Here is an 86,551-nt window from a genome sequence, read left to right as displayed (position 1 = left end):
CGACCGCCTGGTGATCAACGCGCAGAACTGCGTGCACTGCAAGACCTGCGACATCAAGGACCCGACGCAGAACATCGTGTGGGTCACGCCGGAAGGCGGCGGCGGGCCGAATTACCCGAACATGTAACGCAACGCATCCCCGCGCCTGCGGGCGCGAACGAACCGGAGTGAGACGATGAGCAATGCAGCGAAAGAAGTCGTGGTGGTGAGCGGTGTTCGTACCGCGATCGGTGATTTCGGCGGCAGCCTGAAGGATTTCTCGCCGACCGACCTCGGTGCGAAGGTGGTCGCCGAAGTGCTGTCGCGGGCGAACGTGCCGGGCGACGCAGTCGGGCATGTCGTGTTCGGCCACGTCGTGAACACCGAGCCGAAGGACATGTATCTCGCGCGCGTCGCGGCGATCAATGGCGGCGTGGCGCAGCACACGCCCGCGCTGACCGTGAACCGCCTGTGCGGTTCGGGCCTGCAGGCGATCGTATCGGCCGCGCAGACGATCATGCTCGGCGACGCCGACATCGCGATCGGCGGCGGCTCGGAAAGCATGAGCCGCGCCCCGTACACCGTGCCGGCCGCGCGCTTCGGCCAGCGCATGGGTGACGGCAAGCTCGTCGACATGATGCTCGGCGCATTGCACGACCCGTTCCAGACGATCCACATGGGCGTGACGGCGGAGAACGTCGCGGCGAAGTACGGCATCTCGCGCGACGCGCAGGATGCGCTGGCGCTCGAATCGCATCGTCGCGCGGCGCGCGCGATCGCGGAAGGGCGCTTCAAGGATCAGATCCTGCCGATCTCGATCCGCACGAAGAAGGGTGAAGTTGCGTTCGACACCGACGAGCACGTGCGCCTCGAAGCCAGCGCGGATGATTTCACGAAGCTGAAGCCGGTGTTCCAGAAGGAGAACGGCACCGTGACGGCCGGCAATGCGTCGGGCATCAACGACGCGGCTGCCGCCGTGCTGATGATGAGCGCGGACGCCGCGCGCGCACAGGGCGTGAAGCCGCTCGCCCGCCTCGTCGCGTATGCGCACGCGGGTGTCGATCCGGCGTACATGGGCATCGGCCCGGTGCCGGCCACGCAGAAGGCGCTCGAACGCGCGGGCCTGAAGATCGGCGATCTCGACGTGATCGAGGCGAACGAGGCGTTCGCGGCCCAGGCATGCGCGGTCACGCAGGAGCTCGGCCTCGATCCGGCGAAGGTCAACCCGAACGGCTCGGGCATCTCGCTCGGTCACCCGATCGGTGCGACCGGCGCGCTGATCACGGTCAAGGCGCTGTATGAACTGAAGCGCATCGGCGGGCGTTACGCGCTCGTGACGATGTGTATCGGCGGCGGCCAGGGGATTGCTGCGATCTTCGAGAACATCTGATAATCGAACGCTCAGCACCCGAACACACAGGAAATTTCATGGCCATCGAAACTGTCGGCGTCGTGGGCGCCGGAACCATGGGCAACGGCATTGCGCAGACCGCCGCCGTTGCGGGTCTCAACGTCGTGATGATCGACGTCAGCGACGCGGCGCTCGAGAAGGGCGTCGCGACGCTGAAGGGCAGCCTCGAGCGGCTCGTGTCGAAGGATAAGCTCGACGCCGCCACGCGCGATGCGGCGCTGGCGCGCATCACGACGTCGACCGACTACGCGAAGCTCGCATCGGCCGATATCGTGATCGAAGCCGCGACCGAGAACGTCGAGCTGAAGGGCCGCATCCTGAAGCAGATCGAGTCCGTCGCGCGGCCCGAAGCGATCATCGCGACCAACACGTCGTCGATCTCGATCACCGCGCTCGCGGCGCCGCTCGCCGATCCGGCGCGCTTCGTCGGCATGCACTTCTTCAACCCGGTGCCGCTGATGCCGCTCGTCGAAATCATCCGCGGGCTGCAGACGAGCGACGCGACCGCGTCGGCGGTGCGCGAGCTGACCGAGCGTTTCGACAAGTCGCCGATCGGCGTGCGCAATTCGCCGGGCTTCGTCGTGAACCGGATTCTCGTGCCGATGATCAACGAGGCGTTCTTCGTGCTGGCGGAAGGCATCGCGTCGGCCGAGGAGATCGACGCGGGGATGAAGCTCGGCGCGAACCACCCGATCGGGCCGCTCGCGCTGGCCGACCTCGTCGGCCTCGACGTGTGCCTCGCGGTGATGGACGTGTTCGTGAAGGACTTCGGCGATCCGAAGTATCGTGCGTGCCCGCTGTTGCGCGAGATGGTGACGGCCGGCAGGCTCGGGCGGAAGACGGGGCGTGGGGTGTACGACTACAGCAAGTAAGCAGAAGGCTGGAAAGTCTTGAACGCGGATGGAGAGTCGTGCCGGATGATGTCGTTCATCCGGTGCGGTTCGCCATCCGCGTTTTTCATTTAGGGAAGCGGCGCGCCGAATCCTGTCCGTCGGTTGAATCATTTCGGAAATCGAGTTTAATCGTTAAATAATTAAGCCAATTAACGAGGATATCTTTCATATCGATTAAATTGACGTTTCAACATGTAATGTTATATCTTGGTTGCCCAAAAACAACCAAGAGAAAATAAAGTGGCAATAAACGAGGGGTTTCAAAAAAAATGCCGCTGGTCGGCCATCGTCGCGTGGTCGGTATTCGCCGGAATGGCCGGCACTGCGTCGGCCAATACCGAGCCTGCGCAGCAGACGCAACCCAGGCAGGCGCGCATGCCTCGCGTGCCGCAGAATCTGCCGGTGTCGCCCGAGCAGGCGCAGTACAACCTGCCGCTCAGCGAGCAGGATCGTGCGGCGCTGACGAGGCCTTCGCCGCTCAAGCAGCCGGCCACGCGCAGCAAGCGCAGCACGTCGGGCGCTGATTGCCGCGACATGTCGGTGATGACCCAGTATCGCGGCACGGCACTCGCCGATTACATCGCGAATCTTCCCGATTACGAATGCCACTACGGCTTGTTTTCGGTCGATAAAGCGCAGGCCACACGGATCTTCAATGCCGAAAACGTGCACGCTGTCGCGAGTCGTTTCGTGCAGGAAATTCATCAATACGATGCGAGCAATTTGATCCTGGTCAATTTGCTGATTTATCTGCGTGCTGCTTATTACCAATATGATGTATCGGGCATGGCGAACCCGATTCCGAATCTCGCGGTGTCGCTGCGCCCGTATATCAAGCAAAGCCTGGAGGGTGATGCGCTCTATCGCGACAATTCGCGTGCGCCGAGCACCGCGAACGAACTGATGAAGCTCATCACGAACATGCGGGACGAAGCGTACTACCTGCCGACGCTGAAGAACCGGATCGCATCCTACACCGTGAGCGCGGCGAATCCGCAGGCGGCCGCGCCGCTGCTGCAGCGCAGTGCGGCGGGCGGCTTCACCGGCTTGCTCACGGTGTTCTTCTACGCGCACCAGCGCAGCGGCGCGCAGCCGATGCTCGACAGCGATGCGACGCTCCCGGAGACGCTCAACCGCTTCGTCACCGCGAACCGCGCGAGCCTGTCGAACACGAGCGCCGCCTATCAGCTGGCCGACGCGGCGCGCGAAACGTTTCGCTTCCTCCGCTATCCGACGCAGAAGCCGCGCGTGAAGAAAATGATCCAGGACATGCTCGCGTCGACGAGCATGACGGGCGCGGACAGCGATCTCTGGCTCGCGGCGGCGGAAGCGGTCGACTACGGCGATCCGGGCAACTGCGCGGACTACGGTACCTGCGACTACAAGAAGCGGCTGACCGATGCGGTGCTCGCGAATCGCTACACATGCAATGCGGGCGTGCGCATTCTCGCGCAGGACATGACGATGTCGCAGCTGCAGTCGGTCTGCACGGCGGTCGCGAGGCAGGACGACTACTTCCACCGGATGATGAAGACCGGGCGCAAGGCGGTCGCAGGCGATCGCAACGACACGATCGAACTCGTCATTTTCGATGACTACGCGAACTATCGAAAATACGCGTCGGTGATCTACGGCATCAGCACCGACAACGGCGGCATGTATCTCGAGGGCGATCCGTCCGCGCCGGGCAATCAGGCGCGCTTCATCGCGCACGAGGCATCATGGCTGCGGCCCGAGTTCAAGGTGTGGAACCTCGAGCACGAGTTCACGCACTATCTCGACGGCCGATACGACATGGCGGGCGACTTCTCGGCGAGCACCGCGAAGCCGACCGTGTGGTGGATCGAAGGCGTCGCCGAGTATCTGTCGAGAAAGAACGACAACCAGGAGTCGATCGACGCGGTGCGCACGGGCGCGTACCGGTTCTCGGACGTGCTCGGCACGCGTTACGCGTCGAGCGACTACGTCACGCGCGCGTACCGGTGGGGCTACATGGCGACGCGCTTCATGTTCGAGCGCCATCGCGCGGACGTCGACACCATCGTGTCCCGCTTCCGGGTGGGCGATTACGACGGGTACGCAAACTATATCGCGTACATCGGCAATCGCTATGACACCGAGTTTGCCGACTGGGCGCGCAGCGCGACGACGGCAGGCGAGCCGCCGGCGCCGGCGAAGCGCTGACCGGCACCGGCCGGCGCCGCGTGATCGGACGCCGGCCACCGTGGCGCCCGACGCACCCGAGAGGGAGCAGCGAGCAGGAAGCGGCCCTCGAACGGAAATTCGAGGGCCGCGGCGCGCCGACCTGACGTGCCGCCACCGCGCTAGCGATTCGTGCCGGTATCGGCAACATAGTTTGCGATACTGAAGAAACGGTAATCGTCAAGCAGATCCGGCCCCGGGAACCCCTCCGGATGAATCCGCCCGTGAATCGGGCTGTTGGGGCGCAAGCCGGCCAGGGTCAACGCAAGCGTGAATTCGTTGAACGGCGCCATGAATTGACGCGACACGAAATGCATGCCCCAGTTGAACACCGACGGAAGCTGCTCGGTGCGCAACCACGTGTCCGGCCCGCCCGGTGCACGCGCGCAAAGATTCTCCGCCCACGGGCTATGCCCTTCCACGATGAGAAAGCCATGCTTTGCGTGGGGCTTCCAGCGGGTCAGGAAATCGATGAGATCCGCCGCCGCCACGTAACCGGGAACGAGGCCTTCCGCGTCGCTATATGCCACCTTGAACGCCCGCTTGATCGGGTCGAGCGCGATCGGCAGCTCGGCCTGATCCGATACCGTCAGGACGCCCGCATAGTGCTGATCGACAACCGCGCGCAGGCGTGTGCGGTCGACGGTGCGCAGATGGTGCTCGAGGATCGCATCGGCTGCGTCCTTGCGACGAATGCTCAACCGGCGGTTGTGGACCAGGAACATGAAGGTATGCAACAAGTCGCTCAGTCGCGCCGGGCGCACGTTGCCGTCCGGCTGCCTGACGGTCAGGCCGCTTTCGGCCACGGCTTCGTCGTAGCGGTCGGGCCGGGAAATGTCGGCGGCGATCACGCGGACCTGCACGCCGGGGACGTCCCTCAGCGCAGACAGCGTGGCGGCCGCGCGGCCGCGCGCGGATTCGTTGTAGTCCGCACCGATCACGAGCAGCGGATAATCCGCGAGGTGCCGGCCGCGCTGCGTCGACGTGATCACGTATTCCGCCAGGCGCTTCAGCGCGCTGCCGTCGCCGCAGCCCATGTCGGCAATGCCGGCCGGCTGGCGGTCCAGCGGCGTCTCGTCGAACAACGCACGCAGGATTTTCGTCGTGATTTCCTGCGACGCCGGCCCGGACCCGGCGCCGCTCGACGCATACACGTTCATCACGCGATCGATGTGGCCGTCGCTATCGATATCGAGCGGATCGGGGTTGCCGAACAGGAGCTCGTCGAGCAACGCATACGAACGCAGATAGGACGCGGGCAACCCCGCGTAAGGGGCGGCGATCGGACGATGAATCCGGCCCGACTCGGTGAGGCGTACCTTTTCCCGATCGATTTCCGCCATGCCGAACTTGCACATCAGCGACCACGCCGCGTGCAGCACGACAGGATCGGCCTGTGTCCAGGCGCCGACCGCGACCCCGTCGGGCTGACCGTCGAGCTTGCCGAGGATGCCGGGCGCCGATTGCGAGTACTGGCCATCCGGCTGCCGGTCGAACACCGGCATGTCGAGCGCGACCCAGGTCGGGCCGAGCAACAGGCCGTCCATCGCCGTGCGCAACTGTCCATTCACCTGGCGCTCCAGATCGGTGGCCGGGAGCGGAAGCTCCGGCCAACCCGCTATGCAGATCCGCGCGAGCTGGGCATACAGCACGCTGTCGTCAGCCGCCATGCGCGTTCGGTGACACAGGGCGTGCAGATGCTGGAGCACCGACGTGGCATTCGCCAGTTGCTCGAACAGCGGGCGGGTGCGCTCGACGCACGCGACGACATATTCGCCGGCCGGGGTGAGCGCATATTCGGCGTCTTCGTCGCCGCGATCGAGGGTCAGCCAGCCGGCCAGGCTCAACAGGTTGAGGGCGCCCCACAGGATCCCCAGGTTACGGGTCGGGTCGGGCTGGCGGGACGTGGCGAACGCGCGCATCGAGCGGGGCGCTCCGGCCCGCAGGCCGCGGAACGCGCCGGCAAACACGAGGCGCGCCAGCGTCGGCACCAGCACGATGCCGTTCGCCCAGTTGCAACTGCGCGTGTAGGCCATCACGCGCTGGGCGTCGTGCCGGCCGATGCGCAGCGTGGCCGCGTGCGTGTGTTGCTCGAGTTTGACCGGCAGCTCCAGGTCGAGCACCTCGACGCCGATCGGGGTGCCTGCCGACAGGCCGAGCAACGTGCGTGTTTCGTCGGGATAGGCGTCGAGATAGTGTTCGAGCTGCCGGGCCAGTGCGGCGGTGGAATCGCCAAGGTTGAATCGGGCGTGCATGGTGGACGGTCTCACAGGGTCGAAGGTTGAGCTGCAATGGGTGACGATGCATCCGGCTCGGCGTGCGCCGCGGCAACCGCCGGTGCGGCGCCGTGAGTCCGCGGCGCGAGGTGGGCGGCCAGCGCGCGAATGGACGGGTAGTCCCAGACCGCGGACGGATCGACGGTCACGCTGAACGTCTCGCTGAGTACGATCGTCATTTCGACGGCGAGGATCGAGTCGAAGCCGATTTCGGCGAACGTCGACTCGCGCGTCAATCGAAGCTTGCGGTGCTTGAGGCGCTCGCCCAGCCACGCGATGAGCCATTGTTCGACGGCATGAAGCTGCTGACGCTCGAGCAGGCTCGCCGGTTCGTTCACGGTCGGGGTTGCGGCCGAACCGGCGTCGTCGGCGGGCGCGTCGGGCGCGCCGGCATTGGCGTCCAGCAACGGGTCGACGAGTTGGCTGGCGCCCGGGATCGTTTGCTCGATCGAGCCGATCTCGAACCCGGTGCGCGCGGCCCAGTCGTTCAGTTCCGCTGTCGTGGGCAACGCGGATCGCAGGCCGACCTGCCGTTGCGCCGCCTCGATCGCGAGTTCGTACTGGCGCTGCGCCCAGCGCAGCGTGCCGTCGTCGATCCGCTGCTGCGCAGCCGCGCGTTCGATCACGGCCAGCAGCAATCCCCATTGCGCGATCGTGCCGAGCCAGTAATTGACCCAGACGGCGGCATGCGCGGCGCCGTCGAGTTTCGGCGCATTGGCGAGCCCGTCCTGCGCCAGCCGTGCGCCCAGCTCGCGCAGTTCCCTGGCCAGCGCACCGGCGCTCAGCGCACCCTCCAGATAGCGCGGCAAATCGTCGCCGCCGTTGAGCAGGCGGCTGCCCAGGTGAACCAGCAGCGTTTCGGTCGGCCCCTCGAAGATGCGGGTCAGGCGCGCGTCCCGGAAAATCTGCGGCGCGAGGTTGCTTTCGATATACCCCCGGCCACCCAGGAACTGCATCATCTCGTCCGCGGATTGCGACAGCAGCTCGGAGCCGAGCGTCTTCGCGATCAGGAGGCAGTCTTCAGGCAGCGCGACGCCGAGGTCCAGTTCGGTCGCCAGGTGCTCGACCAGCGCGTTGAGCCCGTCGATGCGATCCCGCAGCTCGCCCAGGCGCAGGCGGCTCAGCGGGTTGTCCAGCAGCAGGCCGGTGCCGATCTGGCGCCGCGCGCCGTAGCGATGCATCAGCTGCGCACAGCGCTTCATTCCGCCCACGCAGACGGAGGCGATGCCGAGGCGCGCAATGTTCATCGCATGCTGAGCGACGGCCATCCCTTGCCCGACGTCGCCGAGCCGGCATGCGTCGCTGATTCGTGCCTGATCCAGATGGAGCGAATTCTGGATCATGCCGCGCACACCCATCGTCAGTTCCTCGGCGCCGATCCGCACGCCCGGCGTGCCGGGGCGCACCGCCAGGCCGACCATGCCCGCACCGTCGGCCTGCTTCGCGAACACGTTGATGATCCCCGCCCATGCGGATGAGCCGCTCCAGCGCTTGTTTCCCGTGACCACCCAGTCGCCGGAATCGAGGCGCTGTGCGCGGGAGGCAATCGCACGCACATGCGAGCCCGCGGCCGGCTCCGTGATCGCGAACGCGGCCAGCATCCGTCCGCTCGCGAGGCTCGGCAGCAATGCGTCGCGCAATGGCGGCTGCGCATGCCGCATGATCGGCAGGATCCCGAGCGTGTTGTTCAGGGCAACGAAGAAAGCCAGGGTCGAATCGATCGCCGCCAACTGCGCCAGCACGCGGGACATGTCGCGCTGGCCGAGGCCGAGGCCGCCATGCGAGCGGTCGATCGGCATGCCGAGCAGGCCCCGATTCCCGAAATCGAGCACGACGTGCGGCGGAATGGTGCGACGCTCGTCGATGGTTCGCGAATCGATCCGCGTGCGGGCGTAGTGCCTGAGCCAGTCGTTCAGTTCGTCGACGGTGGCGCTGTCGACGCGCCGGTGATCGTTGGCTGCCGGCTGGTCGGCCACGGCTGCCGGATGCGCGGGCTGTCGGCGATCGGGCGCGGGTGTCGGTGCGCCGCCCTCGACGTCCCACTGCGCGAGGATCGTCAGCGCGCCGTCGTGCAGTTGCGTGCGGCAGGTGCTGCGGCGTACCTTGCCGCTCGACGTTTTCGGCACGCTGCCGGGCGACACCAGCATGATCGCGCTCGGGCCGATGTCGAGGCGGTTCCAGACGGCCTGGCGAATCGCGTCGATGAAGCTGTCGAGATTGCCCTTGCGCTGCGTGCGCTCGACTTCCGCGACGATGATCAGGCGCTCCGTGTCGACCTGGTCGTCCATGAAGGCCGCGCAACCGTTCGGTACGAGTTCCGGCACACCGACGATCAGCGCGTACTCGATGTCTTCCGAGTAGTAGTTGCGGCCGGCGAGGATCACCATGTCCTTGAGCCGGCCGGTGACATAAAGCTCGTCGTCCAGAATGAAGCCGAGATCGCCGGTGCGCATGAACACCTGATCACGATGGCCCGCCAGACTGTGCCGGAAGGTCGAATGCGTCTGTTCGTCCAGACGCCAGTAGCCGGCGGCGACGCTCGGGCCGGCCACGCAGATTTCGCCGATGGTCCGATCGGCGCAACGCTCGTTCGTCTCCAGGTTGCGCACGATCACGTGCTGTTCGCCGTCCGTGCGGCCCACGCTGACCAGGACCCGTTCGCCCGGACGATCCAGCGGCTGCTGCGACACGCCCAGGCATTCGCCGCGCAGCACCACGGATTGTTGCTGGAGGGCGGCCTGGTCGACGCATAGCGTCCGGATCGGATGCCGCTGCGTGCGACCGGCGACGTACAGCGTGCCCTCCGCCAGCCCGTAGCACGGCAGAAAGCCGTCGGCGGCGAAACCCGCGGCGGCGAAGCGCTGCGCGAAATCGGTCAGGGTGCTGGCGCGCACCGATTCGGCGCCGTTGTAGGCGACCCGCAGGCACGACAGGTCGAGCGTCGCCAGCTGCTCGTCGGAGATCCGCCGGCAGCACATCCGGTAGGCGAAATCCGGTGCGCCGGTCAGATCCGCCCGGTACTGGCTGATCGCACGCAACCACAGGTACGGATGCTGGATGAAGCGTTCCGGGGCCATCAGCACGCTCCGGAAGCCGCCGTAGAGCGACGTCAGGATCACGCTGATCAGGCCCATGTCGTGGTAGGGCGGCAGCCAGCTGACGATCGTGCTCTGCTCGTCATAGGCGAGCCATTCGCGCATCAGCCCCAGGTTGTGCATCAGGTTGCCGTGCGACACCATCACGCCCTTGGGGCTGCCGGTGGTCCCCGACGTGTATTGCAGAAAGGCGATCTGGGAGGGCTGCACGCTGGCGGGCGAATGCACGGGATCCAGCACCTGCGCGCCCCCGACGTCGAGCAGCGTGCTGCCGGATGCGTCGGTATCGGCGAGCCAGGTCGCGCAGCGCGCATGGTCCTCGGCCGAACACAGAATCGTGTTCGCGCCCGCGTTCTCGACGATGCCGGCGATCCGCACCATATGCTGCCGGTTGCGCGGCGGGTAGGCGGGAACGGCGATGGCGCCCGCATACAGGCACCCCATGAAGGCGCTGACGTAGTCGAGCCCCGGCCGGCACAGCAGCAGGACCCGGTCGCCGATGTCGATCGCGTTCTGCCGCAGCAGCGCGGCGACCCGGCGAGCGCGTGCGTCGAGTTCCGCGAAGGTCATCGATTCGGGCTGTTCCTGTTCGGGCGGGCCGCTCAGGAACACGTAGGCGGTCTTGTCGCCGAGTGCGGCGGCCCGGTTCTGAAGCAGTTCGCTAAGCGTGGTCGGCAAAATCGCAGTGGTCATGTTGTCGTCGGAAGAGGAATGAAAACAGCGAGCAGCGGCCCGGCGCCGGGGCGGCGCCCACGCGTGGCTGCGGCGGGAATCCGAAGGCGGCTATTCGGCGCGATGGAACAGGTCGATCATGTGCATCATGCTTTTGAGATGCAGGAAATGCGGCACCACCCGTTCGCTCCTTGCCGCATAACGTGCCGTCCAGTGATGGGCCAGCTCGTGCGTGGCGGCGGCGTTGCCGCGCACCGCCCGCGCGTCGGCCTCGCGCGCATCGAGGCATGCGCGGGCGTGCCGGACGGCCGAGCGGGCGAACTCGCCGGCGAGGATGCCGTGGTGTCCCAAGGCGAGCCGCGGCGGCTGCAGTTGCTCGATGACGTGCAGCGAGTGCCGATAGGCGAACAGGTCCTGAAAGACCAGCGGCAGCCAATGGGTGGCGCCGTGAAACTCGCCGAGCGCATCCGACACGAAACCGATGTCCAGCTGGGGGCAGTAGTAGCCGAACTGGCAACGGCTGTGGCCCGGCAGCGCGATCGTGCGAATCTGCATCCCGGCGCCGATGTCGAGCTGAGTGCCCGGATTGACCGGGTAGAACGGCAGGTCGGACAACTCGGTGAATTCCGCGTCGACGGCGGGCTGCCACGACCGCGACGCGTGCGTGTCGAGCTGACGAATGGTTCGGCAGGCCGACGGGCTCTGGAACGCATCGAACGCGTCGGGAGAACCGGATACATGAAGCCACGGCATGCGCGACTTGAGCGTCATCAGCAGGCTGCAATGGTCATAGTGCGAGTGGGTGATCAGCCAGTAGCGCAAATGCCGGATGCCGCCGAAGTCCCGCAGCAGATCGTGAAGCTGCTGCCACACGAGCTCCGTCATGCCGCTCAGGCCGCCCTCGATCAGCGTCGCGGCCTCGTCGTTGACGATCACGTACAGCGGCACGTCGGCCGTGCCGGCGAGAGCCAGCCGCGGCTCGATCCATCCCGTGGAAGCGTTCAGCATGTCGTTCAGCTCCGATAGAGCGCGCAGGCCCACGTCGCGCCCGCACCGTAGGTCACGAGGAGGTTGAGCTGCCCGGCCGGCATGCGGCCTTGCTCGCGCGCGAGGGCGAGCGCGACCGGAAACGCCGCACTGGCCATGTTGCCCAGCTGATCGACGGAAATCATGCACCGCTCGCGGGGCAACCCGAGTTGCTGGATGACCGCGTCGAGGATGCGCAGGTTCGGCTGGTGCGGTACGACCAGGCCGATATCCGACAGCGCCAGCCGGTGCTTGTCGAGCATCTGCCGGCACGCGTCGACGATGCGCCGCGTGGCATCTTCGAACATCGGCCCGCCTTTCATCCGGAAATGGTGCCGGCCGGCCGCGATGTCGTCTTCGTCGATGAAGCGCGGGCGTCGCGCGCCGGGCGCTTCGGTGCTGAGCAGGTCGAACCGGGTGCCGTCGGCGCCGAGCGTCAGGTCGATCAGCCCGTGCGCCGGGTGGTCCGTCGCTTGCAGCAGCAGCGCGGCGGCGCCGTCGCTCAGCAGGATCGACAGGTTGCGGCCCGCATTGCTGGTGTCGATTCGCCGCGACAGGGCCTCGGCGCAGATCAGCAGCACGTTGCGGTACAGGCCGCTCGCGAGGAAATGGCGCGCGATCTCGATCCCGTAGAGCCCGCCGCTGCATTGCGCGCGGATATCGAAGCACGGAATCTCCCGCAAGCCGAGCCGGGGCTGGATGTAGCACGCCTGCGACGGATCGTGATGATCCGGCGACAGCGTATTGACGATCAGCAGGTCGACGTCGTGCGGCGCGACGCCGGCGTCGGCCATCGCCCGCTCCGCGGCCGGGCAGGCGAGATCCGCCAGATCCTGATCGGGCGCGAGATAGCGTCGCGCCACGACGCCGGTGCGTTCGCGAATGAACGCGTCGCTGGTGTCGATCATGCCGGCGACTTCGTCGTTGCCGACGATCCGGTCTGGCAGCGCGTGGCCCATTCCGGCGATGACGAGTCGGGCGCTCATGCCTGCACCTCCTGTTCCGTCACGGCGGCGACGGCGTCGCCCGCATCGGTAACGACGGTTTCGCCCCAGCGCCACAATTGCGCGCCGAAGCCCCAGCCTGCGCCGGCGCCGGCAATCACGACCAACGATCCCGGCCGGATCACGCCTTCGCGGATCGACTCGTACAGCGCAAACGGCACGGCGGCCGACACGAGGCACGCACAGTCGGCCACGCGAATCACGTATTGGTCGGGCTTGAGCCCGAGCCGCTGTGCCCATGCGCGCACGAGCAGCGCCGACGGCTGATGGAACACCATCGCGTCGACATCGGCGACGCGGGTTCCGCTCCGCTGCAACAGCTGCTCGACGATATCGGGAATGGCCACGGGCATGAAGCGGGCGATCGCTTCCTGCGCTTCGGGCTTGAGCGTGAAATACACGCCGAACGGGTTGTCGGCGTCGGTTGCGGCGTCGTCGTCCGTCGCGGCGTGCGCGTGACGCCACTGCATCGTCACGAGGTCGTAGTGCGTGGCATCGCTGCGATACGCGGCATCCAGCCAGTCGGCGCCGTCGGGATCGGCTGGCTCGGCGACGAGCACGGCCGCGGCCGCGCCGTCGCCGAAGTTCGTCGACGATTTGCTGGTGTAGTCGACCACCGCCGACATGCGCTCCGACGAGCACACCAGCGCACGCTTCACCCGTCCCTGCTTGATGAGGTTGGCGGCGATCTGCAGTTGCAGCACGAAGCTCGCGCATTCCATCTCGACATCGGCGTCGAGCGCGCGCGTGGCGCCGAGCCGGTCGCGCAGCGTGCGTGCCAGGCGCGGCGCGAAACGGCGCCGGCCGTCGGCGAGCGAAACGAACGGCGACGTCATGTTGAACAGCACCAGATCGAGGTCGGCGGCCTCCACGCCGGCACGGGCGAGCGCGTCGCGGGCCGTGCGTTCGGCCAGCGCAAGCTCGGATTCGCCGGCGGCGGGATCGATCATGTAGCGCGATTCGATGCCCCAGAATTGCCACCATTCCGACGGAATGGGCTCGACGCCCGCGAAGACGGGATCGTCGTTGGGTACCTGGCGTGCCGGCAGGCGGCAGGCGAGACTTGCGATTCGGACGTTGTGCACTATCAGACCTCCATCGTGCTGCAGGCAATGCGCGGCCTGAACGGATCCAGCGTCATGGCGACCACCGAACGTTCGTCGTCACGCAACGACATCGAATGGGCGACGCGGGACGAGAGCCACGCCGGCAACTGGAACGGGTTCGGGATGTCCGTCGAACCGGCGACGACATCGACGTGGAAATCGCGGCCCACGCCGATGGCGATCGATGGCCATCCGCTCAACCACGATTCGCAGAACAGCGGAGCGGCGCGCCGGTCGCCGCGGCGCTGCATCGCGTCGACCATCGTGCGTACCGCGGTGGCCGCATGGGCCGGCTCAGCGTCGAACCGACCGGTTGCGGGATTGAACCGGCTCTCGAAGCGGGCCAGTGACAGGACGCCGTTCACGCGTCGCGGGGGAAGGGCGTCGAGCGTCGCGAACGGGGGCGCGTCGAGATCCGCGTAGCGGCACGCGTGGTCGCGCTCCTGGCCGTCAGGCGTCAGGACGATCGCGCCCGCGCCGTCGGCGAAGCCGCTCGTGGCCGCCTGTTCGACGTCTGCAAGTGCCTCCGCGCGAACGACGAGCGCGCGCCGGTAGCCGAGCTGCTTGCAATGGCTTTGCGCGAGATCGAGTGCGAGCGTCCAGTCCGCGTCGAGCAGATCGAACACGGCCGCATGCCGCGCACGCAGGTCGCGCTGCACCGGGTGCGCGAGCCGCGGCCCGGCGATCGTTGGCGTGTCTGCCATCCTGCTGGGCGAAATCGACAGGCTGACGATCAGATCCAGTTCCGACGGCAGGCAACGTGCTTGCCGCAGCGCCTGCCTGGCGGCGTTGATCGCGTAATCGTTGGCACAGGATTGCGCGGTGGTCGCGGGGTCCGGAATGGCCACCGCGGCTCCGAGAATTTTCATAGGGCGTGCTCGTTCTGGACGGTTTGATTCAGGGGATGCGTCGCGCCATGACCGGCCTGCCGGAGCACGGCGCGGCGCAATTTGCCCGATTCGTTACGCGGCAGGCCGCCGGCGTGATAGGTCATCCGATGCGGGCATTTGTACGGTGCAATCACGCTCTTGACGTGCTGCTGCAGTTGCGTCGTCAACGCCTCCGAGCCGTCGACGCCCGGCCGCAGCACCACATGCGCGCAGATGAGCGTGCCGCCCCGTTCGTCGATCTGTCCGACGACGGCGCACTCGGCGATAGCGGGATGGCGCAGCAGCGCCTGCTCCACTTCGCCTGGGGACACCGTGTAACCGGAGCTGATGATCATGTCGTCGGCGCGCGCCTGATAGAACAGATAGCCATCCTCATCGAGGTACGCGCTGTCGCCCGTCAGGTTCCAGCCGTGCTTGACGTAGTCGCGTTGCCGCGCGTCATTCAGGTAGCGGCACCCGGTCGGCCCCTGTACGGCCAGATAACCGATTTCGTAGGGCGGCAGGCGTTGGCCGTGCTCGTCCACGACGGCGAGGCGGTAACCGGGCACCGCCTTGCCGATCGCGCCGTCCTTCGCGCCGGTGTCGGCCGTGGACGCGAAGATATGCAGCATCTCGGTCGCCCCGATTCCGTCGATCAGGTGCAGGCCGGTGCGCTCCTGCCATGCGTCGCGCGTCCACGACGGGAGTGCTTCACCCGCCGACACGCATTTGCGCAGGGACGACGCATCGTGCCCGTCGAGATGGTCGAGCATGGCCCGATAGGCCGCCGGCGCCGTAAACAGGATGCTGACCCGATGGCGGCCGACGGCGGCCAGCAGCCGTTCCGGGTTCGCTTTCTGCAACAGCACGACGCTCGCGCCGACACTGATCGGAAACAGCAGCAGCGCGCCGAGGCCGAACGTAAACGCGAGCGGCGGCGACCCGCAGAAGACGTCATCGGCCGTAGGCTTGAGCACGTGCTGCGGAAAGCAGTGGCAGGCCGCCATCACGTCGCGATGAAAATGGACCGTGGCCTTCGGTTCCCCGGTCGTCCCCGACGTGAATGCGATGAGACAAGGATCGTCCGCGCGCGTATCGGCGGCCGCGAATGCCGCCGAATACCCGTCGAGCCAGCGCGCATGCGGATGCATGTCGTCCGTCTCGTAGCGCCGAACGTCGCCGCGCCACTGCATGCGTGCCATCGCCGCGTCGAGCTCGGCCGAGAGCCCGGCTTCGCAGATGACATGCGTGACCCGCGCTCGCCCGATGATGGGCGCCAGTTCTCCCGCGCGCAGCTTCGGCATCGTCGCGACGGCCACGCCGCCGGCCTTGACCACGCCGAACCACGCGGCGGCCAGCATCGGGTGGTTGGCGCCATGCAACAGCACGCGATTGCCGGCCACCAGGCCCGCATCGCGGACCAGCATGTTCGCGATCCGGTTACCGGCATCGCGCAAATCGCGATACGACCACGTGATGCCCGACTCTGTCCTGATCGCAACGCGATCGCCCCAGCCGCGTTCCTCGACTGCGGTATCCAGCAGCGCGGCGGCGCAATTGAGAAACGGCGGGAACTGGAGCCCCGGCAAGTCAAAGACGAACGTCGGCCAATCTTCGGCAGGGGGCAGGTTCGCGCGGCAAAAGTCGTCCATCGTCAGCGCTCGCAAGAGTGTGAGTGTGAGTGTGAAGTCCGCGATCGTGGTGCGGCGCGGGCAGGGCCCAGGGATCGGGCCCTGCCCGCGCAACCTGAATCGCGATGACAAAGAGACGTGGTCGGAGCGACGGGCACGGGTCGCCGGCCGATGCACGGAGAGCCCGGTCAATCACATGATGGCTTGCCGGCCTTTATGGATTTATTCCATCTCATTGGATTCAAGGAAATGATCAATAATCGATCGATTTAATTCAAATTGCTTGGGTTTTTGAATTGGGCGATCGACTTGGTGGGTTTGAAAACGTGCCGTAAGCTTAGCGGAAGAAAAATCGGAAAGTAAATGGTCAAATGGGTTGGTGATCTGAATTATTTGTTGAAATCGATTCCATTGATCGTCGATATTTCATTGAATTATCGATTTCGGTTAATCATCGTGCGCTTTGTTGACTGCGGTGGCGTTTGGTCGCCGGGGCGCTGAATAAAGCCCCGGGACGTTCACCAAGGCGAAACACGCATCGCGTCACGAAATGGATTGCCCGCACGAGCGGTGAAAGACCCGTGCTCTCGGGAGCAGCGGGGTATCGAGTCGATCAGGATGGAAAATCAGGGATTCAGGCGTCGGGGGCTCGGATTGTGCCTTGATGGATTTTTTGTAATTGTATTAATGAATATTTAATTCAAAGTGATGAATCGGAATGTCTCGACTCGAGGAGTCGAGCACATCCTAGCCCTCAAGTATCGATAAATCTTGCGGCAATGTCCGCTTGAACATCGCGAGAATCACGCGCGCCGCCTTCGGCGGCAGCGTGATCGCATGGCGCACGGCCGCAGCGATCTGGATCATCATCAGCTCGGCGAATGCGCTCCGTTGCGCATGCGGCGTATCGGGCGCCACTTCGCCCAGCGCATCCGCGAACAACCCCGCCAGAAATTCTCCGTCGGCCCGGTCGAGCGCCTGCAGCGCGCGGTCGGCCTGCGTGGCCTGCCAGATGTCGCGCATCAGCGGCTCGTCGACGAACATCCGGTAGTAGCTGTCCGTGATGCGGCCGAGCGTGGCGTGCAGGTCGTCGAGCGTCTTCATCTTCGCCAGGTCGCGCCGCACGCAGTCGTGGCCGGCCTCGTTGTAGCGCTCCGCAAGCGTGCCGATCACGGCCGCCTTGTCCGGAAAGTACTGGTACAGCGAGCCGAACGAGATGCCCGTGCGTTCGACGATGTCGCTCATCCGGAACGCATCGCAGCCTTTCTCGATCATCACCTCCGACGCGCACGCGAGGATGCGCTCGAACCGCTCGCGGCTGCGCTGCTGCGTCGGCACCAGCCGCGCGCGCGCCGGCGCGTCCGCGGTGTCCGCTGCCGCTTCTGCGGGCTCGCCATTCCGCCCCGATTTTTGTCGGCCCATGCCGCCTCCAGAAAAACTTGACGTTGCTAATGCGAGAGTCTATCGTGTTTTTCAAATACGAGAAATTCTCGTATTTTAGTCAAAAGGAGACAGTCATGTCGGCACTTCCCATCCTCGTCGTCGGCGGTTCGGGCAAGACGGGCGCCCGCGTCGATGCCCGGCTGCGTGCGCGCGGCATCGCGACCCGGCCCGTGTCGCGCACGTCGGCCGTCCGCTTCGACTGGGCGGCGCCCGAGACATGGCCCGCTGCGCTTGAGGGCGTATCAGCGGCCTACGTGACCTTCCAGCCCGACCTGGCCGTCGAAGGCGCGGTGGACGCGATCGCCGCATTCGCGCGGCTTGCGCGGAAAAGCGGCGTCGAGCGCGTGGTGTTGCTGTCCGGGCGCGGCGAGCCCCGCGCGCAGGCCGCCGAGGCTGCGCTGCAGGCGTCGGGCGTGGATTGGGGCGTGGTGCGCGCGAGCTGGTTCAACCAGAACTTCTCCGAGGGCTACCTGATCGACGGCGTGCTGGCCGGTGAAGTCGCGCTGCCGGCCGGCGCGGTGCGCGAGCCGTTCGTCGATGCGGACGACATCGCGGACGTCGCCGTGGCCGCGCTCACCGATGCGCGCTTCGCGAACCGCGTGATCGAGGTCACGGGGCCGCGCGCGCTGACGTTCGCCGAAGCGGTCGGCGAAATCGCACGGGCCGCTGGCCGGCCGGTCGTCTATCGCGAGATTCCGGCCGATGCGTTCGTCGCCGGATTGCGCGAGGTCGGCGTGCCGGAGCCGGTCGTCGCGCTGCTCGACGATCTGTTCAGCGTGGTGCTCGACGGGCGCAACAGCGCGGTGACGCACGGTATCGAAACGACGCTCGGGCGGCCGGCGCGCGATTTCGCCGACTATGCGCGCGCGACGGCCGCCACCGGCGTGTGGAGCGCACGATCATGATCGCGTTCGTGACCGCCGCATTGCTGTGGGGCTCGGCCATCGGCTGCGGGCTGATGGCCGGCGTGTATTTCGCGTTCTCGACGTTCGTGATGACGTCGCTCGGACGGATCGCGCCGCAGGCCGGCGTGGCCGCGATGAACGCGATCAATGTCGACATCGTGCGTTCGCCGTTCATGCCGCTGTTTCTCGTCACGACGCTGATGGCGCTTGCACTGGTCGTACTCGCGCTGTTCGATCGCGAGCAACCGGGCGCGATGGTGGCGGTCGCGGGCGGCGTGCTGTACGTGTTCGGCATGTTCGCGGTGACGATGGCCGTCAACGTGCCGCTCAACGATGCGCTCGCCGCGGCCGATCCGTCGACCGCGCAGGGCGCGGCGCTGTGGACGCGCTACGTGCACGACTGGACGAAGTGGAATCACGTGCGCACGGTGGCGTCCGCAGCCGCGTGCGTGTTTTTCATCGCGGGGATTGCGGCGCGGTAGAAGGGGGCGAGAGACGCTCTACGCATAAAACGCCGACGGTGACACGCCGAAATGCCGCTTGAACATCGCGGAGAACGCGCTCTGGCTGCTGTAGCCGTGATCCATCGCGACGGTCAGCACCTTCTCGCCGTGCGCGAGGCGCTTGAGCGCGAGCAGCAGCCGCGCCTGTTCGCGCCAGCGGCGGAAGCTGAGCCCGGTCTCGCGCCGGAACGCGCGATGGAGCGTGCGGACCGACAGGCCGAGCAGGTCGGCCCATTCGGCGATCGTGCGCAGGTCGTCGGGCGCCGCGACGAGCGCGTCGCAGATCGTGCGCAGGCGCGTGTCGTGCGGCCACGGCAGGTACAGCGGCAACAGCGGCGCCACCGTCACTTCGGCGAGCAGCAGGTGCATCAGGTGATCGTGGCGCGAGCCAGGCGCATAGTCGAGCGGCACGTCCACTGCGGCGAGGATCAGCTCGCGCAGCAGCGGATGCACTTCCACGACGCAGCTCCGCACGGGCAGGTGCTCGACCGCGCCCGGCTCGACGAACACGGTGCGCATCTGCACGTCGCCGCTCATCTGCACCGTGTGGTCGAGACCGGCTTCGAGCCACACGCCGCGCGTCGGCGGCACGACCCACGATGCGCCTTCGGACTGCACGTGCATCACGCCCTCGATCGCATAGAGCAGTTGCGCGCGGCGATGCCGGTGCGGCGCGATCGACGTGCCGTGCGCGTACGTGGCCGCCATTGCCGAGACGGGCATCGGCGTCGATTCGAAGCGCAGGTGGGCACCGGGCGGGGTGGACTCGAGTGTCCGATTGGCGACAAGTCGTGACATTTTGGCGAGAGACAGGCGGTTGGGCGGGCGGGCACGATGGCGTTCCGATCCACGCCAGACCCCTGTCAGGATATTAATCCGTCAAATGCGATGAACAAGCCCCCTTTCCTGTTTCCTTTCTGCGCGATCGCGCTGTGGGCCGGCAACGTGGTCGTGTCGAAGCTGTCGGCATCGACGATCGACCCGTCGGCGATCACCTTCTACCGGCTGCTGCTCGCCGTTGCGCTGATGAGCGTGTTCACGCTGCGCCCCGCGTGGCGCAATCGCGCGACGCTCGCCGCGCATCTCCCGAAGCTCGCGGTGCTCGGTTTTCTCGCGATGGCGCTGTTCCAGAGCCTGTCCTACGAGGCCGCGAAGACGACCAGTGCGACCAACATGGCGATCATCACGGCGCTCGTGCCGCTGATGACGATGGCGCTCAGCTCGCTGCTGCTCGGCGATCCGCCCAGCGTAGGCATGATCGGCGGCGGGGTGCTGTCGCTCGCGGGCGTCGTCTACCTGATCGCCGACGGACATCCGACGACGATCGCCGAGCGCGGCGTGCACACGGGCGACCTGCTGATGCTGGCCGCGTCGGCCGCCTATGCGCTGTACGGCGTGCTGCTCAAGCGCTGGCGCATCGGTGCGCTGCCGGCGTGGCAGTCGACCTACGTGCAGGCGCTCGCCGCGCTCGTCTTCATGGTGCCGATGCTGCTGCGCTTGCCCGCGCAGGCGGCGTGGCCCACGCGTGCGAGCGTGCCGCTGATCCTGTATGCCGGCGTGCTGGCGTCGGTCGTGCTGCCGTATCTGTGGATGCAAGGCGTGCGGCTGCTCGGCCCGAGCCGCTGCGCGATGTTCATGAACCTGCTGCCGGTGATGACGGCCGGGGGCGCGATCGTGCTGCTTGGTGAATCGCTGCGGCTGTATCACCTGATCGGCGGCGGCGTGGCGCTCGCCGGCGTGGCGATCGCGCAGCGGTTTCCGTTCCAGGCGAGCGCATCGCAAGGGGTGCGGCAATGAGCGGCGATCGCGATTTGCAGAACCTGATGGGCGCGCTGCCGGACGTGCGTGCCTCCGTGGAGGGGCCGGCGCTCGTGCATCAGCTCGAACGGATTGCCACTGCGCTCGAAGCGCTGGCAGGCACCGGCCAGCCGGCACCCGTCGATTTCGACGCCGCCGTTGCATTCCGCTGGCGCGGCTTCGACGGCGGGTCGCGAGCGGCGCCGCTCGAACCGGTCGCGGCGCCCGCGCTCATCGCGTTCGATGCGCTGCGCAACGTCGAGCGGCAGGTGGCGATCGTCGAACGCAACACGCGGCAGTTCGTGCGCGGCTTCGCGGCGAATCATGTGCTGTTGACCGGCGCGCGCGGCACCGGCAAGTCGTCGATCGTGAAGGCGTGCCTGCATGCGTTTGCACCGTATGGGCTGCGGCTGATCGAGGTCGGCAAGGAACGGTTGAGCGATCTACGCGATCGTCGAGCTGGTGCGTGCGCGGCCCGAACGTTACATCGTGTTCTGCGACGACCTGTCGTTCGAGGCGGGCGAGACCGGTTACAAGGAACTGAAGACGGTGCTCGACGGCTCGGTCGCGAGCGACCTGTCGAACGTGCTCGTGTACGCGACGTCGAATCGCCGCCACCTGATGCCCGAGCAGGCGAGCGACAACGCGAACGTATCGCGCGCGGAGAACGGCGAGCTGCATCCGGGTGACGCGGTGGAGGAGAAGATTTCGTTGTCCGAGCGCTTCGGGATCCGGGTGACGTTCTACGGGTTCACGCAGGACGCGTATCTGGCTGTGGTCGAAAGCCGGCTTGGCGAGGCCGGGTTCGATGCGGAGCGGATTCGCGCGGCGCGCGAACCGGCGCTGCAGTGGGCGCTGGAACGCGGTGCGCGGTCGGGGCGGATTGCCGTGCAGTTCGTGCGGGATTATGCGGGGCGGCTGGCGGAAGAAAGTGACGCGGATGAGAGCGCACGCGCGTTGCGAGCAAGCTGAGTGGGGCGTTACAACACCCGCTCCGACAACACCCGGAACGCGACATCCGGCACGACGAAGCACATCGGCTCGCCGGTCGCGCCGATGCGCGCGAGGAACTCGCCGCCGCCAACGGGTTCGACCGGTTTCAGCGGCCGGACGGCGTCGATATCGATCGGCAGGTCGATCGACGCATGCGCGAGGCGGTCGCAGTCGGCGACATGCGCGACGGCCGCGTGCTGCAGCGACAGGTAGGCGACGGCGTCGCGCCAGCTTTCGAAGAATGGCGCGAACGCCGCAGGCAGCGTGTCGTCGTCCGACATGGCCGCCGAGCAATGAAAATCGGGCGCGCTCCCGTTACCGCCCGACAGCCGCGTTCGATACCGTCCATCCTGCACTGTGTGCGTGAAGCGCTCGGCGAGATGCGACGGTAGCGCATCGCTGAAGAGCCGGCTGCCGAGCGCATAGAGCGGATGGTCGAACACGTTCTTGACGAACAGCACCGTGCGATCGGCCGGTACGCCACCCGGCAGCGCATCGACATAAAGCCGCCAGTTGCTCTGCAGCGGCGACGGGAACACGCGGCGCAGCGGGCCAGCGATGCGCGGGCCGAAATGGCGGTGCGCATAGGTGAGGATCGTGAACGGCGTGCGGCCGTCGCGGCTCGCGAGCGTGACGCCACGCGGCACCAGATGCGCGACGGCGGCGACATCGACGAGCCACGTGCAGTACACACGTTCTCGACCTCACTCGCGAGCTGCAGAAACGGCAGGCGCGACAGCAGCGCGCGGCGTGAGCGCAGCAGCGGGCGGCTCGCGACGAGCCGGTTGGCGAGGCGGCCGACGGGGCCGGCGGATGGGGAAACGAAGGCGTTGTCGTGGAGCATGAGCGGCATTGTGCCGGGGGAGCGGGGCGGGAGGAAGAGGCGATGCAGTGCCCCTGTCGAAACTGTCAGTGCATGTCGGTCGCGCGCAGACGGAGAGCGTTCTCATCGGACGGACGCAGGCGCCGCGCGCGCACCGGCGCATCGGCGCGCCAAACATACCACCGTGCCCGCGTCCCCCAATCCATCGGCAGCCCGCGGCACCCGTCAATACCCCGACCCACTCCCCCCCTGATCCGTCACGATCGCCACCCCCGAGCTCGTGCCGAGCCGCGTCGCGCCGGCCTCGATCATCGCCAGCGCGGCCGCGCGGTCGCGCACGCCGCCCGACGCCTTCACGCCGAGCGCGGGGCCGACCGTGCGGCGCATCAGCGCGACATCCGCGAGCGTCGCGCCGCCGTGGCCGAACCCGGTCGACGTCTTCACGAACGCGACGCCGAGATCGCGGCACATCTCGCACACGCGCACCTTCTCGTCGTCGGTCAGCAGCCCCGTTTCGAGGATCACCTTGAGCGGCACCGCGCCGCATGCGCGGTGCACGGCGTCGATGTCGGCCTTCACGTCGTCAGCGCGGCCGCTCTTCAGCGCGCCGATGTTGATCACCATGTCGATCTCGCCGGCGCCAGCCGCGATCGCGGCGGTGGCTTCAAATGCCTTGGCGGCCGACAGCCCGGCACCGAGCGGAAAACCGACCACCGCGCACACGAGCACGCCGGTATCGGCCAGCTCGCGCGCGGCGAGCGGCACGTTCGCCGAATTCACGCAGACCGAGTAAAAGCGATGCTCGGCCGCCTGGCGGCAGAGTTCGCGGATCTGCGCGTCGCTCGCGTCGGGCGCGAGCAGCGTGTGATCGATGGTTTGAGCGAGTTGGGCGTTGGAAAGCGGCATGTTTCAGGACTCCACGGAGCGTGTGCCGGAAGGGCACACGTAAAGTTGATGTTTTCACATCGGTTTGTTACAAATACGACATTCCGGCCGGGCCTGCGCGCCCGGCACGACGAGCGACGGATGCGACGGGCACGCAGGATACTGGCATGGAAACGAAGAAAGGCGAACGGATCAAGACACTGATGAACGTGCTGCAAGGGCAGAACGCGATTCATCTGAAGGAAGTGGCCGAGCTGTTCGGTGTATCCGAAATGACGATCCGCCGCGATCTCGCGGACAATCCGCACGGCCTCAGCCTGATCGGCGGCTACGTGACGCGTCACTTCGCCGCGCAGCGCAGCGACATCGGCGAGTACGTGGTCAGCACCGAGAACGACCGGCAGACCGAGGAGAAGCGCCGCATCGGCAAGCTGGCCGCGCAGTTCGTGACGACCGGCGACACGATCTTCGTCGACTGCGGCTCGACCACGCCGTTCGTCGTCGACTTCATTCCGGACGACCTCGAATTCACCGCCGTCTGCAATTCGCTGAACGTGTTCGCGAAGCTGCAGCAGAAGCCGCATTGCAGCGTGATCCTGTGCGGCGGCGCGTACCACCGCAAGAACATGGTGTTCGAATCGGTGGCCGAGACGGGCATCCTCGACACGGTGCGCGTGTCGAAGGCGTTCATCTCCGCCGCCGGCGTGAGCGACCGCTGCGGCGTGACCTGCTTCAACTTCCATGAAGTCGACGCGAAGAAGAAGGTGATGGCGCGTGCGCAGAACCGCTTCCTGCTCGTCGACCACACGAAGTTCGACGAAGTGCGCGCGGCCTATTTCGCCGAGCTGACCGACTTCAACTACGTGATCTCGGACGGACAACTGAGCCGCCGCTACGAAACGGCGATTCGCGAGCACGGGATCGCGCTCGTGACCTGACGCCGCGCGGCCGCACACCGCTTCACGCATGGCGGGCTTCCGCCGCGCTCAGGTAGCCGGTGACGACTTCGAAGCGGCGCGTCGCACCGGGCGCGAGCGCCGCCACATGGCCCTTGCGGCGTTCGGCTTCATACCCCTCCGGTTCGCAGGTCGACGGCAGCGCGAATGCGGCGACCTGCTGGTCCGCGTTGTGCAGGATCCAGCGCGTCGCATGCGGAAATTGCTCGGGACGGTACGCGGTGTGGAATGCGCCGCCATCCGGATGTTCGAGCAGGAAATGCGCGACGCCGTCCGCATCCGTTTCCGCGCCGTTCATGAAGAACACGATCTCCGGGTCGTACAGCGCAGGCGCATCGAGCGTGTGAAGCCGTTCCGGTGCGTGCGCGAGCGTTGCCGTGTAGTCGCGCCATGCGGCGGTCGGCCTGACGTGCGCGGGCACGCTGTCGCGCAACCGTAACCCGCCTCGAGGCAACGCTTGCACGAAACGGCCGCCCGGCACGTACGCGTAGTTCAGGTGCGCCATGTACATCAGATCCATCGACGTGCCGCCGAGATTCGTCACGTCCATCGCGATCGTCATCTGCGCGTCGTGCTCGGCGAGCCGTACCGACGGGCGCGCCACATAATGGCTGCCGAAACCCAGCACGTATTCGTATTCGCCGGTCACTTCGACGAACGCGCCGCGCGCATCCGCGCCGACGACGACGCTCGCGCGATCCATCGGCGCGCACGGCATCTCGCCGTGCAGCGCGTGCGTGTCGTCCGGTCCCGGGCAGCCGTTGCGCAGCAGCCCGCTGTGGAACATGAAGCAGCCGTACGTATCGATGATCGACGCCGCACGCTTCGGCTGCCGGAACATGTGCTTCATCGTCAGGTCGCGGCCGTCGAACGCGGCGGCCCAGATCATCTGGCCGAGATACGGCAGCACGACGAGGTGGCCACGACGGTTCTCGAGCTTCAGCGCCTCGACGCCGGACGGATACGCGAACGCGGTGACGGTGAGGCCGTCGGTGCGGTACAGCGTGCGCGGCGTGTCGCGGAAGTCGTCGCGCCGCAGTTCGATTTCGCCTCGCATGCTCAAGCCCCCGACGTGTTGCGCGTGGCGGCGTAGCGCGCGGGCGCGTCGCCGTCGGCGGCTGCGTCGGGCGTCGCGGCAGGCAGGTGGCGCAGGCAGTAGAAGCCGTAGTAGACGATCACGACGAAGCACGCGAGCGGCACGACGAACGCGAGCTGCATGTTGCCGCCCGTGTGATCGGAGATCAGCCCCTGGATCAGCGGCACGACCGCGCCGCCGACGATGCTCATCACGAGGATCGAGCCGCCGTATTCGGTGTCCTTGCCGAGCCCGTCGATGGTGAGGCCGTAGATCGTCGGCCAGCACGGGCCGAGGAATACGCTCACGCCCACGGCCGCGTAGACGGCGGTGATGTCGTGCACGCTGATCGTGTACGCGAGCAGCGCGATGCACAGGATGCCGTAGACGATCAGCACCTTGGCCGGGCCGACGCGCTTCATCACGAGCGTGGCGATCAGCTTGCCGACGAAGAAGGCGAAGAACGTGGCAAGCAGGTAGCGGGACGCGCCGCGCTCGGTGAGGCCGCCGATCTGCATCGCGAGCCGGATCGTGAAGCTCCACACGCCGACCTGAGCGCCGACATACAGGAACTGCGCGACGACGCCCGCGACGAAGCGCCGGTTGCCGAACAGGCGCGCGAGCGTGCCGCGCGCGTCGATCCGGTGCGTGGCCACGCTCGGGCCGTTGCCCTTGCAGGCCGGGTAGGGCGTGAGCGCGAACACGATGAACACGGCGACGAGCACGACGATCAGCCACTTGTACGGCTCGAGCGTGGCCTGGATCATCGCGAGCTGGTGCACGTGCGCGTCGGCCGCGGACATCGCGGCGAGCTGCGCATGCGATGCATCGCCCTCCTTGAAGATCAGGAAGCTGCCCATGTACACGCCGGCCATCGCGCCGAACGGATAGAACGTCTGCGAGATGTTCAGCCGCCGCGTGCTGGTGTCGCGCGGGCCCATCAGCGTCGAATACGAATTCGATGCGGTTTCGAGAAACGACAGGCCGGCCGCGATCACGAACAGCGCGACGAGGAACATCCCGTACTTCGCCATCGATGCGGCCGGGAAGAACAGCAGGCAGCCGGTCGTGTAGAGCAGCAGGCCGACCAGGATCGTCGTCTTGTAGCTGAACTTCTTCACGACGGTCGCGGCCGGAATCGCGAGGAAGAAGTAGCCGAGATAGAACGCGGACTGCACGAATGCCGATTCGAAATCGGACAGGAAGAACGACTTCTTGAATTGCGCGATCAGCACGTCGTTCAGGTTCGCGGCGGTGCCCCACAGCGCGAACAGGCAGCACAGCAGCGTGAACGCGAAGAGTGGGGTGCGATTCAGGTAATAGCCGTCGGGGGTGTGTTCGATTCTGGCTCGGCCCATGGGGTGTCTCCTTCCCAATTGTCTCGTCGATGAAGGCGCCGTTTACATGCCGGCGTCGCGGAGGAAGCGTTCGAACGTCGCGGCGTCGGCGTACGACTTCTGCGTGCCGAGGCCCGTGACCGAATGCGCGGCATACGCGGACGCGTAACGCATCGCGTCGAGTGCGTCGCAGGACGCGGCATAACAGCGCGCGAAGCAGCCGATGTACGCGTCGCCAGCGCCCGTCGTGTCGCGCGCGTCGACCGGTACGCCCGGCACGTGCTGCACGCCGTCGCGCGATACCAGCAGCGAACCGTTGCTGCCGAGCGTGACGAGCACGTGCTTGAGCCCGCGCGCGACCAGCGCTTCGGCGGCGCGCGCCGCGGTGTCGCGCGAATCGACCGGCATGCCCGACACGATCGCGAGCTCGGTTTCATTCGGCACGAAGAATTCGACGGTGCGGATCCGCTCGAAGTCGAGATCGGCCACCGCGGGCGCGGGGTTCAGCAGCACGGGAATGCCATGCCGCGCACCGAATGCGATCGCGTGATAGACGGTGTCGAGCTCGATCTCGAGCTGCAGCACGATCAGCGCGCATTCGGCGAGCTGCGGCGCGGCCGCGTCGATGTCGGCCGGCGTCAGGTGGCGGTTCGCGCCCTTGACGATCAGGATGCTGTTGCTCGAATCGGGTTCGACGAAGATCGGCGCGACGCCGCTCGGCACGCCGGCGACCTTGCGCACGTGCGTGGTGTCGATGCCTTCGCGCTCGAAGTTGCGGATCGTGTTGTCGGCGAAGACGTCGTCGCCGACCTTCGTGACCATCACGACGCGCGCGCCGAGGCGGGCGGCCGCGACGGCCTGGTTCGCCCCCTTGCCGCCGCAGCCGAGCTCGAAGTTCGGCGCTTCGAGCGTTTCGCCCCGGGCGGGCATGCGTGCGACATAGGTCACGAGGTCGACCATGTTGCTGCCGATGACGGCGATTGTCTCCATCTGCGTCTCTTCCTTGGTATGGGGTGCGCCGCTCGGGTGGACGGCGGCGGCGTGCGACCGGTGGTAATAAAATCACATAAAATGTGAAAATGCAATCGTATGATGTTATTGGGGTCACTTTCCGTCAGGGGCGTGGCCGTGTCGGCATGTGGTTGGGTGCCACCGGATGCCACCCGAGTCCGGCCTATCCTCGCGTTCGGCGCAGTTGCAATGCGCTCGTCCGGGGCCGTGACGGAACCGTTTGGCGAGGCGTCGACATTGCTCGATCGGTGCAGCGTGCGACGCCAAGCTGCCGAATCCGTCGAACGTCGCGTTCATCAACTCGATGGCAGTGGAAACGGCGCGGATCGCTCCGCATTCGCAGGCCCATCGGTCTTTCTAACTGACCGTATTCGACGACACGGCGACCGCGGTTTTCTTCGATGACCTCGTGACGTTCGTCGCGGACCGGATTCTCATGGAATACGATGGAATCCAAACGGAAGCGGAAGGGCGTCTCTGACGCGCGGGTTCGCGCAGACTGGTTCCAAACAACGGCAGCAGCGGCTCGGAAGACGCCTTCACCTTCGTTTGCGCACTCGTTCGCGACGCGTGCGATGTGCGGACATCGTCGTCCGGGTCGTCCTCCGTTCCCGGCCTCCGCACCGCATCCGCGTGCGCCGGGCTGCCCGCGTCAGGAATGCCGACCGGCGCCGCCAAGGGGGCAACCGCACGCCACGCTGACGGCCCGATTACCGTTTTGTAATCCACCGCGTTCCCGCTTGCGCCGTGCAGTTCGCCGTCGCCGTTTCCCGGTAACATCGCCGCATGTCACCACGACCGCGACGGAACCGCCATGCGCATCCTGATAGTTGAAGACGAGCCGAAGACGGGCGCGTACCTGAAGAAGGGCCTCGAAGAATCGGGGTTCAGCGTCGATCTCGCGAAGGACGGTGGCGAAGGGCTGACGCTCGCGCAAGAAGAGCGCTACGACGTGATCGTGCTCGACGTGATGCTGCCGGTGCTCGACGGCTGGGGCGTGCTGAAGCGGCTGCGCGACACGCATACGACGCCGGTGCTGTTCCTGACCGCGCGCGACGACGTGCAGGACCGCGTGCACGGCCTCGAGCTCGGCGCCGACGATTACCTGGTGAAGCCGTTCGCGTTCGTCGAGCTGCTCGCCCGCATCCGTACGCTCGCGCGGCGCGGGCCGCCGCGCGAAACCGAGCATCTCGCGGTGGGCGACCTCGAAATCGATGTCGTGCGCCGCCGCGTGAAGCGCGGCGCCACGCGGATCGACCTGACGCCGCGCGAATTCTCGCTGCTGCAGCTGCTTGCACGCCGGCAGGGCGAGGTGCTGAGCCGCACGCAGATCGCGTCCTACGTGTGGGACATGAATTTCGACAGCGATACCAACGTCGTCGAAGTCGCGATCCGGCGCCTGCGCGCGAAGATCGACGACGCGTTCCCGGTGAAGCTGATCCACACGGTGCGCGGCGTCGGCTACGTGCTCGAACCGAAGGACGACGCATGACGCGGCCGCGTTCGCTTGCCGCGACGCTCGCACTCGCCATCGCAGCGACCACGCTGGCCGCGTTCGCGCTCGTCGGCGTGTACGTGTACGCGAGCCTCGAGCGACAGGTCAATACGCAGGACGACCTCGACATCGTGCTCGCCGCGCGCCATACGCGCCGGCTCGCGGGCGAGCTCGAATCACTCGACGCGGTGCGCGCGCATACGGAGCGGCTCACGAGCCAGGTGCTCGGCAACGAGGCGCTGTCGATGGTCGTCACCGACGGGCAGGGCGACATGCTGGTGCGCCACAACGTCACGCTCGCCGCGCTCGACGACGCGCGGTCGGCTGCGTCGGCGCCGCTGGCCGACGCGCAGCTGTTTGCGCCGAATGCGACGCCGATACCCGCGAACGACCGGATCACGGCCGATCAACTCGTCACATGGATCGCTGCGGGCGGCACGCCGATGCGCGGCGTCGTGATCGAGGCCCTGCTCGGCGACCGCACGCCGATTCACATCGCGATCGCGCGCAACATGCGCGACCGGGCCGCGCTGCTCGACGGTTACCGCGACCGGCTCAAGCTTGCCGGCGGCCTCGGCGCGCTGTTCGCGCTGCTGCTCGGCTACGGGCTGATCCGCACGGCACTCGAGCCGCTGCGCAAGATCGTCGACGACACCGGCCGGATCACGGTCGACAAGCTCGACACGCGCCTCGACGCGTCGCGCGCGCCGCGCGAGCTGCGGGCGCTCGTCGACGCGCAGAATGCGATGCTCGGCCGCCTGCAGCGGGCGTTCTCGCATCTGTCGCAATTCAGCGCCGATCTCGCGCACGACCTGCGTACGCCGCTGAACAACATGCGCGGCGCGACCGAAGTCGCGCTCGCCCGGCCGCGGCCGGCCGATGAATACCAGGCGCTGCTCGAATCGAATCTCGAGGAATACGACCGGCTCGCGCGGATGATCGACAACGTGCTGTTCCTCGCGCGCGCCGAGCATCCGAGCTTCGTCACGCGGCAGCGGGCGTTCGACGTGCGCGACGAACTCGAACGCATCGCCGAGTATTTCGAGGGACTCGCCGACGAAGCGGGCTCGACGCTGCGCGTCGACGGGCAAGGGCGGCTAACCGCCGACGTCGAGCTGTTTCGCCGCGCGATCGGCAACCTGCTCGCGAACGCGCTGCGGTATACGCCGGCCGGCGGTGTCATCACGCTCGCCGTCGACGAAACGCCGGATGCGGTGCGCGTCGTCGTCGCGAATCCCGGCGAGCCGATCGATCCCGCGCTGCTGCCGCGGATCTTCGACCGGTTCGTGCGCGGCGACCCGGCGCGCAGCGGCGGTGCGCCGGGCGGCACGGCCGGGCTCGGCCTCGCGATCGTGCGATCGGTGATGGAGCTGCACGGCGGCACCGCGCAGGTCGAAAGCGACGCGCGCGGCACGCGCTTCGTGCTCACGTTCAACCGGCCGCCGGCAGCGTGACGGCGGGTTCGGGCCGCGCGGCCACCGCGTGTGCCTGCGTGCCGGTGTCCGATTCCGCACCAGCGCTCGCGCCCGCGCTTGCCTGCCAGCCGCCGCCGAGCGCCTTCAGCAACCCGACCAGGCTGGGATGGCGGGCGCGTAGAACGCCACTTCGAAGCCTACCGGTTCGCGAGCGCTGGTCAGGTTCGATACAAAGATCGAGATGCTCGTTCTCGGGCACCACGCAAAACAAGGCTCGCCTCATGGCATGCTCACGCCGTGAACCCGCGACCAGTGCGCCAACGAGCACGCCCGAAACATGACGGCGCGCTCTTGCTCATTCAGCGGGGATGGATCGGCGCAGCGGCGCTGCAGCCGGGGTACGTCGAGCAAGCCGGCGATGCGGTCTGCGTCCGTGGACAGTATTTCGCGGGTGTGCTGGCGCAATGCCTCGCCGTTGCCTTGATCCTTGGGTAAGGCCGACTTCCTGCGCAGGCGGACGGCTTCCGGCAACGCACCGCGCGCCGCTTCACGCAACATGGCTTTTTCTACGCCATCACGTAGCGCCAGCTCGGCCGGAATGGTGGCAGCCAGGTCCAGAACTTCGGTATCGCTGAAGGGGACGCGCGCTTCCAGTCCATGTGCCATGCCATGGATATCGCCGTTATGCAGCAGCCGCTGCAACCAACGATGGCGCACCAGCCATTGCGTGGCGCGCAAACGTGAGGTGGGCGTATGCCAATCGTGTCCGGCTGCGATCGCGAGTTGGCGATAGACCTCGCCGTAGTGTTGCAACGGCTGCTCCAGCAAGCCGGGCCGCAGATAGGGATCGGCGGTCAAGCGTTGCAGGATATGGGTCGGATCGCGGGTGGCGTGCGGGTCGAGCAGAAAGTGATAACCGTAGTGCGTTTCATCGGCGGCATCGCCCACCAATACCGCCTTGAGACGCGTGCTGGCGGCTCGCGCCAAGTAATGTTGCGCCAGCTCCTGTTCCCACGCGGGCAGTGCATCGTTTTGCGTGGCCAATTGCAGCAGATCCTGGGCCAGTGCGGAGCGCGTCGGTGCGACGTCTTCGCGTGGCAGGCCCAATTCATTTGCGGCCTGTTCGGCGAAAGGTTGATCATCGGAAGCCACGATCAGCGAACGCGTGTAGTCGTAGCGATGGTGATCTTCAAAGCGAATGGTGAAGCAGGGCGGTGTCGCACCTGCCGCTCGCGCCAGGCCGCCTATCAGCGTGGAGTCGAGTCCACCGCTGAAAAACAGGCCGACCGGCGTATCGGCGATCAAGCTACGCTGGACAGCTGCGGACAGCCGCTCGCGCAGCGCGTGGGCGAGATCGTCCGCCCTGGTAGCTGGGTTTTCGGCGATCTCCGGCGCCCAGTGCGATAGCTGCAAGCCATCGCGATCCACGCGTAGCAGATGCCCGGGCGGCAGGTAGGCCATGCCGTCGAACATCGGTTGCGCCACGCCGCTGAAGAACGGCGCCACCAGGTATTCAAGCACGGCGTCGATGTTCGCACGCGGCGCCTGCATCGCAGGCAGCAGTCCTTTGGCCTCCGAGGCAAACAGGAATTCCGCCCCCTGTTGCAGGTAAACGAACGGCTTGACGCCCAGCCGGTCGCGCGCGGCAAAGGCTCGTTGACGATGGGTGTCCCACACCAGGAACGCGAACATGCCGTTGAAGCGTCGAAGACACGCTTCGCCCCATACCGCATACGCGGCGAGCACCACCTCGGTATCGGTGTTCGTGCGGAACGACCAGCGCGCGCTCAGTTCGTGGCGAAGCTCAGCGTAGTTGTAGATCTCGCCGTTGTAGACCAGCACGTAACGATGGTCGGCACTGCACATCGGCTGCGCGCCATGCTCGGCGTCGAGTAAAGCCAAACGGTCGTGAGCCAGCACGGCGTGTTGGTCATGCCACAAGCCGCGGCCATCTGGTCCACGATGCCGTTGTCGCTCGCGCATGGCGAGCACCCGCTCGACCTGTGCGGGCGCTTGGCCGTCATGGCGAATCAGCCCAGCCAAGCTGCACATCAGACGGTCACGCCCAGTTGAACGGGAGCGAGCAACAGCGTGGTCCATCGCTGTTGCCGTTCGAAGTTTCTGCTAACGGTCACCACAGATACTGCGAATGGGAACACTCGTGGTAGTGCCGTCAGCAAAGGCTGAGAGCGATGTTCTTTTTGTGTCTGCACGCGTTGCGCTCATGCAAAAAATGGGGGATGTATGCGCGAAGATTATGCTGATGCGCGTTCAAGCGCTTGCAATGTCAGATTGGGTTCATGTGCGGCGTAACGGGGAAAGCTGATCGTGACAAGAGCATAGCGCCAACGGCCTGCCGTTGCTCAGTGGACTTGCCCTGTATCTCCGGACACGCGCTGGAACGAACTCATCAATGTTGCGAATCGGGTGTTCGACAGATGTTCGTAATGACGCCATCCGCGAAGACCTCGCCCTCCCACATCTGGATTCTTTGTCCCGACTGCCAGAAGCGGGGCAACCAGGGCGAAGGACAGAAACGTTACGGGTACATCGTGTTTCACGAGGCTCTCGACCGTACCGTTACTTTGCGGGCTGCACACAGGCGTGGTCAATGGCTTCAGACCGATATCCACGGCAAACCTGCGCGTTTCGTCGGCCGTGTAGCCGGAACCGTTGTCGCTCAACCACTCGATTTCAACTGGCAACGGCAGAGACGGCCGACATCGAGGCGGAGTGGCCGCATCGTAAGTGCAGCGAGAAAAGATTTTGCGGGCGTAGCGCGCGGCACGCGTTCCTTGCAGGTTCAACCGGCCGCCGGCTGAGTGACGCTGGGTTCAGGCCGGACGGCCACCGCGTGTTCCTTCGCGCCGGTGTCTGAATCCGCGTCCGCGCCTGCGCTCGCCTGCCAGCCGCCGCCCAACGCCTTCAGCAACCCGACTTCGGCCTCGATCCGGCGCGCGTCGATCTGATCGGCCGTGCGCCGGTTCGTCAACGCGATCGTCTGCGCGGTCACCACGTCCAGATAGCTGACGGCGCCCGCGTTGAAGCGATTCGTCGTCAGCCGCAGCGACAGGTCGGCCGCGTCGGTCGCGCGCTGCTGGCTGCTGGCTTCGGACGCGAGCGCATCGATCGCGGACAATTGATCCTCGACCTGCTGGAACGCGACGAGCACGGTTTGCCGGTAATCGGCGACCGCGCCGTCGTATTGCGCATGCGCGCCGCGCAACGACGCGCTGCGGCGGCCGCCGTCGAACAGCGTGCCGGCGAGCTGCGGGCCGAGCGACCAGAACAGGCTCGGCGCGGTGAGCCACGGCGCGAAGAACGAACTCTCGAGCCCTGCGCTCGCCGACAGCACCAGATCCGGAAAGAACGCGGCGCGCGCCTCGCCGATCTGCGCGTTCGCGGCCGCGACGCGGCGCTCGGCCGCCGCGATGTCGGGCCGCCGCTCCAGCAGTTGCGACGGCACGCCGGCTGGAATGGCCGGCACGTGGAACGCCTGCGCGCGCGGCGGCAGCGCGAACGTCGACGCGCTTTCGCCGACGAGCGTCGCGATCGCGTGCTGCAACTGCGCACGCGACGCGTCGATGTCGGTGTCCTGCGTGCGGGTCGATTCGAGTTGCGTCTCAGCCTGTGCAACCGCCGACGCGTCGATCGCACCGGCCGCGAGTTGCTGCTTGAGCAGCGTCAGTGCGTCCGCGTACGCGTGCACGGTGTCGTCGAGCAGTTGCTTTTGCGTGTCGAGCGAGCGCAGCGCGAAATAATCGGTCGCGAGCTCGGCCGTGACCGACAGCTTCACGGCCCGCAGGTCGGCCGCGCTCGCGGCGGCATTCGCCTGCGCGCCCGCCACCGCGTCGCGCACGCGGCCGAACACGTCGGGCTCCCAGCTCGCGGCCACGCCGGCCTGGTAGTCGGGCGTCGTCTTGCCGGCGAGCGACGAACCGAGCCGGTTTTGCGACACGCGCGCGCGGCTTTGCGCGACGCCTGCCGTGATCGTCGGCAGGAACCCGGCGTGCTGATAGTCGACCATCGCGCGCGCCTGCTGCAGATCGGCAACGGCCTTTTTCACCGTCTGGTTCGATACGTCGACGCGTGCTTCGAGCGCGTTCAGGTCGACGTCGCCGAACACGGCCCACCACGCGCCGCGCGCGGCGGCGTCGGCCGGCATCGCGACGTGCCAGCCGGCTTGCGCAGCCGGCGCGGCCGGCGCGCCGGCGTAGTGCGCCGGGACGGCGACCGCGGGCGGTGAATACGGTGGCAGCGTCGTGCAGGCGGTCAACGCGGCCAGTGCCGCGGCAGCGCCGAGCGCGACGGCGCGGCGGGCGAACGGGAGCGGATGAGCGAGGCGCATGGCAGATATCTCGTCAGGGGTTTTCGATAGGTCAGCCGCGTGCGGGCGCCGAGACCGGTGTCGATGCGGCCTGCGCGGCCGGTGCTGCGCCGCTCGTGCGCATCGGCGGCACGCCGCCCGCACCGCTCACGGGCGCGGGTTGCGCGCTTTGCACCGGCGAAGCCGCGACCGGTGCCGCGGCGTGCGCCATCGACACGATCTTCACGACTTCGCCAGCCGTGATCGCATCGCCCGGGTTGTCGATCACGCGATCGCCTGCCGCGAGCCCCGAGACGATCTCGACGCGTGTGCCGAAATCGCGCCCGATCTGCACGCGCTTGAGCGCCGTGCGCCCGTTCGCGGCGACGGTCGCCACCGTCACGCCGTCCGGCCGGAACAGCAGCGCGCTGACCGGCAGCTCGAGCGCTGGCGCGGCGCTCGCGACGACGAGGTGCGCCTGCGCATACGCGCCGGGCAGCAGCGCGCCGTCGGCGTTGTCCACGTCGATTTCGACGCGCAGCGTGCGCGTGACCGGATCGATCGCGCCGGCCGTGCGAGCGACGCGCGCGGCAAAGCGCCGCCCCGGATACTGCTGCGTGGTCAGGTAGACCGGCGTGCCGGTCGATACGTCGGCCGCGCTGTCCTGCGGCACGTCGACGAACACGCGCAGCGTGCCCGTCTGCTCCAGATGGAACAGTTCGCCGGACAAGCCCGGACTGCCCGGCGTGCCGCCCGCGGTGACGAGCGTGCCGACATCGACGTTGCGCGCGGTGATCACACCGTCGAACGGCGCGCTGACCGCTTCGTACGACACCAGTTCGTTCAGGTGCGCGACGTTCGCCTGCGCGGATGCGAGCATCGCACGCTTCGCGTTCATGTCGGCCACCTTCGTGTCGGTGTCCTGCTGCGACACCGACTGCGTTTTCAGCATGTCCTGCCAGCGCTGCGCGGTCGATTTCGCATAGTCGTAGTTCGCCTGCGCGGTTGCCGCGTCGGCGTGCGCCTGGCGCAACTGCGCATCGAGATCGGGCGCGGCGATCTGCGCGAGCGGCTGGCCGGCCTTCACGTGCGCGCCGAGATCCGCGCTCCAGTGCGCGATGTAGCCGCTGGTGCGCGCATAGATCGACGCTTCCGCGAACGGCATCACCGAGCCGGGCAGCGTCAGCGTCTGGTCGGCGGGCGCCGTGCCGGGCGCGATCACCGATACCGGCAGCGCTTGCTGCGCGGCCACCTGCGCGCGCTGCGCGGCGCGCGCATCGATGCGCGGCACGATACCGATCGCGAGCAGCGCGGCGGCGAGCGCGACGGCGGCAAGCGACACGGTCAGTCGGCGGGTGCCCCGGCGGTGCGGTGCGTCGGGCGCCGCATCGCGGGAGCCGGGCGGTACGGCCGCGCGTTCGATCGCGCTTCCGGCAGGGTGAGCCGCGTCGGCGGCCGGCGGGGCGAGGGGTTCGATCGAGTCGTTCATGATGTGGGCTCGAGGTTGGACGAATCGGATGGAAGGGCGGCGGCGCGATCAGCCCAGCGCCGGCGTATCGGAGGCGGGCTGCGCGCGCCGTGCGGCTGCGGCCTCGCGACGCCGGTCGAGCCACGCATGGACGAAGCCGAACACGACGGGCACGAACAGCAGCGTCGACACCGTGCCGAACGCGAGCCCGCCGATCACCGCGCGGCCGAGCGGCGCGTTCTGCTCGCCGCCGTCGCCGAGGCCGAGCGCCATCGGCAGCATCCCGATCAGCATCGCGAGCGCGGTCATCAGCACCGGGCGGAAGCGGCTGAACCCGGCGTCCAGCGCGGCCTGCCACGGCGGCGCGCCGCCGGCGAGCAGTTCGCGCGCCGTGTTCACGACGAGGATGCTGTTCGCGGTCGCGATGCCGATGCACAGGATCGTGCCCGTCAGCGCAGGCACGGACAGCGTCGTGCGCGTGACGAACAGCATCCACGCGATGCCGGCGAGCGACGCGGGCAGGCCGCCGACGATCACGAGCGGGTCGAGCCACGACTGGAAGTTCACGACCATCAGCAGGTAGACGAGCGCGATCGCGAGCACGAGGCCGCCGAGCAGGCCCGCGAACGACTCGTGCATCGCCTGCACCTGGCCGCGCAGCACGATCGACGAGCCGGGCGGCAGCTGCGCGCGGGCGTCGTCGACGAGTTTCGTCACGTCGGCGGTGACGCCGCCGAGGTCGCGCCCCTGCACCGAAGCGAAGAGGTCGAGCACCGGCTGCACGTTGTAGTGCGACACCACGGCCTGCTGCGTCGTGCGCGAGAAGCTGCCGAGCGTGCCGAGCAGGTTCTGCGCGGGTGCGCCGGCCGCCGGGCCGCCGGCCGGTGTCTGCGGCGCGCGGGCGGTGCCGGCGGGCAGCGGCACGTTCGCGAGCGCCTGCAGCGAATTCACCGTGTATTGCGGCGTCTGCACGAGCACCGGGTAGCTGACACCGTTGCGCGGATCGAGCCAGAAGTTCGGCGTGGTCTGCGAGCTGCCGGACAGCGCGATCAACAGGTTCTGCGCGACGTCGCGCTGCTGTAGCCCGGCCAGGATCGCCTTCGTGCGGTCGACGTTCACGTCGATCGCCGGTTCGTCGCCGGGTTGCTGGATGCGCGCGTCGACGAGGCCGCGCACGCCGCGCAGCTTCGCGAGCAGCGCGTTCGCGACCGCGCGGTTCTGGTCGAGCTTGTTGCCGACGATCTGGATGTCGATCGGCGCCGGCAGCCCGAAATTGAGGATCTGGCTGACGATGTCGGCCGGCAGGAACGCGAACGACACGCCGGGGAACGACTGCGCGAGCACGTTGCGCAGCTTCGCGACGTACGCGGCCGTGGAGGCATGGTTCGGCTTCAGCGTGATCAGCACGTCGGCGTCTCCGGTGCCGATCGGGTCGGACGAGTCGTACGTGAGGTTGATCCCGCTCACCGGCACGCCGATGTTGTCGAGCACGCCGGCCAGTTCGTTGGCCGGAATCAGGCCGCGGATCTTCGCTTCGACTTCGTCGGTGAGCCGCGCGGTTTCCTCGATCCGCGTGCCGGTCGGCGCGCGCAGGTGCAGGCGGATCTCGCCGGTATCGACCGACGGAAAGAAGTCCTGGCCGGCGAACGCGAACAGGCCGGTCGATGCGACGCAGGCGAGCAGGAACGCGGCCGCGAAGCGGCGGCGCCGGGCGATCGCCGCGGCGAGCAGCGCGCGATAGCGCAGCCGGACGGCTTCGAAGCGATGTTCGAACGCGGCCTGGAAACGCGCGAGGCGGGCGAACACGCCGCGCGGCGGCCGGCCTTGCCCCTTCGCTCGCATCAGCGCCATCGCGAGCGTCGGCACCAGCGTGCGCGAGAAGAAGTACGACGCGATCATCGCGAAGATCACCGCTTCGGCCAGCGGCACGAACAGGTAGCGTGCGACGCCGGTGAGCAGGAACATCGGCACGAACACGATGCAGATCGACAGCGTCGACACGAAGGTCGGTACCGCGATTTCGCCCGCGCCGGTCAGGATCGCGTCCTCGAGCGGCGCGCCGAGTTCGAGATGATGCGTGATGTTCTCGATCGCGACGGTTGCGTCGTCCACCAGGATCCCGACCGCGAGCGCGAGTCCGCCGAGCGTCATGATGTTGATGGTCTGGCCGAGCGCGGCGAGCGCGAGCAGCGACGTGAGCACCGCGAGCGGGATCGATACCGCGATGATCAGCGTCGCGCGCCAGCTGCCGAGGAACAGCAGGATCATCAGCGCGGTCAGGCATGCGGCGATCAGCGCCTCGCGCACGACACCCTGGACCGCCGCCTTCACGAACACCGACTGATCGTCGAGCGGCGAAATGTGCAGCGCCTTCGGCAGCCCGGCCGCGATCTTCGGCAGCATCGCCTTCACCTGGTCGATGATCGTCAGCGTCGACGCACTGCCCGTCTTCTCGACGGTCAGCAGCGCCGCGCGTTTGCCGTCCACGCGCACGATGTTGGTCTGCGGCGCGTAGCCGTCGCGCACGTGGGCGACGTCGCGCACATAGACGACATTGCCGCCGATCGTCTTCACCGGCAGGTCGTTCAGCGCGGCCACCGTCTGCGTGCTGCCGTTCATCTGCACGTCGTACTCGTGCGTGCCGATCTTCGCGGTGCCGCCGGGCAGGATCAGGTTCTGCGCGTTGATCGCGTTCACCACGTCGATCGGCGCGAGCCCCTTCGCCTGCAGCGCACGCGTGTCGAGATCGACGACGATCTGGCGGATCTTGCCGCCGAACGGCAGCGGCACGGCCGCGCCCTGGACGGTCGCGAGCTGCGTGCGGATGAAGCTGTTGCCGAGGTCGTACAGCTGCTGCTCGGCGAGCGTGTTGCTCGACAGCCCGAGTTGCAGGATCGGCACGGTCGATGCGTTGTACGTGATGATGTTCGGCGGCAGCGTGCCGGGCGGCAGGATGCGCAGGATCGACGCGGCGTTGCTCGCGGCTTCCGCGATCGCGCGATTGATGTCGGCGCCGGGGTGGAAGAAGATCTTCACGACCGACACGCCGTTCAGCGATTGCGATTCGATGTGCTCGATGTCGTCGACGTCCGACGTGAGTGCGCGTTCGTAGTTCGACGTGATGCGCTTGGCCATGTCTTCGGCGGAGAAGCCGTTGTATGACCAGACGATGCTGACGACCGGAATGTCGATGTTCGGGAAAATGTCGGTGGGGGTGCGCAGCAGCGCGAGCGGCCCCGCGATGAAGATCAGCAGCGCGAGTACGACGAACGTGTAGGGCCTGCGTAACGCCAGCCGGACGATCCACATGATGGTGCTCCTCGAAGCGGGGAATGGACGCGCATTCGATGCGATGAGCACGCAGTCTGCCGGCGCGGCGTTGACCCGACCCTGACTCGAAGATTACGAAACCGTTATCTGCGCCGGCGCGGCGGCATCGGCCGTGCGGCGGGCCGCGCGGCGCGATGCGGGCGGGCCGAACCGTCGCCGCCGACGGCGGTGCGCCGCTTCGTCCATATAATGTCCGGCGGCAAACCTTCGCTCATTCGCGTATCTCGCCGATTTCAGGAGCCAGACCGATGTCGTTGCGCACCGATGCAAACTTCTTCCACCTTCTTGCCGACTCGTATCGCCGGCTCGTGAACCGGCCGCTCGTGCCCGACGGCATGAGCGCATCCGACGGCGCCGCGTGGCTGTACGATGCGGCGCCGTTCGGCATCCTCGCGCACGACACGTCGGCCGATCCGGTGTTCGTGTACGGCAACAGGCGCGCGCAGGCGATTTTCGAATACGACTGGGATGAACTGACGGCGTTGCCGTCCCGTCTGTCGGCGGAGCCGATGGAGCGACACGAGCGCCAGGTGTTTCTCGACAAGGTGATGCGCGATGGCTTCGTGTCCGAATACCGCGGCGTGCGGGTGACGAAGTCCGGCAAGCGGTTCTGGATCGAACGCGCGACCGTGTGGCAGCTCATGGACGCAGACGGAATCGTGCACGGCCAGGCCGCGATGATTCCGGAAGTACGGCCGCTCGACGCGCCCGCATGAACGCGGCGATCGACCGGCATGCGCGTCGCGTCGCGGGCCCGCGCTATGTCCGGCGAACCGGGGCGGCCCGCCCACGACGCGCGCCGGCGCTCAGATGACAAAACCGTAATCGAAGCCTCACCTTCAGGAAAGCGCGCGAATCGCAGAATGAATCCAACTCTTCATCACATCGATGGGGAGCGGATGTCCGGCCTGATCTGCGGACGCGAACACGCCATCTTTGAGAGGTGAACATCATGAACAACCTGATTCGTGCAGTCCTGCTTTCCTGCGCACTGAGCGCACCGATCGTCGCATTTGCGCAAACCACCGACCATGCGCTCACACGGGCCGACGTGCGCGCCGATCTCGTCCGCGTCGAAAAGGCCGGTTATCGGCCGATCAGTAACGATCCGAACTATCCCGAAGACATCCAGGCCGCCGAGGCGAAGGTCGCCGTGCAGCAAGCGCAATCGGCCGCCGCACGGCCGAGCGTTGCCGCCAAGACCGCTGCGCCGTCGTTCGCATCGCTCGCGTCGCTCGACACGCAGGCTTTGTACGAGCATCACTGAACGCGGCTGTCGACCGCCGTCCGCAGCCCGGCGGCGGTTCCTTCAACGGACGGCACGCATGCCGCAGCGAGTCAGTTGTCGCCCTTCTCGAGCACGTTCTGCGTGAGCGCGATCGACGGAATCGTCGGCTTCAGCAACGCGCGGCGCGCGCGACGGCTCAGCCACTTCCAGCCGGCCACGAGCAGCAGCGCGACCAGCGGGATCGATGCGATCGTCCACGTCCCGTTCGGGTAGTCGAATGCCATCAACACCAGCACGCCGAGCAGGAACAGCAGCGTGAGCCACGACGTCACGGGCGCGCCGGGCATCCTGAACGATACGTCTTCCACGTCGCCGCGCCTGACCGCGGCGCGGAACTTCATCTGGCACACGACGATGAAGCCCCAGGTGCTGATGATGCCGAGCGACGCGATGTTCAGCACGATCTCGAACACGCTCGACGGCACGAGATAGTTGAGCAGCACGCCGACCACATAGATCGCGACCGTCACCAGAATGCCCGCGTACGGGACGGATTGCCCGCTCATCCGCGCGAGGAACGCGGGGGCCGAGCCGCCCATCGACAGCGAACGCAGAACCCGCCCCGTCGAATACAGGCCGGAATTGAGGCTCGACAGCGCGGCCGTCAGCACCACCAGGTTCATCACCGAGCCGATGCCCGGCACGCCGAGCGCGCCGAAGAACGTGACGAACGGGCTCTGGCCCGCCTTGTACGCACTCCACGGCAGCAGGCAGACCAGCAGAACGACCGATGCGACGTAGAAAATCGCGATGCGCCAGATCACGTTGTTGATCGCGCGCGGCAGCACCTTGCGCGCATCCTTGCATTCGCCGGCGGCCGTGCCGACCAGTTCGACGCCCGCGAACGCGAACACCACGCCCTGCACCAGCACCAGCGCCGGCATCAGTCCGTGCGGAAAGAACCCGCCGTTGTCGGTGATCAGATGCAGGCCGGTGCCATGGCCGGCCACCGGCATGCCCGTGCCGAGGATCGCCGCGCCGATCACGAGAAACAGCACGATCGCGGCGACCTTGATCAGCGCGAACCAGAACTCCATTTCCGCGAACCATTTCACGCCGATCAGGTTCATCGTCGCGACGATGCACAGCGCGACGAGCGCGAAGATCCACTGCGGCACGGCCGCGAACGGCGCCCAGTAATGCATGTAGAGCGCGACGGCGGTGATGTCGACGATGCCGGTCATCGCCCAGTTCAGGAAGTACATCCAGCCTGCGACGAACGACGCCTTTTCGCCGAGGAATTCGCGTGCGTACGACACGAAGCTGCCGCTGCTGGGGCGATGCATCACGAGCTCGCCGAGCGCGCGCAGGATCAGGAACGAAAACGCGCCGCAGACCAGATAGACGATCGCGAGCGCCGGGCCGGCGGCCTGCAGCCGGGCGCCGGCGCCGAGAAACAGCCCGGTGCCGATGGCCCCGCCGATCGCGATCATCTGCACCTGTCGATTGCCGAGGGTCTTGTGATAGCCGGCTTCGTGCGATTCGAGCCAGCTGCGTTTGTCGGTTTCGCCGGTTGTCGACGGGTCGGGAATCGATGCCATGACGGTATCCTCGCGCACGGATGGGATTGGATTCATCCCGATCGCGGACGATCGGGACCACCGGTACCGGGACCGGCGCGCGCAATCGGGCGCGCCCGTCCTGATGGCGATTCGTCGGACGTGACGAAAGGCACGGTACGTCGCGAACGTATTCAGCCGTAATTCCGGTCACAAACGGAATGCAAATTTGGACTGGGCCTGTTCGAATCCATGCATAGGGTTTCGGCGCCGGGTGAACCGGTTAGGTAATTTGGTGCGCCGGCGCGCGCTGCGGGGGCAATCGTTACCGACGGCGCCGGCTCATGCACCGAAATGAGGAATCCGGCTTGCCGAAAGGTCGCCGAAATTGCCGTCTCGCGCCGGTTCGGCAAGCGTTTCACGGCGATGGCCCGGTTTTTGCTGGTGTGGTGTCGGCCGCGCAACGGTTGCGCGCTGCCCGACGACATACCAGACAAGGAAGATTCACCGTGAGCCCGACGACCCGACCGTTCCCCCGACGCACCTGGCTGGCTGCGCTGCTTGCCGCCCCCGTGATCGCGCTGTTCGCCGCCGCGCCGGCCCACGCCGATGCGCTCGACACCATCGCGAAAAACGGCACGCTGCGCGTCGCGGTGCCCGAGGACTATCCGCCGTTCGGTTCGGTCGGCACGGACATGCAGCCGCAGGGCTACGACATCGACATGGCAGGACTCCTTGCCAAGGCGCTCGGCGTCAAGCTGAAGCTGGTGCCGGTGAACAGTGCGAACCGGATTCCGTACCTGACGACCAACAAGGTCGACATGGTGATCTCGTCGCTCGGCAAGACGCCGGAGCGCGAGAAGGTCATCGATTTCTCGAGCGCGTACGCGCCGTATTTCCAGGGCGTGTTCGGGCCGTCCGACGTGAAGGTGAGCACGCCCGCCGACCTCACCGGCAAGACGGTCGGCGCGACGCGCGGCGCGCTCGAGGAGATCGCGCTGTCGCAGCTCGCGCCGAACGCGACGATCAAGCGCTTCGAGGACAACAACGCGACGATCCAGGCGTTCCTGTCGGGGCAGGTCCAACTGATCGCGGCCGGCAACATCGTCGCGGCCGCGATTCTCGCGAAGAATCCGCCGCGCCGCCCCGAGGTCAAGTTCGTGATCAAGAATTCGCCGTGCTTCGTCGGCGTGAACAAGAACGAACCGCGCCTGCTCGCGAAGATCGACGATGCGATCGCGCATGCGAAGCAGGATGGCTCGCTCGGCGAGCTGTCGCGCAAGTGGCTCGGCCAGCCGCTGCCGGCCGGGCTGTGATGTATCGCAGTGCAGCCTGACACGTCGCCGCGGCCGGGATGCCCGGCGCGGCGCGTGTCGTTGTCCGAACCCGAATTTATCCGCTTCCCATGAGCTACCAGCTTCAATTCGGCGAACTCGCCGATTACGCCGGCGTGTTCGCGAGCGGCGCGGCGATCACGCTCGCGCTGACGGCGGTCGCGACCGTGCTCGGCGTGGCCGTCGGCGTGCTCGGCGCGGCCGCGTACAGTGCCGACGCGCGCGCGGCCGTGCGGTTGCGCCCGCTGATCGGCGCGTACGTCGAGGCGATTCGCAATACGCCGTTCGTCGTCCAGCTGTTCTTCATCTTCTTCGGCTTGCCGGCGCTCGGCGTGCACATCGACGAATACACGGCCGCGATCCTCGCGATGACGCTCAACCTCGGCGCGTACTCGGTCGAGATCGTGCGCGCGGGCGTGGCCGCCGTGCCGAAAGGGCATCTCGAGGCGGCGTCCGCGCTGGCGATGTCGCGCGCGCAGATGCTGCGCCACGTCGTGCTGCCGCAGGCGCTCGCCAAGGTGTTTCCCGCGCTGTCGAGCCAGATCGTGATCACGATGCTCGGTTCGGCGGTCGTGTCGCAGATCTCGGTGGCCGATCTGACCTATGCGGCCAGCTACATCCAGTCGCGCAACTTCCGCGCATTCGAGACGTACTTCGTGATCACGCTCGCGTATCTGGCGATGGCGCTGCTGATGCGCGCCACGCTCGGCGCGATGGGCCGCCGCCTGTTCTCCCGCCGCGTGCGAGGTGCGCGATGACCGATTTCACGTTCGGGCAGATTCTCGCGAACCTGCTGCTGGCCGCGCGCTGGACGATCGTGCTGTCGCTCGTGTCGTTCGTGACGGGCGGCCTCGTCGGCCTCGGGCTGCTCGTGATGCGCGTGTCGAATTCGACGGCGCTGCGCGGCGTCGCCAAGCTCTATATCGAAGTGTTCCAGGGCACGCCGTTGCTGATGCAGCTGTTCATCGTGTTCTTCGGGCTGCCGCTCGTCGGGCTCGACGTTTCGCCGTGGGTCGCGGCCACGGCCGGGCTCACGTTCTTCACCAGCGCCTATCTGGCGGAGATCTGGCGCGGCTGTGTCGAGGCGGTGCCGAAAGGGCAGTGGGAGGCGTCGGCCAGCCTGGCGATGAGTTATGTCGAGCAGTTGCGTCACGTGATCCTGCCGCAGGCCGCGCGCATCGCGATCGCGCCGACGGTCGGCTTCGGCGTGCAGGCGGTGAAGGATACGGCGCTCGTGTCGATCATCGGCTTCACCGAGCTGACGAAGGCCGGTATCGCGATCTCGAACGCGACGTTCCGGCCGTTCGTCGTGTACGGCCTCGTCGCGCTGATCTATTTCGCGCTCTGCTATCCGCTTACCCGTTATGCGCGCACGTTGCAAAGGAGATGGCATGCCGCTCGTTGAAACCCGGGGTCTCGAAAAGAACTTCGGCACCCATCATGTGCTCAAGGGCATCGATCTGTCCGTCGAGCGCGGGCAGGTCGTGTCGATCATCGGCCGCAGCGGCTCGGGCAAGAGCACGCTGCTGCGCACGCTCAACGGGCTCGAGAGCATCGATGCGGGCACGATCTCGGTCGACGGCGAACGCGTCGACGCCCGGCATGCGGACTTGCGTGCGCTGCGGCTGAAGGTCGGCATGGTGTTCCAGCAATACAACCTGTTTCCGCACCTGAGCGCCGGACAGAACGTGATGCTCGCGCAGTCGGTGGTGAAGAAGTCGCACCGCCAGCAGGCGCGCGCGATCGCGGAGCTGATGCTCGAGCGCGTCGGCCTCGGCGACAAGTTCGACGCGTTTCCGGAACACCTGTCGGGCGGCCAGCAGCAGCGCGTCGCGATCGCGCGTGCGCTCGCGATGAAGCCGAGCGTGCTGCTGTGCGACGAAATCACGTCGGCGCTCGATCCCGAGCTCGTCGGCGAGGTGCTGGGCGTGATCGAGCAGCTCGCGCGCGAGGACATGACGCTGATCATGGTCACGCACGAGATGAACTTCGCGCGTGCGGTGAGCGACAGGATCGTGTTCATGCACCAGGGGCGCGTGTGGGAGACCGGGACGGCCGACGAGATCTTCGAGCGTCCGCAGACGGTGGAATTGACGCGGTTCCTGGGCAGCGTGCGGAACCCGGAAACGGCTACGCGCTGACTGACACGGCCGTGCGGCCGGGCCGCGACCAGATGACAGGACCGTAATCGAAGCCTCACCTTCCGGAAAGCGCGCGAATCGCAGAATGGACACCACTCCTCATCGCATCGATGCGGAGCGGATGTCCGGCCTGATCTGCGGACGCGAACACGCCATCTCGAGAGGTGAACGTCATGAACAACCTGATTCGTGCAGTCCTGCTTTCCTGCGCACTGAGCGCACCCATCGCCGCATTTGCGCAAACCGCCGACCATGCGCTCACTCGGGCCGACGTGGTCGCCGGCCTGATTCAGGCGGAGCGCGACGGCACGCTGCCGACGTCGAACTGGGACTATCCGCCGAGCACGCAGACGGTCGCGCGCAATCGCGAGCTGTATGCGATCGCGCACGGCGAGCCGCGCACCGCGACGGCGAGCGTGGGAACGCCGGCGGCGGCGCCCGTCTCGACGGCGAGCGCGCAATGAAGGGGGCCACCGTATCGGCACGTGCGGCGGGCCTGGCGCTCGCCGCGTTGCTCGCGGCCCATGGCGCGCCGGCCGCCGCGCGCGGCCAGCCGCAACTGCCCGACGACGATGGCGGGCGTGCCAGCGTGCTGCGCGCGCTCGACCCGTCGAGCGAAACGCTGCGCCGGCCCGCCGACGCGCGGCCGGCCCACGTTCAGGCCGCGCCCATCAAGCGGGCGCCCAGCGCGATGCCGCGCGCGGCGATCACCGCGCTCGCGGCGCGCTGACGCGCGTCCCAACCCGCCAGCGCGGCGTCGAACCCGCGGTCGTGGCCGACTTCGCGCAGCGCTTGCGCGAGGCCGACCGCGTCGTCCGCCGCTTTCGCGACACCGGCCGCCGTGTGCGGGCGAACGAGGCACGCGGCGTCGCCCAGCAGCACCGCACGCCCCACCGCCATCCGGTCGACCGCGAGATCCTGGATCGCCTGCGCGAACGGCGCGGGTGTCGCGTCGACGAGCGCGGCGAGCGTCGGTGCGAGCATCCGGCCAGCGGCGTCGACGAGTTCCGCGCGGTTGTCGTCGCGCATCGCGCCGGGCGGCAGCGACCCGTCGCGCTGCGTGCCGTCGCGCGCAACGAACAGCGACCGCAGCCGGTCGGACGCGAGACGCCGGTACCAGACCCAGTTCACGCGCCGCTTGCCTGCTTCGGTCGCGCCGTCCGCACCGGGCACCAGATAGGTGAGGAACAGGTGCGCGTCGCCTTGCTGAAACGTGAAGCGCTCGCGCAGCAGATACAGCACCTGTTCGGGCAGCACCCGCTCGTCGACGAGCCCGCGCCAGGCGACATAGCCCGCATACGTCGGCCGCACGTCCGGCATCAACTGTGCACGCACCGCCGAGCGGCCGCCGTCCGCACCGATCAGCAGGTCGGCCGTCTCGGCGTGGCCGCTCGCGAAATGCGCGACGATGCGCTCGCCGTCCTGCTCGAATCGCTCGAACGCGTCGCCCGCACGGACGACGCCGGCCGGCAGCGCGCGCTTCAACGCCGTGTAGATCACGTTCCACGCGGTCTGCGTTTGCGGCATCGCGAAGCGTTGCACGATGCGGTCGTGCGCATCGACGTAGATCCGGTCGATCGAATCGACGGCGGCCTCGCGCGGCAGCGGTACGTTGCCGAATGCGAACGCCCGCTCGATCGGCGGCTGCAGCACGATGCCGCCGCCGCGGCTGTCCAGGTCGTGCGGTGATTGCTCGAATACGCCGACGTCCCAGCCGGCTGCGCGCAGTGCGGTCGCGGCGAACAGCCCGCCGACCGACCCGCCGACGATGACGGCCTTGCGGCCCGATCCGTGTTCCATCCGATGTCTCCCGATGATGGTCGAGCATAGGGCAAGCACCGGACGCAGCGGTTGAATCGTTCTGAAGCGGCCTGGGTGACAGCGTGACGCGTGCGCCGCCGCTCGTCCTCGGCGGCGTTTGGCGGGGGTGGCGGATGAGCCGGATGCCACGTGTTGCGGTGCGGCCGGCGTGCCGTTCAGGAATGCGTTGACCCGCCGTTCGATTTCGGCGTCGAGATCGTCGGGCACCGGCAATCCGCATACCCACTTGCGCGTGCCGAGACGGAAGAGGCTCGCGTGCAGGCTCCAGACCCGTTCGATTGCCGCGTTGCGCCGAGCTTCCGACACTGGCGTTGCTTCAGAAGAATTCAGTTTGCCGCCATGACTTTCAGGTGCGCGTCCCCTAGTCTTGCTACCGAACCGCCGCATGGGCCGGGCGCCGTCCGTCCAGGCATCGTGCCCGGCGAGCACGCGATCCCGTTCGTGCCGGCGCAAGTGCGACCGCCGGCCGCACAGGTCCAGGACGCGGGCTGCGCCGGCAAAACCACGGAAACCACGACATGCAACCTGGACAAGTAACGGCCGCCGGTGCGGCCGCGCCCGATCGCCTGCCCGGCGAGGACGTCTTTCTCGCGTCGATCGCAGGCTATGTCGACACGCTCGGCTTCGTCGCGCTGTTCGGCCTCTTCACCGCCCATGTGACCGGCAACTTCATCCTGATCGGCTCGGGCCTGGCCGGGGTCGGGCAGGGGCTGCTGATCAAGTGGCTCGCGTTTCCGGCGTTCATCGTCGGGATCGTGGCCGCGCGCCTGCTCGACCACCGGATGCGCGTGCGCGGTCACGGCGCGCGTGCCTGTTCGCTGTATGCATTGCAGGCGATCCTGCTCGCCGGCTTCATGTTCGCGGGGATCGCGGCGTCGCCGATCGGCAGCGCCGACGCGCCCGCGACGATCGTCTGCGGGCTGCTCGGCGCGGCGGCGATGGGCGTGCAGAACGCGCATGGCCGGCTGACCGCGCGCTCGGTGGTCGCCAACACGGTGATGACCGGCAACGTCACGCAGGCCGTCATCGATGCATTCGACTGGCTCGTGCCGATCGCCGCGCCGGCCGAACGGGACGCCGCCCGCGCGCGGCTGCAGCGCACGCTGCCGCCGGTGGCCGGTTTCGCGCTCGGCGCGGGCGCCGGCGCGACTGCGTACCTGTATGCCGCGTTCTGGGCGCTCGCGCTGCCGCTCGCGGTGCTGGGCTTTCTCACGTATCGATCCGCGCGCGCGGCCGAGCTGCAGGCCTCGCGCTGAACCCGTTTTCGCGCGCAGCGTGCCGCCGCGCGCCACCTTCAAGGAGAACCCGATGATTTCACTGAACCTGCGCCACGTGCTGCGCATGACGACCGCGTCGACGGCAATGCTCGCCGCGTTGCTGGCGGCCGCCCCGTCGCATGCCGACGAAACGCATCTGGACGACACGGCGCGCCAGCCGGCCGCCGCGCGCTTCCCGGCGGTGGCGGTCGGCCCGCAGTACGACACGACGCACGTGTGCGTGGCGCCGGAAGACTTCGACCGCTTCACCGACAGCTTCGTCGCGACGTTCGGCGGCAAGAAGTCGAAGCAGGGCGTGTTCCAGGTCACGCCGACGCCGAGCCAGACGATGTCGCAACTGGTGCTCACGCCGGTCGGCACGATCTCGGTGTTCGGCTTCAAGACGCCGATCCCGTATCCGTTCTGCGAGGAGCGCACCGGCTATCTGGTGACCGACATGGACATGGCCGTGAAGTCGGCGCGTGCGCATGGCGCGGACGTGGTCGTCGCGACGTTCCCCGATCCGATCGGGCGCGACGCGATCATCAGCTGGCCGGGCGGCGTGAACATGCAGCTGTACTGGCACACGCAGGCGCCGAATTACGACCCGCTGCAGACGGTGCCGGAAAACCGCGTGTACGTGTCGCCGGAACGCGCGAGCAAGCTCGCGCACGACTTCGCCGCGTTCTCGCACGGCAAGATCGTATCGGACGTGCGCAAGGCGCCGGGCATCGAGATCGGCCGGCCGAACGACACGTACCGCCGCATTCGTATCGAATCGGGCTTCGGCAAGATGACGGTGCTCGCGACGGACGGCCATCTGCCTTACCCGTTCGGGCGCGAGATGACCGGCTATGAAGTCGCCGACCTGGCCGCGACGCTGGAGAAGGCGAAGGCAGCCGGCGTGACCGTGCTCGTGCCGCCGTTCACGTCGGACGGCCGTGACGCGGCGCTCGTGCAGTTCCCGGGCGGCTACGTCGCCGAGATCCACGCACGGTCGAAATAACGGTGCGCCGGCCGATCAAACCATCGTGGCGCGGCACGCTGCCGGGTGTCGTGCTGGCCGGCGGCGTCGCGCTGCATGCCGGGACGGCGGCCGGTGCCGATGCGCCGGCAGCCGCAGCCGCAGCCGCAGCCGCTCAGCCGCAGGCGCCGGCGGCCGCGAGCACCGCCGTGTCGTGCACCGCGAAGCGTCCGACCGTGCTGTTCAACCGCTGGCAGGAGGACTGGTCGGTGCTCGCGAACCCGTGCGTGCCGCGCAAGCCGTTCGACGCACTGAAATACGTGCCGCTCGGCGACGACCCGTCGACCTACCTGTCGCTCGGCGTGAACCTGCGCGAGCGTTTCGAGCTGAACAACGCGCCGCTGTTCGGCCTCGGCTCCGCGCACGACGACAACTACGTGATCCAGCGCACGAACGTGCATGCGGACCTGCGCTATCGCGGCTTTCTGCAGGCGTTCGTGCAGTTCGTCGATGCGCGGCCGTTCGGGAAGAATACGGTCGGCCCGGTCGACAAGGACCAGCTCGACATCGAGCAGGCGTTCGTCGCGTATGTGGACCAGATCGGCCCCGGCACGTTGAAGACGCGGGTCGGCCGGCAGGAGATGGCGTTCGACTTGCAACGCTTCGTGTCGGTGCGCGACGGCCCGAACGTGCGGCAGGCGTTCGACGCGTTGTGGGCCGATTACGAAATCGGCAAGTGGCGGCTGATCGGCTACGTGACGCGCCCGGTGCAGTATCGCGACGCGGCCGCGTTCGACGACGTGTCGAACCGGCACCTGCGATTCGACGGCGTGCGCGTCGAGCGCAACGGCACGGGGCCCGGCGACCTGTCCGCGTACTGGTCGCGCTACACGCGCGACAACGCGCGCTTTCCGGATGCGTCGGGCACCGAGCGGCGCGACGTGTTCGACATGCGTTACGCGGGCAAGGCCGACGGGCTCGACTGGGACGTCGAGGCGATGCTGCAGACGGGCCACGTCGGGCAGGACACGGTGGGCGCGTGGGCGTTCGGCGCGCTGGGCGGCTATACGTTCGCGAAGACGGCCGGCACGCCGCGCATCGGCATCCAGATCGACGGCGCGTCGGGCGATGCTCACCCGGGCGATCGGCGCGTCGGCACGTTCAACCCGATGTTTCCGAACGGCTATTACTTCACGCTCGCCGGTTACACCGGATACAGCAACCTGATCCACGTGAAGCCTTCGCTGACCTTCAAGCCCGCCAGCTCGGTCACGGTGCTCACCGCCGTCGGCTTCCAGTGGCGGCAGACGACGGCCGATGCGATCTACGGGCAGGGCATGTCGGCCGTGCCGGGCACGGCGGGCAAGGGCGGCTCGTGGACGGGGATGTACGCGCAGGCTCGCGTGGACTGGCTCGTCAATGCGAACACGGCCCTGGCCGTCGAGGCGGTGCACTTCCAGCTTGCCGATTCGATTCGCGCGCTGGGCGCGCGCAATGCCGACTATGTCGGCGTGGAAGCGAAGTTCGGTTGGTAACGCGGCGCGCGCCGCCGCTTCTGTCAGGGCGGCGCGCGCGTGACCGAACGACGCCAGGTACGGGGCAGGTAGCCCCACGACCTGCGCCAATGCGTCGTTCAGACGCTATTGATCGGAACAGGAAAAGTCGCAAATGGCCCCGATCTCGGCGAATGTCGGGGCGGCGTGCCGATCGGATGCGGAGCATGCGTCATACGTCGCCCGAGACATCGTCCGGGCAGCCAATGGCGCTGCCGTCGGGCGATCGCAGAAAACGCGGCGTCACGCCGGCGCGGTGAGCCGGTCGACGAGGTCCCGGCGATCAAGTTGCTCGACCCACCAATGTAGCGCCCGGCCAGCCTCGTCGGCACGCCACGCGATATAGCAATGGGTCGTGTCGCGCATGCCTGTGACCTCACGTGCGACGAGCCTGCCTTGCGCGATCGCGGGCGTTGCAATGCAGTCCGGCAGCGTGCCCACCGCGAGTCCTTCGCATTGCGCGGCCAGTTTCGCGGCGAGCGTCGGCACGGCAAGATACGCTTGCCCGGCATCGACGGCGACCGAGCGCGGTTGCAGTTCGCGGGACGTGTCGGAGATCACCGCGGCGCGATACGCGACGACGGACGACATCGACAGCGGTTCGGGCAGGGCGGCGAGCGGATGGGATGGGGCGACCGCGAATACGTGCCTGAGCGTGCCGATCGGATGGGCCACGATGTCCGGCAGCTCCGGGGGCTCACCCGCTGCGCCGACGACCAGATCGGCGCGCCGCGAAACGAGCGCATCCCAGGTGCCGCCGAGCACTTCGGTGGACAGTCGCAGCCGCGTGTCCATTTCAAGGTCGTAGAACGCGTGCACGTATGGCCACATCGTGTCCAAAGGCAGGATCTCCGCGATGCAGATGCGGACCTCTGTTTCCCAACCTTGCTGCGCGCGTTGCGCTTTGCGTTCCAGCTGTTCGGCGGCGCGCAGCAGCCGACGGCCTTCTTCGACGACCACGCGGCCCGCGTGCGTGAGCCTGGCGCGACGCCCGCTGCGATCGAACAACGCGACGCCGAGGTCACTCTCGAGCTTCTGGACGAGGTACGTCAGTGCGGACGGCACGCGGTGCATCAACTCCGCGGCGTCGGCGAACGTACCGGTGCGGTCGATCGCGTCCAGTGCCTCGAGTGCTTCGAAGGACAGCTTCATGTCGAATCTCACTGCGAAAGAGACATCGGGCGGCCAACTTCAGGCTGACTGCGGTGTATCCGATCCCGTTTGGATGCGGTTCATCGACGAACGTCTTGACGCACTCGCAAGCGCCCCGGCCGTCCCGGTCGCATTCGCTGGAGCCTTCGGATCACGTCGGCGTCGATTCGCGGCGCTTCGCGGCAGCGTCAGGCGCATGGGCGCCCGGCAGCGCACCGAACATGTGCTGGCTGCACTTCGCTTCGCGCCATGCGGTTCCCAGCCGGATTCCGCCGAACATCCGTCGCGCGAGCGGAAGGATCTGTTCGCCGGCCAGGATGCCGAGCAGGCCCGCCAGCGCGACGGCGGGCGGCGCCGGCGATTGCACGCCGATCAGCGCGTAAACGATGCCGGCGAGGATGCCGGCGAACAGCGAAGCAGAGTACGGTTTCATAGGTTTGAAATGGCGAGACGACAGTAAAAAATATGGATAACTACCGATCTGGCGTCGATCCGAATTTCCTGGGTCAGCCTATCAGTTCTGCATGTTCGTTGTGGGTCCATTCAATGAAATTCAGATCTTTTCAGCCTGGATTCATGAAGGTCGCGAGAATCAGAACAATTAATTGGTGTGGTCGCTCATTAGCCTGTTGAATGATGGTGGCCGGCTGTCGAGCCTTCCGACCAGCGCGTTCGACGCGTCGCGGATTCGTCGGCCCGGCGAGCCTCATTTCTCCCTGCGTCAAAGGACATCACCGCCATGAGCAACCCGAAGCTTGAAGTACTTACCCCGCACAACAGCCAGCTGATCTTCATCGATCAGCAGCCGCAGATGGCGTTCGGCGTGCAGTCGATCGATCGCCAGACGTTGAAGAACAACGTCGTCGGGCTCGCGAAGGCCGCGAAGGTCTTCAACATCCCGACCACGATCACGACGGTCGAAAGCGACAGCTTCTCCGGTCACACGTATCCGGAGCTGCTCGACGTGTTCCCGAACCAGAAGACGCTCGAACGCACGTCGATGAATTCGTGGGACGACCAGAAGGTGCGCGACGCGCTGGCCGCTAACGGCCGCAAGAAGGTGATCGTGTCCGGCCTGTGGACCGAAGTCTGCAACACGACGTTCGCGCTGTGCGCGATGCTCGAAGGCGACTACGAAATCTACATGGTCGCCGACGCGTCGGGCGGCACCACGCAGGCTGCGCACGACTTCGCGATGCAGCGCATGGTGCAGGCGGGCGTCGTGCCCGTCACGTGGCAGCAGGTGCTGCTCGAATGGCAGCGCGACTGGGCGCACCGCGAGACGTACGACGCCGTGATGGCGATCGCGAAGGAGCATTCGGGCGCGTACGGGATGGGCGTCGACTACGCGTACACGATGGTCCACAAGGCCGCGCCGCGCACCGCGACGCCGCACGAGTCGATCGCGCCCGTTCCGGCGAAGTAAGCGCAGAGGGCCAGCGATCGCTAAAGCCGGTGCGGCGGGTTCGATTCGAACGCGCCGCATTGGCTTCATTGCGCGGGTGGCGGACGTGATCGAAACACGCATGCCGCCCGCAGCAGGCTGATTGGAAGACGGCCCTTGCATTCGAATTTTCCGGGAGATTCATCGCATGGAACCTTATCTGGTTTCCCTTGGTGCGGGCCTGCTGATCGGTGTGATTTACAGCGCCATCAAGGTTCGCTCTCCCGCACCGCCGCTGATTGCGCTGGTCGGGTTGCTCGGCATGCTGATCGGCGTGCAAGCCTTGCCCACCGTGAAACAGCTGCTTGGCTTCTGATCAATTAGAGGTGATGCATATGACCGCAACCGTGACCCAGCCGGATCTGATCCTGCACAACGGCAGATTCACGACGCTCGACCGCGCGAACCCCGTCGCGACGGCTGTCGCGATTGCCGCCGGCCGCTTCGTCGCCGTCGGCAGCGACGCGGACGTGATGCCGCTCGCGGGCCGCGCGACGAAGGTGGTCGATCTCGGCGGCCGTGGCGTACTGCCGGGCCTGATCGACAACCACTGCCACGTGATTCGCGGCGGCCTGAACTACAACATGGAGCTGCGTTGGGACGGCGTGCCCTCGCTCGCGGTCGCGATGGAAATGCTCAAGCGCCAGGTGGCCGTGACGCCCGCACCGCAGTGGGTCCGCGTGGTCGGCGGCTTCACCGAGCATCAATTCGTGGAGAAACGTCTCCCGACGATCGACGAACTCAATGCCGCCGCGCCGGACACCCCGGTTTTCATCCTGCACCTGTACGATCGCGCGCTGCTGAACGCGGCCGCGCTGCGTGTCGTCGGCTACACGAAGGACACGCCGGAGCCGCCGGGTGGCACCATCGTCCGCGATGCCACCGGCAACCCGACCGGCCTGCTGCTTGCGAACCCGAACGCGACGATCCTCTACGCGACGCTCGCGAGGGGCCCGAAGCTGCCGTTCGAGTATCAATACAATTCGACGCGCCATTTCATGCGCGAGCTGAACCGGCTCGGCGTGACGGGCGTGATCGACGCGGGCGGCGGCTCGCAGAATTACCCCGACGATTACGAGGTGATCCGCAAGTTGCACGACACGGGTGAGATGACGATCCGGATCGCCTACAACTTGTTCACGCAGAAGCCGAACGCGGAGAAGGAAGACTTCGTGAACTGGACGAAGAGCGTCAAGTACCACGACGGCACCGACTACTTCCGCAATAACGGCGCGGGCGAGATGCTGGCGTTTTCCGCGGCCGACTTCGAAGACTTCCGGGTGGCACGCCCGGACCTGCCCGACCAGATGGAGGATGATCTCGAGGGCGTCGTGCGCGTGCTCGCGGAAAACCGTTGGCCGTGGCGCATGCACGCGACCTACGACGAGACCATCAGCCGCGCGCTCGACGTGTTCGAAAAGGTGAACGAGGACATCCCGCTCGACGGGCTGAACTGGTTCTTCGATCATGCGGAAACCATCACCGAGAAATCGATGGACCGGATCGCCGCGCTCGGCGGCGGCATCGCGGTGCAGCACCGGATGGCGTACCAGGGCGAATACTTCGTCGAGCGCTACGGCGCGCAGGCAGCCGAAGCGACGCCGCCGGTCGCGAAGATGCTGTCGAAAGGCCTCAAGGTCTCGGCCGGCACCGACGCGACGCGCGTCGCGTCGTACAACCCGTGGGTGTCGCTTGCATGGCTCGTCAGCGGCAAGACGGTCGGCGGCCTGCGGATGTACCCGCAGCGCAACCTGCTCGATCGGGAGACGGCACTGCGCATGTGGACCGAGTACGTGACGTGGTTCTCGAACGAAGAGGGCAAGAAAGGGCGCATCGCGGTGGGGCAGCTTGCCGACCTGGTGGTCCCGGATCGCGATTTCTTCGCGTGTGCCGAGGACGACATCGCCGGCACGACTGCTCTGCTGACGGTCGTGGACGGAAAGATCGTGTGGGGCGCGGGGCCGTTCCAGTCGTACGATGCTCCGATCCCGCCGGCGATGCCCGACTGGTCGCCCGTGCGCGAGTTCGGCGGCTATGGCGGCTGGGGCGCGACGCAGCGCGCCGGCGCGCCGCTGCAACGGGCGGCCGCCGCTGCGATGTGCGGTTGCGCGAACGCGTGCAACGTTCACCAGCACGCGCACGCGAGCGCATGGGCAAGTGCGCTGCCGACGTCGGACGCAAAGGGCTTCTGGGGCGCGTTCGGCTGCTCGTGCTGGGCGGTCTGATACGGCGACGCTGACCGATGCGGCTTAGGCGGGACCCGGCTGGCAGTCGTCCCGCAATTCGGTGACGATACGACGGCCGGGATAAAGCGATGAGCCCGCTCCATCTACGAAGAAGGTGGATGGAGCGGGCTGCTGCCTTCGCAATATGTCGGATCAGGCAAATGGCGGCATGCGCCGCCAGGGCGACACGTCGCGCCGGGATGCCGAGGCGTCCGGCGCACGGCGTCTGTCGAGATTCACTTGACTTGGTTTCGACCTGCTGGCCGTACACTGCCTACCGGCAAACCCGCTCATTCAATGTTGAATTCGCGGTTCACTCAACGTTGGACTATCTGCTTTGCCGTTCATTCAGCCTTGAACTTTCAAGGGCAGCTTGGCCTGTTCGCTCACGGCCGACCGGCTCTCATCGAACCACAACCGCCACTCACCAATGTCATAAGACACCGGGGGCAGATTTTCTGCCGGGGACGGCGTGCCGAGTGACTACTTCGGATTGACGGCTGCGTATTGGTCCAATGGAGACCATTCCGCGGCTCCGGGCCATCCGGGGATGGAAATCAAGATCCAAGGGGCGCTGACGCGCTGAACCTGCCATGGAACGTTTTGGAAAATGTTCACGCAGAGATGCTGCGCGACCAGCTGCTTGAGTTTCGAATCATCGCCTTTGCTCAATGAAACACTTATAGACGTGGCATCTTCGAGTTGTGCGCATGCGAAAGTGGTCGACGTCGCTTGAACGATTGAGCCAATTTCCTGCGCCTTCGTAGATGAACTAACAAGCAGGAGCAGACAACATCCCAATAAGCTTGACTTCATCCATATCCCCCAAGACAACTTGTCCGCGTGTGTCGATTATCAATGATCTGACCCACAATGCCGAACGGCCGCTTGTGGCCGGGTGCCGACGTCTGCGAGCAGTGGCTTGCGACGGCAGCCGCCGGTCGTGATCTCCAGCAACTGGCCGAACGGCGAACTTCGAGCGATCCCGTGCGGGCCGCTGGTAAACTCAGGCAGCCAAAGCAACTTTTCCCGGTCACATGAGCATGCAACCCACCGCAGCACCTGCACCCGTCACTCCAATGATGCAGCAATACCTGCGCCTTATGTGACAAGGCATAGACCAAAAAGCTACGCTACACGTTACGCCGACTCAAGTTGCAATTGGCTGCTCGCTGCGCACTGCACGCCTCAACACCAAAACCAGTACCATCGATAGACTCATACAGGGCCGGCTGTTTGCGCGCTATCACCAGTAGATCACGGAGCAAAACAGGACGAAGATACGAAATCGCCTTCGTGGGGATCGCCAGGGATATCTTATGAATAATAGTTATCGGGCTTCCCGTGGCTCACGGATCTGCCTGCTCGTACTCACAACCCCTGGCATTGCATTATTCCTTTTTGCGGGCTTTGGAATCATCAAACGAGAAAACCTTCTCGTTGCGCTGGTATTTTTCTTGATGGCAGCTCTGCTAGCGGCATGGCTGACATTCATGCTGACCATGCGCGTTGATCTAACTGAGCAGACTATTGTTCGGTCTTGGTTGCTTGGCTACAAGGCCGTGCCGATATCACAAATTACTAGCCTCCGCTGGAGCGGAGCGCGTGGACAAACCATATTGAGCGTAGCATACGGCAAACCAAGGCGGTTTATTTTGCTCTCTAGCATCATCGTCCCAACGGCAAAGTTGCTCGAAATTCAAAACGACATCCTCGCCTTGCGCGGCCTCGCAGGTGAGACGTTGTGGCCGCCGATGTCAACGGACGTCGACATCGATAAAATGTTAGAGCGAAAACGAGAATGATATTAACTCCACGAAATATGCTCGATACTGCCCGATTTTTCTTCGTCGCGATTGTTTTCTTTGGTTCTTGGCTTGAGGCTATGCGATGGCTGTCCGGTTGGAAGAGTCTTGAGCCGTACGAGACGAGCCGAGATGCCACGAACGAAAGGCAATTCTCCAATGGCTCCTATCGCTGGGTTTCGTGTCGAGCAAAATGGACAAGGTTTACCGTGGCCGTTGAACTCTATCCTCAACACTTATGGCTACGACCCAGCTTTCCCTTGAACTTGCGACTTCCCGCGATCTGCGTACCTTGGGATGCCATAAACGCGTCACAAAGAGAGATGTCCTCTTCATGCACGGTCACATTACGTATTCACGGTTGCTCTACAGGTCTGCGCTTTTTCGGCGCGGTAGGCCAGCGAATTCTGGCGGAAGTTGAAAATAGCAACAAGCGTACGCACACGAGCTAGGACTAGCCTCTGATCGCTGCCGATTCCCAACACCTGCAACTAGCTAAACAGCGAACTTCGCTCAGACGGGTCCGGGCCACTGGTAAACTCAGGCTCCAGTTGGCACAAGAAGGAATTGGCCGCGCATCAGAAAAGGCAGACTGAATGACCGTTCACATTTGAAAACGCAGCCGAACGTCCACGCAAGACACTAAACTTCGATACACCGGCTGAACGATTCCATCAAGCTGTTGCATCGATCGGTTGAATCTGCAACCCGAAGCGGTCTTTCGGCCGCGGAGGCAGGTTCCAAGGTATACGGTCTATCGTTACGTGTGGCAGGAGGAATTTAATAAGAAAACGATGAACTATAGTCGCGCCACATACGGGAACAAGAATGAGGGGCTTAGTTAATGGTCCTCGGCTGCCCATCAGGACCGAGGTTTCTTTCCCACTTTTCCGCCAGCAAGTGCCTTGTCAATCCGCTTACGGATCCGCTCTGCAGTGGCGAGAGTCAAATCGCGACGGTACAACCGGAAATATTGTTCGGCTTGATCATTCGCATCTTGATCTCGACCAAGTTTGACAAGGCAGAGCGTGAGTCGATCAAGTGCCTCTATTTCTCCAGCCGAACCCCGCTCGGCGTTGTCCTCGTCCAATAGTTGCCCAACTAGGCCGCCTTCATAGCGAATAGATGCGTAGGTGGCGATCGCTTCGATTGCACGTATGTAAATCGCAACAGCCCGCTCGCAGTCGAGCTTCTCGATGCTTTTTCCTTGCGCAATCAGTGCCCGATTGGCGTTACGTAGTTTATGAAAACGATTCAACGCTTCGAAATCCGTTTTCCGACCCATGTTGATCCAGTTGACCAGCCGATCGCCACATTGGCTTATCCACGCTGACTCCAACTCCTCTGCATCGGCGAGGAGCAAATTATCGCGTAGGATCCGGACGGTGTATTTTCCACCCAGATGTTTCTCGACATATCGCGTCCACAGCGGGTGCCTGTCATCGGACCACGCCCTGCGCTCTGTTCCTTTTCCAATATAAAAAATATTCCCCGTCTCGTCCTGATGAGCGTACACGTAATACTTCCGCGGATGCGCCTGATCTGCGTCGTCAGCAGGTCGTAATTCGAGAGCCTCTTCGTCACCAAGCGAGATCTGGATTCCCTCGTTGGTCATCCTGAAAGACAAACCCATGTCTCCTCCATACTCAGTCTTGTTCGCGTCGTTTGGCTGGGTATCACTAGCTCACGCGCGAACCGGATTTTGATTTTGATCAACCACGGCATCGTATTTTCCCTGAGCGGTGGCGATCTGGCCAGCCGCCTTCACAAGCGTATATAGTGGGTCTAAGGAATTCAATCAACAATTTTTGCGATGCCACTATCGCAAGTCATGCGCGACGGTGCGCGGTGCGGACGCGTCCACCCGCGCGGCCGGCGTCGGACAAACTGGTTTCGTCGCATAGTGATGAGAGCGTGGATGGCGACGCTGCTGGCGTTGTCAACGATTCTAACGTTGACATCAAGTGGCCATTCCTGGCCGAATTGAGTCCGGCTGTGTCGGCACTGTCCAACCCGGAACTACCGTTCGAGCTCCCCGCCCGTAACGATAGCTTCCAAGATGCAACCGCCACTCGTTCGCTCGAGTTTGCCGACGAATCATTGGCTCTTGTTGCCTCCAGAAGGTACGCGCCAGGTGGCTACCGACGGCCGAGCAGATGTAAAGCGTCATTCGCCGGGCTGGGAGGGCAATGCTGGTAATTGCGAGTTTCGCTAACGTGGGCGCATCCGCTAAAGTTTTGACTTGTCGAGGCACATCAATATGGTGCTGCATGTATTCGGGGACACAAGAACATGGCAACCAGACTATCACGCTCTCGCGAGCTTGCCGCCAAGGTAATTTTTGCAGCATTTCAAATATTACAAGAGCGTGGTGGCGAATTGCCCGGTCGCGATGTTATCGCCGAAATTCAGAAGCGAGTCGTGCTTGACGAGTGGGCTACGGAAACTTACGAAAAGACTGGCTACGTCCGTTGGCAGTCAATCTTGCACTTCTTCAGCATCGACTGTATCAAGGCGGGTTATCTTCTCAAGAAGAAAGGCGTTTGGTACCTGACCGCAGAAGGATCACAAGCAATCAAGCTTGGTGATGCTGGTCTTTTGAACGCCGCAGTGGACGCGTATCGCGCATGGCGAGATAAAAATCAACCCAATGCCGAACCGAAAAACGAATCTGACATAGTCGATGGCGGCGAACAGGCGCAGGAGGCGGCTATCCACGAAATGGAACAGCTGGCTGCTGAGGGGCTAAAAAAGCAAATATTCCTGAAGAACCCCTACGAGTTTCAAGATCTTGTCGCGGCTCTGCTGCGCGGCATGGGGTACTACACACCATTTGTCGCGCCTGCAGGAAAGGACGGTGGCATAGACATTATTGCTTACAGAGACCCACTCGGTACTGTTTCCCCGCGTATTAACGTACAAGTTAAGCATCGGAACGACACGCCCGCGAAGGTCCAGGAAATTCGGGAGCTTATGGGTCTGCTTCAGAAGGATGGCGATGTCGGCATTTTTGTGTCGTCCGGTGGATTCACGTCGGATGCAAAATCCACGGCTCGCAGCTCACACGCCCACGTTGAGCTGATTGACTTGGACAGATTCATCGCTTTGTGGCAACAGTTCTACGTTAAGCTGACAGACGATGACAAAGCAATCCTGCCACTTACCGCAATCTACTTCTATGCCCCCTCGTTTTAGAAGATTTGTAAGCGGTGAGCAACCGCGCATGTGACTTTCAGGGTTCAATGCTGTCGATATGACCGCCGCATATTGATGCAGCAGATTACCTGAACGTCAGCTAAGGCCGAGCAAGCGACGATCGGCGTCTGTCTCGGATGACCGCTTTTGGCCGAACCGAGCCACACAGCAACCCTAAAGCTGGCGCACCGGCTTCGACCACAACCTTGAAGTAACTTCACAGGTCAACGTTGAGCGAGGGAAATTCCAAGTAGAGTGAATCTCGACACCGTCGCTTCTGTCAGGGCTCCGAGCGCGCGAGCGATTCGACGAAATCGATGAACGCGGTCACGCGTTTCGAGCCGCGCTGGTTCGGCAGGTACAGGGCGGTGATCACCGAGCGCGCCGAGCCGGGCGTCACGTCGTACCGTTCGAACAACCGTCGCAGGCGGCCAGCTTCGATGTCCGGGCCCACCATCCAGTCAGGGAGCAGTGCGATGCCGGCGCCGTCGAGCGCGGCTTCGCGCAGCACCTCGCTGTGATTCGATTTCAGCCGGCCGGCGACGATCACGGGCGTCGTGCCCCGCGCATCGGCGAACGTCCACGCCTGCTGGTCGGCGCCGAAGTGAAAGCGCAGGCACGCGTGATCGACCAGTTCCCCCGGCGTCGCGGGTGTGCCGTGCGCGTTGAGGTAAGCGGGGCTCGCGACCACGTAGCGGCGGAACGTGCCGAGCGGTCGCGCGACGACGTCCGCGCTCGGCGCGGCGTCGCCGAGCCGGATCGCGACGTCGATCCGCGCGCTCACCAGATCGACACGTTCGTCGGTCAACTGCAGGTCGACGTCGAGCTTCGGATGGCGCGCGACGAACGCGGCGACGTGCGGAGCGATCCGGCGCAGCCCATAGGCGACCGGCACCGACACGCGTAGCGGGCCGGACGGCTCGTCGCCGCGATCGGCGACGAGCGCGTCGGCATCCGCGAGTTCCTCCAGCACGCGTTTCGCCCGCGCATAGTAGACGGCGCCCGCATCGGACAGCGTGACCTGCCGCGTCGTGCGGTTCAGCAGCACGGTGCCGAGCGATGCCTCGAGCGCGTCCACCGCGCGCACGACCGACGAAGCGGCGAGGTCGAGACGCCGGCCGGCGCTCGAGAAGCCGCCGGCTTCCGCGACTTCCACGAACGCGCGCAGCGCGGAGAATTTATCCATCGGAATGCCCTTGTGCGTGTTGCAACGTCGCGTTGCATGCGGTTCGCATTCTAGCGCCGGGCGGCGCGGCCGCACGGGCTGTACGTCGCCGCTTCAGGACGATTCAGGGTAGGGCGGGCATCATCGGCGGCACCGGGGCGCGGCCGGCCGCGCGGCATCTCGTGCTGTCGTGCGTAGGATCCTGCTCGAAGTCAGGCGAAGTCAGGCGCGTGCACCGCGTGTCACGCGGAAGACATGAACGTCCATTGAGCGATCGGCCGGACGATCGGTGCGTACGACCGCGTCCACGCAAATGCTTCAGCGCGAGCGTGCGCGCCGCCACGCGCCGGGCGGATGGCCGACGATCCGCGCGAAGACGCGGTTCAGGTGGCTCTGGTCCGCAAAGCCGCACGCGATCGCGATGTCGGCGAGCGTCATGTCGGATGTCTCGATCAGTTCGCGGGCACGCGTCACGCGCTGTTCGAGCAGCCACTGGTGCGGCGTGCGGCCGGTGGTGCGCGAGAACGCGCGGATGAAGTAGCCGCGCGACAGGTCGCATTCGGCCGCCACTTCCTCGATCGATACGCCCAGATCCGCCTTTTCCAGCAACAGCTCCTGCGCGAGCGCCAGTTTCGCCGGCGACAGGCTGCCCTTGTGGTCGAGTTCGGGCGTGCGCGCGTTGCCGTAACGGCGCACGAGGTGCGTGCCGATCGCGAGCCCCACCTGCTCGATGAACAGCGCGTTCAGCGGGCCGGGCGCGTCGAGGCTGCCGGCCACCGCGTGCGCGAGGTGGCCGAGCACCGGATCGCGCACGTCGGGGCGGCACGTGAGGCCGCCGATTGCCTGCCCGCCGTGCTCCGGGCCGACGCGCTCGAGATACGCATGCGGCAGCTCGACCAGCACGAAGTCGAAGTTGCCGTACAGGTCCGCATGGAAGTGGCGCGAGAAATCGCGAATGTAGATCGAGTGATGCTGGAACCGGCGCTCGCTCGCGCCGGCGCGCCCGTAGAGCGTGCGACGATGGCCGGCGGCCAGCGACACGCCGACCAGGAAGCCGCGGTCGCACGCGGGCATGTCGATGCGCTCCACGTGCGCTTCGCGCATGCATTTGCGGTGAAGCCGCAGGCCGCCGGTGGCGGTCTCGACGTCCTTCGCCAGCAAGCTGGCCACGCAACCGAGCGTATCCTTCGGCGGTGGTGGCGGGGATACCGCCGGCGCTGCGGTAACGGAGTCTGACATGGAATTCCCGGGCAAGTGACTCGGCGCGCGAAATGGCGAGTCCAGTTTAGCGACGCATGTGAACATTCAAAATGAATTTGCACAAACGTCCGCTCGCGAATCTGACGAAATGCTTTCAATGACGGTGCACGGCCGCCGCATCGCCCGCCACGACAGGCGTGCGCGCGGCCCGGAAGAGTATAGCGACCTACTTTTACATGCAAGCGAATGCGCCGATCGCGTGATCCGGTCGCCGCCCCACAGCGCATTTTCCTTCAAGATTTTCGTCGCGCCCCCGTCTACACTCAGCCCGTCATTCAACATTGTCCGGCCGGCGCCACGGTGCGCCGGGGCCGGACATCCTGCCGGGTGGACTGCCGCGTTCACCGGGCGGTCATCCTGAGGGACCCGGAGGCGGCCATGATCCAGATCGGAACGTTGTCGGTGGATTTCGAGCAGCGCGACATTCGCCGTCAGGGCGCGTCGCTGCGCATCGGTGCACGCGCGCTCGACATTCTCGAAGTGCTGCACCGCGCGAGCGGGTCGGTCGTGTCGAAAGACGACATCATGGACGCGGTCTGGCCGGGGCTGATCGTCGAGGAAAACCGCCTTCAGGTGCACGTGGCGACGCTGCGCAAGGCGCTCGGCACGAGCCGCGATCTGATCAAGACGGTGCCCGGGCGCGGCTACCTGCTGGTCGCGTGCGCGTCGCCCGGCCCGGAACGCCCGCCCGCGGCCGACGCGCCGGCCGCGGTGCCGGCCGATGCCCACGCGTCGTCGCCGCCCGCGCCGCTCGTCGGACGCGACGCCGAAATCGCGCAGATCGTCGAGATGCTCGAACGCACGCCGGTCGTCACGCTCGTCGGCGCGGGCGGGATCGGCAAGACGAGCCTCGCCGTACGCGTGGCCCATGCGGTGCGTAGCCGCTCGCGCGAGCGCGTGCTGTTCGTGGAGCTGGCGCGCGCGGGGACGCGCGCCGACATGCTGATCGCCCTCGCGGCCGCGCTCGGCCTGGACACGCAGCGCGTGCCCGCCATCGAGGACATCGGCGCCGTATTCGCGGCGTCGCGCTACCTGCTCGTGTTCGACAATGCCGAGCACATCGTCGATCTCGTCGCGAACCTCGTCGAAACGCTGACGTCGTGCGCCGGCTCGCTGCGCGTACTCGTGACGAGCCGCGAGCCGCTGCATATCTCCGCCGAAGCGGTGCTGCGCATGAGCCCGCTCGCGGTGCCCGGCGACGACGCGCGCACCGACGAGATCGTTCGTTGTTCCGCCGTCGAGCTGTTCCTGGAACGGGTTCGCACGGCCGCGCCGGATTGTCCGGTCGACGAAGCCGGCGTGCGGCTGATCGCCGATATCTGCCGGCGGCTCGACGGGCTGCCGCTCGCGATCGAACTGGCCGCGGCGCGGGTCGCGACGCTCGGGCTTGCGGTCGTCGCGTCGCGGCTGGACGACCGGCTGAACCTGTTGACCGGCGGGCTGCGCTCGGCGCTGCCGCGTCATCAGACGCTGCGAGCGACGTTCGACTGGAGCTACGTGCTGCTCGACTCGGCCGCGCGTGCGCTGTTCCGCCGGATGGGATGCTTCATCGGGCCGTTTACGTTCGATGCTGCGCACGCGGTCGCCACCGAGCCCGGCACATCGGCCGCGGACATGATCGCGGTGCTCGGCGAACTGGTCGCGAAGTCGCTGGTGACCGTCGAGTTCCACGGCGCCTATGCGCGATACCGGCTGACCGAATCGACGCGCGCGTACGCGCTGGAAAAACTGCACAACGAGGGCGAGTTCGAGCGCATCGCCGCGCGTCACGCACGATACGAGCGCGAGCAGGGGCACGAACGCGAGCACGCGGCGGCGAACGTGGACGCCTCGCACCGCGACGACGTGGTCGCCGAAGCACCGAACGACGCGTCAGCGGAGGCGGTCACCGGAGCACGGAACGACGTAACAGCCGATGCGGTCACGGAAGCGCCGAACGACGCACCAGCCGATGCATCAACCGGCGCACTCGCGCTGGCCGCCGACGAAATGCCCGTGCCCGAAGCGGACCTTCTGGCGCGTGCGCTGCTCGAGCCGGCAAGGATGCACGAATGCGCGGCGCGGGCGCGCCAGGTGCTCGACGCATTCGACTCGGCGGCGGCCGACCCGGTCGATGCCGGGTGCGAGATGCGGTTGCGCGCGGCCTGCGCGTCGGCGCTGCTGCATACGGACGGCGATGCCGTGGCCGCGGCCGCGATGTGGGACCGCACGCTCGGTCTTGCCGCCCATGTCGGTGACGATACGTTCGATGCGCGCGCGCTGGTCGGGCTGTGGCATACGAAGCTGACGCTGTCGGACATTCACGAATCGCTGCGCTACGCGACACGCTTCGAGCGCGCGGCCGAGCGGCGCGGCGACCGCTCGCAGCGGCTCCTGGCCAACGCGATGGTCGCCACGTCGCTGCACTATTTCGGCGAGCACGCGCAGGCGCGCGAGCGGCTCGAAGCGGCGACGGCCGAACTCGGCGAGGTGGGCGAACCGCCGTGCGCGCAGGCAGCGCTCGGCGTCGACATGACGACGCTCGCGCGCACGATGCTCACGCGGCTCGTGTGGATGCAGGGCGACCCCGACCATGCGATGCGCATCGCCGCGCAAGCGGTCGAGTGCGCGCGCCGCGGCCCGTCCGCGCTCGCGCTGTGCGTGGTGCTGGGCGCGGCCGCCGTGCCGATCGCACTGCGCTACGGCGACCACGACATCACGTCCGACTATCTAGCGACGCTGCGCGCGACCGCGAGCGCGCACGGCTTCGACATCTGGCGCAATCACGCGGAATGCCTGACCGGCCAGTTCGACATCCAGGCCGGTCATCCCGGCGCGGGCCTCGCGCGGCTCGAACCCGCGCTGCGGCGTGTCGAGGCGAGCGGGTTCCGGCGGCTGCTCGCCCCGTTGAACGTCGCGTACGCGGAGGGTCTCGTGCGCGTCGGCCGCGCAGGCGAGGCGCGTACGCGGCTCGATGCGACGCTCGCGCGCTGCCGCGCGCACGGCGAGCATCTGTTCGTGCCGGAACTGCTGCGCGTGACGGGCGTCGCGATGCTCGAACAGGCACGGATCGCGGCCCCCGATGCCGCGCTCGCGTACGAAGCCGATGGCCATCGTCATCTGCAGATGGCGATCCAGACCGCGAACGGGCAGGGCGCGTCGATGTGGGCGCTGCGCGGCGCGCTGGATCTCGCCGATCACCTGATCGAGCGAGGGCGCACCGCGCACGCGTCGACGCTGGTCGCCGGCGTCGCGCGGCACTTCGATCCGCATTCGCGCGCACATGATGTGCGACGCTTGCTGCGCGTGCAGAATTTCGTCCGCCAGGACATGCCGCCGCCGTCCCGCACGCCTGCGCGCCACGACGCCGCCGACGCAGCGCAGCAGGCCGCATAGCGATGCGCGAGTTCCAGGCAACCGCGCGACTGCGCGATCGCGGCATGCGTGCCGATGCGGGCGACGCAGCGGGTTTCCGTCGTTCGACGATGCGACGCACGCGCGGCGCGGCGCGGCGTGCGCGTGCGCACGGGAGGCCCGACGGTGCTTAGAGCGACGGAACCCGCCCGCGCGGCGGACCTCGTCGTCTTCAACGGCAAGATTGCGACCCAGGACGAGCAGCGCTCGTTCGTCAGCGCACTTGCGGTGAAGGACGGGCGCATCGTCGCGACCGGCGACGATCGCGACGTGCTGCGTCATGCGCTCGGCGACACGACCTGCATCGACCTGAACGGCCGCACGGTGATCCCCGGGCTCGTCGACGCGCACCTGCAGGCCATCCGCGGCGGCACGAACTTCAACCTTGAGCTGCGCTGGGACGGCGTGCCGTCGCTCGCCGCCGCGCTCGACCTGCTGCATCGGCAGGCCTTGCGCACGCCCGCACCGCACTGGGTGCGCGTGGGCGGCGGCTGGACCGCGCTGCAGTTCGCGGAGAAGCGCGGCCCGACGGTGGCCGAGCTCAATGCGATCGCACCCGATACGCCGGTGTTCGTCCAGCATCTCGGCGACAGCGCGTGGCTGAATGCGGCCGCGCTGCGCGCGATCGGCTACGGGCGCGACACGCCCGATCCGCCGGGCGGCGAATTGCGGCGCGACCGTCATGGGCGGCCGACCGGGCTGCTGCTCGCGCGCCCGGATCCGGCCGTGCTGGCCGCGGCGCTCGCGCGCGCGCCGGTGCTCGGCGCGGCCGACCGGGTCAACTCGACGCGGCAGTTCATGCGCGCGCTGAACCGCGTGGGCGTGACGAGCGCGATCGACGCCGGCGGCGACGGCCTGACGTATCCGGACGATTACGCGGCGGTCATCGCGCTTGCACGCCGCGGCGAACTGACGACGCGCATCGCTTACGCACTGGGCGCACGGCACGCCGGCCGGGAAATCGACGACTTCGCGCAGTGGATCGCGCTGACCTCGCCCGGCGACGGCGATGCGTTCCTGCGCGCGAACGGCGCGGGCGCGCGGCTGCTGTTTTCGGCGGTCGATCTCGGGAATTTTCTCGACCCGCGCACCGAACTGCCCGCGTCGGTCGACGCGGAGCTGACCGCCGTCGTCCGGCTGCTGGTCCGCCACCGCTGGCCGTTCCGGCTGCATGCGACCTACGACGAAACGATCGGCCGCTTCCTCGACGTGTTCGAGGCGGTGAACCGCGATACGCCGTTCGCCGGGCTGCGCTGGTGTTTCGACCGGTGCGAGACGATGTCGGATGCGAACATCGCGCGCGTGGCGGCGCTGGGCGGCGGCGTGACCGTGCAGCCGCGCATGGCGTTCCAGGGCGAGGCGTTCATCGCGCGCGACGGTGCGACCGCGGCGACGCGCGCGCCGCCGATCCGCGCGATGCTCGCGGCCGGGCTGCCGGTCGGGGCAGGCTCCGGCGCGCTCGATGCGGCGAGCTACAACCCGTTCGTCGCGCTGCACTGGATGGTGTCGGGGCGCAGCGTCGGCGGCACCGTGCTGTATCCGGCGCGCAACCGGCTCGGCCGGATGGAGGCGCTGCGCTGTTATACGGTCGGCAGCGCGTGGTTCTCAGCCGACGAGCATCGCAAGGGGGCGCTGGTGCCCGGCCATTACGCGGATTTCGCGGTGCTCAGCGACGACTATTTCACGATCGACACGCCGCGCATCCCGCAGCTGTCGTCGGTGCTGACGATCGTCGACGGCAAGGTCGTGCATGCGGAGCGGGAATACGCGTCGCTCGCGCCGCCGCCGCCGCCCGTCAGCCCCGGATGGTCGCCGGTCGCCGATGGCGGCGGCACGCCTGAAACAGGCGCGAACGGGCATGGCAGCCCGCGCGCATCGGCGGCGGGCGACGCATGCATGAACCCCGGCACCGATGCGTGCCGGGCACGCGGCCCCGGGCGCCGCTTTGCGCGGCCGCGCCATCCGACGGCCTGCGCGGCCGGCGACCGCTGCGACGCGTGCGGCCGCCGCTGCGTCGCGTGCTAGCCGGCACGCACAATATCGCGCGGCATGGCCTTGAACGATTTTTCGTCCCGTGCGCGGGACAGGAAGGAGACACGATGAACGTTGCGCACACACGCGCACCGTCGACCGGCGACGAAGTGGCCGGCGTCAGCATTCCACGCACGACGCTTGCGGTCGAGGCGGCCGACGCGGCGCGTGCATCGTTGCCTGCCGCGCTCGCCGATCATGCCGCGCGCGTGTTCGTGTTCGCGTCGCTCGCCGCGCGGCGTGCAGGCGAAGGGTGCGATGCCGATGCGCTGTACGTCGCCGCGATGTACGCGAACATGGGGCTGAGCCCCGCTTACTGCCGCTCGCCCGAACGTTACGAGCTCGACGGCGCCGATGCCGCGCGCGCGCTGCTGGTGCGGCATCGGCGCGCGCGCAGCATGCGCGACGACGTCTGGCACGCGATCGCGCTGCATACGACGCCCGGTGTGGCAGAGCGTGCGTCGCCGCTCGCCCGCGCGCTGGCACGCGCCGTGTCGACGGATTTGATGGCAACGGATTTCGACAGCTACACCGCCGACGAGCGCACCGCGCTGCTCGCGGCTTACCCGCGCGGCAGCGGATTTCGCGAAACCTTCCTTGCCGCGGTCGCGCGCGGCGTCGAGCATCGGCCGCAGTCGACTTTCGGCACGTGGAGCGCCGACGTGCTCGAACGCGCGGATCCGGATTTCCAGCGGCCGAATTTCTGCGGGCGCGTGCTGGGGGCGCGGTGGAGCGACGCGTGACGGCGCCGTTGCATCGAGCGGGAATCGGCCGCGCAGGCCGCGGTATCGCGACGGGGTGCGCGACGCCCCGTGCCGTGCGCGGCGCATCCGCCGGCTACGCGAGCGATCCGGCCGCGTCGTGCCGCGCATAGTCGACGTATCCCGCGCGGTCGCCGCCGTACCAGCCGACGGTTTTCGGTTCCGCGAGCGGGACGCGTGCCGCGAGGCGTTCGACGAGATCGGGGTTCGCGATATAGGCGCGTGCGAACGCGACGAGATCGGCGTCGCCCGCGTCGATCAACGCATTCGCCGCGTCCGGTGAAATGCCGCCGTTGACGATCAGCGTGCCGCCGAACGACCGGCGCGCGTGCTCGACGATGCGCGGCAGATCGGGCTCGCCGCTCCAGCCGTTGGTGTCGGCCGCGTGCAGATAGGCGACACCCGCGTCGTCGAGCATCCGGCCGACGTACGCGAGCGTCGCATCCGGATCGGCATCGCGCACGTTGTTGTACTTCGCGTACGGCGAGATCCGCACGCCGACGCGGCCGAGCGGCATCACGCCGCCGACCGCGTCGATGATTTCCGCGAGAAAGCGCGCGCGGTTCGCGAGCGAGCCGCCGTAGCGATCGTCGCGGCAGTTCAGCGTCGACGACAGGAACTGGTGCGGCAGGTAGCCGTTGGCCGCATGGATCTCGACGCCGTCGAAGCCGGCGGCTATCGCGCGCGTCGCCGCTTGCCGAAATTCATCGACGGCCGCGACGACTTCGTCGGTCGTCATCGCGCGCGACGGCGTCGCGTGAATCTTCGTGTAATAGCCGTTCTGCAACTGTGCCCATACCTGCAGCTGTTCGAGGTCGTCGTTCACGCCGGACGGCGACAGCGGCGCGGCGCCGCCGAGCAGCGTCAGCGAGCTGACCCGGCCGCCATGCCACAGCTGCGCGAAAATGCGGCCGCCGTTCGCGTGGACCGCGTCGGTGACGATCTTCCAGCCGCCGGCTTGCGCATCGTCGACGAGCCCCGGTGTCAGCTCGAACGCGGCGGACGCGCGGCTGACGTTGGTCGCCTCGGTCACGATCAGGCCGGCCGACGCGCGCTGCGCGTAGTACTCGGCCATCAGTTCGGTGGGCAGCCCGCGCGACGGCGCGCGCGAGCGCGTCATCGGTCCCATCACGACGCGGTTCGGCAGCGCGAGGCCGCGCAGATCATAGGCACTGAGCAGGGAAGACATGGTGGACTCCTTTTCTTCGACTTGGAGCGGGGCGGCGACGCGCCCCGCAAACGAATCGGTTTGAAGTTTGAAGTTTGAAGTGGGCGGCGGCGGGTTCAGCCGAGCGCGTGACGTTGCGCGTGCGGCCGCCCGACGAGCAGGTAGTGCACGAGCGCGACGATCGGGAACGCACCGGCCACCGCCGCGACGAGCGTCCAGCCGCCGTGCTCGTACAGCGGGCTTGCGAGCGCGGAGCCCACGGCGCCGCCGACGAAGATGCTCGTCATGTACAGCGCGTTCAGCCGGTTGCGGCTTGCCGCGTGCAGCGCGTAGATCTCGCGCTGGCCGAGCACCATGTTCATCTGCACCGCGAAGTCGAGCACGATGCCGGTCACGACGAGCCCGTACAGGCCGGTGCCGTGCACGAATCCGATCGCGTACGACAGTGTGCCGGCGACCAGCGCGATCAGCGTCGCGCGCACCGTATGGCCGGCATCCGCGAGGCGCCCGGCCACCGGCGCCGACGTCGCGCCGATCGCCCCGACCAGCGCGAACAGGCCGATGGCCGACTGCGACAGTCCGTAGTGACGCGTCAGCTCGACCGGCACGGCGGTCCAGAACAGGCTGAACGACGCGAACATCAGGCCCTGGTAGAACGCGCGATGGCGCAGGACGGGCATCGTGCGAACCAGCTGCAGCAGCGAGCCGATCAGCTCGAAATAGGTCGCGCGATGGTCGGGTTGGCGCTGCGGAATCGTCAGCGCGAGCACGGCCGTGACGAGCGTCATCAGCACGGCAGCCGCCGCGAACACGAAACGCCAGCCGAACGCGTCGGCCACGACGCTCGACAGCGGGCGGGCCAGCAGGATGCCGAGCAGCAGCCCGCTCATGATCGTGCCGACCACGCGGCCGCGCGAATGATCCGGCGCGAGATGCGCGGCGAGCGGCACGAGGATCTGCACGGCCACCGAGCTGAAGCCGATCAGCAGCGAAATCGCGAGAAAGAGCCCGGGGGTGCGCACGAGCGCCGCCGCGGCGAGGCTTGCAATCGACACGACGGCCGTCACGATCATCAGCTTGCGGTTCTCGAGCAGGTCGCCGAGCGGCACGATGAAGAACAGGCCGAGTGCATAGCCGATCTGCGTCAACGACACGATCAGGCTCGCCGTGCCGCCGGACATGTGCAGGCCCGGCGCGATGAGTTCCGTGATCGGCTGCGCGTAGTACAGGTTCGCGACGATCGCGCCGCAGCTGAATGCGAACAGCAGGATCAACCCCTGCGTGAGTTGGGTGCCGTGCGCAGGCTGCGCGTGCGGCGTTGAATCTGCTGACATGGTGGGCTCCTTGGGAAGAGAGAGGTGGGTCACCGTGTCGCCGCGCCTGCATGGCGTTCGCCGGGCGCGCGATACGGTGCACCGCGTTGCCGCCCATACTATTGACCGATCGATAAAACCGGAACCGGGCCGCCGCGCAATCGAGCGTTGCGCGGCACGCAAAGGTGCCGCGTCCGGTCAGCCGCGCTTGCCCTGCAGCGTCGGAATCTGCTCGAACAGGCCCGCGAGCCAGTCGACGAACACCTTGAGCTTGACGGGCACGTGGCGATTGGGCGGATACAGCACCGAGATCGGCCGGGCCGGCGCGTTGAAATCGGTCAGCACCTCGCGCAGCCGGCCCGATTTCAGATAGGGCTCGACGAGGTACAGCGACGTCTTGATCAGGCCGATGCCCGCGACGCCGCACTCGATGTAGTTGTCCGCATCGTTGACGGCGACCGTGCCGCACATCTGCACGACCCGCGGCTCGCCGTCGACGACGTAGTCCCACACGCGGGGGCGCCCGGTATCGGCCGAGATGTGGCTGACCGCCACGTGCTGCGCGAGGTCGTCGACCGTCTCCGGCTCGCCGAACCGTGCCAGGTACGCGGGCGACGCGCACGTGCAGGTGGTCAGGCTGCCGATGCGCCGCGCGATCATCCCCGAGTCGTCGAGCGCGCCGATGCGCACCACGCAGTCGACGCCTTCGCCGACGAGATCGATCTGCCGGTCGGTCACGCCGAGCTCGATCATGATGCCGGGATGGGCGTCGAGGAACGCGGGCAGCGCGGGCACCACGACCTGCTTGGCCATCGCCGGCGGCAGGTTCACCTTCAGCCGGCCGCGCGGCACGTTGCGCGCCTGCGAGACCGACGCTTCCATGTCGTCGATTTCGCGCAGCACCGCGACGGAACGTTCGTAGTACGCCTGGCCGTCCTCGGTCAGCGAGATGCGGCGCGTCGTGCGGTTCAGCAGCCGGCAGCCGAGGTGTTGTTCGAGCGCGCTGAGCAGCGCGGACACGCGCGGCGTCGTGAGGCCGGTCGTGTCGGATGCGCGCGTGAAGCTGCCGGTTTCGACGATGCGCGTGAACACGCGCATCGAAAGCAAGGTATCCATCGTCGGGAAGGCTCCAGTCCTGTCGGGTCGCGGCGCCGGTGCATGCCGGCGCCGTCCGTCTTGTCGGGTGTGTCGGTCGCGCGTATCGGGCGCGACCGAATGGCTATGCGTCGATGCGTTGTCTCAGCGCGTCGCCGGCGAACGGCATTTCGCGCATGCGCTGGCCGGTCGCGTCGAAGATCGCGTTGGCCAGCGCACCGGCGGTCGGCCCCATCGACGCCTCGGCCGCGCCGAGGAACGGCGCGCCCGGGCGATTGACCAGATGGACCTTCACGCTCTGCGGTGCAGCCGAGAAGCGCAGGATCGGGTAGCTGCTCCAGTCGAAGCTGCGAATCCGTTCGGTGTCGTACTTCAGCGCCTCGTAGAGCGTCCAGCTCGCGGCCTGCAGGATGCCGCCCTCGATCTGGTTGCGGATCCCGTCCGGCGACACGACCTGCCCCGCGTCGACGGCGGCTTCCGCGTGCTCGAGCGTCACCTGGCCGGTTTCCGGCACGACCGACACCTCGACCGCGATCGCGACGTACGCCATCAGGTTCTTGTACTTGCCGAACGCGAAGCCGACGCCGCGGTTGCGCGCGCGCGGCGGCCGCGGCCAGCCGAAGTGCGTCGCGGCGAGCTTGATCACCTGGCGTGCGCGATGGTCCTCCATGTGACGTAGCCGGAATTCGACCGGATCGACGCCGGCCGCGTGCGCGAGCTCGTCCATGAAGCTTTCGATCGCCCACACGTTGGTGTGTGCGCCGAGCGAGCGCATCGCGGACGTCTGCAGCGGCATCGTCGGCGAGAAGTTGTTCACGATGTGCTGGTTCGGCAGCGCATACAGCGGAATCGCGTTGCGATCGGCGCCGCCCTCCGGTTGCAGCATCGGCGTCGACGGCGCGGGCACGAACGGCGGCTGCAGCATCCGCGCCGGCAGCAGCCGGCCGGCGTTGACGATCCGCTCGTTGTGCGAACTGCTCCACAACGCGTACTGCCAGTCGACGATGCGGCCGTTCGCGTCGAGCGATGCGCTGACCTCGGTCACCATCGCCGGCGTGAAGTGATCCCACGTGTGTTCCTGCTCGCGCATCCACTGCACGCGAATCGGCTTGCCGGGCATCGCGGCGGCGATCAGCGCCGCGTGCGCGGCTGCGTCGTCGGCCCCGTTGTGTCCGTAGCAGCCGGACCCTTCGGTATGAATGCAGCGCACGCTCGCCTTCGGCATCGACAGCATCTCGGCCAGCGCGTCGCGCAGCGGGTAGACGCCTTGCGAATGGGTCCACACCGTCATCGCCCCGTTCTCGAGGTGCGCTACCGCACACGACGGCCCGATCGAGCCGTGCAGCAGGTAGTTCTTCAGGAACGTCGCATTGAGCGTCTTCGCGGCCGGCGCGGTGGCCGTGTGCGTGTTCGCGATCTCGATGCGCTGCGTCGAGATCCGCTTCAGGTCGGCATGCACGGTGGCGCGATCGGGCAGCGTGCGCCCGGGCGACCACCGGCACGCGGCGGCAAGCGCGCGCTGGGCGACCACCGCCTGCCATTCGCCCTGCGCGACCACCGCGAGCATGCTGCCGTTGCGCACGATCCGCACGACGCCCGGCAGCTTCAGGATCGCCGCTTCGTCGAACGACAGCAGCTTCGCTTCGTACACCGGCGGCATCACGACGCGTGCGTGCAGCATGCCGGGCAACTGCATGTCCTGCACGTAGCTGACGCCGCCCGTTACCTTGTTCGGGATGTCGACGCGCGGCAGCGACGTGCCGATCACCGTGAACGTCGCCGGGCTCTTCAGCGGCGACGTGGGCGCGGCGTTGCGATGCAGGTCGACGGTGCGGATCGCGTCGCCGTAGGTCATCGTGCGGCCGTCGGGCGCCTTGATGACTGCGTCGGCGGTCGTCAGCGTGCGCGCGTCGACGCCGAAGCGCTTCGCCGCACCTTCCACCAGCAGCGCACGCACTTGCGCGGCCGCGTTCAGCAGCGCGGAGCCGCTGTCGGCCATCGTGTGGCTGCCGGCGGTCAGCCCCTCGTCGGGCGATGCGCCGGTGTCGGCCGTCAGGAACGTGATCAGCGACGGCTTCATGTCGAGCTCCTCGGCAGCCACTTGCAGCAGCGCGGTGCGCACGCCGGTGCCGAGCTCGACCTTGCCGGTAAATACGGTGACCTTGCCGTCCGGCGCGATCTTGATCCACGCGTCGAGCAGCGGATTGGTCTTCAGGCTGCCGGCGAGCGCCTGCGTGGCTTTCGCGACATGCACGGCGGCCCCTTCGTCCGCGATCACGAGCTGTGCGGCCGCGCGCGCGGCCGGCGCGAGCGTGAACGCGACGAACAGCGCGCCGGAGACGATGAAGTGCCGGCGGCCTTCGTCGATATCGTCGTGGGAATTCATTACAGCCCCTTGCTGATCGTGACGGGAGCGGAAGCCGGTTCGGGGGGCGGCAGCCCGGCGACCGAGCGCACCGCCGCGAGAATCCGCATGTGCGTGCCGCAGCGGCACAGGTTCGGCTCCATGTGCGTACGCAGTTCCTGCTCGGTCGGCTTCGGGTTGCGCTCGAGCAGTGCCTGCGCGCGCATGATCATCCCCGCGATGCAGTAGCCGCACTGCGCGGCCTGATGCTCGACGAACGCGCGCTGCAGCGGGCCCGGATGCTCGGCGGTGCCGAGGCTCTCGATGGTGCGCACGCTGCGCGCGCCGACCGCGGCCACGGGCATCAGGCACGAGAACGTCGGCTTGCCGTCGACGATCACCGTGCAGGCGCCGCATTGGCCTAGGCCGCAGCCGAACTTCGCGCCGTGCAGGTGCAGGTCGTTGCGCAGCGCGTACAGCAGCGGCGTGGACGGATCGATGTCCAGCGTGTGCCGCACGCCGTTGACGGTGAGGGTAATCATCGGGCGGTGTCCTCTTTTCTGAGCTTCGCGGCCATCGCGTCGACGCCGGACCAGGCGGGGCGATCGGTGTAGGTCGCGCGCACGTACGCGGCGAGATCGGCGATCTGCGCGTCGTCGTACTGGTCGATGAACGACGGCATGTAGTTCAATGTGTCCTCGCCGTGCCAGCCGATGCCGTTGAACATCATCTGGATCGCATTGCGCGGCGTATCGGCGTTGACGGCCGTGCTGAACGAAAGCGTCGGCCGCTCGCCGATCGACTGCATCGGCGCGGCCGGCCCGTGGCACTGCGCGCACGATGCCTGGAACAGCACCGCGCCGCGCTGTGTGGCCGGCGTTGTCGCGGCACGTTCGGCCGGGGCGGCGGCCGTGGCCGCATGCCCGTTCGCCGGCTTCTGGATCGACAGGATGTAAGCGGCGATTGCTTCGACGTCTTCCGCCGGCACCGTCGCGAGATCGCGCGTGACCGGCAGCATTGGCCCGGCCGCCGCGCCGTGCTCGCTCGCACGGCCGGTGCGCAGGTACGTGACGAGCTGCGCCTGCGTCCACGGCCGTGCGGCATGGCCGAGTGCATTGAGCGGCGGCGCTTCCCAGCCGTCGACGATGCCGCCGTCGAATGCGCGGCCGCGCTCTTCGCCGCCGATCGCGTTCAGCGGCGAATGACACGATGCGCAATGACCGAGCCCGTCGACGAGCATCCGGCCGCGGTTCCATTGCGCGGACTGCGCGGGGTCCGGTTGATACGCGCCTTCGTGCAGGAACAGCACGTTCCAGAACGCGACCAGCGGCCGGAAGTTCAGCGGAAACACCAGGTCGTTGGCCGGCGTCGTCGCGCGAACCGGCGTGCGTGTCATCAGGTACGCATACGCGGCGGCGATGTCGTCGTCCGACATCTTCGTGAAATGAATGTACGGAAACGCCGGGTACAGCGGCTGGCCGTTACGCCCGATGCCGGTGCGCAGCGCACGGGCGAACGCGTCGCGCGACCAGCGGCCGATGCCGGTTTCCGGATCCGGCGTGATGTTGGTCGCATAGATCGTGCCGAACGGCGTCGCGAGCGGCAGGCCGCCGGCGAACGGCTTGCCATCCTTCGCGGTATGGCACACGATGCAGTCGCCGAGTGCGACGACGCGCGCGCCGGCGCGCACCAGCTGCGGGTCGAACGAAGCAGCGGCGGGCGGATCGATCGGCGCGATCGACGGCCGCACCATGATGCCGATCGCGACCGCGACGCCCGCAATCGCGATGCCGGCCGCGCCGATCCAGAGTCGTTTGTGCTTCATGCGCGCTCCAGGCGAAGCGGTGCGGCGCACGTGATGCGATGCGCGGTAACACCGGACGATGCGTATCGGCCGTGCGTGGCCGTCCGGTGCGGCCGCGACCGTCTTGCGGCGCGGCGGTGATTGGCGACGGGGATCATTTTTGTCACTCCAGCAGTCGATAACGAGCGCAAGCGCCGTCCTGCGCGGCAGCTCATGAACGCCAGTCTACGCAGAGGCCGCGATCATGGCCTGAAGCGGCGCTGAAACGTTCTGAACGGTGTCCGGCCCCGGATCGGCCGGGGATGCGGCGCGCGGCGCGGATGACGGGCGCGCGGTGTCGCGGTGGCCCCGCGCGTCGCGTCAAGACGGAATCTCGCCGGCGACGACTTCGTCCGCGTAGCACCAGATCCAGCGCTCGCCGGGCTCGATCGAGCGGACGAGCCGATGGCCGGTTTCACGGAAATGCCGGCTCGCGTGGCGATTCGGCGACGAGTCGCAGCAACCGACGTGCCCGCAGATCAGGCACATCCGCAAATGCACCCAGCCGCTGCCCGATCTGATGCATTCCTCACAGTAGTCCTTGTCGGTGTCGAATACGCGTGCTTCGTCGAGATGCGTACAGGCGTTGGCCATCTTGCGCTCCGATGCCGGCGCGGGAGCGACGCTCGCGGCACGGCCGGCACGCGGCCGCAAGCGGGAGGGATACGCGGCATTGTGCAGTGTCGCGTCGCGGCCGGACCTTAATTGTCATGAAGCGGCCCGCGCGGCGCGCGGCGGCGGCGTACAGTCGCGAATGCGTTCGGCCACGCCGCGGCACCGGCCGAACCGCATCCGACATCGACATCATCGGGAGGCGCTCATGGATCAACCGCAACACGTGCGGATCGTCGGTCTGCCGCGCAGCAGGGACGCGTACGCGATCCGCGATTTCCTGCAGCGGCGCATGATTGCGTACGACTGGTGCGAGCTGACCTCCGACGCCGACTGCGCGCAGGTGCTCGGCATCGCGCCGCTGCGCGACATCCGGCTGCCGGTCGTGATCTTTCCGGACGGCTCGCGCCTGTACCAGCCGACCCTGGCCGAGATCGCCGCGCGGCTCGGCTGGGTCGCGCGCCCGCGCTTCGTCGAATACGACGTGTCGATCTACGGCGCGGGGCCGGCCGGGCTGTCGGCGGCGGTCTACGCGGCGTCCGAAGGGCTGCGCGCGGTCGTGATCGAGCGCGGCGCGATAGGCGGGCAGGCCGGGACGAGTTCGCTGATCGAGAACTACATGGGCTTCCCCGACGGCATTCCGGGCGCGGAACTCGCGGAACGCGCACGCGAGCAGGCGGTGAAGTTCGGCGTCGAGCTGCTGACGATGCGCGAGGGCGTGCATGCGACGTTCGTCGACGGCAAGATCCGCGTCGAGCTCGCCGACGGGTCGATCCTGGTCGCGCGCGCGAACATCTGCGCGACCGGCATCGAATATCGCAGCCTCGGGCTGCCGGAGGAGCCGGCGTTTCTAAATGCGGGGCTGTTTTACGGCGCGGGGTCGAGCGAAGCGCCGATGTGCGCGGGCGAGCAGGTGTTCATCGTCGGCGGCGGCAATTCGGCCGGCCAGGCCGCGATGAATTTCTCGCGGCATGCGCGCCAGGTGACGATGCTCGTGCGCGGTGCGTCGCTCGCGGACACGCTGTCGCGCTACCTGATCGACCGGATCGAGCGCACGCCGAACATCGAGGTCCGCTACCGGTCGAGCGTCGCCGCGCTGCACGGCGACGGCTGGCTCGACGCGATCGAGCTTCGCTCGGCGGACGGCACGCGCGAACGGCTGCCGGCCACGCGCCTGTTCGTGTGCATCGGCGGCGCGCCGAATACCGACTGGGCGAAGGACACCGACATCATCCGCAATCCGAACGGTTATCTCGTGACCGGCGGTGACCTGTACGACTGTCCGTCGTTCGAGCGCCTGTGGCCGCTCGAGCGACGGCCGTACCACCTGGAAACAAGCGTGCCGGGATCGTTCGCGGCCGGCGACGTGCGATCGGGATCGGTCAAGCGCGTCGCGTCGGCGGTCGGCGAAGGCGCAATGGCGGTGACCTTCGTGCACCGGTTTCTCGGCGAGGATGCGCATCGGCTCGCGGGCGCGTGACGCGCTCGCGGGCCGTTGATCCATTCATCGCGCGTCGGCTTGCGTAGTGTCGCGCAATCCGTCCCGGGCGGCGCGCGCCGGCGGCGTCCACCCGCCGCCCAATGCGCGCACGAGGCTCACCGTCGCGACGGCCAGCGCCTGCCGGCTGTGAATCAGCTGGCGCCGCGCATTCAGCGCATCGCGATCGGCGTCGATGACTTCCAGATAGCTGACGTACCCATGCGCGTAACGGCTCAACGACAGCCGGGCCGCCGCATCCGTCGCGCGCGCCGCGTCGTCGTAGCGCGCGATCCGCTCCTTTTGCGCGGCGATGTCGTTGAGCGCGTCCTGCACGTCGCGCAACGCACCGATCGCGGTCGCGCGATAGTTGGCGTCGGTTGCGTCCATGCCGGCACGCGCGGCCGCTACCGCCGCATCGCGCTTGCCGCCATCGAACAGCGTCAGCGCGACGTTCGCGCCGAGACTCCACAGCGAGCTGTTGCGGTCGAGAAACGACCGCAGGTCGCGGGTGGCGAAACCGCCATCGGCGGTCAGTGTCAGCGTCGGCAGCCATGCGGTGCGCGCGATGCCCAGTTCGAGCGACGCCGCATCGGCGCGCCGCGCCGCCGCGAATACGTCCGGGCGTTGGGCGAGCAGCGCGGACGGCAGCCCGGCCGGCACATCCGGCACCTGCACGGGCACGGCGCCCGTGTCGACGTCGAATGCGGTCGGCGACACGCCGGTCAGCACCGCGATGGCGTCGACGAGGTTCTCGCGCAGCCGGCGGCTCTCCGCGAGATCGGCATGCGCGGTATCGAGATCGGCCGACGCGCGCAGCCCGTCGAGATCGCTCGCCGCGCCGGCCCGCACGCGAGCGGCGATCACGTCGAGCGCGGTGCGCCGCAGCCCGATCGCGCGCGTGAGCGTCACGAGATCATCGTCGACGTAGCGCAGCGTCAGATAGTCGACGGCCACTTCGGTCGCCACCCGCAGACGCACCGCATCGCGGTCGGCCGCCGCCTGCAGCACGTTCTGTTCGCCGATGTCGGCATCGCCGCGCAAGCGCCCCCATAGATCGACTTCGTAGCTCGCGGAGACGGGCACCGACCAGTTGTGCATCGTGCGCTTCGGCAGCGCGTTGTCGACCGTGCCGGAGACGCGCGTGCGGCTGAACGACGGATCGACGCGCACGGTCGGCGCCAGCGCGGCATCGCGCACGCCGAGCAGCGCCTGCGCCTGGTCGACGCGTGCGGCTGCCGTGCGGATATCGAGGTTGTGCGCGAGCGCGGCGTCGACGAGGCGGCCGAGTTGCGGGTCGCCGAACCAGGCCGGCCACGCAGCGAGCGATGGCGTGCGCGTAGCGGTTGACGGATCGGTCAACGGATCGGCATGGCGGAACCCGTCGCGTCCGACCGGGACGGGCGCGAGCGGCTGCGGCGCGATCGAGCACGCGGCCAGCAGGCTCGCGGCGAGCAGGACGAATGCGCGCGTCATCGCGATTCGCTGCCGCCCTGCAGCGTGACGACGACCGACAGCCCGGGCCGGATGCGCGGCTCCGTCGCGGCCGGGCCGTCGAGCAGGATCTTCACGGGCACGCGCTGCGTGACCTTCGTGAAATTGCCGGTCGCGTTGTCGGGCGGCAGCAGCGCGAACTGCGCGCCCGTCGCGGGCGACAGGCTGTCGATGCGGCCGGTGAACGTACGCTCCGGCAGCGCATCGAAGCGCAGTTGCACGGCGTCGCCGGCGCGCACGTGCCGCAGCTGCGTCTCGCGGAAATTGGCGACGATCCACGGATGCGGCTCGACCAGCGTGAGCAGCGCCTGGCCGGGCGCGACATGTTCGCCGGTCTCGACGGTCTTCTTGCCGACGTAGCCGTCCGACGGCGCGACGACCGCCGTGTAGCCGAGCTGCAACAGCGCGTCGCGCAACTCGGCGTCGTTCTGGCTCGCCGCGGCGTCGGCGGCCTCGGCGGCGGCGATGGCGCTGCGCCGTTGCGCATCGGCCGCCACGACGCGCGCACGGGCCGACTTGCGGGCGGCATCGGCCGCATCGAACTCCTGCTTCGACAAGCCGCGCGGTGTCTCGCGGGTCAGTTCGCGTGCGCGGGCGTAGTCGAGTTCGGCCTTGTCGGCATCGGCGTGCGCCGACACGAGCGCCGCGTCCGCCTGCTCGATCAGCGCGTGTGCGCGGCTCGCATCGGCATGCGCCTGGGCGACGCGCGCGCGCTGCGCCGCGACGCGCACGTCGAAGTCGCGCCGGTCGATCTGCACGAGCGCGTCGCCGGCATGCACGAACTGGTTGTCGTCGACGAGCACACGCTCGACCGTGCCGGCCACGCGCGGCGAGATCACGTGCAGGTGGCCGGTCACGTACGCGTCGTCGGTGCCGCGATCACGCGCGTCGAACTCGTACACGAGCAATGCGACGAGCAACAGCGCGATCGCGGCGATCGCGACGATGGCGGGCCGGCGCGAGCGAGCGGGCGTGGCCGGCGGCGGCGCCGAAGCGGCCGGCGTATCGGCGGAAGGTGAGGTCATGGTCGGCAAACTCCATCGTACGGGCACGGTTCGACGCATCGCGTTATGCTTGCGCCAGCTTGACAGCGAGGAGCCGCTTGACGATGAACACCACGTTTGCGACCGGTCGTGCCGCGCCTGCGGCGGCCTCCGACATCCCGACGTTCCGGTCGATCGCCGCGATCGCGGCCGTGCTGCTCGGCGCGATCATCGCGACGCTGACCTCGCGCATCACGTCGCTCGGGCTCGCCGACGTGCGCGGCGCGCTCGGCGTCGGCTTCGACGAAGGCGCATGGATCAACACCGCGTTTACCGCGTCGCAGATGTTCGTCGGGCCGCTGGCGATCGCCGCGGCGTTCATGTTCGGCACGCGCCGCGTGCTGGTCGCGGGCGCCGTCGTATTTCTCGGCGCCGAAACCGCGCTGCCGCTCTGCACGCAGTTCGGCGCGTTCGTCGTGTTGCAGGCGATCGCGGGGCTCGCGTCCGGCGTGTTCGTCCCGCTGACGGTCGGCTTCGTCGTCCGTACGCTGCCGCCGCGACTCATTGCGTTCGGCATCGCCGCGTATGCAATGAATCTCGAGATGTCGCTGAACCTGTCGGCCACGCTCGAGGGCTGGTACAGCGAACACCTGAGCTGGCGCTGGCTGTTCTGGCAGAACGCGGTGCTGACGGTGCCGTTCATCGCGTGCCTGCTGCTGTCGCTGGCGGACGAGCCGGTCAAGCGCTTCGCGTCCGGCCTCGATGCGCGCGGGATGCTGCTCGGCGCCGGCGGCTTCGCGTGCCTGTGCGTCGCGCTCGACCAGGGCGAACGGCTGTTCTGGCTGCAATCGCCGCTGATCGTCGCGCTGCTCGCGCTCGGCATCCTGATGGTCGCCGCGTTCCTGATCCATGAGCTCGCGTCGCCGCGCGCGGGCCTCGACCTCGGCTATCTCGCACGGCCGAACATCGCGCTGCTGATCGTGCTCGTCGGCCTCGTGCGCTTCACCGTGCTCAATACGAGCTTCATCCCGTCGCTGTTCCTCGCCAGCACGTACGGGCTGCGGCCGTTGCAGATCGGCGACACGCTGCGCTGGATCGCGATCCCGCAGCTGTTGTTCGCGCCCTGCGTCGCGCTGCTGCTGCAGCGCGTCGATCCGCGCCGGCTGATCGTCGCCGGCTTCGTGACGGTGGCGATCGCGTTCGCGCTCGGCGCGCGCCTCACGTCCACGTGGGCCGAACCCGACTTCATTCCGTCGCAACTGCTGCAGGCGCTCGGGCAGACGATGGCGCTCACATCGGTGATCTTCTTCTTCGGCAAGCACGTGACGGCCGAACACGCGTTGACGTTCGGCGCGGTCGTGCAGACGACGCGCCTGCTGAGCGGGCAGCTCGGCACGACGTCGATCGCGGTGATTCAGCGGATCAGGGAGGGTACCCATTCGAATCTCGTCGGTCTGCATGTGTCGCTGTCGGATCCCGAGACGCTCGAGCGGCTGCGCGCCGGCGCGACATCGCTGGTGACGCACGGCGCCACGGTCGCGACCGGCAACCAGGCTGCCTACGCGCTCGTCGATCGGGCGGTGCGGGTGCAGGCGACCACACTCGCGCTGGCCGACAATTTCCGCGTGGCGATGGCGTTCGCGCTCGCCGGTGCGCTGATCGGCATCCTGCTGAGGCCGGTGCGGGCGCAGTGAGCGCGGCGCGGCTGAATTTTCCTGAAAAATCCTGAACGGCACGTCTGCCGAAGCGGCATGCGCGCCGCGACGGCAGACGGCGCGCTTATGCCTGCAGGAACGCGAGCAGCTCGGCGTTGATGCGATCGGCGTTCACGACGCACATGCCGTGCGAGCCGCCTTCGATCACCTTCAACTGCGCATGCTTGACGATCTTCGACGACAGCCGGGCCGAATCGTCGATCGGCACGATCTGGTCGTCATCGCCGTGCAGCACGAGCGTCGGCACGTCGATCTTCTTGAGATCGTCCGTGTAGTCGACTTCGGAGAACTCCTTCACGCACAGATACTGGCCGTGAATGCCGCCCATCATGCCTTGCGACCAGAACGCGTCGATCGTGCCCTGCGACGGCTTGGCGTTCGGGCGGTTGAACCCGAAGAACGGCACCGCGAGATCCTTGTAGAACTGCGAACGGTTCTCGGCGACGTTCTTGCGGATGCCGTCGAACACGTCCATCGGCAGGCCGCCGGGATTGGTCGGCGACTTCACCATCTGCGGCGGCACCGCGCCGATCAGCACGGCCTTCGACACGCGCTTCGTACCGTGGCGGCCGATGTAGCGCGCCACTTCGCCGCCGCCCGTCGAGTGGCCGACGAGCGTCGCTTCGCGCACGTCCAGTGCGTCGAGCAGGGCGGCCAGATCGTCCGCATACGTGTTCATGTCGTTGCCGCGCGACGGCTGGCTCGAACGGCCGTGGCCACGGCGGTCGTGCGCGATCACGCGATAGCCGTGCTGCACGAGGAACAGCATCTGCGCGTCCCACGCGTCCGCACACAGCGGCCAGCCGTGCGAGAACACGACCGGGCGGCCGCTGCCCCAGTCCTTGAAGTAGATCTGCGTGCCGTCCTGGGTGGTGATCGTGTTCATCGAATGAGCTCCTGGGTGGGCTGAAGAGGCGCTACGGGCGGGGGTGCCGGCAGCGGACGCCATCGCGGGCAGCGCGGCTGCCGCGACGGCCGTCGCGCCGGCAAGCAGCATGTCGCGGCGGCGCGCCGACGGAACGGCGTCGGTCTGTACGGGGTGCATCTGGACTCCTGAGGTATGCGGCGCAACGATGCCGCGCGGGATGGTGGATCGGTGACGACCGGCCGCGGCCATCCCGCCGGCAGCCGGTCCGCTTGCGTCGTCGCACGCCGATTCGTGCGGCGCGGACGAACGAATGCCGTCGGGAGCGTATCGCGGCGCAATGTGCGCCGTACTGAAATCCGGCTGAATTTTCTTGAACGCGCCGCGCTTCGGAGGGAAATTTGCCGCGCTGCAGAAAAATTCAGCGCGCGACCGGGACTCTTCAGCGCGCGGCGACTATCGTCGACATCGGATCATCCGCGCACGTTCCGCGTCGCGCGCATGGATCCGACTGCCCGCACCGTCCGTCACTAGCCTGGATTTGCCACCATGGATGCCTTCAATCGCTGGGAGCACATGATCACGTCGCTCGGGCCGTCTTCCATGGCGGTCGTCCGGTCGATGCCGATGCCGCGCGCGCGACAGGCGGACGGCCCGCGCCGCGGCCATCGCGGCGACGCGCCGACGCCGTCGAGCGGCGACAACCGCCGCCGCTGCGCGATCGTCACCGCCGAGCGGCAGACCGATTCGTCGATGCTCGTGTCGTGGAGCGACCCGACGCACTGCCGCTACGACGAGCAGCGCTGGATCAGCGCGAAGGCGCGCGGGCTCGGGCGTTGCGCGCTCACCGGCATGCCGATCCGGGTCGGCGATGCCATCTACAAGCCGCAGTGGCGCGGCGCGAAACGGCCGGCGAACTGCCGCGAGATGATTCTCGCGTCGGCGCTCGACGTGTTCGCCGCGCGACAGCCCCGGCCATGACGCCGGCAGCGCGGCGCTGCGTCGGTTGCGGCCGGCGCGGTACGTCGTGACGCCGTCAACCTCGGAACGGAGGCGACTGCGACACGCCCGCCGATACCGCGCGACGAATGGCCGCTGTTTGCACCGGCCCGGTCGCACGGCTGCCCGACGCGGGAATCGTTCCGCTATCGACGCGGAGCGATGATCTACCGGCGCTATATGTGGAACCCGCACGCATTCGATCGACCGGCCGAATCAAACGGAAAAAGCATCGAATCTTCCCGAACCGGCAAGCATATCGTCTGATATATGTAAATCATATTCACGAGCGAATCGGTAATTCGCACATGAATCGTGCACCGCCGTGCTTTTCTTGCCGCATTCGGGTGCATATGGCCACACGCGTGCCACACGTCGTCGTCGCGGCGTTTTTCGTCATTTCAAAAAATTCGATCGCTTCATTCTGATAATTTGAATCATTCTGCTACG

The 86,551-nt window shown here is 67.1% G+C and carries 68 protein-coding genes and 2 pseudogenes; 33 read left to right on the top strand and 37 right to left on the bottom strand.

What is annotated here, in order from left to right:
* The 4 genes from C5O79_RS06550 to C5O79_RS06535 all read left to right on the top strand — a co-directional run.
* Positions 1-127, top strand: a 127-nt coding sequence (locus C5O79_RS06550) for a 4Fe-4S dicluster domain-containing protein (RefSeq protein ID WP_131931286.1), incomplete at its 5' end; no start/stop codon positions are given.
* A 48-nt stretch (positions 128-175) separates the two neighbouring features.
* Entirely contained in the window at positions 176-1,369 is a 1,194-nt protein-coding gene (bktB, locus tag C5O79_RS06545; protein WP_046546666.1) for a beta-ketothiolase BktB, read from the top strand.
* Positions 1,370-1,407: 38 nt separating this feature from the next.
* A complete protein-coding gene (locus C5O79_RS06540) occupies positions 1,408-2,262 on the top strand; it encodes a 3-hydroxybutyryl-CoA dehydrogenase (RefSeq protein ID WP_122478865.1) in 855 nt (284 codons plus the stop codon).
* A gap of 261 nt (positions 2,263-2,523) precedes the next feature.
* The gene (locus tag C5O79_RS06535) at positions 2,524-4,467 is read left to right on the top strand and encodes a collagenase (RefSeq protein ID WP_174242189.1); all 1,944 of its coding nucleotides are present in this window, start codon (positions 2,524-2,526) and stop codon (positions 4,465-4,467) included.
* 140 nt (positions 4,468-4,607) lie between these two features.
* Here the strand turns inward: C5O79_RS06535 and C5O79_RS06530 are convergent, their stop codons facing one another.
* From C5O79_RS06530 to C5O79_RS06495, 8 genes are all read right to left on the bottom strand, one after another.
* Positions 4,608-6,740, bottom strand: a complete 2,133-nt coding sequence (locus C5O79_RS06530) for a hypothetical protein (RefSeq protein WP_122478867.1) — start codon at positions 6,738-6,740, stop codon at positions 4,608-4,610.
* Positions 6,741-6,751: 11 nt separating this feature from the next.
* Positions 6,752-10,549 (bottom strand): AMP-binding protein, encoded by a 3,798-nt coding sequence (locus C5O79_RS06525; RefSeq protein WP_122478869.1) that lies wholly within the window; start codon positions 10,547-10,549, stop codon positions 6,752-6,754.
* Positions 10,550-10,639: 90 nt separating this feature from the next.
* Complete coding sequence (locus tag C5O79_RS06520) at positions 10,640-11,536, bottom strand: MBL fold metallo-hydrolase (protein ID WP_046546670.1); 897 nt, start codon at positions 11,534-11,536, stop codon at positions 10,640-10,642.
* 5 nt (positions 11,537-11,541) lie between these two features.
* Entirely contained in the window at positions 11,542-12,540 is a 999-nt protein-coding gene (locus C5O79_RS06515) for a ketoacyl-ACP synthase III (protein ID WP_122478871.1), read from the bottom strand.
* Entirely contained in the window at positions 12,537-13,646 is a 1,110-nt protein-coding gene (locus C5O79_RS06510) for a 3-oxoacyl-ACP synthase III family protein (protein WP_122478873.1), read from the bottom strand. The genes C5O79_RS06515 and C5O79_RS06510 overlap by 4 nt, the downstream gene beginning before the upstream one ends.
* Positions 13,646-14,533, bottom strand: a complete 888-nt coding sequence (locus C5O79_RS06505) for a hypothetical protein (protein WP_122478875.1) — start codon at positions 14,531-14,533, stop codon at positions 13,646-13,648. Before C5O79_RS06505 ends, C5O79_RS06510 begins: the two co-directional genes overlap by 1 nt.
* Positions 14,530-16,185: an AMP-binding protein gene (locus tag C5O79_RS06500; protein WP_124648458.1), complete on the bottom strand. Its 1,656-nt coding sequence runs from the start codon at positions 16,183-16,185 to the stop codon at positions 14,530-14,532. The genes C5O79_RS06505 and C5O79_RS06500 overlap by 4 nt, the downstream gene beginning before the upstream one ends.
* Positions 16,186-16,911: 726 nt before the next feature.
* Entirely contained in the window at positions 16,912-17,586 is a 675-nt protein-coding gene (locus C5O79_RS06495; RefSeq protein WP_047852804.1) for a TetR family transcriptional regulator, read from the bottom strand.
* 95 nt (positions 17,587-17,681) lie between these two features.
* Between C5O79_RS06495 and C5O79_RS06490 the strand changes: the two genes are divergently transcribed.
* Together C5O79_RS06490 and C5O79_RS06485 are read left to right on the top strand one after the other, a co-directional pair.
* A complete protein-coding gene (locus C5O79_RS06490) occupies positions 17,682-18,512 on the top strand; it encodes an NAD(P)H-binding protein (protein WP_122478879.1) in 831 nt (276 codons plus the stop codon).
* Positions 18,509-18,994, top strand: coding sequence for an anthrone oxygenase family protein (locus C5O79_RS06485; protein WP_047852802.1), 486 nt, complete (start codon positions 18,509-18,511; stop codon positions 18,992-18,994). Before C5O79_RS06490 ends, C5O79_RS06485 begins: the two co-directional genes overlap by 4 nt.
* 18 nt (positions 18,995-19,012) lie before the next feature.
* Here C5O79_RS06485 and C5O79_RS06480 read toward each other — a convergent pair whose 3' ends face one another.
* Positions 19,013-19,813 (bottom strand): helix-turn-helix transcriptional regulator, encoded by an 801-nt coding sequence (locus C5O79_RS06480; protein ID WP_124618026.1) that lies wholly within the window; start codon positions 19,811-19,813, stop codon positions 19,013-19,015.
* Between the two features lie 90 nt (positions 19,814-19,903).
* Here C5O79_RS06480 and C5O79_RS06475 point away from each other — a divergent pair, with 90 nt between their 5' ends.
* Both C5O79_RS06475 and C5O79_RS06470 read left to right on the top strand, forming a co-directional pair.
* Complete coding sequence (locus C5O79_RS06475; RefSeq protein ID WP_131931280.1) at positions 19,904-20,812, top strand: DMT family transporter; 909 nt, start codon at positions 19,904-19,906, stop codon at positions 20,810-20,812.
* A 74-nt stretch (positions 20,813-20,886) separates the two neighbouring features.
* Positions 20,887-21,784 (top strand): annotated as a pseudogene (locus tag C5O79_RS06470) (ATP-binding protein).
* 8 nt (positions 21,785-21,792) lie between these two features.
* Here the strand turns inward: C5O79_RS06470 and C5O79_RS06465 are convergent.
* Both C5O79_RS06465 and deoC read right to left on the bottom strand, forming a co-directional pair.
* Positions 21,793-22,497 carry a DUF2071 domain-containing protein gene (locus C5O79_RS06465; RefSeq protein ID WP_240687901.1) on the bottom strand — a complete coding sequence of 235 codons (705 nt, stop codon included), beginning with the start codon at positions 22,495-22,497 and terminating at the stop codon, positions 21,793-21,795.
* Between the two features lie 356 nt (positions 22,498-22,853).
* Positions 22,854-23,534 (bottom strand): deoxyribose-phosphate aldolase, encoded by a 681-nt coding sequence (gene deoC, locus C5O79_RS06460; protein WP_047852798.1) that lies wholly within the window; start codon positions 23,532-23,534, stop codon positions 22,854-22,856.
* 146 nt (positions 23,535-23,680) lie between these two features.
* Between deoC and deoR the strand changes: the two genes are divergently transcribed.
* Complete coding sequence (gene deoR, locus C5O79_RS06455) at positions 23,681-24,451, top strand: DNA-binding transcriptional repressor DeoR (RefSeq protein WP_039362621.1); 771 nt, start codon at positions 23,681-23,683, stop codon at positions 24,449-24,451.
* A 22-nt stretch (positions 24,452-24,473) separates the two neighbouring features.
* Here deoR and C5O79_RS06450 read toward each other — a convergent pair whose 3' ends face one another.
* Genes C5O79_RS06450 through rbsK form a run of 3 tightly spaced genes read right to left on the bottom strand, consistent with a single transcriptional unit; the run spans position 24,474 to position 27,871 of the window.
* Positions 24,474-25,526, bottom strand: coding sequence for an aldose 1-epimerase family protein (locus C5O79_RS06450; protein WP_131931278.1), 1,053 nt, complete (start codon positions 25,524-25,526; stop codon positions 24,474-24,476).
* 2 nt (positions 25,527-25,528) lie between these two features.
* On the bottom strand, positions 25,529-26,902 hold the full coding sequence (gene fucP, locus C5O79_RS06445) for an L-fucose:H+ symporter permease (RefSeq protein WP_124494070.1): 1,374 nt from the start codon (positions 26,900-26,902) through the stop codon (positions 25,529-25,531).
* 42 nt (positions 26,903-26,944) lie between these two features.
* Entirely contained in the window at positions 26,945-27,871 is a 927-nt protein-coding gene (gene rbsK / locus C5O79_RS06440) for a ribokinase (RefSeq protein ID WP_124472812.1), read from the bottom strand.
* Positions 27,872-28,706: 835 nt separating this feature from the next.
* Here rbsK and C5O79_RS06435 point away from each other — a divergent pair.
* Together C5O79_RS06435 and C5O79_RS06430 are read left to right on the top strand one after the other, a co-directional pair.
* Positions 28,707-29,384 carry a heavy metal response regulator transcription factor gene (locus C5O79_RS06435; protein ID WP_027786146.1) on the top strand — a complete coding sequence of 226 codons (678 nt, stop codon included), beginning with the start codon at positions 28,707-28,709 and terminating at the stop codon, positions 29,382-29,384.
* Positions 29,381-30,841 carry a heavy metal sensor histidine kinase gene (locus tag C5O79_RS06430; RefSeq protein WP_131931276.1) on the top strand — a complete coding sequence of 487 codons (1,461 nt, stop codon included), beginning with the start codon at positions 29,381-29,383 and terminating at the stop codon, positions 30,839-30,841. The genes C5O79_RS06435 and C5O79_RS06430 overlap by 4 nt, the downstream gene beginning before the upstream one ends.
* Here C5O79_RS06430 and C5O79_RS06425 read toward each other — a convergent pair.
* The 6 genes and pseudogenes from C5O79_RS06425 to C5O79_RS06400 all read right to left on the bottom strand — a co-directional run bounded on the left by C5O79_RS06425 (position 30,819) and on the right by C5O79_RS06400 (position 39,885).
* The gene (locus tag C5O79_RS06425; protein ID WP_131931274.1) at positions 30,819-31,085 is read right to left on the bottom strand and encodes a hypothetical protein; all 267 of its coding nucleotides are present in this window, start codon (positions 31,083-31,085) and stop codon (positions 30,819-30,821) included. The genes C5O79_RS06430 and C5O79_RS06425 overlap by 23 nt on opposite strands.
* Positions 31,082-32,854: an asparagine synthase (glutamine-hydrolyzing) gene (gene asnB, locus C5O79_RS06420; protein WP_240687902.1), complete on the bottom strand. Its 1,773-nt coding sequence runs from the start codon at positions 32,852-32,854 to the stop codon at positions 31,082-31,084. Before asnB ends, C5O79_RS06425 begins: the two co-directional genes overlap by 4 nt.
* Positions 32,855-33,357: 503 nt before the next feature.
* Positions 33,358-33,498, bottom strand: a pseudogene (locus C5O79_RS06415) (IS3 family transposase); the annotation flags it as partial.
* A gap of 107 nt (positions 33,499-33,605) precedes the next feature.
* Positions 33,606-35,150, bottom strand: coding sequence for an efflux transporter outer membrane subunit (locus C5O79_RS06410; protein WP_131931270.1), 1,545 nt, complete (start codon positions 35,148-35,150; stop codon positions 33,606-33,608).
* Between the two features lie 31 nt (positions 35,151-35,181).
* Entirely contained in the window at positions 35,182-36,597 is a 1,416-nt protein-coding gene (locus C5O79_RS06405) for an efflux RND transporter periplasmic adaptor subunit (protein ID WP_131931268.1), read from the bottom strand.
* 48 nt (positions 36,598-36,645) lie between these two features.
* Positions 36,646-39,885, bottom strand: coding sequence for an efflux RND transporter permease subunit (locus tag C5O79_RS06400; protein ID WP_122478905.1), 3,240 nt, complete (start codon positions 39,883-39,885; stop codon positions 36,646-36,648).
* A gap of 269 nt (positions 39,886-40,154) precedes the next feature.
* Between C5O79_RS06400 and C5O79_RS06395 the strand changes: the two genes are divergently transcribed.
* Positions 40,155-40,622 (top strand): MEKHLA domain-containing protein, encoded by a 468-nt coding sequence (locus C5O79_RS06395; RefSeq protein WP_047852786.1) that lies wholly within the window; start codon positions 40,155-40,157, stop codon positions 40,620-40,622.
* 236 nt (positions 40,623-40,858) lie between these two features.
* A complete protein-coding gene (locus C5O79_RS06390; protein ID WP_122479120.1) occupies positions 40,859-41,173 on the top strand; it encodes a DUF4148 domain-containing protein in 315 nt (104 codons plus the stop codon).
* 71 nt (positions 41,174-41,244) lie between these two features.
* Here the strand turns inward: C5O79_RS06390 and ansP are convergent, their stop codons facing one another.
* The gene (ansP, locus tag C5O79_RS06385) at positions 41,245-42,735 is read right to left on the bottom strand and encodes an L-asparagine permease (protein ID WP_046546695.1); all 1,491 of its coding nucleotides are present in this window, start codon (positions 42,733-42,735) and stop codon (positions 41,245-41,247) included.
* 467 nt (positions 42,736-43,202) lie between these two features.
* Between ansP and C5O79_RS06380 the strand changes: the two genes are divergently transcribed.
* The 6 genes from C5O79_RS06380 (at position 43,203) to C5O79_RS06355 (ending at position 46,898) form a co-directional block, all read left to right on the top strand.
* Entirely contained in the window at positions 43,203-44,009 is an 807-nt protein-coding gene (locus C5O79_RS06380) for a transporter substrate-binding domain-containing protein (RefSeq protein WP_039362642.1), read from the top strand.
* A gap of 89 nt (positions 44,010-44,098) precedes the next feature.
* The gene (locus tag C5O79_RS06375) at positions 44,099-44,785 is read left to right on the top strand and encodes an amino acid ABC transporter permease (RefSeq protein WP_039362643.1); all 687 of its coding nucleotides are present in this window, start codon (positions 44,099-44,101) and stop codon (positions 44,783-44,785) included.
* Positions 44,782-45,432 carry an amino acid ABC transporter permease gene (locus tag C5O79_RS06370; RefSeq protein ID WP_131931266.1) on the top strand — a complete coding sequence of 217 codons (651 nt, stop codon included), beginning with the start codon at positions 44,782-44,784 and terminating at the stop codon, positions 45,430-45,432. Before C5O79_RS06375 ends, C5O79_RS06370 begins: the two co-directional genes overlap by 4 nt.
* On the top strand, positions 45,419-46,168 hold the full coding sequence (locus C5O79_RS06365; protein WP_039362646.1) for an amino acid ABC transporter ATP-binding protein: 750 nt from the start codon (positions 45,419-45,421) through the stop codon (positions 46,166-46,168). Before C5O79_RS06370 ends, C5O79_RS06365 begins: the two co-directional genes overlap by 14 nt.
* A 173-nt stretch (positions 46,169-46,341) precedes the next feature.
* On the top strand, positions 46,342-46,632 hold the full coding sequence (locus C5O79_RS06360; RefSeq protein WP_131931264.1) for a DUF4148 domain-containing protein: 291 nt from the start codon (positions 46,342-46,344) through the stop codon (positions 46,630-46,632).
* Positions 46,629-46,898 carry a hypothetical protein gene (locus C5O79_RS06355; protein WP_047852783.1) on the top strand — a complete coding sequence of 90 codons (270 nt, stop codon included), beginning with the start codon at positions 46,629-46,631 and terminating at the stop codon, positions 46,896-46,898. Before C5O79_RS06360 ends, C5O79_RS06355 begins: the two co-directional genes overlap by 4 nt.
* On the opposite strand, the gene C5O79_RS06350 is transcribed toward C5O79_RS06355, so the two are convergent.
* Entirely contained in the window at positions 46,826-47,968 is a 1,143-nt protein-coding gene (locus tag C5O79_RS06350; RefSeq protein WP_124494078.1) for an FAD binding domain-containing protein, read from the bottom strand. The genes C5O79_RS06355 and C5O79_RS06350 overlap by 73 nt on opposite strands.
* Before the next feature lie 539 nt (positions 47,969-48,507).
* On the opposite strand from C5O79_RS06350, the gene C5O79_RS06345 reads away from it, so the two are divergent.
* Genes C5O79_RS06345 through C5O79_RS06335 form a run of 3 tightly spaced genes read left to right on the top strand, consistent with a single transcriptional unit; the run spans position 48,508 to position 51,744 of the window.
* Positions 48,508-49,245 carry a YoaK family protein gene (locus C5O79_RS06345; RefSeq protein ID WP_131931262.1) on the top strand — a complete coding sequence of 246 codons (738 nt, stop codon included), beginning with the start codon at positions 48,508-48,510 and terminating at the stop codon, positions 49,243-49,245.
* A gap of 52 nt (positions 49,246-49,297) precedes the next feature.
* Positions 49,298-50,251 (top strand): glyoxalase, encoded by a 954-nt coding sequence (locus tag C5O79_RS06340; RefSeq protein ID WP_046546702.1) that lies wholly within the window; start codon positions 49,298-49,300, stop codon positions 50,249-50,251.
* A gap of 14 nt (positions 50,252-50,265) precedes the next feature.
* A complete protein-coding gene (locus tag C5O79_RS06335) occupies positions 50,266-51,744 on the top strand; it encodes an alginate export family protein (RefSeq protein WP_131931290.1) in 1,479 nt (492 codons plus the stop codon).
* Positions 51,745-52,005: 261 nt separating this feature from the next.
* Here C5O79_RS06335 and C5O79_RS06330 read toward each other — a convergent pair whose 3' ends face one another.
* Together C5O79_RS06330 and C5O79_RS06325 are read right to left on the bottom strand one after the other, a co-directional pair.
* Positions 52,006-52,914: a LysR family transcriptional regulator gene (locus tag C5O79_RS06330; protein ID WP_131931260.1), complete on the bottom strand. Its 909-nt coding sequence runs from the start codon at positions 52,912-52,914 to the stop codon at positions 52,006-52,008.
* A gap of 151 nt (positions 52,915-53,065) precedes the next feature.
* Positions 53,066-53,347, bottom strand: coding sequence for a XapX domain-containing protein (locus C5O79_RS06325; RefSeq protein ID WP_047852778.1), 282 nt, complete (start codon positions 53,345-53,347; stop codon positions 53,066-53,068).
* Between the two features lie 306 nt (positions 53,348-53,653).
* Between C5O79_RS06325 and C5O79_RS06320 the strand changes: the two genes are divergently transcribed.
* From C5O79_RS06320 to C5O79_RS06305, 4 genes are all read left to right on the top strand, one after another.
* Complete coding sequence (locus C5O79_RS06320; protein ID WP_046546706.1) at positions 53,654-54,340, top strand: hydrolase; 687 nt, start codon at positions 53,654-53,656, stop codon at positions 54,338-54,340.
* Positions 54,341-54,506: 166 nt separating this feature from the next.
* Positions 54,507-54,674 (top strand): DUF1427 family protein, encoded by a 168-nt coding sequence (locus tag C5O79_RS06315; protein WP_039362659.1) that lies wholly within the window; start codon positions 54,507-54,509, stop codon positions 54,672-54,674.
* Positions 54,675-54,693: 19 nt separating this feature from the next.
* Positions 54,694-56,583, top strand: coding sequence for an amidohydrolase (locus tag C5O79_RS06310; RefSeq protein WP_122478915.1), 1,890 nt, complete (start codon positions 54,694-54,696; stop codon positions 56,581-56,583).
* 1,319 nt (positions 56,584-57,902) lie between these two features.
* A complete protein-coding gene (locus C5O79_RS06305; protein ID WP_124648448.1) occupies positions 57,903-58,388 on the top strand; it encodes a hypothetical protein in 486 nt (161 codons plus the stop codon).
* 862 nt (positions 58,389-59,250) lie between these two features.
* Here C5O79_RS06305 and C5O79_RS06300 read toward each other — a convergent pair.
* Entirely contained in the window at positions 59,251-60,021 is a 771-nt protein-coding gene (locus C5O79_RS06300) for a hypothetical protein (protein WP_124648447.1), read from the bottom strand.
* Positions 60,022-60,680: 659 nt separating this feature from the next.
* On the opposite strand from C5O79_RS06300, the gene C5O79_RS06295 reads away from it, so the two are divergent.
* Positions 60,681-61,583 carry a restriction endonuclease gene (locus tag C5O79_RS06295; RefSeq protein ID WP_046546710.1) on the top strand — a complete coding sequence of 301 codons (903 nt, stop codon included), beginning with the start codon at positions 60,681-60,683 and terminating at the stop codon, positions 61,581-61,583.
* Positions 61,584-61,863: 280 nt separating this feature from the next.
* Here C5O79_RS06295 and C5O79_RS06290 read toward each other — a convergent pair whose 3' ends face one another.
* Complete coding sequence (locus C5O79_RS06290) at positions 61,864-62,769, bottom strand: LysR family transcriptional regulator (protein ID WP_122478917.1); 906 nt, start codon at positions 62,767-62,769, stop codon at positions 61,864-61,866.
* A 297-nt stretch (positions 62,770-63,066) separates the two neighbouring features.
* Complete coding sequence (locus C5O79_RS06285; RefSeq protein ID WP_046546712.1) at positions 63,067-63,987, bottom strand: AraC family transcriptional regulator; 921 nt, start codon at positions 63,985-63,987, stop codon at positions 63,067-63,069.
* Positions 63,988-64,386: 399 nt separating this feature from the next.
* On the opposite strand from C5O79_RS06285, the gene C5O79_RS06275 reads away from it, so the two are divergent.
* The 3 genes from C5O79_RS06275 (at position 64,387) to C5O79_RS06265 (ending at position 70,175) form a co-directional block, all read left to right on the top strand.
* Positions 64,387-67,383 (top strand): winged helix-turn-helix domain-containing protein, encoded by a 2,997-nt coding sequence (locus tag C5O79_RS06275; RefSeq protein ID WP_122478919.1) that lies wholly within the window; start codon positions 64,387-64,389, stop codon positions 67,381-67,383.
* Between the two features lie 144 nt (positions 67,384-67,527).
* The gene (locus C5O79_RS06270) at positions 67,528-69,426 is read left to right on the top strand and encodes an amidohydrolase (protein ID WP_131931258.1); all 1,899 of its coding nucleotides are present in this window, start codon (positions 67,528-67,530) and stop codon (positions 69,424-69,426) included.
* A 74-nt stretch (positions 69,427-69,500) separates the two neighbouring features.
* Positions 69,501-70,175 (top strand): phosphohydrolase, encoded by a 675-nt coding sequence (locus C5O79_RS06265; RefSeq protein ID WP_046546714.1) that lies wholly within the window; start codon positions 69,501-69,503, stop codon positions 70,173-70,175.
* A gap of 94 nt (positions 70,176-70,269) precedes the next feature.
* On the opposite strand, the gene C5O79_RS06260 is transcribed toward C5O79_RS06265, so the two are convergent.
* From C5O79_RS06260 to C5O79_RS06230, 7 genes are all read right to left on the bottom strand, one after another.
* Positions 70,270-71,382 (bottom strand): alkene reductase, encoded by a 1,113-nt coding sequence (locus C5O79_RS06260; RefSeq protein WP_122478921.1) that lies wholly within the window; start codon positions 71,380-71,382, stop codon positions 70,270-70,272.
* Between the two features lie 95 nt (positions 71,383-71,477).
* The gene (locus C5O79_RS06255) at positions 71,478-72,695 is read right to left on the bottom strand and encodes an MFS transporter (protein WP_122478923.1); all 1,218 of its coding nucleotides are present in this window, start codon (positions 72,693-72,695) and stop codon (positions 71,478-71,480) included.
* A gap of 177 nt (positions 72,696-72,872) precedes the next feature.
* On the bottom strand, positions 72,873-73,790 hold the full coding sequence (locus C5O79_RS06250; RefSeq protein WP_039362672.1) for a LysR family transcriptional regulator: 918 nt from the start codon (positions 73,788-73,790) through the stop codon (positions 72,873-72,875).
* Positions 73,791-73,893: 103 nt separating this feature from the next.
* On the bottom strand, positions 73,894-76,155 hold the full coding sequence (locus C5O79_RS06245) for a molybdopterin cofactor-binding domain-containing protein (protein WP_122478925.1): 2,262 nt from the start codon (positions 76,153-76,155) through the stop codon (positions 73,894-73,896).
* Positions 76,155-76,655, bottom strand: a complete 501-nt coding sequence (locus tag C5O79_RS06240; protein ID WP_039362674.1) for a (2Fe-2S)-binding protein — start codon at positions 76,653-76,655, stop codon at positions 76,155-76,157. Before C5O79_RS06240 ends, C5O79_RS06245 begins: the two co-directional genes overlap by 1 nt.
* On the bottom strand, positions 76,652-77,938 hold the full coding sequence (locus C5O79_RS06235; RefSeq protein ID WP_122478928.1) for a cytochrome c: 1,287 nt from the start codon (positions 77,936-77,938) through the stop codon (positions 76,652-76,654). Before C5O79_RS06235 ends, C5O79_RS06240 begins: the two co-directional genes overlap by 4 nt.
* Positions 77,939-78,277: 339 nt before the next feature.
* Entirely contained in the window at positions 78,278-78,550 is a 273-nt protein-coding gene (locus C5O79_RS06230; RefSeq protein WP_046546719.1) for a UBP-type zinc finger domain-containing protein, read from the bottom strand.
* 226 nt (positions 78,551-78,776) lie between these two features.
* Here C5O79_RS06230 and C5O79_RS06225 point away from each other — a divergent pair, with 226 nt between their 5' ends.
* On the top strand, positions 78,777-80,048 hold the full coding sequence (locus C5O79_RS06225; protein ID WP_122478931.1) for an NAD(P)/FAD-dependent oxidoreductase: 1,272 nt from the start codon (positions 78,777-78,779) through the stop codon (positions 80,046-80,048).
* A 24-nt stretch (positions 80,049-80,072) separates the two neighbouring features.
* Here C5O79_RS06225 and C5O79_RS06220 read toward each other — a convergent pair whose 3' ends face one another.
* The gene (locus tag C5O79_RS06220) at positions 80,073-81,521 is read right to left on the bottom strand and encodes an efflux transporter outer membrane subunit (protein ID WP_122478934.1); all 1,449 of its coding nucleotides are present in this window, start codon (positions 81,519-81,521) and stop codon (positions 80,073-80,075) included.
* Complete coding sequence (locus C5O79_RS06215) at positions 81,518-82,564, bottom strand: HlyD family secretion protein (protein WP_122478936.1); 1,047 nt, start codon at positions 82,562-82,564, stop codon at positions 81,518-81,520. The genes C5O79_RS06220 and C5O79_RS06215 overlap by 4 nt, the downstream gene beginning before the upstream one ends.
* 83 nt (positions 82,565-82,647) lie before the next feature.
* On the opposite strand from C5O79_RS06215, the gene C5O79_RS06210 reads away from it, so the two are divergent.
* Positions 82,648-84,216 carry an MFS transporter gene (locus C5O79_RS06210; RefSeq protein ID WP_122477584.1) on the top strand — a complete coding sequence of 523 codons (1,569 nt, stop codon included), beginning with the start codon at positions 82,648-82,650 and terminating at the stop codon, positions 84,214-84,216.
* A gap of 85 nt (positions 84,217-84,301) precedes the next feature.
* Here C5O79_RS06210 and C5O79_RS06205 read toward each other — a convergent pair whose 3' ends face one another.
* Complete coding sequence (locus tag C5O79_RS06205) at positions 84,302-85,282, bottom strand: alpha/beta hydrolase (RefSeq protein WP_122477587.1); 981 nt, start codon at positions 85,280-85,282, stop codon at positions 84,302-84,304.
* 369 nt (positions 85,283-85,651) lie between these two features.
* Here C5O79_RS06205 and C5O79_RS06200 point away from each other — a divergent pair, with 369 nt between their 5' ends.
* A complete protein-coding gene (locus C5O79_RS06200; RefSeq protein ID WP_122477589.1) occupies positions 85,652-86,083 on the top strand; it encodes a DUF3331 domain-containing protein in 432 nt (143 codons plus the stop codon).
* Positions 86,084-86,551 lie beyond the last annotated feature (468 nt).

The organism is Burkholderia sp. SRS-25, from assembly GCF_004343765.1.
GTDB lineage: Bacteria > Pseudomonadota > Gammaproteobacteria > Burkholderiales > Burkholderiaceae > Burkholderia > Burkholderia contaminans.
The sequence above is the reverse complement of the archived record's forward strand: the minus strand, read 5'-3'. Positions and strand labels throughout refer to the sequence as shown.

Excerpts from the sequence above, each read along its gene's own strand:
- bktB (WP_046546666.1), top strand. The coding sequence starts at position 176 with ATGAGCAATGCAGCGAAAGAAGTCGTGGTGGTGAGCGGTGTTCGTACC.
- C5O79_RS06540 (WP_122478865.1), top strand. The coding sequence starts at position 1,408 with ATGGCCATCGAAACTGTCGGCGTCGTGGGCGCCGGAACCATGGGCAAC.
- C5O79_RS06530 (WP_122478867.1), bottom strand. The coding sequence starts at position 6,740 with ATGCACGCCCGATTCAACCTTGGCGATTCCACCGCCGCACTGGCCCGG.
- C5O79_RS06525 (WP_122478869.1), bottom strand. The coding sequence starts at position 10,549 with ATGACCACTGCGATTTTGCCGACCACGCTTAGCGAACTGCTTCAGAAC.
- C5O79_RS06520 (WP_046546670.1), bottom strand. The coding sequence starts at position 11,536 with ATGCTGAACGCTTCCACGGGATGGATCGAGCCGCGGCTGGCTCTCGCC.
- C5O79_RS06515 (WP_122478871.1), bottom strand. The coding sequence starts at position 12,540 with ATGAGCGCCCGACTCGTCATCGCCGGAATGGGCCACGCGCTGCCAGAC.
- C5O79_RS06505 (WP_122478875.1), bottom strand. The coding sequence starts at position 14,533 with ATGAAAATTCTCGGAGCCGCGGTGGCCATTCCGGACCCCGCGACCACC.
- C5O79_RS06500 (WP_124648458.1), bottom strand. The coding sequence starts at position 16,185 with ATGGACGACTTTTGCCGCGCGAACCTGCCCCCTGCCGAAGATTGGCCG.
- C5O79_RS06495 (WP_047852804.1), bottom strand. The coding sequence starts at position 17,586 with ATGGGCCGACAAAAATCGGGGCGGAATGGCGAGCCCGCAGAAGCGGCA.
- C5O79_RS06490 (WP_122478879.1), top strand. The coding sequence starts at position 17,682 with ATGTCGGCACTTCCCATCCTCGTCGTCGGCGGTTCGGGCAAGACGGGC.
- C5O79_RS06485 (WP_047852802.1), top strand. The coding sequence starts at position 18,509 with ATGATCGCGTTCGTGACCGCCGCATTGCTGTGGGGCTCGGCCATCGGC.
- C5O79_RS06480 (WP_124618026.1), bottom strand. The coding sequence starts at position 19,813 with ATGTCACGACTTGTCGCCAATCGGACACTCGAGTCCACCCCGCCCGGT.
- C5O79_RS06475 (WP_131931280.1), top strand. The coding sequence starts at position 19,904 with ATGAACAAGCCCCCTTTCCTGTTTCCTTTCTGCGCGATCGCGCTGTGG.
- deoC (WP_047852798.1), bottom strand. The coding sequence starts at position 23,534 with ATGCCGCTTTCCAACGCCCAACTCGCTCAAACCATCGATCACACGCTG.
- deoR (WP_039362621.1), top strand. The coding sequence starts at position 23,681 with ATGGAAACGAAGAAAGGCGAACGGATCAAGACACTGATGAACGTGCTG.
- C5O79_RS06450 (WP_131931278.1), bottom strand. The coding sequence starts at position 25,526 with ATGCGAGGCGAAATCGAACTGCGGCGCGACGACTTCCGCGACACGCCG.
- fucP (WP_124494070.1), bottom strand. The coding sequence starts at position 26,902 with ATGGGCCGAGCCAGAATCGAACACACCCCCGACGGCTATTACCTGAAT.
- rbsK (WP_124472812.1), bottom strand. The coding sequence starts at position 27,871 with ATGGAGACAATCGCCGTCATCGGCAGCAACATGGTCGACCTCGTGACC.
- C5O79_RS06435 (WP_027786146.1), top strand. The coding sequence starts at position 28,707 with ATGCGCATCCTGATAGTTGAAGACGAGCCGAAGACGGGCGCGTACCTG.
- C5O79_RS06430 (WP_131931276.1), top strand. The coding sequence starts at position 29,381 with ATGACGCGGCCGCGTTCGCTTGCCGCGACGCTCGCACTCGCCATCGCA.
- C5O79_RS06425 (WP_131931274.1), bottom strand. The coding sequence starts at position 31,085 with ATGAGGCGAGCCTTGTTTTGCGTGGTGCCCGAGAACGAGCATCTCGAT.
- asnB (WP_240687902.1), bottom strand. The coding sequence starts at position 32,854 with ATGTGCAGCTTGGCTGGGCTGATTCGCCATGACGGCCAAGCGCCCGCA.
- C5O79_RS06410 (WP_131931270.1), bottom strand. The coding sequence starts at position 35,150 with ATGCGCCTCGCTCATCCGCTCCCGTTCGCCCGCCGCGCCGTCGCGCTC.
- C5O79_RS06405 (WP_131931268.1), bottom strand. The coding sequence starts at position 36,597 with ATGAACGACTCGATCGAACCCCTCGCCCCGCCGGCCGCCGACGCGGCT.
- C5O79_RS06400 (WP_122478905.1), bottom strand. The coding sequence starts at position 39,885 with ATGTGGATCGTCCGGCTGGCGTTACGCAGGCCCTACACGTTCGTCGTA.
- C5O79_RS06395 (WP_047852786.1), top strand. The coding sequence starts at position 40,155 with ATGTCGTTGCGCACCGATGCAAACTTCTTCCACCTTCTTGCCGACTCG.
- C5O79_RS06390 (WP_122479120.1), top strand. The coding sequence starts at position 40,859 with ATGAACAACCTGATTCGTGCAGTCCTGCTTTCCTGCGCACTGAGCGCA.
- ansP (WP_046546695.1), bottom strand. The coding sequence starts at position 42,735 with ATGGCATCGATTCCCGACCCGTCGACAACCGGCGAAACCGACAAACGC.
- C5O79_RS06375 (WP_039362643.1), top strand. The coding sequence starts at position 44,099 with ATGAGCTACCAGCTTCAATTCGGCGAACTCGCCGATTACGCCGGCGTG.
- C5O79_RS06370 (WP_131931266.1), top strand. The coding sequence starts at position 44,782 with ATGACCGATTTCACGTTCGGGCAGATTCTCGCGAACCTGCTGCTGGCC.
- C5O79_RS06365 (WP_039362646.1), top strand. The coding sequence starts at position 45,419 with ATGCCGCTCGTTGAAACCCGGGGTCTCGAAAAGAACTTCGGCACCCAT.
- C5O79_RS06360 (WP_131931264.1), top strand. The coding sequence starts at position 46,342 with ATGAACAACCTGATTCGTGCAGTCCTGCTTTCCTGCGCACTGAGCGCA.
- C5O79_RS06355 (WP_047852783.1), top strand. The coding sequence starts at position 46,629 with ATGAAGGGGGCCACCGTATCGGCACGTGCGGCGGGCCTGGCGCTCGCC.
- C5O79_RS06350 (WP_124494078.1), bottom strand. The coding sequence starts at position 47,968 with ATGGAACACGGATCGGGCCGCAAGGCCGTCATCGTCGGCGGGTCGGTC.
- C5O79_RS06345 (WP_131931262.1), top strand. The coding sequence starts at position 48,508 with ATGCAACCTGGACAAGTAACGGCCGCCGGTGCGGCCGCGCCCGATCGC.
- C5O79_RS06340 (WP_046546702.1), top strand. The coding sequence starts at position 49,298 with ATGATTTCACTGAACCTGCGCCACGTGCTGCGCATGACGACCGCGTCG.
- C5O79_RS06330 (WP_131931260.1), bottom strand. The coding sequence starts at position 52,914 with ATGAAGCTGTCCTTCGAAGCACTCGAGGCACTGGACGCGATCGACCGC.
- C5O79_RS06325 (WP_047852778.1), bottom strand. The coding sequence starts at position 53,347 with ATGAAACCGTACTCTGCTTCGCTGTTCGCCGGCATCCTCGCCGGCATC.
- C5O79_RS06320 (WP_046546706.1), top strand. The coding sequence starts at position 53,654 with ATGAGCAACCCGAAGCTTGAAGTACTTACCCCGCACAACAGCCAGCTG.
- C5O79_RS06315 (WP_039362659.1), top strand. The coding sequence starts at position 54,507 with ATGGAACCTTATCTGGTTTCCCTTGGTGCGGGCCTGCTGATCGGTGTG.
- C5O79_RS06310 (WP_122478915.1), top strand. The coding sequence starts at position 54,694 with ATGACCGCAACCGTGACCCAGCCGGATCTGATCCTGCACAACGGCAGA.
- C5O79_RS06305 (WP_124648448.1), top strand. The coding sequence starts at position 57,903 with ATGAATAATAGTTATCGGGCTTCCCGTGGCTCACGGATCTGCCTGCTC.
- C5O79_RS06300 (WP_124648447.1), bottom strand. The coding sequence starts at position 60,021 with ATGGGTTTGTCTTTCAGGATGACCAACGAGGGAATCCAGATCTCGCTT.
- C5O79_RS06295 (WP_046546710.1), top strand. The coding sequence starts at position 60,681 with ATGGCAACCAGACTATCACGCTCTCGCGAGCTTGCCGCCAAGGTAATT.
- C5O79_RS06290 (WP_122478917.1), bottom strand. The coding sequence starts at position 62,769 with ATGGATAAATTCTCCGCGCTGCGCGCGTTCGTGGAAGTCGCGGAAGCC.
- C5O79_RS06285 (WP_046546712.1), bottom strand. The coding sequence starts at position 63,987 with ATGTCAGACTCCGTTACCGCAGCGCCGGCGGTATCCCCGCCACCACCG.
- C5O79_RS06275 (WP_122478919.1), top strand. The coding sequence starts at position 64,387 with ATGATCCAGATCGGAACGTTGTCGGTGGATTTCGAGCAGCGCGACATT.
- C5O79_RS06265 (WP_046546714.1), top strand. The coding sequence starts at position 69,501 with ATGAACGTTGCGCACACACGCGCACCGTCGACCGGCGACGAAGTGGCC.
- C5O79_RS06260 (WP_122478921.1), bottom strand. The coding sequence starts at position 71,382 with ATGTCTTCCCTGCTCAGTGCCTATGATCTGCGCGGCCTCGCGCTGCCG.
- C5O79_RS06255 (WP_122478923.1), bottom strand. The coding sequence starts at position 72,695 with ATGTCAGCAGATTCAACGCCGCACGCGCAGCCTGCGCACGGCACCCAA.
- C5O79_RS06250 (WP_039362672.1), bottom strand. The coding sequence starts at position 73,790 with ATGGATACCTTGCTTTCGATGCGCGTGTTCACGCGCATCGTCGAAACC.
- C5O79_RS06245 (WP_122478925.1), bottom strand. The coding sequence starts at position 76,155 with ATGAATTCCCACGACGATATCGACGAAGGCCGCCGGCACTTCATCGTC.
- C5O79_RS06240 (WP_039362674.1), bottom strand. The coding sequence starts at position 76,655 with ATGATTACCCTCACCGTCAACGGCGTGCGGCACACGCTGGACATCGAT.
- C5O79_RS06235 (WP_122478928.1), bottom strand. The coding sequence starts at position 77,938 with ATGAAGCACAAACGACTCTGGATCGGCGCGGCCGGCATCGCGATTGCG.
- C5O79_RS06230 (WP_046546719.1), bottom strand. The coding sequence starts at position 78,550 with ATGGCCAACGCCTGTACGCATCTCGACGAAGCACGCGTATTCGACACC.
- C5O79_RS06225 (WP_122478931.1), top strand. The coding sequence starts at position 78,777 with ATGGATCAACCGCAACACGTGCGGATCGTCGGTCTGCCGCGCAGCAGG.
- C5O79_RS06220 (WP_122478934.1), bottom strand. The coding sequence starts at position 81,521 with ATGACGCGCGCATTCGTCCTGCTCGCCGCGAGCCTGCTGGCCGCGTGC.
- C5O79_RS06215 (WP_122478936.1), bottom strand. The coding sequence starts at position 82,564 with ATGACCTCACCTTCCGCCGATACGCCGGCCGCTTCGGCGCCGCCGCCG.
- C5O79_RS06210 (WP_122477584.1), top strand. The coding sequence starts at position 82,648 with ATGAACACCACGTTTGCGACCGGTCGTGCCGCGCCTGCGGCGGCCTCC.
- C5O79_RS06205 (WP_122477587.1), bottom strand. The coding sequence starts at position 85,282 with ATGCACCCCGTACAGACCGACGCCGTTCCGTCGGCGCGCCGCCGCGAC.
- C5O79_RS06200 (WP_122477589.1), top strand. The coding sequence starts at position 85,652 with ATGGATGCCTTCAATCGCTGGGAGCACATGATCACGTCGCTCGGGCCG.